Annotated in this window: 79 protein-coding genes, 2 pseudogenes and 1 riboswitch; of the genes and pseudogenes, 44 read left to right on the top strand and 37 right to left on the bottom strand. The window is 68.1% G+C overall.

The annotated features are described in order from the left end of the window. The first annotated feature begins 467 nt into the window (after positions 1 to 467). A complete protein-coding gene (locus A3CU_RS47115; protein ID WP_156960598.1) occupies positions 468 to 938 on the top strand; it encodes a hypothetical protein in 471 nt (156 codons plus the stop codon). 201 nt (positions 939 to 1,139) lie between these two features. Here the strand turns inward: A3CU_RS47115 and A3CU_RS0128610 are convergent, their stop codons facing one another. Together A3CU_RS0128610 and A3CU_RS0128605 are read right to left on the bottom strand one after the other, a co-directional pair. Beyond that, entirely contained in the window at positions 1,140 to 1,478 is a 339-nt protein-coding gene (locus tag A3CU_RS0128610; protein ID WP_027945173.1) for a hypothetical protein, read from the bottom strand. Between the two features lie 51 nt (positions 1,479 to 1,529). Then, positions 1,530 to 4,136 carry a winged helix-turn-helix domain-containing protein gene (locus A3CU_RS0128605; protein ID WP_027945172.1) on the bottom strand — a complete coding sequence of 869 codons (2,607 nt, stop codon included), beginning with the start codon at positions 4,134 to 4,136 and terminating at the stop codon, positions 1,530 to 1,532. A gap of 641 nt (positions 4,137 to 4,777) precedes the next feature. Between A3CU_RS0128605 and A3CU_RS47110 the strand changes: the two genes are divergently transcribed. From A3CU_RS47110 to A3CU_RS0128545, 10 genes are all read left to right on the top strand, one after another. Next, positions 4,778 to 6,265 (top strand): tyrosine-protein kinase domain-containing protein, encoded by a 1,488-nt coding sequence (locus A3CU_RS47110; protein WP_052372331.1) that lies wholly within the window; start codon positions 4,778 to 4,780, stop codon positions 6,263 to 6,265. Positions 6,266 to 6,389: 124 nt separating this feature from the next. Beyond that, positions 6,390 to 7,052: an arsenate-mycothiol transferase ArsC gene (locus A3CU_RS47105; RefSeq protein ID WP_052372329.1), complete on the top strand. Its 663-nt coding sequence runs from the start codon at positions 6,390 to 6,392 to the stop codon at positions 7,050 to 7,052. Positions 7,053 to 7,233: 181 nt separating this feature from the next. Further along, positions 7,234 to 9,102, top strand: coding sequence for a polysaccharide biosynthesis protein (locus A3CU_RS47100; RefSeq protein WP_169739702.1), 1,869 nt, complete (start codon positions 7,234 to 7,236; stop codon positions 9,100 to 9,102). Next, the gene (locus A3CU_RS0128585) at positions 9,099 to 9,923 is read left to right on the top strand and encodes an NAD-dependent epimerase/dehydratase family protein (RefSeq protein WP_027945171.1); all 825 of its coding nucleotides are present in this window, start codon (positions 9,099 to 9,101) and stop codon (positions 9,921 to 9,923) included. The genes A3CU_RS47100 and A3CU_RS0128585 overlap by 4 nt, the downstream gene beginning before the upstream one ends. 64 nt (positions 9,924 to 9,987) lie before the next feature. After that, positions 9,988 to 11,271 carry a nucleotide sugar dehydrogenase gene (locus A3CU_RS0128580; protein WP_043842845.1) on the top strand — a complete coding sequence of 428 codons (1,284 nt, stop codon included), beginning with the start codon at positions 9,988 to 9,990 and terminating at the stop codon, positions 11,269 to 11,271. Positions 11,272 to 11,412: 141 nt separating this feature from the next. Then, complete coding sequence (locus A3CU_RS0128575) at positions 11,413 to 12,618, top strand: DegT/DnrJ/EryC1/StrS family aminotransferase (RefSeq protein ID WP_211246536.1); 1,206 nt, start codon at positions 11,413 to 11,415, stop codon at positions 12,616 to 12,618. Positions 12,619 to 12,682: 64 nt separating this feature from the next. Then, positions 12,683 to 15,028 carry a glycosyltransferase gene (locus A3CU_RS50095; protein WP_052372325.1) on the top strand — a complete coding sequence of 782 codons (2,346 nt, stop codon included), beginning with the start codon at positions 12,683 to 12,685 and terminating at the stop codon, positions 15,026 to 15,028. A 62-nt stretch (positions 15,029 to 15,090) separates the two neighbouring features. After that, the gene (locus A3CU_RS0128560) at positions 15,091 to 16,053 is read left to right on the top strand and encodes an NAD-dependent epimerase/dehydratase family protein (protein ID WP_052372324.1); all 963 of its coding nucleotides are present in this window, start codon (positions 15,091 to 15,093) and stop codon (positions 16,051 to 16,053) included. A gap of 283 nt (positions 16,054 to 16,336) precedes the next feature. Beyond that, entirely contained in the window at positions 16,337 to 16,792 is a 456-nt protein-coding gene (locus A3CU_RS0128550; RefSeq protein WP_027945167.1) for a GNAT family N-acetyltransferase, read from the top strand. Between the two features lie 10 nt (positions 16,793 to 16,802). Continuing rightward, positions 16,803 to 17,489, top strand: a complete 687-nt coding sequence (locus tag A3CU_RS0128545) for a metal-dependent transcriptional regulator (RefSeq protein WP_027945166.1) — start codon at positions 16,803 to 16,805, stop codon at positions 17,487 to 17,489. Here the strand turns inward: A3CU_RS0128545 and A3CU_RS0128540 are convergent, their stop codons facing one another. Continuing rightward, a complete protein-coding gene (locus A3CU_RS0128540) occupies positions 17,490 to 18,839 on the bottom strand; it encodes an FAD-binding protein (RefSeq protein WP_043842868.1) in 1,350 nt (449 codons plus the stop codon). It abuts the gene before it with no gap. A gap of 340 nt (positions 18,840 to 19,179) precedes the next feature. Between A3CU_RS0128540 and A3CU_RS0128535 the strand changes: the two genes are divergently transcribed. Then, a complete protein-coding gene (locus A3CU_RS0128535; RefSeq protein ID WP_027945164.1) occupies positions 19,180 to 19,986 on the top strand; it encodes an LLM class flavin-dependent oxidoreductase in 807 nt (268 codons plus the stop codon). Between the two features lie 28 nt (positions 19,987 to 20,014). After that, positions 20,015 to 20,872 (top strand): MurR/RpiR family transcriptional regulator, encoded by an 858-nt coding sequence (locus tag A3CU_RS47085; RefSeq protein ID WP_245617382.1) that lies wholly within the window; start codon positions 20,015 to 20,017, stop codon positions 20,870 to 20,872. 1 nt (position 20,873) lies between these two features. Here A3CU_RS47085 and A3CU_RS0128525 read toward each other — a convergent pair whose 3' ends face one another. Then, positions 20,874 to 21,419: a hypothetical protein gene (locus A3CU_RS0128525; RefSeq protein WP_027945163.1), complete on the bottom strand. Its 546-nt coding sequence runs from the start codon at positions 21,417 to 21,419 to the stop codon at positions 20,874 to 20,876. A 349-nt stretch (positions 21,420 to 21,768) separates the two neighbouring features. Between A3CU_RS0128525 and A3CU_RS47080 the strand changes: the two genes are divergently transcribed. Then, on the top strand, positions 21,769 to 25,170 hold the full coding sequence (locus A3CU_RS47080; protein WP_052372323.1) for an Ig-like domain-containing protein: 3,402 nt from the start codon (positions 21,769 to 21,771) through the stop codon (positions 25,168 to 25,170). A 99-nt stretch (positions 25,171 to 25,269) separates the two neighbouring features. Here A3CU_RS47080 and A3CU_RS0128515 read toward each other — a convergent pair whose 3' ends face one another. Next, entirely contained in the window at positions 25,270 to 26,100 is an 831-nt protein-coding gene (locus A3CU_RS0128515; protein WP_027945162.1) for a phosphoribosylaminoimidazolesuccinocarboxamide synthase, read from the bottom strand. A 219-nt stretch (positions 26,101 to 26,319) separates the two neighbouring features. Between A3CU_RS0128515 and A3CU_RS55225 the strand changes: the two genes are divergently transcribed. The 3 genes from A3CU_RS55225 to A3CU_RS0128505 all read left to right on the top strand — a co-directional run bounded on the left by A3CU_RS55225 (position 26,320) and on the right by A3CU_RS0128505 (position 27,431). Next, entirely contained in the window at positions 26,320 to 26,442 is a 123-nt protein-coding gene (locus A3CU_RS55225; protein ID WP_281174155.1) for a hypothetical protein, read from the top strand. A 59-nt stretch (positions 26,443 to 26,501) separates the two neighbouring features. After that, positions 26,502 to 26,789 carry a hypothetical protein gene (locus A3CU_RS52800; RefSeq protein ID WP_156960597.1) on the top strand — a complete coding sequence of 96 codons (288 nt, stop codon included), beginning with the start codon at positions 26,502 to 26,504 and terminating at the stop codon, positions 26,787 to 26,789. Positions 26,790 to 26,978: 189 nt separating this feature from the next. Then, positions 26,979 to 27,431 (top strand): MarR family winged helix-turn-helix transcriptional regulator, encoded by a 453-nt coding sequence (locus tag A3CU_RS0128505; protein WP_245617381.1) that lies wholly within the window; start codon positions 26,979 to 26,981, stop codon positions 27,429 to 27,431. A 27-nt stretch (positions 27,432 to 27,458) separates the two neighbouring features. On the opposite strand, the gene A3CU_RS47070 is transcribed toward A3CU_RS0128505, so the two are convergent. Together A3CU_RS47070 and A3CU_RS0128495 are read right to left on the bottom strand one after the other, a co-directional pair. Further along, positions 27,459 to 28,310 carry an alpha/beta fold hydrolase gene (locus A3CU_RS47070; RefSeq protein WP_211246535.1) on the bottom strand — a complete coding sequence of 284 codons (852 nt, stop codon included), beginning with the start codon at positions 28,308 to 28,310 and terminating at the stop codon, positions 27,459 to 27,461. 67 nt (positions 28,311 to 28,377) lie between these two features. Next, positions 28,378 to 29,277: an NAD(P)-dependent oxidoreductase gene (locus tag A3CU_RS0128495; protein ID WP_027945159.1), complete on the bottom strand. Its 900-nt coding sequence runs from the start codon at positions 29,275 to 29,277 to the stop codon at positions 28,378 to 28,380. Between the two features lie 116 nt (positions 29,278 to 29,393). Here A3CU_RS0128495 and A3CU_RS0128490 point away from each other — a divergent pair, with 116 nt between their 5' ends. Then, positions 29,394 to 29,774 carry a winged helix-turn-helix transcriptional regulator gene (locus A3CU_RS0128490; RefSeq protein ID WP_027945158.1) on the top strand — a complete coding sequence of 127 codons (381 nt, stop codon included), beginning with the start codon at positions 29,394 to 29,396 and terminating at the stop codon, positions 29,772 to 29,774. A gap of 228 nt (positions 29,775 to 30,002) precedes the next feature. Beyond that, the gene (locus A3CU_RS0128485) at positions 30,003 to 30,929 is read left to right on the top strand and encodes an alpha/beta fold hydrolase (RefSeq protein WP_027945157.1); all 927 of its coding nucleotides are present in this window, start codon (positions 30,003 to 30,005) and stop codon (positions 30,927 to 30,929) included. Positions 30,930 to 31,018: 89 nt separating this feature from the next. Here the strand turns inward: A3CU_RS0128485 and A3CU_RS0128480 are convergent, their stop codons facing one another. Both A3CU_RS0128480 and A3CU_RS0128475 read right to left on the bottom strand, forming a co-directional pair. Then, positions 31,019 to 31,678 carry a response regulator gene (locus tag A3CU_RS0128480; RefSeq protein ID WP_027945156.1) on the bottom strand — a complete coding sequence of 220 codons (660 nt, stop codon included), beginning with the start codon at positions 31,676 to 31,678 and terminating at the stop codon, positions 31,019 to 31,021. Next, on the bottom strand, positions 31,675 to 32,823 hold the full coding sequence (locus A3CU_RS0128475; RefSeq protein WP_027945155.1) for a sensor histidine kinase: 1,149 nt from the start codon (positions 32,821 to 32,823) through the stop codon (positions 31,675 to 31,677). Before A3CU_RS0128475 ends, A3CU_RS0128480 begins: the two co-directional genes overlap by 4 nt. 321 nt (positions 32,824 to 33,144) lie before the next feature. On the opposite strand from A3CU_RS0128475, the gene A3CU_RS0128470 reads away from it, so the two are divergent. Further along, positions 33,145 to 33,795 carry a rhomboid family intramembrane serine protease gene (locus A3CU_RS0128470; RefSeq protein WP_027945154.1) on the top strand — a complete coding sequence of 217 codons (651 nt, stop codon included), beginning with the start codon at positions 33,145 to 33,147 and terminating at the stop codon, positions 33,793 to 33,795. A 2-nt stretch (positions 33,796 to 33,797) separates the two neighbouring features. Then, a complete protein-coding gene (locus tag A3CU_RS0128465; RefSeq protein WP_027945153.1) occupies positions 33,798 to 34,766 on the top strand; it encodes a pirin family protein in 969 nt (322 codons plus the stop codon). A 5-nt stretch (positions 34,767 to 34,771) separates the two neighbouring features. Here A3CU_RS0128465 and mca read toward each other — a convergent pair whose 3' ends face one another. Then, positions 34,772 to 35,572, bottom strand: a complete 801-nt coding sequence (gene mca, locus A3CU_RS0128460; protein ID WP_027945152.1) for a mycothiol conjugate amidase Mca — start codon at positions 35,570 to 35,572, stop codon at positions 34,772 to 34,774. Between the two features lie 74 nt (positions 35,573 to 35,646). Here mca and A3CU_RS0128455 point away from each other — a divergent pair, with 74 nt between their 5' ends. Next, positions 35,647 to 36,243 carry a TetR/AcrR family transcriptional regulator gene (locus tag A3CU_RS0128455; protein WP_027945151.1) on the top strand — a complete coding sequence of 199 codons (597 nt, stop codon included), beginning with the start codon at positions 35,647 to 35,649 and terminating at the stop codon, positions 36,241 to 36,243. Between the two features lie 30 nt (positions 36,244 to 36,273). Here the strand turns inward: A3CU_RS0128455 and A3CU_RS0128450 are convergent, their stop codons facing one another. Both A3CU_RS0128450 and A3CU_RS47065 read right to left on the bottom strand, forming a co-directional pair. Continuing rightward, the gene (locus A3CU_RS0128450; RefSeq protein WP_027945174.1) at positions 36,274 to 37,563 is read right to left on the bottom strand and encodes an RNA polymerase sigma factor; all 1,290 of its coding nucleotides are present in this window, start codon (positions 37,561 to 37,563) and stop codon (positions 36,274 to 36,276) included. 90 nt (positions 37,564 to 37,653) lie between these two features. Beyond that, a complete protein-coding gene (locus A3CU_RS47065; protein ID WP_052372319.1) occupies positions 37,654 to 38,016 on the bottom strand; it encodes a YciI family protein in 363 nt (120 codons plus the stop codon). A gap of 162 nt (positions 38,017 to 38,178) precedes the next feature. On the opposite strand from A3CU_RS47065, the gene A3CU_RS0128440 reads away from it, so the two are divergent. Together A3CU_RS0128440 and A3CU_RS0128435 are read left to right on the top strand one after the other, a co-directional pair. Beyond that, complete coding sequence (locus tag A3CU_RS0128440) at positions 38,179 to 39,090, top strand: ribonuclease Z (protein WP_027945150.1); 912 nt, start codon at positions 38,179 to 38,181, stop codon at positions 39,088 to 39,090. 21 nt (positions 39,091 to 39,111) lie between these two features. After that, positions 39,112 to 39,753, top strand: a complete 642-nt coding sequence (locus A3CU_RS0128435; RefSeq protein WP_027945149.1) for an HNH endonuclease family protein — start codon at positions 39,112 to 39,114, stop codon at positions 39,751 to 39,753. 212 nt (positions 39,754 to 39,965) lie between these two features. On the opposite strand, the gene A3CU_RS0128430 is transcribed toward A3CU_RS0128435, so the two are convergent. Both A3CU_RS0128430 and A3CU_RS0128425 read right to left on the bottom strand, forming a co-directional pair. Beyond that, positions 39,966 to 40,379 (bottom strand): VOC family protein, encoded by a 414-nt coding sequence (locus A3CU_RS0128430; RefSeq protein ID WP_027945148.1) that lies wholly within the window; start codon positions 40,377 to 40,379, stop codon positions 39,966 to 39,968. Beyond that, positions 40,376 to 41,242, bottom strand: a complete 867-nt coding sequence (locus A3CU_RS0128425) for a helix-turn-helix domain-containing protein (RefSeq protein ID WP_245617380.1) — start codon at positions 41,240 to 41,242, stop codon at positions 40,376 to 40,378. The genes A3CU_RS0128430 and A3CU_RS0128425 overlap by 4 nt, the downstream gene beginning before the upstream one ends. Positions 41,243 to 41,540: 298 nt before the next feature. On the opposite strand from A3CU_RS0128425, the pseudogene A3CU_RS47060 reads away from it, so the two are divergent. From A3CU_RS47060 to A3CU_RS0128405, 3 genes and pseudogenes are all read left to right on the top strand, one after another. Beyond that, positions 41,541 to 41,915, top strand: a pseudogene (locus A3CU_RS47060) (MerR family transcriptional regulator); the annotation flags it as partial. A gap of 176 nt (positions 41,916 to 42,091) precedes the next feature. Beyond that, positions 42,092 to 42,436 (top strand): thioredoxin, encoded by a 345-nt coding sequence (gene trxA / locus A3CU_RS0128410; RefSeq protein ID WP_027945146.1) that lies wholly within the window; start codon positions 42,092 to 42,094, stop codon positions 42,434 to 42,436. Between the two features lie 29 nt (positions 42,437 to 42,465). Then, positions 42,466 to 45,711, top strand: a complete 3,246-nt coding sequence (locus tag A3CU_RS0128405) for an ATP-binding protein (RefSeq protein WP_027945145.1) — start codon at positions 42,466 to 42,468, stop codon at positions 45,709 to 45,711. Here A3CU_RS0128405 and A3CU_RS0128400 read toward each other — a convergent pair. The 3 genes from A3CU_RS0128400 to A3CU_RS0128385 all read right to left on the bottom strand — a co-directional run bounded on the left by A3CU_RS0128400 (position 45,686) and on the right by A3CU_RS0128385 (position 48,278). Further along, positions 45,686 to 46,495, bottom strand: coding sequence for an ABC transporter permease (locus A3CU_RS0128400; RefSeq protein WP_027945144.1), 810 nt, complete (start codon positions 46,493 to 46,495; stop codon positions 45,686 to 45,688). The two genes, A3CU_RS0128405 and A3CU_RS0128400, sit on opposite strands and share 26 nt — an antisense overlap. After that, on the bottom strand, positions 46,492 to 47,451 hold the full coding sequence (locus tag A3CU_RS0128395) for a daunorubicin resistance protein DrrA family ABC transporter ATP-binding protein (protein WP_027945143.1): 960 nt from the start codon (positions 47,449 to 47,451) through the stop codon (positions 46,492 to 46,494). The genes A3CU_RS0128400 and A3CU_RS0128395 overlap by 4 nt, the downstream gene beginning before the upstream one ends. 512 nt (positions 47,452 to 47,963) lie before the next feature. Further along, positions 47,964 to 48,278: a DMT family transporter gene (locus A3CU_RS0128385; RefSeq protein ID WP_027945142.1), complete on the bottom strand. Its 315-nt coding sequence runs from the start codon at positions 48,276 to 48,278 to the stop codon at positions 47,964 to 47,966. A gap of 30 nt (positions 48,279 to 48,308) precedes the next feature. Beyond that, positions 48,309 to 48,372: riboswitch (guanidine-III (ykkC-III) riboswitch) on the bottom strand. A 110-nt stretch (positions 48,373 to 48,482) separates the two neighbouring features. Between A3CU_RS0128385 and A3CU_RS0128380 the strand changes: the two genes are divergently transcribed. Beyond that, positions 48,483 to 49,940 (top strand): catalase, encoded by a 1,458-nt coding sequence (locus tag A3CU_RS0128380; protein WP_027945141.1) that lies wholly within the window; start codon positions 48,483 to 48,485, stop codon positions 49,938 to 49,940. A 199-nt stretch (positions 49,941 to 50,139) separates the two neighbouring features. On the opposite strand, the gene A3CU_RS0128375 is transcribed toward A3CU_RS0128380, so the two are convergent. Together A3CU_RS0128375 and A3CU_RS0128370 are read right to left on the bottom strand one after the other, a co-directional pair. Further along, on the bottom strand, positions 50,140 to 51,414 hold the full coding sequence (locus A3CU_RS0128375; RefSeq protein ID WP_027945140.1) for an aminotransferase family protein: 1,275 nt from the start codon (positions 51,412 to 51,414) through the stop codon (positions 50,140 to 50,142). A 23-nt stretch (positions 51,415 to 51,437) separates the two neighbouring features. Beyond that, positions 51,438 to 52,748, bottom strand: a complete 1,311-nt coding sequence (locus tag A3CU_RS0128370) for an amino acid permease (protein WP_052372318.1) — start codon at positions 52,746 to 52,748, stop codon at positions 51,438 to 51,440. Positions 52,749 to 53,111: 363 nt separating this feature from the next. Between A3CU_RS0128370 and A3CU_RS47050 the strand changes: the two genes are divergently transcribed. Then, a complete protein-coding gene (locus tag A3CU_RS47050; RefSeq protein ID WP_052372313.1) occupies positions 53,112 to 53,792 on the top strand; it encodes a GntR family transcriptional regulator in 681 nt (226 codons plus the stop codon). A gap of 9 nt (positions 53,793 to 53,801) precedes the next feature. Here A3CU_RS47050 and A3CU_RS0128360 read toward each other — a convergent pair whose 3' ends face one another. The 4 genes from A3CU_RS0128360 to A3CU_RS0128345 all read right to left on the bottom strand — a co-directional run bounded on the left by A3CU_RS0128360 (position 53,802) and on the right by A3CU_RS0128345 (position 59,227). Continuing rightward, complete coding sequence (locus A3CU_RS0128360) at positions 53,802 to 55,364, bottom strand: ABC transporter substrate-binding protein (protein WP_027945138.1); 1,563 nt, start codon at positions 55,362 to 55,364, stop codon at positions 53,802 to 53,804. Between the two features lie 9 nt (positions 55,365 to 55,373). Then, positions 55,374 to 57,323 carry a P-loop NTPase family protein gene (locus A3CU_RS0128355; protein WP_156960595.1) on the bottom strand — a complete coding sequence of 650 codons (1,950 nt, stop codon included), beginning with the start codon at positions 57,321 to 57,323 and terminating at the stop codon, positions 55,374 to 55,376. Between the two features lie 233 nt (positions 57,324 to 57,556). After that, entirely contained in the window at positions 57,557 to 58,075 is a 519-nt protein-coding gene (locus tag A3CU_RS47045; RefSeq protein ID WP_156960594.1) for a hypothetical protein, read from the bottom strand. A 159-nt stretch (positions 58,076 to 58,234) separates the two neighbouring features. Beyond that, complete coding sequence (locus tag A3CU_RS0128345; RefSeq protein ID WP_156960593.1) at positions 58,235 to 59,227, bottom strand: WD40/YVTN/BNR-like repeat-containing protein; 993 nt, start codon at positions 59,225 to 59,227, stop codon at positions 58,235 to 58,237. Between the two features lie 262 nt (positions 59,228 to 59,489). Here A3CU_RS0128345 and A3CU_RS0128340 point away from each other — a divergent pair, with 262 nt between their 5' ends. Beyond that, positions 59,490 to 60,497, top strand: a complete 1,008-nt coding sequence (locus tag A3CU_RS0128340; protein WP_211246533.1) for a helix-turn-helix domain-containing protein — start codon at positions 59,490 to 59,492, stop codon at positions 60,495 to 60,497. A 40-nt stretch (positions 60,498 to 60,537) separates the two neighbouring features. Here A3CU_RS0128340 and A3CU_RS0128335 read toward each other — a convergent pair whose 3' ends face one another. The 6 genes from A3CU_RS0128335 to A3CU_RS0128310 all read right to left on the bottom strand — a co-directional run bounded on the left by A3CU_RS0128335 (position 60,538) and on the right by A3CU_RS0128310 (position 66,384). Continuing rightward, the gene (locus tag A3CU_RS0128335) at positions 60,538 to 61,389 is read right to left on the bottom strand and encodes an AraC family transcriptional regulator (RefSeq protein WP_027945134.1); all 852 of its coding nucleotides are present in this window, start codon (positions 61,387 to 61,389) and stop codon (positions 60,538 to 60,540) included. 103 nt (positions 61,390 to 61,492) lie between these two features. Then, the gene (locus A3CU_RS47040) at positions 61,493 to 62,089 is read right to left on the bottom strand and encodes a TIGR03086 family metal-binding protein (RefSeq protein WP_043842835.1); all 597 of its coding nucleotides are present in this window, start codon (positions 62,087 to 62,089) and stop codon (positions 61,493 to 61,495) included. A 528-nt stretch (positions 62,090 to 62,617) separates the two neighbouring features. Continuing rightward, positions 62,618 to 62,839, bottom strand: coding sequence for a translation initiation factor IF-1 (infA, locus tag A3CU_RS0128325; RefSeq protein WP_027945133.1), 222 nt, complete (start codon positions 62,837 to 62,839; stop codon positions 62,618 to 62,620). Beyond that, on the bottom strand, positions 62,829 to 63,620 hold the full coding sequence (locus A3CU_RS0128320) for a GNAT family N-acetyltransferase (protein ID WP_027945132.1): 792 nt from the start codon (positions 63,618 to 63,620) through the stop codon (positions 62,829 to 62,831). The genes infA and A3CU_RS0128320 overlap by 11 nt, the downstream gene beginning before the upstream one ends. 251 nt (positions 63,621 to 63,871) lie before the next feature. After that, positions 63,872 to 65,236 carry a hypothetical protein gene (locus tag A3CU_RS50090; RefSeq protein ID WP_156960592.1) on the bottom strand — a complete coding sequence of 455 codons (1,365 nt, stop codon included), beginning with the start codon at positions 65,234 to 65,236 and terminating at the stop codon, positions 63,872 to 63,874. A 305-nt stretch (positions 65,237 to 65,541) separates the two neighbouring features. Next, positions 65,542 to 66,384, bottom strand: coding sequence for an alpha/beta fold hydrolase (locus A3CU_RS0128310; protein ID WP_052372308.1), 843 nt, complete (start codon positions 66,382 to 66,384; stop codon positions 65,542 to 65,544). Positions 66,385 to 66,809: 425 nt separating this feature from the next. On the opposite strand from A3CU_RS0128310, the gene A3CU_RS0128305 reads away from it, so the two are divergent. Next, positions 66,810 to 67,298, top strand: coding sequence for a DinB family protein (locus tag A3CU_RS0128305; RefSeq protein WP_027945130.1), 489 nt, complete (start codon positions 66,810 to 66,812; stop codon positions 67,296 to 67,298). A gap of 114 nt (positions 67,299 to 67,412) precedes the next feature. Here the strand turns inward: A3CU_RS0128305 and A3CU_RS0128300 are convergent, their stop codons facing one another. Further along, a complete protein-coding gene (locus tag A3CU_RS0128300; RefSeq protein WP_027945129.1) occupies positions 67,413 to 67,862 on the bottom strand; it encodes a hypothetical protein in 450 nt (149 codons plus the stop codon). Between the two features lie 460 nt (positions 67,863 to 68,322). On the opposite strand from A3CU_RS0128300, the gene A3CU_RS47030 reads away from it, so the two are divergent. Next, positions 68,323 to 69,114, top strand: a complete 792-nt coding sequence (locus A3CU_RS47030; RefSeq protein WP_245617379.1) for a ComEA family DNA-binding protein — start codon at positions 68,323 to 68,325, stop codon at positions 69,112 to 69,114. A 76-nt stretch (positions 69,115 to 69,190) separates the two neighbouring features. Here A3CU_RS47030 and A3CU_RS0128290 read toward each other — a convergent pair whose 3' ends face one another. Next, on the bottom strand, positions 69,191 to 69,661 hold the full coding sequence (locus A3CU_RS0128290) for a winged helix-turn-helix transcriptional regulator (protein ID WP_027945128.1): 471 nt from the start codon (positions 69,659 to 69,661) through the stop codon (positions 69,191 to 69,193). 56 nt (positions 69,662 to 69,717) lie between these two features. On the opposite strand from A3CU_RS0128290, the gene A3CU_RS0128285 reads away from it, so the two are divergent. Beyond that, positions 69,718 to 71,115, top strand: coding sequence for a DHA2 family efflux MFS transporter permease subunit (locus A3CU_RS0128285; protein WP_043842831.1), 1,398 nt, complete (start codon positions 69,718 to 69,720; stop codon positions 71,113 to 71,115). A 60-nt stretch (positions 71,116 to 71,175) separates the two neighbouring features. Next, the gene (locus A3CU_RS0128280; protein ID WP_027945126.1) at positions 71,176 to 71,928 is read left to right on the top strand and encodes a class I SAM-dependent DNA methyltransferase; all 753 of its coding nucleotides are present in this window, start codon (positions 71,176 to 71,178) and stop codon (positions 71,926 to 71,928) included. Positions 71,929 to 72,036: 108 nt separating this feature from the next. Here the strand turns inward: A3CU_RS0128280 and A3CU_RS0128275 are convergent, their stop codons facing one another. Continuing rightward, positions 72,037 to 72,525 (bottom strand): hypothetical protein, encoded by a 489-nt coding sequence (locus A3CU_RS0128275; RefSeq protein WP_027945125.1) that lies wholly within the window; start codon positions 72,523 to 72,525, stop codon positions 72,037 to 72,039. A gap of 65 nt (positions 72,526 to 72,590) precedes the next feature. Here A3CU_RS0128275 and A3CU_RS0128270 point away from each other — a divergent pair, with 65 nt between their 5' ends. From A3CU_RS0128270 to A3CU_RS0128260, 3 genes are read left to right on the top strand one after another with little or no spacing between them, the layout of a single operon-like run. Next, on the top strand, positions 72,591 to 73,556 hold the full coding sequence (locus A3CU_RS0128270) for a helix-turn-helix transcriptional regulator (RefSeq protein ID WP_027945124.1): 966 nt from the start codon (positions 72,591 to 72,593) through the stop codon (positions 73,554 to 73,556). A gap of 16 nt (positions 73,557 to 73,572) precedes the next feature. Continuing rightward, complete coding sequence (locus tag A3CU_RS0128265; RefSeq protein ID WP_156960591.1) at positions 73,573 to 74,484, top strand: hypothetical protein; 912 nt, start codon at positions 73,573 to 73,575, stop codon at positions 74,482 to 74,484. Further along, positions 74,484 to 74,801 (top strand): ArsR/SmtB family transcription factor, encoded by a 318-nt coding sequence (locus A3CU_RS0128260; protein WP_027945122.1) that lies wholly within the window; start codon positions 74,484 to 74,486, stop codon positions 74,799 to 74,801. The genes A3CU_RS0128265 and A3CU_RS0128260 overlap by 1 nt, the downstream gene beginning before the upstream one ends. Here A3CU_RS0128260 and A3CU_RS0128255 read toward each other — a convergent pair. Together A3CU_RS0128255 and A3CU_RS0128250 are read right to left on the bottom strand one after the other, a co-directional pair. Further along, on the bottom strand, positions 74,798 to 75,475 hold the full coding sequence (locus A3CU_RS0128255; RefSeq protein WP_027945121.1) for a response regulator transcription factor: 678 nt from the start codon (positions 75,473 to 75,475) through the stop codon (positions 74,798 to 74,800). The genes A3CU_RS0128260 and A3CU_RS0128255 overlap by 4 nt on opposite strands. Continuing rightward, the gene (locus A3CU_RS0128250) at positions 75,472 to 76,707 is read right to left on the bottom strand and encodes a sensor histidine kinase (RefSeq protein ID WP_084143873.1); all 1,236 of its coding nucleotides are present in this window, start codon (positions 76,705 to 76,707) and stop codon (positions 75,472 to 75,474) included. Before A3CU_RS0128250 ends, A3CU_RS0128255 begins: the two co-directional genes overlap by 4 nt. A gap of 164 nt (positions 76,708 to 76,871) precedes the next feature. Here A3CU_RS0128250 and A3CU_RS47025 point away from each other — a divergent pair, with 164 nt between their 5' ends. The 3 genes from A3CU_RS47025 (at position 76,872) to A3CU_RS47015 (ending at position 79,881) form a co-directional block, all read left to right on the top strand. Then, entirely contained in the window at positions 76,872 to 77,300 is a 429-nt protein-coding gene (locus tag A3CU_RS47025) for a DUF6220 domain-containing protein (RefSeq protein ID WP_052372336.1), read from the top strand. A gap of 197 nt (positions 77,301 to 77,497) precedes the next feature. Then, positions 77,498 to 77,914 carry a DUF6220 domain-containing protein gene (locus A3CU_RS47020; protein ID WP_043842828.1) on the top strand — a complete coding sequence of 139 codons (417 nt, stop codon included), beginning with the start codon at positions 77,498 to 77,500 and terminating at the stop codon, positions 77,912 to 77,914. Beyond that, positions 77,911 to 79,881, top strand: a complete 1,971-nt coding sequence (locus A3CU_RS47015; RefSeq protein ID WP_043842826.1) for a multicopper oxidase family protein — start codon at positions 77,911 to 77,913, stop codon at positions 79,879 to 79,881. The genes A3CU_RS47020 and A3CU_RS47015 overlap by 4 nt, the downstream gene beginning before the upstream one ends. Before the next feature lie 10 nt (positions 79,882 to 79,891). Here A3CU_RS47015 and A3CU_RS0128230 read toward each other — a convergent pair whose 3' ends face one another. Then, positions 79,892 to 80,836 (bottom strand): GNAT family N-acetyltransferase, encoded by a 945-nt coding sequence (locus A3CU_RS0128230; RefSeq protein ID WP_027945119.1) that lies wholly within the window; start codon positions 80,834 to 80,836, stop codon positions 79,892 to 79,894. 240 nt (positions 80,837 to 81,076) lie between these two features. Here A3CU_RS0128230 and A3CU_RS0128225 point away from each other — a divergent pair, with 240 nt between their 5' ends. The 4 genes from A3CU_RS0128225 to A3CU_RS0128210 all read left to right on the top strand — a co-directional run bounded on the left by A3CU_RS0128225 (position 81,077) and on the right by A3CU_RS0128210 (position 83,978). Continuing rightward, the gene (locus A3CU_RS0128225; RefSeq protein WP_043842823.1) at positions 81,077 to 81,706 is read left to right on the top strand and encodes an alpha/beta fold hydrolase; all 630 of its coding nucleotides are present in this window, start codon (positions 81,077 to 81,079) and stop codon (positions 81,704 to 81,706) included. A gap of 106 nt (positions 81,707 to 81,812) precedes the next feature. Continuing rightward, the gene (locus A3CU_RS0128220) at positions 81,813 to 82,751 is read left to right on the top strand and encodes an RNA polymerase sigma-70 factor (RefSeq protein ID WP_027945117.1); all 939 of its coding nucleotides are present in this window, start codon (positions 81,813 to 81,815) and stop codon (positions 82,749 to 82,751) included. A gap of 37 nt (positions 82,752 to 82,788) precedes the next feature. Next, a complete protein-coding gene (locus A3CU_RS0128215; RefSeq protein ID WP_027945116.1) occupies positions 82,789 to 83,562 on the top strand; it encodes an SDR family oxidoreductase in 774 nt (257 codons plus the stop codon). 110 nt (positions 83,563 to 83,672) lie between these two features. After that, positions 83,673 to 83,978, top strand: a complete 306-nt coding sequence (locus A3CU_RS0128210; protein WP_211246531.1) for a hypothetical protein — start codon at positions 83,673 to 83,675, stop codon at positions 83,976 to 83,978. A gap of 337 nt (positions 83,979 to 84,315) precedes the next feature. Here the strand turns inward: A3CU_RS0128210 and A3CU_RS55220 are convergent, their stop codons facing one another. Both A3CU_RS55220 and A3CU_RS55790 read right to left on the bottom strand, forming a co-directional pair. Further along, positions 84,316 to 84,444, bottom strand: coding sequence for a hypothetical protein (locus tag A3CU_RS55220; RefSeq protein ID WP_281174154.1), 129 nt, complete (start codon positions 84,442 to 84,444; stop codon positions 84,316 to 84,318). 36 nt (positions 84,445 to 84,480) lie between these two features. Next, positions 84,481 to 84,588, bottom strand: a pseudogene (locus A3CU_RS55790) (HNH endonuclease); the annotation flags it as partial. Positions 84,589 to 85,064 lie beyond the last annotated feature (476 nt).

The raw sequence follows: 85,064 nt of genomic DNA, 5'->3' as shown, positions 1-85,064 counted from the left end.
GCCCGACACGCCCGCCGAGTCCACCTCCGACTATCCCGACACGCACCCTGCAACACCCTGATCATCACCGCACACCAACGCCTCACCGCCCTGCCACAACTCGCCTAACCATCACCAACCCGCCCCGACAACCAGCAACACCACCCCGGCAGTGAACACCGGCGGCCACCCCACCGACAACGGGCACCACCAACCTGCCCCAAACCAAACAAACACCCCGAACAACAACCCCACGGACCACCCAGGACCAGCCGACCACCCCATGCAAGATCCGGGTTAGCGCAGACGCGAATACGTGAGCCCTTTTCGGCTCTTTTGTCACGGCATCGGAGTAATCTGTTGGTCTGTTCGGGTGGCGTGGTGCAAACACTCGCGCCACCTCCTGGACGGCCGCCGGTAGCGTGTGGTGTCCTCGAAGTTCGCCGAAGATCCCAGCGTTGTCCAGATCCCGGTGACCTACCTCGCAGGTGCTCTCCGCGTTTGCGGAAAACATCGGAAGGCGAGCTCCCATGATCGATTCTGTGCAGCAGACCCTTTGTATCACCGGCACTGATCACCTCGAGATCGGCGCCTCCTTGGCGGCGATTGCCGCGCATCTCGTCCAGGAGGTGCGGGAACTTCGCGAGCGCGGCGAGTTTCCCGAACGAGCGTCGGTCCAGATCGACATCGGCCCACAGGAGCGGCTGCTCGACATCCTGATAACCGGCCTCTCCCCGGAGAACGATCCCGACCGCAGGGAAACCGTAGCCGCGCTGTGCGCGGTGTTCGAACTCGCCAGTCACGCCAACGTGATCGACATTACCGGTGCGATCGCCCCGCTGTTCACGAACCGCATTCTGGCGGTGGACGAACAGGGCGTGCCCTATGCCGGCCTGATCGGGGCCGGACTGGGTGACATCCATCCCGGCGAAGTCACCTGCCGCCAGGTTTCCCCGTGATGATCCGGTTGTCGAAGCCATGTCCCGCTTGGGGATGGTGAAGTCCACTTCGGACAGATGCGTTACCGGCTCGGTGCGGGACAGGCGGGCAGATCGAATTCGGCGGCCGCGCCTGGAGGCGGGACGCGACCGCCGATCCGTTTCGCGGAAGTACCTGCTACTCCGCGAAAACCACGATGGACGAAGCTTGTGGACCGCGAGCTAGACGGTCTGCGCTTCATCCCGCGCCGACACGGGCAACTGACCGGAGGCGGTGATGGTGGAATCGCCCGGGGTGCGCGTGTTCGGAACGCCCGGCCAGGACGATTTCGCGCTCTGCCGGGCGCGGGCCTCCCATTGTTCCGCCTGGTCCTCGAATGCCTCGGCCGCCGATTCGACGGCGGCCAGCACCCACCACGGCAACCTGCTCGTGCAGGCGATGTCGCGCCACGCAAGCGCCACCGCGCGCGAGGCCGACGCGACATTGGCACCCGCCGCGCTGCCATAACGGCGATACGCGTCTTCCCACGCGCGGATCAGATCCTCGGAAACCATTTCCATCGACTTCCTCTCGCTACGTGTCGTGAATAGGTTGTGTTAGCTCCCGGGCGGTTAGAGCAGTCCGCGCTCGCGCGCCGCGATGACCGCGTCCCGGCGCGAGGTCACGCCCAATTTCCGGTAAACGTTTCGCAGGTGGGTCTTCACCGTGTTCACTGATACGTACAGGCTCCCGGCGATCTCCTCGATGGTGGCCAGGGACGGAAGTTCCCTGAGCAGTTGCACTTCGCGTGGGGTGAGTTCCGCGGTTACTCCGGCGGGCGCGGGCGGTATCGCTTCCAGGACCTCCTCGACGAACGGGTCGAGCCGTCCCAACCGGCCGAGTTGCGGCACCAACAGCTGCCGGATCTCCTGCCCGGCGTCGTAGAACGGGCGCAGGGCGCGCCGGGGCTCGGCCAGTTCGATCGCCGCCCGGATCTCCAGATTCGCGCTGCGGCCGTCGTGCGCGCGCTCGGCCAGCATCGCGGCCAGCACGTGGGCCTCGATGCGGCTGGACACCAGCAGACACGGCACCCGGTTCTTGGTGATCTTCTCCAGCAGCGCGCGTGCCGCGGTCACCCGGCCGTAGTGGGCGTGCATGCGGGCGCGCAGCAACTGCGCCTCGCCGTGGTCGCCGACCCACGCCGAGGCCCGGCGCTCGGCCTCGGCGGCCCAGTCCGGCCGGCCCAGACGCAGCGCCATCCGTTGCTCGATCGGCGCCAGGTGCGCCACCAGCGTCGGGGCGACGGCGTCCTGCCGGTTCACCGAGCCCCATTGCCGGCGCAGGCGCACCAGCGCGGAGTGCGGGTCCTGCCCCCACTCGAAGTCGATCGCCGCGTCGATGGACACGGCGCACAGCTCGGCGGTGCGGTCACCGGCGGAGCCGAGCACGTCGATCGCCCGGCCGGCGAGCTCGGCCGCACGGTCGGATTCCAGGTACTGGTAGGCCACGGTCGCGGCGATCGTGTAGGCGAAGCTGGCCGCCGGACTGTCCGAGAGACTCCGCCGCTCGGCGAACTGCAGCGCTTCGTCGACCATGCGCCGCATCCGCGGGTAGTCGCTGTCCAGCGACGCCACCGCCGCCAGGTGGGTCAGGCAGTGCAGCGTCGCGTGGTCGAACTCGTGGGCGGTCGCGATGCGCAGTGCCCAGCCGAGGTCCCGGCCGGCCGCCTGCGCCTCGCCCAGCCAGAACATCGCCGTGCCGCGGTTGATCAGGGCGAGCATGAGCAGGTCCGGGTCGGTGATCCGCTCGACTCGTTCGCCGAGTTCCTCCAGTGCGGGCGCCACCCGCCCGGGCGGCCGGGCCCAGTGGGTGCGCACGATCAGGTCCAGATCGCGGACCCGCTCGCTCGGGCTCCGCCGCGCGCTCTCGGCCAGCCCCGACAGCCGCATCTCCGCGGTCGCCCGGTCGGCGGCCGCCAGGTCCGTCAGCGTCAGGATCAGCCCCACCTCGGCGTCGGCTCGGGCCCGCGCGGGCAGGGTCGCCGCCAGCCGGCGCAGCGTGGCCAGTTCCCCGGCGAGAATCAGCGCGAGGCCGTGCTTGGTGACCAGGTTCGTGGCGAGTTCGGTGTCGTGCGCGCTCGCCGCGTGGGCCACCGCGGTGACCGGTTCACCGTGCTCGGCGAACCAGCGGGCGGCGATACGGTGCAGTTCGGCCAGCACCGTGGGCATCCGCCGGCGCAGGTCGGCCTGCAGGTACGCGCGCAGGAAGGCGTGCTGGCGGTAGCGGTCGCTGTCCACCTCGGATCGCGAGATCAGCGAGCGGGTCCGCGCCAGCGCCCCGAGCACCGCGGCGGCGTCCTCCCGTCCGGTCAGCGCCCGCGCCAGGCCCGGCGTGATCCGGTCGGGCACGCTCGTGCGCCGGAGGAAGTCCTGCTGGTCCTCGGGCAGCGGCGAAAGCACCTCGCCGGTGAGGTACTCGGCGACCGCGTGATCGGTCTCCACGAAGGAGTCGAGAACGGACCCCGGGTCCCGGGAGCCGCGCAGGGCCTGTGCGGCGAGCCGGATCGCCGCGGGCCAGCCCTCCGTGAGCGAGATCAACCGGTCGAGGTGCTCCTCCGACAGGTGAATGCCGTGCAGGGCGATGGCCTCCGCGGTTTCCGCACGGGAGAAGGCGAGATCGTCCGCGCCCAGTTCGCGCAGCCGGCCCGCGATGCGCAGGCGCTGCAGACCGATCGGGGGATCGACCCGTCCGCAGAGCACCAGGCGCTGGTTGCGCGGCATCCGCCGCAACAGGGTGTCCACGACCTGGACGGCGGCCGGTTCGCGCAGGGTCTGGAAGTCGTCGAGCACCAGCCAGACGCGCTCTCGGCGCCGCTCGACCAGCTCGGCCAGCAGGGTCAGGGAGTCCTGCCCGGTCCGGCGTGGCTCGGGTACCCGGCCCGCCGAGGTGCCGCCCTGGCTGCGGTTGAACGCCGCCAGCACGCCGGCGAAGAACAGGGCCACGTCGTTGTCCGCTTCGTCCACGTTCACCCAGACCACCGCGTTCGGCCCGGCAGTTCGGCGGCTGTCGTCGGCCCAACTCGACACCAGGGTGGTCTTGCCGAATCCCGCCGGCGCGGACACCACGGTGACCGCCGGATCGTCCTCGGGTTCGGCCACGTCGGGCAGCATTCCGCCGGGCCGCGCGCGCCGGATGAGTTCGCGGGGCGGTGGCGGCTGCGTGATCTTGGGCTCGGGCATTGGTGGCTTGATTGCGGTCTCCGTTCGATCCGGACTGGCCAAGGCTATGAGAATTCGCCGAACTCGCGAGCATCGGAGAACGCGTCAGCCGAAAGATCTCCCGAACGAGTGAGAAAGCGTTCGCCCGGGCGGGACAAAACCGGTTGGCAATCCGCCAAGAAGGACACGAATGCCGTCAGCCATCACCTGTCCGGAGTAGCGACTTCCGGTCGTTATTTCACCCGCCGAGGATGACGCGCCGACGGCGGCTTCCACGCCAGGATGATCGAGCAGCGGCACCGGTGGCATCGGTGCCGTGATGCCGGAAATCGGAGCCATCGCGGATTCTTCTGAATTGCCGCGAAACTGACCGGCGGCCGCCAGAGCCCCCAAGTTTGCGGTCGCCGGTCCACTCCGGTCCAGCTGGGGTTATGACTCTCCGCGATCGGGTTGTAATGCTGGGCGCATGCTGCGCCAGTGCGCCGGAAAAGATCGACGCGATTATTCTTGCCGGGTGCACCGGCCGACAAGATCGAGTTCGGCCCACACCTTCAGGTGAAAGCAGAGATCAACATTGTCGAAGTGTGTAATATCAGCAGCCATCCCAGGCCCAGTCCCCGCTGATGGATATGTCTGAACGAACCCCTGGCCGGAGGTGTGGTGTGACCCTGCACGATTATCTGCGGGTGGCACGTGGACGCTGGAAAATCGTGTTGTTCGGTCTGCTGGCCGGGATGGTGACCGCGGCTGCCTGCACCTGGTCGATGCCGAGACAGTACTCCGCCGGGATTACGATCTACATTTCCGAGCAGTCCGGTGTGAACGGAATTTCCGGGCCGTATCAGGCGAATCCGCTTCCCGAGCAGAAGGTCAGGTCCTACACCACACTGCTGGCCGGCACCCGGGTCGCCCGCGACGTGGCGAACCAGCTCAAGCTGGGCAAGCCGGCCGACGAGATCGCCGGTGAGATCAGCGCGTCCGGTCAACCCGGCACGATGTTGCTGACCGCCACCGTGACCGACCGTTCTCCCTTGCTGGCCAAGGAAATCGCCGACGCGACCGGGGACGCGTTCACCCGCCTGGTCGCGCAGCTGGAGACGCCGGCCGCCAACCTGCCGGCCGCCGTCAGCGCGCGGGTCGTCGAACCGGCGGCCCTCCCGGTGGACCCGGTGAGCCCGGTCCCGGCGATGAACTTCGGTCTGGGTGTCCTGCTGGGCCTGGCCGCCGGGTACGCGCTGGCCTTGCTGCGGCATGCACTCGACACCACCGTGAAATCCGCCGACGAGCTGCAAACGCTCACCGGTGCGCCGAACCTGGGCACCATCGCGCACGATGCGGACGTGCCCAAGCACCCACTGACCGTGCAGGAGCATTCGCGCTCGCCGCGTGCCGAGGAGTTCCGGAAGATCCGGACCAACCTCCAGTTCATCGACGTCGACCGGTCCCGCAAGGCGATCGTGGTGACCAGCGCGGTCCCCGAGGAGGGCAAGACGACCACGCTGTGCAACCTGGCCATCGTGCTCGCGCGCGCCGGCCAGCGGGTGGTGGTCGTCGAAACGGACCTCCGGCGACCGCGGGCCGCTGACTGCCTCGGGCTCGAGGGCGCGATCGGCCTGACCAGCGTGTTGTCCGGCCGGGTCACTCTCGACGACGCGTTGCAGTCGTGGGGAGCGGCGCTGCTCGACGTGCTGGCGAGCGGGCCGATCCCGCCCAATCCCAGCGAGTTGCTGGCCTCCGGCCAGATGGCGAACGTGCTCACCGAGCTGGGCCGGCGCTACGACATGGTGTTGCTGGACGCGCCGCCGCTGCTGCCGGTGACCGACGCCGCGATCATCGGCGCGGCCTGCGACGGCGCGCTCCTCGTGGTGCGCCACGGTCGGACCACGAGAAACCAGCTCAAGGCGGCGACCTCGGCGCTGGACGCGGTTTCCGCCCGGCTGCTGGGCACGGTGCTGTCGATGACTCCGGAATCCACGTCGAACCCGTACTACGAGTACTACTCGGCGCTCGAGGAGACCGACCCGGACCTGGAGGGCACGGCGCCGATCGCCAGGATCGCGACCGGCCCACGCCGTGAGCCCAAGCGCAACGGCAAGTCGAACGGCTTGTTGAGCGGGCGGCTCCCGGTGGATGCGCTGGATGCGCTGTAACGGTCGGCAACCCCGGCCTGCTGAGGCAAAAGGACCGGTGATCGCGATGGAAACCGGTCGGCGACGGCGATCCCGGGCGTTGTCCACAAAAATATCCCGCCGACACGCAAGGTGGCGCCAGTCCATGATCCCGAATCTTGTCCAACACTCGACTTACCGGATTCTTTTCGTCTGCACCGGGGGAGTCTGCCGATCGGCATTCGCCGAAATTCTCGCGCGCCATTTGCTGCGGGAGCGGCTCGGGGTGGTGAACGCCTCCCGGTTCATTGTGGCCAGTGCCGGCACCGAAGCCGTGCCCGGCGCCACCATGCATCCGTTCACCCGAGCCGAACTGGCCCGGTGGGGGATGGCCGGCGTCGCCGGCGAGTTCAGCGCGCGCACCCTCGACGCCGACACGGTGGCCGGCGCGGACCTCGTGCTCACCGCGGAACGGCAGCACCGCAAGCTGGCGGTCGAACTGCAGCCCTCCGCCCTGCGCACCACCTTCTGCCTGCGTGAGCTGGTCAGGCTGCTCGAGGGGGTCGGCCCGCGCACGCTCCCGGACGACCCGGTGGAGCGCGCCAGGGCCGCTGCCGCCGCGGCCCGCCGGCTGCGCGGCACCTCCCGTTACGTCTCGCCCGAAGAGGACGCGATTCCGGATCCGATCACGCTCGGGCCGGCCGCCCATCGCGATGCGGCCAGGATGATCGCCGAATCCCTGCGGCACTTTGTCGCGTTGCTCGGATCTTCGAGGAATACCAGGAGAACGTTGAGTAACAGGATTCCCCGGATCGACTCGATAAGGTGACGTGTTTACCGTAAGAGCCCGGAAAACTGTTACGATCATCGTTACCAAGGTCGGACAAGATCCCCGATGTCTCCCCAGACCCCGCGGCATCCTGGGGCGTTCACGGCAGTCATTGCCGGGCGCATTCAAGGGAGAACAGCGATCCATGCGATCCACTTCGATCTTTTTTCCGCTGAGCTGCGTGTCTACGCCACGGTGGCTTGGCCGAGCCGGTATCCCGATGGTCGACGCCGGCGCCTGGGCGGTCGGGCTGACCGGGGCGACGTGGTTGCGCTACGAGTTCGCCCTCGACCGGGTCGATTCGCTCGGCCTGGCGCGCATCATCTCGGCGACGGTCGCCGTGGTCTGGATCGCCGGGATCGCCACGCACCTGTACCTGGGCCGGTACCCGATCGGCAGCCTCGACGAGGTGCTCAAGCTGGCCTTGGTGAGCGGGATAGTCTGCCTTTCCTTGCAGGGCTTGGAATCCCTCGGCAAACCGCCGGTGCCGCGTTCGGTGCCGTTCATCGCGGCCTGCCTGGCGATGGTCCTGTCCGTGGCCGCCCGGCTGGCTGTGCGGCACCACCGTGCCCGCAAGGCCAGGCCGCAGGCCGACTCGGCGCGGCGGGTGATCGTCTACGGCGCCGGCATGCGGGGCCGCGAGCTCGTCCGCGCCATGCTCTCCGGGGCCGCCGGGAACGCTCTCCCGGTCGCCTTGCTCGACGACGATCCCGCGCTGCGCCATACCCGGATCTCCGGCGTCCCCGTGCGCGGCACCTGGCGCGAACTCGCCTCCGTGGCCCGGAAAACGCGGGCCCAGCAGCTCGTCGTGGCGTTCGGAAACGCCGCCCCAGCCAAGATCAACGCGGTCAAATCGCTCGCCCGGACCGTGCGCCTCGACGTCATGACGGTGCCGCCGCTGAGCGAGCAGCTCCGGCCGTGGACCCGCGTGGTGAATCCGCGTGAACTCGACGTCGCCGAGTTGCTCGGCCGCCCGCCGATCGAGATCGCCGTCGAGTCGGTTTCCGGCTGTCTGCGGGGAAAGCGCGTGCTGGTCGCCGGCGCCGGCGGCTCGATCGGCTCCGAGCTGTGCCGCCAGGTCCACGAGCTCGGCCCGGCGCAACTGGTCCTGCTGGATTCCGACGAGTCCGCGTTGCACGCGCTGCGGTTGTCCCTCCACGGTGAGGCTCGCCTGGACTCGCCGGACGTGGTCCTCGGCGACATCACCGACACCGACGGGATGTCCGCGCTCTTGGGCGACCTGCGCCCGGACGTGGTCTTCCACGCGGCGGGGCTGAAGCAACTGGCCGTGCTGGAGCGATATCCCGGACAGGCATGGAAGACCAACGTGCTCGGCACGCTGAACCTGCTGGAAGCGGCCAGGCTGGCGGGGGTTCGCCGGTTCGTCAACGTCTCCACGATCAAGGCCGCGAACCCGACCAGCGTGCTGGGCCGTGCCAAGCGGATCACCGAGCGTCTGGTCGCCGACGCCGCGGGCCGGACCGACGGCGGGTACGTATCCGTGCGGCTGGGCGAAGTCCTGGGTACGCGCGGCTCGGTGCTGGACACCTTCGTCGAACAGATCGCCGCAGGCCGCCCGGTGACGGTGTCGCATCCGGACGCCACCCGCTTCTTCATGACGATCCCGGAAGCCGTGCGACTCCTCATCCTGGCCGCGGCCATCGGTCGCTCCGGCGACGTCCTGACGCTCGACCTCGGCGCGCCCACCCGCCTCGGTGAACTCGCCGAGTTGCTCGTCGCCTTCTCCTGCGCCGACTCGCCGATCGTCTACACCGGACTGGGCCGGGGAGAGCACCTGCACGAGCGTCTGTTCGGCACCGGCGAGCAGGATCGCCGCCCGGTGCATCCGGCGGTCTCCCACCTCCACGTTCCGCCGCTGGCGCCGCAGACCGCGTTGGACCGGTGTGCCCGGTTGGGCAGCGCCGCCGCGATGGCCGAACTGGTCGAGTGCCCGCGGATCATCGCCCCGCGCGCAGCCAGCCCGGCCGAGATGACGGGGATCCGGGTGATCGCGGCCGGGCGGTCCGGAAAGGACGTCGAGCACCGATGAAGATCGTGGTCACCGGGGGCGCCGGGTTCATCGGCGCCAACCTGTGCCGGGAACTGCTGCGCCGGCCCGGCTTCGAGGTCGTCGTGCTGGACAACCTGAGCACCGGCCGGCTCGACAACCTGTCCGGGTTGCGGGTCGAGGTGCGGATCGGCTCCGTGCTCGACCACGGTGCGGTTTCCGCCGCCTGCGCGGGCGCGGGCTCGATCGTCCACGCCGCGGACCCGGGCCGTGGCCGTGACGCCGACGCCTTCGGCATGGCGACCGTGCTCGAGGTCGCCCGGGAGACCGGAGCCCACGTAGTGATCTGCTCCCACACCGTCCCCCAGCAGGTACCTGCCGGTTCGCAATGCTGTGCCTTCCGGCTCTCGCATGTCTTCGGCCCGCTGCAGAACCCCTGGCATCCCCGGGCCGTCATCCCCTCACTCATCTGCGACGCGCTCCGTGGCCGGCCGCTGACCGTGCACGGCGACGGTGCGCAGCTGTCGGACTTCACCTTCGTCACCTCAGCGGTCGAGGTGCTGGCCGAGGCGGTCGAGTGCCGGATGGCCAAGGCGACGCCGGTGAATCTGGCCTTCGGCACGCCCGCCTCGATAAATGAGGTCGTGACCATCCTGTCGGATCTGCTCGGGCACAGCCTGGACGTCGACTACCTGCCACCGCGCGGCGACGAGGTGAGTCGGCGCCCGCCCGAGCCGAGCGAACTGCCGGTGCTGTTTCCGGCGATCCGGCCCGTTCCGCTCGCCCACGGGCTGCTGCGCACGCTTTCCTGGCTGGAACGCCACGTCGCCGCCAGGCCGGGCAAGGACGAGGTGCCGGCATGAGCAGTCCTGTGTCGAGGCGCGGCAATCAAGGTGACTACTGTGGCCTACTCGCGGAGAAACAAGCATGAGTCGTGACAGGCAGTTGACCGAGCACACCCGGCTGGTCGTGGTCGGCCAGGGACACGTCGGGTTGCCAGTGGCCATGCGCGCGGTGTCCGCGGGGTACTGCGTCGTCGGGCTCGACGTGGACGCGGTGCGCGTGTGGTCGCTGAAGGCCGGAAGGTCCTATGTAGACGGTATTGGGGACGTGGACGTTTGCCAGGCACTGGCCACCGGACGGTATCGCCCCACGGTCTGCTACGACGAGATCGAGACATTCGACGCGGCGATCATCACCGTGCCGGTTCCGGTCCGGAACTCGGCGCCCGATTTCGGTTTCCTGGAGTCCGCGGTCGAGGGCATCGCGCCGCAACTGCGCGCCGGGGCCACGGTCGTGCTGGAGTCGGCGTGCTATCCAGGCACCACCGAGGAAATCGTCGTTCCCTTGCTGGAGAAGGGCAGCGGCCTGGCCGCGGGGACGGACTTCTCGGTGGGATACAGCCCGTCCCGGGCCCGCCCCGGAAATCCGAAGTGGACCTTCGAGAACACCCCGAAGCTGGTGTCCGGAGTGGACGATCAGTCGCTGGTGACGGTCCGGGCCCTTTACGACATTCTGGTCGACAAGACGGTGCCGGTGGAGACCGTCCGGGAGGCGGAGCTCGCCAAGCTGCTGGAGGACACCTTCGAGCACGTCAACCTCGCACTGGCCAACGAGATGGCGATGTTCGCGCATCAGCTCGACGTGGACGTGTGGAAGGCCATCGACGCCGCCACGACCAAGCCCTTCGGCTTCCTGGCGTTCCAGCCGGGGCCCGGCGTCGGCGGCCACTGCCTGCCGGTGGGGCCCGGCTGCCCGCCGTGGCGAGCGCCCCGGCTCGCCGAGCGTGACTTCCGGCTGGCCGGGCTGGCCAACGACCTCAACGAACACATGCCCGATTACCTGGTCGAACGGCTCGCCGCGGCACTCGAGGCGCGGCAGAAGGACCTGTCCGGCAGCGTGATCACGTTGCTCGGCCTGGCCGCCGAAGCCAACACCGGTGACATCGGTGAGTCGCCGGCGCTGCGGGTGAGCGCGCTGCTGGCCGAGCGGGGCGCGGTGCTCCGGGCGGTGGACTCCCACGTGGAGCCGCACCGCTGTCCGGCTGCGGTCAAGCTCGTCGAACTGTCCGAATCCTGCCTGCGCCAGGCCGACGCGGTCGTGCTGCTCACCGACCACGACGACATCGACTACGAACTCGTCGAACGCGAGTCCCAACTGGCGTTCGACACGCGGCATCGCTTACGCGGAAGCCAGGTGGAATACCTGTGACTACTACTTCCCCTCGCTTGACCTTCCGGGCGCAGGGGGCCCGGAAGGTCAAGCGGGTCTCCCCCGTTATGAGCAACCGGGCCCGGACGCCAGGCGCGTCGCCCGGTTCGGAGGCATCCCTTCGACCAACGGGAGGCGACATTGATCGCATTAGCTATCGACGGCGGCCGGCCGGTACGCACGACTCCGATGCCGACCTGGCCCATCTTCGACGGTGAGGAAATCGCCGCGGTCCGGGAAGTACTGAATTCCGGCCGGGTGAACTACTGGACGGGGCCGCACGGCCGCGCGTTCGAGCACGAGTTCGCTTCGGCGGCCGGCACCCGCTACGCGGTGGCGATGTCGAACGAGACCGTGGCGCTGGAGCTCGCGTTACGCGCGCTCGGCATCGGGCAGGGCGACGAGGTGATCGTGCCCGCCACCACCGTGTTCGCCGTGCCCAGCGCGGTTGTCCATTGTGGAGCGAAACCGGTGGTCGCCGACGTCGAGTTGCGCACCCAGTGCCTGACCGCGGAAACCGTCGAGGCGGTGCTGTCCGAGCGCACGCGCGCGGTCGTCGCGGTCCATTTCGCCGGACACCCGGCCGAGATCGCCACCTTGCTGCAGCTCACCGAGAACCGTGGCATCCGGGTGATCGAGGACTGCTCGCAGGCGCACGGCGCGCGGTACTTCGGCCAGCCGGTCGGCAGTTTCGGGGACATGGCGGTCTGGTCGTTCTGTGACGACAAGATCATCACCACCGCCGGGGAGGGCGGCGCCGTCACCACCTCCGACCTGAAACTGTGGCGGCGCTGCTGGGAACTGAAGGACCACGGCAAGAACGTGGCGGAAATGCACCGGAGCCCGCACCAGCCACGGTCGCGGTGGCTGCACGACAGCTTCGGGACCAACGCGCGGATCACCGAGATTCAGGCCGCCGTGGGCCGCCTCCAGCTGACCAAGCTGGCCAACTGGGTGAAGCAGCGGCAGGCCAACGCCGGTGTCCTGTTGGACGTGCTGCGCGGCCAGGCCGGGATCCGGGTCGAGGACCCGCCCGCACACATCGAGCATTCCTATCACCGGTTCTACGCACATATCCGGCCCGAGCAGCTCGGGCGCGGCTGGAACCGCGACCGGATCGTGGCCGCGATCATGGCCGAGGGCATCCCGTGCGGTTTCGGCGGTTGTGCGGAGGTCTATCGCGAACGTGCCTTCGAAGGGGTCGAGGGCGCCCCCGCCCGGCTGCCGGTGGCCGCCGAACTCGGCCAGACCTCGCTGACCCTGCCGGTCCATCCCGGCCTGAACACCAGCGACATGATGGAAGTGGTGTCGGCGGTGACCAAGGTGCTCAAGGCTGCGACGACATGAACAGTTCTGGGCCGAGTCGCGGCAATCAGGGTGATCACGGCGCCTTGCTCGTGGCGGGTCGAACATGAGCGCCGGTCTCCGGGTGGCGCTGGTACTGGCGGGCGACGGCGACACCGCCCGTGCTCTGTCGCTTGTGGACGAGTTGCGTGCCAGAGGGCACGAGGTGGTCGCCGTGCTCCCGGGACGTGCGGGCGATGCGCGCGCGGCGCTGACCGAGCGCGGGGTACCGGTGCTGCGCAGCCCGTCCGATTTCCGGCTTCAGCCCGTGGGTTCCGGCTTGGCCGGGCTGTTCCGGTTCCACCGCACGCTACGAGAGCTCGCCCCGGACGTCCTGTGCTGCGAAGACGCGCCGATGACCCGGCTGGCGAGCATCCGCCTGGGTATACCCGTGGTGTATCTGACCACCGGGTTATTGGAGTCGCCGGTACTGCGTGCGGCCGAGCGGAGACTGTCCAGATTGGACACCATGACCGTCGTGCCGAGCGAGTACGCCGCGCGGCACTACCGCGACGCCGGCCGGACCGTGGCGCAGACCCCGGTCGTTCCGTACGGGGTCGATCTCGAGCACTTCCAGCCCCTGTCCCCGGGCGTACGCCAGCACCTGCGGCAACGGCTCGAGATCACGCACACCGGACTCGTCGCGATCATGGTCGCGCGGGTGCACCCGCCCGGACGTCCCGCTTATGCCGGGTGCAGCCGGAAGGGCCACGACGTGCTGCTTGACGCGTGGCGAGGCTTTCATGCCGAGTACCCCGACAGCCACCTGATCGTCATCGGCGACGGGGTGGACGCGGCGGGTGAGCGGCATCGGCAGGAGCTGATCCGGCGGTTCCGCACTGATCTCGCCGACAGCGGGGTCACCTGGATCGACGCCGTGGAGGACATCCGCCCGTACTACGCAGCGGCCGACGTGAACGTTTCGCCTTCGCGATCGGACGAGGGCGGGTCGGTGTGCGAAGCCTGCGCCATGGGGGTGCCGAGCATTGTCAGCGACGCCGGTGGGCTTCCGGAGACGGTCACCGCCGGCTCGGGCTGGGTGTTCCACGGCGGCGACTCCACCGCTCTTGGCGCCGCGCTGCGTTCAGCCTGTGCCGAGCACGGTAACGGCGAACTGGCCGCACGGGGGGCGAGTGCCCGCCAGCTCGCCGTCGGTCGCTTCGACGCGCGCCGGATGTCGGTGGCGCTCGCGGACGTCGTCGAACGTGCGGCGAGGCGGCTGCCCACCGTGCCCGAGCTGAGGCCGCGGGTGGTCAGCATCTTCACCGAGTCGCGGTTCGGCCGCAGGCCGGACGGCCGGTGGACCGCCCTCGACCCGTACACCTGGGGCGAGAAATGGGACCGCTACGCCCTGGACGGAAACCAGGTGCGCGTGGTCGCGCAGGGAGACCAGCGACGGATCGCCGAGTCGCCGCCCGTTCCCGGCGGGCTGACCGTGGTGCCGCTGCCCTGCTACACCGGGTCGAGCAGCCTGCTGCGCAACCTGCCGTCGCTCGTCGCGGCGGTGGCGCGAGCGGTCGTGGAAGCCGACACCGTTGTGCTCCGGGTACCCGGGGTCGTCGGGTCGATCGCCGGGGTGGTGTGCCGGTTGCTGCGAACCGACTACGCGGTCGAGGTTGTCGCCGACCCGGCCGACGGGCTGCGTGCCGGCGTGTTCGGCCCGCTGGGCCGCCGCCTCATCCCGCTTGCCGAGAGGCATCTGCGGTGGCTGGTGCGCGGGGCGTCCGCGTCGCTCTACGCCACGCACCAGACCCTCCAGCGACGGTATCCACGACGGCCCGGCACGCCGACCATCGGCATGTCGAACGTCGTGCTGCGCCCCGGCACGCTGGCTGCGCACAGCCGGGTCTGGCAGCCCCCGCCCTTCCGGGTGGTCACGATCGGCAACCAGGAGAACCACTACAAGGGCCAGGACGTGCTGTTGCGCGCCCTCCGCGAGCTGGTGGAGGACGGGCTCGACGTCACGGCCACGATCATCGGCGGCGGCCGTCTCCACGGCGAGCTGATCGAGCTGGCGCATGCGCTGGGCGTGGCGTCACGGGTGGTGTTCACCGGAGTGCTCGACGATCGGGCCTGCATCCGGGAACTGCTGGACTCCGCGTCGCTGTTCGCCCAGCCTTCGCGCGCCGAGGGCATGCCACGGGCCCTCATCGAGGCGATGGCGCGCTCCCTGCCCGCGGTCGGCACCCGGGTCGGCGCCATTCCGGAGCTCCTGCCGTCGTTCTGCCTGGTTCCGGTCGACGACCACCGCGCGCTGGCGCGGGCGATGCGTGACCTGCTGACCGATCGCGAGGCGTGGGAAGAGCAGTCCAGGGACAACCTCAAGATCGCGCAGAGCTTCGAGCAGACGCTGCTCGAGCACCAGTTCTCGGCCTGGCTCGACCGCGTTCCCTCCGCCTGGCACGTGTCGTGACCGGTCTGGGGGACCGCTCCGGCCGGCTCTGGCCGGGGCCCGATTTCCGAGAGGAGACTCCAATGCCCACTGGAGGAGCCGCGGTCGGCGGCATGCGGGTGTTGGTGACCGGTGCCGCCGGCTACCTTGGCCGGGTGGTCGTGCGGCAACTGCTGCTGGCCGGGCACAAGCCGATCGGCGTCGCACACCGGGCCAGGCCGGAAATCGAGGGCGTGACCTGGCGGTCCGGGGACGTACGGGACCTTTCCTGGCTGCGTGAAGTCACCGAGGACGTCGACGGGGTCATCCACCTGTCCGCGTTGACCGGCCTGCGAAAGGCGTTCGACCAGCCGACGCGCTACTACCAGACCAACGTCGGCGGTTCGCTCAACCTGCTCGAAGTGCTCTCGGATCGCCGTGCGGACGCGCCACGACTCGTGTCAGCCTCGACGCTGAGCGTGTACGGACCGTCTGCCCGGCAACCCATCGCCGAAGACGCCCCGACTGATCCGAGAAACCCCTATGTCGCTTCGAAACTCGCCGCGGAACAGGCCATCGGCTGGCAGGCCGCGACCGGCGCGCTCGGCGCGGTCACGTTGCGGTTCTGCACGGTCGGTGGTGCGGTGGGCAGCCACGGTGACCCCGACGACGGCCGGCTCATCCCGCGCGCCTGCGCCGTGGCCGCGGGCCGGATCCGGAAACTCGATGTCTACGGTGACGGCGGTACCGTCCGTGACTTCGTCCATGTGGTCGACGCTGCGGACGCGCTCGTCGCGGCCCTGTCCGCCTGCGAACCGGGGCATCACCGCGTGTTCAACATCGGTGCGACCGCGGCCAGGGTCATCGACGTCATCTCGATGGCGCGCAGCGTCACCGGACACGAAATTCCGGTCACCCACCATCCACTCCCGCCTGGGGAGATCCGGGAACTGCGGGCGGACACCACGAAGGCGCGCGAAATGCTGTTCTGGCGGCCACGCCGGTCCAATCTCGCGCGCCTGGTCGCCGACCAGTGGCACGCCGAGACCGCGCACCCCGCTCACTGAACCCGGAACTGACCCCCCTGAACCCGGAACTCGCCCGCCCGAGCCGGGGACTCGCCCGCCTGAGCCCGGAACTCGCCCGCCCGAACCCGGAACTCGCCCGCCTGAGCCCGGAACTCGCGTGCCTGGGGCGGGGACACGCCGGAGTCGGGCGTGTCCCCGGTTCGGGGCGCTGTGTTCCGGGTTCAGGACGTCATGTTCCGGGTTCGGGGCGCTGTGTTCCGGGTTCGGGGTGCGGCGTTGCCGGTTCGGGCAACGTTGTGAGAAGCGCCGTTAGCATGTCGCCATGCCTATCCGTGACGCTGAACCTGCCGACGCCGAGGAGATCTGCGCGCTCATCGAGGAGCATGCGCGTTATGAGGGCAACGAGACCCTCAGCCTCGATCGGTCGGAGATGTCGAAGCACCTCTTCGGCCCCGATCCCAAGGCGTGGGTGCTCATCGCCGAGGCACCCGGCGCCGGAGAGGTCGCGGGTTTCGCGTTCTGCTCGTGGAACTTCTCCACCTGGGAAGGCCGGCCCGGCATCTGGCTCGACGACATCTTCATCCGCCCCCAGTACCGCCGGCACGGACTGGGTCGTGAACTTCTTGACGAGCTACGCGCCCGCACGACGGGGCGCGTCGAATGGGACATGCAGGCCGGGAACGTGCAGGCAGAGCAGTTCTACGAGGTGCTCGGCGCCAAGCCGGTACCCGGCTGGATCCGCTACCGCTGGTCACCGGAAGCCACTCCCGAGACGTAAAGTATTTACTATGTCTGACAGCCCGAGCCGCCGGCCGTCCTCGTCGATCGAGGACTACATCCGGGTCATCTACGGCCTGGTCGAGCGCGGTGAGGCCGTGACGAACACCTCTCTGGCCGGCCGCCTGGAGGTCAGCCCGTCGTCGGCTTCGGGCATGGTGACCAAGCTGTCCCAGCAGGGCCTGGTCGAGCACGTCCCGTATCGCGGCATCGCGCTGACCTCGGCCGGCCGCCTGCTCGCCCGGGGAGTGCTGCGCCGCCATCGGCTGATCGAGACGTACCTGGTCCGGGAGCTCGGGTACACCTGGGACGAGGTGCATGCCGAGGCTGACGCGCTGGAACACGCGGTGTCCGACCGGCTGGTCGAGCGGATCGCGGCGAAGCTGGGTAACCCCGTGCGCGATCCGCACGGCGACCCCATCCCGGCCGCGGACGGCAGCGTCGAGGAGCTTTCCACCCGGCTGCTGGACGAGCTGGAACCCGGTGCCATCGGGCAGATCGTGCGGGTGTGGGACACCGACCCGAACCTGCTGCGTTACCTGTCCGAGCACGCGATCCGGCTCGGCGAGCGGATCGAGGTCGTCGAGCGGCAGCCGTTCGGTGGGCCGCTGGTGGTGAAGGTGGGCTCGCCGCCGGACGCCGCCGTCCACGCGCTGGGCAAGGAGATCGCCCAGGCGCTGAGCGTCGCCGTGCTCTGATCATTCGGGCCGGCACAGGCCGGAGCCGAGGATCTGCCGGGGATCGAAGCGCTTCTTCGCGGCGTCCAGCGCGGGCCAGGCCGGGCCGTAGTGGTCGACAAAATCGTCCTGGCCGAACGGGATGGCACCGACGGGATAAACGGTTCCACCCAGCTCACGGGCTTGTTCGTACCACTGCCGGTTGGTGCCGATCAGGCGCCGGACCGACTCCGGATCGTGGGGCGGTGCGTACCCGAGCGTGGCGACCAGGAATGCCACGGACTCCTCCGGCGCGCGGAACAGCGGAGTGGCCAGTGCTTCGGTGAAAAGGGGATAGACGAGCAACAATCCGGGAGCGCCGAGATCGGCGGGCGAGAGCTCGCCGAGGAGGCGGGCGAGGAAGCCGTCCGTGGCGTAGTCGGGAATCAGCAGATTCGCCCAGGGATGCGGGTGCCACCATTCGCCGGTCTGCCGCAGCTCCCGCACCGAGTCGTCGAGCCGGTCGACGAAGTCCCAGTACGAGAGGTCTTCCCTGGCCAGCCGGGTGGAATCCGGGGCGAGTCCGTCCAATGTGGTCTCATCGTCCGGCTCCTCCGGCGGGGTGTAGTAGGTCGCGGCGTCGAGCAGGTATTCCCAGCCGTGCTCGCTCCAGGCGATCTGACCTTGCAGATGGTCGAAGCGGCGTGCGTGCAGAAGCCGGCGTTGCATCTGGGTCAGCAGCCGCACGCCGGAGTAGGAGAGTTTGTAACGGCGGACGCGGGATGGGGCGGGGATGAGGCGGAGCGTGGCGCGGGTGATGACGCCGCATTGTCCGAGCCCGGCCAAAAGGGCGTGGAACAGTTCGGCGGAGGTGGTGGTCGAGCAGCCGCGTTGCCGCCCGTCGGGGGTGATCGCGTCGAGCGCGAGCACGGTATCGGTTTGGGCGCCGTGGCGGTGGCTGGTTCCGCCGAGACCGCCGACCGAGAGGGTGCCGCCGACCGTCAGGTCGAGGTAGTCGGTGAGCACGGGAGGCGTGAGTCCGTGCCGCAACGTCGCGCGGAGCACGTCGGCCCAGGTGGCGCCCGCTTCGACGGTTACCCGGTCCTCGCGGATGTCCCCGATGGCGGCGAGGCGGGCCATGTCGATGACGATGCCGTCGCGGGCCTGCGCTTGGCCGTAGCCGGTGTGGCCGCATCCGCGCGGAACGACCGGGATCGCGCGCTGTGCGGCGAAACGCAGAATCGTCCCGATGTCGGTGGCGGAACCCGGTCGCAGGACCGCTTGCGGCCGGTCTGCCACGATATGGCCGAAGTCGGTCGCGGCGAGGGCGAGCGCTTCGGGATCGCCGGTCAGGTCGCCGTGCACGTGGATCGAGCGAAGATCGGGGTCCATGCTGGCCATTCTGCTGGCTTGGCGCCGCCGGCGTTCGGATCTACTCCGGAACTCGGCCCGCCCGAGTCCGGAACTCGCGTGCCCGAACCCGGAACTCACGCGCCCGAACCCGGAACTCACGCGCCCGAACCCGGAACTCACGCGCCCCAGCCGGGGACACAGTTGCCTGGACCGGGGACACGCCGGGACTTGGGCGTGTCCCCGGTTCAGGTGCGTGAGTTCCCGGTTCAGGTGGCTGAGTTCTGGGTTCAGGTGGCTGAGTTCTGGGTTGAGGTGCGTACGACCGATTTACGTTCTCGGGCTGATGCCGACGCACGCGTGACGCACCAGGATGGCGGGCATGAAACCGTTTCGTTTCGGCATAGTCGGCGGGCTCGGGGCCGACCTGAAGTCGTGGACTGGTCTGGCCCGCCGAGCCGAGGACCTCGGCTACGACACGCTCGTGTCGCCGGACCCCCAGACCGAACTCGACCCGTTCACCACGCTGTCCGCCGCGGCGGCGGTCACCACGACCTTGCACGTCGGCACGTTCGTCGCGGTCGAGAGGTTCCGCGACCGCCGGTTGCTCGAGTGGCAGGCCCGGTCCCTGCACACGCTCACCGGCGGCCGGTTCGAACTCGGGCTCGGCACCGGCCGCCCGGATGCCGCCGCGACGCTTGCGAAGCTCGGCGGTGAGTTCGGAACGCCGGGTGAACGGTTCGCGCACCTCACCGAGACCGTGGCCTACCTCAAGGAGCAGCCGCGGCGACCGCCGTTGCTGCTCGCCGCGGGTGGCCCGCGCATGCTCGAATTCGCTGCCCGGGAAGCCGACATCGTCACGCTCGCCGCGATGCCGCGCACCACCGAGGACGAACTACGATCCATTGTGGACATTTTCTGGCGGGCCGCCGGAGACCGCGACGTCGAGCTGGCGATGAACCTGCTGGCGGTCGGCGACCAGCGCGTGCCGTGGCTCGAACGGTTCGCCGGAGTCGGTCTGCCCGAGCTGGTCGCCGGGGGTGCGGTGAGTGTCCTGCCCGGCACGCCGGAACAGGCGGCGGACACGCTGCGCCGGCGGCGGGTGGAACTCGGCGTCTCCTATATCACCATCAACAGCGCGTTCATCGAACAGTTCGCGCCGGTCGTGGAACTTCTGCGGGGTAGCTGACTTCCCACGCCACGTATCGTGGTTCGCTGTGGAGGACACGGGGGTCTCGGGGCGTGCGCCGGGCAGCTACGCCGAGCTCGCCGCGATGCTCAAGCGCCGGTTGCCGAAGCTCGGCGGCGGCCAGTTGCGGATCGCGCACCTGCTGCTCGCCGACCCGGAGGGCACCGCGTTCCGGGGCATCGCGGCGGCCGCGCGGCTGACCGAGGTGCGCGAGTCCTCGATCGTGCGGTTCGCGAACGCCTTGGGACTGCCCGGATATCCGGCGATCATGGAGCTGTGCCGGGTGTGGCTGGCCGAGCAGGCACGGCTGGCCCGCCGCACGGAGAACGCGGATGGCTCACCCGGCGGGCTGCCTTCGGCCACACTCGAGCAGGAGCGGACCAACCTCGCGCGCAGCTATGGCCGGCTGGACCTCGTCGAGTGGTGGCGTGCGGTCGAGATGCTGTCCGAGGCGTCCCGCGTGTATGTCATCGGACTGCGGGACTGCGCAGCGGTGGCCGGGTTGCTCAGCCTACGACTGGGCAGAGCGCGCGGAGACGTGCGTCGGCTCGGGGACTCGCTGGTGGACGAACTGCGGGACTTCGCCGAACGGGAAGTGCTGGTGGCGGTTTCCATCCGCCGCTATGCCATGGAAACCGTGCGGGTCGCAGAACACGCGCGAGACCGGGGTTTGCAGGTGATCGCGTTGACGGACAACGCCGCTTCACCGCTTCGCGAGGTGGCGGAGGTCGCACTGTTCGCCGAGACGGAAGCAGTCGGCCCCGCCCGATCGCTCACGGCGTGCTTTTCCCTCGCCCAGGCCCTCGCGGCCGAGGTCTCGCTGCGGCTTGGTGTCACGCATCCCGACGAGAGCCCGCCGGCCCTCGATTTCTTCTACGACGGCTGACTCAGCCGCTGGGGATGCAGATGCCGAGCAAGTCGAGAATGCACGTCGGCCGCGACGAGGAGGGGGGTGACGACTTCGGTGGCGGTGAACCGCCACCGTGGCCGGGGTCGCCACCACTGCCCCCGGGGCCGGTCGGCGTGGTGGACGGGGCCGAGTGGGCCGGCGGCTGAGTCGGGGACTGCGTGACCGTGGTGGGCCGTGACTGGCGTGGGGTCCACGGCAGTTCGTTGGGGCCGGGAGGCGGAGCCTGGTTGGTCACGGTGATACTCGTGCTCGTTCCGGTGACCGTGGTTTCGCCTCGGCTGGCCGGAACTCCGCCACCCGCCAGTCCGCCGCGCGGGCCGTGCGACAGGTCGAAGACCGCCGGGCCGGAGTTGTCCGCCCGCTGCTCCTCCGCAGCGATGTGTACCAGCAAAGCGGCCAGCCCGCAGCCGAGTACCACCGCCAGCATCACCGCGACGACCCGGAACCGGGCGCTGGCCGTCGAGGGGGCCTCCGGCCACCCATCGCGGTCCATCACCTCGGTCACCGACACCTCGTCGTTCACCGGAGAACCTTTCGAACGGGAAGGGTGCACTTGGGCGCCCTTTCTAGCGCAACGCGGAACGTGACCGTGCGTGGGGTCGAAAAACGCGAAAATGTCACGGATAGTGGCGGAAAATTGCTCTTAGCAATTGAGTATGAGGCCTTTGGTCTGCTTGGAGCAGCGTCAGTGCGCTGTCCGCGCAGGACGTTCCAGTTTGTACGTACGGTGGGAACGTTTGCATTCGTAACGAAGATCGGCCGATGATCGCCGGCGGTGTTTTCAACGTAACGCGAACGAATGTTCTGGCGAAGTGTCGATTGTGACGAAACGCTCTGGGGTCCGAGTTGTTCTGCTTGCGGTAATCGCGCTCATGGCGCTCGTGACACCCGCCCATGCGGACGAGGTCACCGCCGCGCACAATTCGCTTCGAACCGGTTGGGACGACGCCGAGCCGGGGCTCGCTCCCTCGCAGGTCGGCGCGACCGACTTCGGCCAGCTGTTCTCCGCGACCGTGGACGGGCAGGTCTACGCCCAGCCGGTGGTCGCGGACGGAGTGGTCGTGACCGCGACGGAAAACAACAAGGTCTACGGCCTGGACGCGGTGACCGGGGCGCAGAAGTGGAAGGTGAACCTCGGTCCGGCCTGGCCGGTCTCGACGGTCAACTGCGGGGACCTGACGCCCACCATCGGCGTCACCGCAACCCCGGTCTACGACCCGTCAACCGGAACCGTCTACCTGACCTCGAAGGTCAACGACGGCCCTGACCCGCAGCACCCGCACTGGTACCTGCACGCCCTGAACGCGGCGACGGGTGCCGAGCGAGACGGCTTCCCCACCACGATCAAGGGCGCGCCGACCAACAACCCGGGGGTGCCGTTCAACCCCATGACGGCGATGCAGCGCCCCGGACTTCTATTGCTGGACGGGGTGGTCTACGCCGGATTCGCCAGCCACTGCGACTACACGCCCTACGTCGGCTACGTCGTCGGCGTGAACGCGAGCACCGGCAAGCAAACCACGATGTGGGCCACGGAAGCCGGCCTCTCCGACGAAGGCGGCATCTGGCAGTCGGGTTCGGGTCTGGTCTCCGACGGGCCGGGGCGGATCATCTTCGCCACCGGCAACGGTGTCGCGCCCGCGCCCGGACCCGGCGACGCGCCACCGCAGACCCTCGGCGAATCCGTCGTGCGTCTCGCGGTCAACGACGACGGCTCCCTGAGCGCGCAGAGTTTCTTCAGCCCGCACGACAACACCGCCCTCAACCAGGATGACGCCGACCTCGGCTCCGGTGGGCCGATGGCGCTGCCGCCTTCGTTCGGTACCACCGCGCACCCGCACCTGGTCGTCGAAGTCGGCAAGGACGGCCGGATCTACCTGCTCGACGCCGACCATCTGGGTGGCGCCGCGCAGGGGCCGACCGGCGGGGACGCGGTTGTCGGCATGACCGGGCCGTTCGAGGGCGTCTGGGGCAGGCCCGGGTTCTGGGGCGGCGACGGCGGTTATGTGTACGTAGTGGGCAACAGCGGCCCGCTGCGGGCGCTGAAGTATTCGTCCCAAGGACCGTCGCTGACCCAGGTCGGCATGAGCGCCGAAAAATTCGGCTACACCTCCGGGTCCCCGGTGATCACCTCGAGCGGCACCACCTCCGGTTCCGCGCTGGTCTGGGTCGTTTACAGCACCGGCCCGACGGGGGCGGGCGCGCAGTTGCGGGCGTACGACCCGGTGCCGGTCAACGGCGTGCTGAAGATGCGGTACTCCGCGCCGATCGGGACCGCGGTCAAGTTCGCCGTGCCCGCCACCGACGGCGGCCGGGTTTACGTCGGCACGCGCGACGGCAAGGTGCTCGGCTTCGGCCGGCCGACGACCGCCGTGCTGGCCACGAAACCATATGACTTCGGCTCGGCCGCGGTCGGCGATACCGCGAGCGCGAACGTCGTGGTCACCGCGAATCGGGACCTGACCGTCAACAGCGTGACCGCCGATGCGCCGTTCGCCGCGACGCTGTCCGCCCCGGCGACCTTGACCAAGGGGCAAACGCTTTCGGTCCCGGTGACCTTCAGCCCGGCCACGTGGGGTGGCGCCACCGGCAGCCTTACCTTCGGCACCAGCGCCGGCAGCGCCTCCCTCGACCTGCACGGCTTCGGCACACAACCCGGACTCGGCGCCAGCCCGCCGTCGCTCGACTTCGGTCAGGTGCGCACGGGCGCGGCCAAGGAACTCAGCGTCGGGATCGTGAACACCGGGACCACCCCCGAGACGATCAGCGGCGCGACCGCGCCGAGCGGTTCGTTCACCGCGACGAACCTGCCGCCGGCGGGCACCGTCATCCAGCCCGGCGCGACGATGACCGTCACGGTCACCTACCAGCCGACGAACGGCACGGACACCGGCGTGAGCGAAAGCTCGGAGATCGCGGTGACCAGCGACCAGGGCTCGGTCACCGTGCCGCTCAACGGAATCGCCCTCACCGGCCAGCCCGAGCTGGCGCTCGAGCCGACGGTGCTGGACTTCCACACGGTGCTGCCCGGCCAGTCGGTGACCAAGTCGTTCACCGTGGCCAACACCGGAACGGTGCCGCTGACGATCACCAAGGCGAAGGCGCCGGCCGGAGTGTTCACGTCGAGTTCCCCGCTCGCCGAGGGCCAGGTGATCCCGCCCGGCGACGAGTTGCAGGTACCCGTCACGTTCACTCCCACCGACGCGTACCCGGCGACCCTTACCTACGAGGTGACCGGCAATGACGGCGTCGGCGCGCAATACGTGACTCTCAACGGGAACACCGACCCGATCACCGACTACTACAACAAGCTCGGTGGTGCGCGCGGCTCGTACCTCAGCGACCCTGTTTCCGCCGAGTACCCGACCGCGGGCGGCGGCATGGCGCAGGACTTCCGGGGCGGCTCGATCTACTGGTCCGCGGAATCCGGTGCGCACGCCATGGGCGGTGACATCCTTGCCCACTACAAGGCGCTCGGTGGACCGGCGAGCGGGCTCGGGTACCCGACCACCGACGAGTTGGTGACGCCGGACGGGATCGGCCGGTTCAACCACTTCTCGCGGGCCGACGGTGCATCGATCTACTGGACACCCACGACCAAGGCGTGGGCGATCCAGGGGTCGATCCGGGCGAAGTGGGCTTCGCTCGGCTGGGAAACGGGGCCGCTCGGGTACCCGACCACGGATGAGTTGGTGACGCCGGACGGGATCGGCCGGTTCAACCACTTCTCGCGGGCCGACGGTGCATCGATCTACTGGTCACCCTCGTCGGGCGCGTGGTCGATCCAGGGGTCGATCCGGGCGAAGTGGGCTTCGCTCGGGTGGGAGACCGGGCTCGGTTATCCGACGACCGATGAGTTCACGGCTCCGGACGGGGTCGGGAAGTACAACCACTTCAGCAACTCGGCTTCCATCTACTGGACACCGTCCACCGGAGCGTGGTCGATCAAGGGCGCGATCCGGGACAAGTGGGCCGCGCTGGGCTGGGAGACCGGGCTCGGTTATCCGACGACCGACGAGAACACGGCTCCCGACGGGGTCGGGAAGTACAACCACTTCAACAAGGATTCGTCGATCTACTTCACGCCTTCGACCGGTGCGCAGGAAATCTACGGCGCGATCCGGGCCCGGTGGGCGGCACTCGGGTGGGAACGCTCCTACCTGGGCTACCCGACCTCGGGTGAGTTCGCCTTCGACGGTGGCCGCCGGAACAACTTCCAGTTCGGCTACATCCAGTGGTATCCGAACGGGACCGTGGTCGACCGCCGCTGGTAGCCCGTTGCGTCATGAGTGACCCGTCACTGTCGAAATTCGGCACGAACGGGCCACTCATGCGCTCACCAGCCGGCTCGCGGCGGCTTTCACGGCGTGGCTTCAGCTCCAGGTTTGGCCGGTGATGCGTTCGTAGACCTCGATGTAGCGACGGCGCGTCGTGTCGATGATCTCCGCCGGCAGTTCGGGGCCGGGCGGGGTCTTGTCCCAGCCGGTCCCGGTCGCCCAGTCGCGCACGACCTGCTTGTCGAAGGAGTACTGCGGCCGTCCCGGCTGCCACTCGTCGGCGGGCCAGTACCGGGAAGAGTCGGAGGTGAGCACCTCGTCGCCCAGCGTCAGCACCCCGGCGGAGTCCCAGCCGAACTCCAACTTGGTGTCGGACACGATGAGGCCCCGCTCGGCCGCGTGCTCGGCACCCTTGCGGTACACCTCCAGCGTCAGTTCACGCAACCGCTCGGCGGTCTCACGACCCTCCTGTTTCACCAGGTCGTCGAAGGTCATGAACTCGTCGTGCCCCTCGGTGGCCTTCGTGGTGGGCGTGAAGATGGGCTCGGGGAGCTTGCTGCCCTCCTGAAGGCCGGGCGGCAGCCTGACCCCGGAGACCGTGCCGTGCTCGCGGTACTCCCGCAGCCCGAGCCCGGCGAGGTACCCGCGGGCGATGCACTCGACCTGCAGCATCCTCAGCGGCTTGCACCGGATGGCGCGGCCGGCGAACTCGGCGGGCACGTCCGTGCCGGAGATCACGTGGTTGGGCACGAGGTCGGTGAGGTGCTGGAACCACCACAGCGACAGCTGGGTCAGCAGTGCGCCCTTGTCCGGGATCCGGGTGGGCAGAACGACGTCGTAGATCGAGACCCGGTCCGAGGCCACCAGCAGGACGTCGTCCCCGTCCTGGTAGAGGTCCCGGACCTTGCCGCCGTGGATGCGCTTCATGCGCCCCATCCTAAGTCGGCCCCGCGGGCCTCCCGTCCCCACCGCGCGTGTCCCCGCTCCAGGCCCGCGAGTCCCCGCTCCAGGCCCGCGAGTTCCCGGCCCAGGCGCGCGAGTTCGGGGTTCTGGCCTGTGAGTTCCCGGTTCTGGACAGCCGTGTGGGAACAAAAGGACGGTCCTGATCGGACAGAGAGACGGACAGAACTCCCGGAAATTCCGGTAGTGATCCTGAGAATGGCCGGGACAGGCAAGCAGACCGGAACGGAGAACTCGCTCGCCGGAATCGGGGACACGGGTGCCTGGGCCGGGGACATGCGCGCCGGAATCGGGAACACGGATGCCTGAGCCGGGGACACGGATGCCGGAACCGAGAACTCGGCGGCCTGGGCCGGGAACTCGGCGGCGTGAGCCGGGAACTCGCCTTCCCGAACCGGGGACTCGCCTTCCTGGTCCGGGAACTTGGCGGCGTGAGCCGGGAACTCGCCTTCCCGAACCGGGAACTCGCCTTCCTGGTCCGGGAACTCGGTGGCTTGGGCCGGGAACTCGGTGGCTTGAAGCGGGGACACGCGGGCTTGAGGCGGGGACACAGGTTCCTGGGGCGGGGACATGTCCGAGGAATCGGGGACGACGGGGGACGACGGAGGAGGATGGAGGACTGGACCGCGTATGCGGGCTTGAGCCGGAAAGGTTGAGGTCTGGACCCAGAATCGTGAGGTCTGAACCGAGAAACATGGGCAGGGAGGGAGGTAGGACGGGGACGGGATTGTTGTCGATATGCCAATATGGTCACGGATGGTTTCCGGAGGCAATACTATTCACCCAGACCGGATTCTGTCGAATATCATCGACCGATACTCTTTCGGGTGATGGGAGAGCATTGGTTGTCTGACGAACAGCGCCACGCGTGGGTCGGTTTCCTCAATGCCCACACGCTTGTCGAGCGCGCCTTGGAGCGGCACCTGCACCGCGACGCGGGTGTCTCACACCCCGAATACGAGATCCTTTACCAGCTTCGTGCGGCGCCCGCGCACCGGATGAGAATGGGCGAGTTGGCCGCCACCCTGTTCTCTCCGGGTAGCCGCCTGAACTATCGCATCACCCGGTTGGCCGGTCTCGGGCTGGTCAGGCGGGAGCAGCACCCGACCGATCGTCGCGGACTGTATGCGGTGCTGACCGAGGAGGGCGTGGAGTTCCTTGAGCGCGTGGAGCCGGGCTATTTCAAAGCCATCCGCGAGGGCGTGCTCGATGCGCTGGACGAGGAGGAGTTCGTCGAACTCGGCCGGTTGAGCCACAAGATCTTCGAGCACCTGAAAGCCACGGATGGCGGCGTGTGAGCGGCTGAAGGGGGTCGTTGGGGGTCGCTACGGGCCACCCTGGATGTCGTCGATCAGCTCGCTGATCATGCGGGCGACGGTAGCGCCGTTGCCCAACAGCGCGGACCAGTGGCCGGCGAACAGCCGGCGGCGCCACAGCCGGGTAACCCAGCGCTCGAGCCCTTCGGTGGACGCGGCTGTCAGGTAACGGTCTTTCAGCAGCGTGATGACGAGGACGGGCACGTCGGTGCGCCGTTCGCGTGGGCTACCCAGGATTCCCCGGAAATTGGCCCGGTACAGCGAAAGCCCGCGCGCCGCGTCCCGTGCGACGGTGGGCGCGGGATGGCCGGCCCGCCGGACGCCTTCGAACACGCGGAGGTATACCGGCCACCAGGTTCCCGCCGTGCGCCAGACCAGCTCGGGCACCACCGGCACCTGGAATGCCGCTATGTACCAGGAATGCAGCAACTGCTTGAGCATCCGTGGCCGCCCACGGTTGCGGCGGGCCCAGTAGGCGAAATGGTCGAGGCAGGGCCCGGAGATCGAGGTGAAGGACGCGATCCGCTTGCCCGAGTGCGGCTCGGTCACCGCTTCCCACGCCTGGATCGAGCCCCAGTCGTGCCCCACGAGGTGCACCGGCTCGCCGGGGCTCACCGCGTCGATGACCGCGAACAGGTCGTTCTTGAGGTGCTCCAGGCGGTAGGCGTCGGTGGCGCGCGGGGCGTCGGAGGCACCGGCACCGCGGACGTCGTAGCGCACCACGCGGAACCGCTCGGACAGCGCCTGTGCCACCTCGTCCCACACGGCATGGGTGTCGGGGTAACCGTGTACGAGCACCACGGCCGGCGCCTCGGCGGGGCCCTGCTCGTACACGGCCAGGTCGATGTCCCCGGAAGTCACGGTCCGCACCCCTGAAAGTCAACTGTGACCAGGAGAAGCAGTCAAGCTCGGGGCCGGACGGTGCGGGTCACCGGGTTTCCGGTCGTGGGGACCGGATGCCGTCGATGATCCGGGTCCAGTTGTCGGCGCCGTGGCCGTCGGCGATCGCGCGCGCGTAGTGCGCCTGGACGGCCTTCGGCAGGGCAAGGTCGATGCCGGCGGCCTCGCTGGTGGTGACGATGTGATCGGCGGTGGCGTCCATCATGGTCACCGTGCTCAGCGTTCCGGGGTGTTCTCCGGCGTCGATCCTGGGCCCGGCCGGCCCACCGGCTTCGAGCATGGCCGGGACGCCCCGGATGGTGTCGAGCAGTTCGGGCAGCGCCTTGGTGGCGGTGAACCCGGCCGTTCCCATCAGCGCGGTGGCGTGCAGCAGCGCCGAAAGGGTGGACAGGAACACGTCGAGGTTCGCCTGGTACATCAGTTGAGCGAGGCCGGGGTCCTCGCCGAGATAGCGTGGGACACCGATTCGAGCCAGTGTGGTGCGGTGCCGGTCGAGAACGGCTTCAGGTCCGCTGTAGTAGACGTACGCCTCCTTCGTGCCGACCATCGGCGCCGGAATCATCACCCCGCCGGTCAGGAACGTCGCCCCGTGCTTGGCGGCCCAGGTTGCCGCCTCGCGGGTGCGGTCGGGCGTGTCGGAGCTCAGGTTGACGATCGTGCGTCCCGACAGTGACCGGGTCGCGCCGTCGAGGACGTCGTACATCGCCTGGTAGTCGGTCAGGCTGAGAATCACCAGGTCACTGGCCGCCACGGCGTCGGCGGGGGTCGCCGCTCGGGTGGCGCCCTCCGCGACGAGGGCGGCGGCGCGGCTCGGCGTGCGGTTCCAGACCGTGACCGGATGCCCGGCACCAAGCCAGGTTCGGGTCATCGCCTGGCCCATCGGCCCGAGACCGATCACCGTGACCGAGGTTTCGCCGGAGTGCGCCATCGAGAGAGGTTCCCTTCTTCAGATCCGTTGCACGTTGATCCTCGGCCATGTCCGTAGAATCGGGAAGTACAGACTATTTACTTCGGTACTTACCTTTTGGTAAGTGAGGAGGCGGCATGGTCAAGGCGCCGAGGCAGGGGCCCTACATCTGCGGCATCGATGCCGCGCTCGACGTGGTCAGCGGCAAATGGAAGGGCCTGATCCTCTGGGAGCTCGACGCCCACCATGTCCGGCGGTTCGCCGAACTGCGCCGTGGCCTTCCCGGAGTGAGCGAGAAGATGCTCACTCAGCATCTACGCGAAATGGAAGAAGACGGCCTGGTTCACCGGCACGTCTACGCCGAGGTTCCCCCGCGCGTTGAGTACTCCCTCACCGAACAGGGCCGATCCCTCAACGCCGCCCTCGGGCCGCTTGGCCGTTGGGGCATGGAAAGGATCCGGCGGGAACGGGTGGAAATGGTCGACCACCAAGACGCCGAAGCCATGCCACGCCCCTGACCCGGACACGTTGCGGTGGGCGAGGATGTCCGGACGCGGGCCGGGAAACCGGCCGGGGACGACGGTCGCAAGTGGACGCCCGAGCGGAAGGTCGAGAGTCGAGAATCTGTCCCCCGTGAGAGCTACGCGCGAGTGTCCACTGCATGGTGATGATTTCCGGGCCCGGAAAGCCGTAGTTTTCCCAGCGGCCGCAGCACTTGGGTTGCGGATCCCGCGAAGGAGGACATCATGACCCGCAACGGCAAGGTATCCGCTGCGATCGGCCTGTGCTGCGCCGCGCTCGGTGTGGTGCTGACGGGCTGCGACGAAGCCCCGGAGGAGAGCCCGCAACCGCCCGCGAGCGGTAGCACCACCGCCGCCGCGAACCCGGCGAACGACAACAGCTCGTTCGCCGGCACCAAGAAGATCCAGGTCAACGGCAAGTCGGTGAATGTCTCCTGCTCCGGTAGCCGGACGGAAGGCAAGCCGGTCGTCATCCTGCTGCACGGCGGAGGGGACGCGCTGGACAAGATGGCGGACCTGCAGAAGACCCTGAGCGAGAAGGACGCGGTCTGCTCCTACGACCGGCTCGGCGCGGGCGCCAGCGACCAGCCCGACGGGCCACAGTCGTTCGAAGACACCGGGAAGGTGCTGACCGGGGTGATCGACCAGGTCGCCGGCAACGCTCCGGTCGTCCTGGCCGGGCATTCGCTCGGCGGGCTGATCGCCGGCCGGTACGCGCCCGAGCACCAGGACAAGGTCAAGGGGTTGGTCCTGATGGACGCCACCTCGCCGACGCAGAGCGCTGACCTCAAGAAGGACGTGCCGGAATCCGCCACCGGAATGGCGGCCGAGCTGCGGGATCAGACCCTCGCCGTATTCCGGGGGGACAGCCCGGAGAAGCTCGTGACCCCCGACGGGCCGGTCGGCTCCGCCGGGAACATCCCGGTCGAGGTGATCCAGCACGGGAAGCAGTACCTCGCGGCCGTTCCCGACTACGGGCCGGCCCTGGAGCAGTCGTGGGCCGAAGGCCAGCGCAAGTGGCTTGCGCTGTCCAGCCACAGCACGTTGAGCACCGCGACGAACAGCGAGCACTACATCTACCTTGAGCAGCCCGATATCGCCGTCCAGGCGATCGAGCGGGTCGCTCTCCAGGTCGCGGACGCCAACAAGTGACGGTGCTGTTCTGTCGGGACCCGGCGCCTCGGCTGGGGGCGAGGCCTTGCGTTGTAGGGGCTCCGCCCCCACACCCCGGCTAGACCCCCTTAGGTCACCAGGCCGTGGCGGTAGGCGTAGACGACTGCCTGGACGCGGTCGCGGAGCCCGAGTTTGGTGAGGATGCGCGACACGAAGGTCTTGATGGTCTCCTGGCTGAGCACCAGGGTCGCGGCGATTTCACTGTTGGACAGGCCGTCCGCGATGAGGTGCAGGACCTCCAGTTCGCGCGGGGTCAGGGGGTTGTCGTGCGGGTCGGGTTTGGCGGGCCGGATGCGGGTGGCGAACCTGCCCACGAGTTCGCGGGTCACCTCGGGCGCGAGCAGGGCCGCGCCCGAGGCCACCGTCCGGATCCCGTGCAGCAACTGGGCAGGCGGGGCGTCCTTGAGCAGGAACCCGCTCGCCCCCGCGCGCAGCGCCTGGTAGACGTACTCGTCCAGGTTGAACGTGGTCACCACGAGCACCTTCACCGGTCGCGGCACTTCGGCACCGGCCAGCAGGCGGGTGGCCGCGATGCCGTCGAGCACCGGCATGCGGACGTCCATCACCACGACGTCCGGGTTCAGCCGGGCGGCCTCCTCGACCGCGGTCTGACCGTCCCCGCACTCGCCCGCCACCTCGAGGTCGGGTTGCGTGTCGATGATCGTCACCAACCCGGTGCGGACCAGGGCCTGGTCGTCGCAGACCAGGACCCGGATCGGCGCGGTCACGACGAGCTCCCCGCGGGTATGCGGGCACGCACGTAGAAGCCGCCGTCCGTGGTCTGGCCCGCGCTGAAGTCGCCGCCCAGGACGTCGACCCGTTCGCGGAGACCGGCCAGGCCCCGCCCGCTCCCGCCGAGGGACACGTCCCGGTCGCCGGAGCCGTCCGTGCTGACCTCCACGGTGACTTCCCTTTCACCGTGGTGCACCTGCACCGAGGTACGGCTGCCGTGGGCGTACTTGAGGGCGTTGGTCAGCGCCTCCTGCACGACCCGGTAGGCCACGGGACCGGCGCTTCCGGTGGACGGCGCCGGCTTGCCCTCCTCGGTGAACTCCACCGGCTGACCGGCCTGGCGGGTCTGCTCGACGAGCGTGCGGAGCCCGTCGGCGGCCGGCGTTCCGGAGCCGTGGTCGGGGTTGAGCACGTCGAGCAGGTGCCGTAGTTCGGTGAGGGCCCGCCGACCGGTATCGGTGACTACGGTCAACGTCTCGTCGAGCCGCTCCGGTTTCGTGGCCAGGTACCGGGCCGCCTCGGACTGCACGACCATCGCCGTCACGTGGTGGGTCACGACGTCGTGGAGTTCACGAGCGATGCGGGTGCGTTCGGCGGCGCGGGTGTCTTGCGCGACGCGACGGCGACGTTCGGCCTCGGCTGCCCTGGTGGAGCGCAGCCACGCGCCGATACCCCATACGAGGGCCAGCGCCACATAGAACGTCGCGAGCTCACTCAGCGGCTCGCCCGCACCGAGCATGACGAACACGAGCGTCAAGGCCACAAACGCCACGGAGAACACGAGCACGGTGGTGCGTCGGTGCCGTTCCGACCGTGATCCCGCGTTCAGCAGCGCGATCGCCAGCGCCGTGCCGGCAACCGAGTGATAGCCGCGAAGCTGGTCGACGGCGAAGCCGAGCGACACCAGAGCGAGACAGGCGACCGGCCACCGGCGGCACACGGCGAGCGGAAGGCATTGAAGGGCGACCGCCACGATGGCCAGTGCGTCGAAGGGGCGATCGGGCATGCCACCGAACTGCGTCCCGTGACTCTCGAATGCCGGCACGAGCGACGCGGCGAAGAGCAGCAGACCGATCAGGGGATACCAGGCCACGCCGTTGAACCGGCGCCACAGCTCCGGAATCCGCCGAAGATGGATCACCGGGGGAAGCATAGCGGCGGCTGTTCAACAGGAATTCCACGGCCGCCCGGGCGGTCTACCTGCAATCCGCGCCGCACAACCCGCTCGGCCTGGCGATGTCGGCACGGCGTCGTGACCAGATCGCGGAAGTCCTTGCGGCACAGGACCTTTACGCCATCGACGACGGCATCAACGGCTTACCGGCCGAAGAAGTCCCGCCGTTGCCCTCGGACCGGGTTGGATGTGCTCGCCGCCGTGGCACGGGCGACACCCGAGGACACGACGGTCGATTGAGCAAGGCGGCGGTGGTGGCCGACGGCTGGGCACCTTAGGCTGAGCCGCATGAATCGACTGCCGCGGGGAGTTGAGGCGGAAGAACTGCTCGCCGAGGCTCGGAAGGCCCTGTGGGTGATGGTCGGCTTCCTCGCGGTGGTCTGGATCGTGCAGATCATCAACTGGGTCGACGACTACCAGCTCAGCTTCGACTACGGCATTCGTGCCCGCGAAGTGAGTTCCCTGCCGGAGATCATCACCGCTCCTTTTCTGCATTTCAGCTGGTCGCATATCGAGAGCAACTCCGGGCCCCTGTTCATTTTCGGTTTTCTCGCCGCCTACCGGGGCGTCAAGCGGTTCCTCGGGGTGACCCTGCTGATCGTCATCGGCAGTGGGCTCGGCGCCTGGTTCACCGCGGCCGACAACACCGTCGGCGCGGGCGCCAGCGGTGTGGTGTTCGGGTATTTCGGCTACATCATCGTGCGCGGCCTGTTCGACCGCCGCCCGATCGACCTGGTGATCGGCCTGGTGATGGCGCTGTGCTTCGCCTACCAGTTCTCCCTGCTGATCCCGGCGGGCGAGGGGATCGGGTGGCAGGCGCACCTGTTCGGGTTCATCGCGGGTGTGCTGGGCGGCTGGTTCTTCCGGGATCGCCGTGCCAAGCCGGTCGCCCAGCCCGAACCACCCACCACTCTGCTGGACAACCCCACGGAAAGCTGACGATGAGCAACCTGGAGCCGGCGCCCACCGAACTGACTCACCGCTCCGCCGGTTCAGGGCCCGAGGTGTCGGTGCTGACCGCCCGTGAGGTGCCGCTCGGCGGTCCTCGTGCGATGACCGTGCGGCGGACCCTGCCGCAACGCAAGCGTGCTCTGATCGGCGCGTGGTGCTTCGCCGACCACTATGGACCCGACGACGTGTCGGTGAGCGGCGGCATGGACGTCGCCCCGCACCCGCATACCGGGCTGCAAACCGCGAGCTGGCTTTTCAGCGGCGAGATAGAGCACCGGGACAGCCTCGGCTCGCACGCGATGGTCCGCCCGGGCGAGCTGAACCTGATGACCGGCGGCCACGGCATCTGCCATTCCGAGGTCTCGACCCCGGGCACCACGACCCTGCATGGCGTGCAGTTGTGGATCGCACTGCCGGACGAGCACCGGCACACCGCCCGCGCGTTCCACCACTACGTGCCACCCGTGCTCGATCTCGACGGCGCCTCGGCCCGGGTGTTTCTGGGCACCCTGGCCGGGCATGCCTCGCCGGTGCAAACCTTCACTCCGCTGCTCGGGGCCGAACTCGTCGTGCCGGCGGGGACCCGGCTCGCTCTCGATGTCGACTCGGGCTTCGAGCACGGCGTCCTGCTGGACACCGGAGCGATCGCCGTGTCGGGCACCGGCCTCGAGTCGTCGGACCTCGGTTATGTGCCGGCCGGCAGTTCGAAGCTGCACCTGGAGAACCCCGGCGATGAACCGTCGCGGCTCCTGCTGCTGGGCGGCCCGCCATTCGGCGAAGAGATCCTGATGTGGTGGAACTTCGTGGCCCGAAGCCAGGAGGAGATCGTCGCTTTCCGCCAGGCATGGGAGGACGATTCCGGCCAGTTCGGCCGGGTCGAGGGCTACCGGGGAACGCCCGCACGGTTGCCCGCACCCACCCTGCCCACCACGAGGATGGTGCCGCGCCGTAACTCCTGAACGGCTCAGCGGAGGCCGGCGAACAAGTCGTCCTCCGGGAGATCGACCGGGATCAGGCTGCGGGCGAGGTGGTAGTCCTCGGTCGGCCAGACCGCTCGCTCGACGTCCCGGTCGTGCAGCATGAACCCGCTGTCCAGGTCGACCTGGGTGGCGTGCGCGAGCATCGCCCGGTCCCGGATCGCGAAGAACTCCTCGCACCGGATTCGGGTGGTGACCGGCCACTTCGGCGGGGTGTCGGGTAGTTCGGCCAGCACCGGCCCCATCGGCGACTTCGGACCCATGGCGTCGTGCATCGCCTGGAACCACTCTCGCCGGAAGGCGCAGGTGTAGTAGAGCTTGCTCACCTCGTACGAAGTACCCGCGACCGCCTCGAAGGCCTTCATGGCGACCTCGTGGGTGCGGATGTGGTCGGGATGCGGGTAACCGCCGGTCTCGTCGTAGGTCACCATGACCTGCGGGCGGAACTCGTTGATCACCGTGACGAGCCGGTCGACGGCCTCGTCGAGTGGCACCCGGGCGAAGCAGTCCGGGGGCAACGGCTCCCGCATCCCCGAGTCGACGAAGCCGAGAAACTGTTGCCGCACACCGAGAATCTCGCACGCGGCGGCCATTTCCCGCTGCCGGATGGCGGGCAGACCGGCCCACACCTCGGGCCGGTCGAGGCGCGGATTGAGCACATCCCCGCGCTCGCCGCCGGTGCACGTCACGACCAGCACCTCCGCTCCTTCGGCCCGGTACCGGGCCAGGGTCGCGGCGCCCTTGCTGGACTCGTCGTCGGGGTGGGCGTGCACGGCCATGAGTCGCATCTGGGGACCTCCTGTTGGGTTCGACCCAAAATTATGTCAAACATAAGTTTGGGTCAAGCCTATATACTGGCCGGATGTTGCGGGAGCTGAGGAAAAGCCAGACCCGGCAGGCGATCTCCGACGTCGCCACCCGGCTGTTCATCGAGCACGGCTTCGAAGAGGTGACCATCGCCGAGGTCGCGGCGGCGGCGAAGGTGGCCAAGATGACCGTCACCAATCACTTCCCGCGTAAGGAAGATCTCGTCTTCGACGTGCGCGATGAATTCGTCGCGAGCCTCGTCGGGGCGCTCAACGACGATGAGCCGGTGCTGGAATGCTTGCGGCGCCACTATTTCGAGGCACTCGCGCGCCGGGACGCGCTGATCGGCTTCACCGAACCCGGCTTCGCGCGGATGATCCTCACCAGTCCCACGCTGCTGGCCCGGTTGCGCGAACTGCATGAGGAACGGGAGAACGCACTCTCGGAAGCGCTTTCCCGGAAGTACGACCCGGTCGTGGCCCGCGCGGTGGCCGCGCAGCTCACCACCGCGTATCGGTTGCTGTTCCAGGAAGTTCTTCGGTGCATTGCCGACGGTCAACCGCGCTCGCGCGTCGCGAAGGCGGTCAACGGGATGGCTGAACGCGTTTTCGACCTGCTCGCGTCGGGGCTCGCCCCAGGCCGTCCAAAGTAGCCGGTCGTCGCGGAACTCAGCGGCCCACCCTCAACGGTCGCCCTCGGCGCGGCAGTTTCTTTCGCGGTCGAGCAGCACGGTCCGTTCGCGGGCGTTGCGGGTCAGCTCGGCGGCGCGTTGGAACTCGGCCGCGGCCTGGCCGGACCGCCCGAGCCTGGCCAGCAGGTCGCCGCGCACCGCGGGCAGCAGGTGGTAGCCGGCCAACGACGGTTCGTCGGCCAGCGCGTCGACCAGTGCGAGCCCGGCGGCCGGCCCGAACGCCATCGACACCGCGACCGCGCGATTCAGTTCCACGACCGGTGAGGGGTTGAGGTGAACCAGCGCCTCGTAGAGCGCGGCGATCCGTACCCAGTCGGTGTCCTCGGCCGTTGCGGCGCGTGCGTGACAGGCGGCGATCGCGGCCTGCACCGTGTACGGGCCGGGCCTGGATCGACCCTGCCGCGCGGAGCGCGTCCCTTGAAGTGGGCTTAGCCGCTCGGCCCGCTGCAGGGCCGCGAGACCGCGGCGAATGAGCAACTGGTCCCAGCGCGCGCGGTTCTGGTCGAGCAGCAGGATCGGCTCACCGGAGCGGCCGACACGTGCCCGCGAGCGCGACGCCTGGAGTTCCATCAGCGCGACCAGGCCGTGCACCTCCGGTTCGTTCGGCGCCAGCCCGGTGAGGATGCGGCCGAGACGGAGCGCGTCCTCACACAGCGCGGGCCGCATCCAGTCGTCTCCGGCGGTCGCCGAATAGCCTTCGTTGAAGATCAGGTAGATGACTTCGAGCACGGAGGCCAGCCGCGGGCTCAGCTCCTCGCCACTGGGCACCTCGAACCGGACGCGTTTCCACGCCAGCGTGCGCTTGGCGCGGACGATCCGCTGCGCCACGGTGGGTTCCGGGACGAGGAAGGCCCGCGCGATCTCCGCCGTGGTCAGGCCGCCGACCAGGCGGAGGGTGAGCGCGACCCGGCCTGGAGTGGACAGCGCCGGATGGCAGGCGGTGAAGATCAGCCGCAGCAGATCGTCGTCCACGTCGTCGGGTTCGAGGTCCCGGTGCGGGGCTTCGGCTTCGAAGCCGAGCTCTCGCTGCTTGCGTTCGAGGACCTTCGCGCGGCGGAAGTGGTCGATGGCGCGGCGTTTCGCGATGGCGGTCAACCAGGCGCCGGGGTTGGCCGGCACACCGGTCTCCGGCCACTGTTCGAGCGCCGCGACCAGGGCGTCCTGCGCCAGTTCCTCGGCGAGGCCGACGTCATCGGTGATCCGCGCCAGCGTCGCGATGATCTTCGCGGACTCGATCCGCCAGACCGCGTCGATCGTCCCGTGCGCGTCGGTGGCCGTCACGGCCACCGAGCACACCACCCGCGGACGAAGCGCGCAACTCAAGCCCTGCCGGCGCAGCCGCTTTTCCTCTTCGCGAAGCTCTGGTGGGAACTACTCGCCGAAGTCGTCGAACTCGGCGATCTGCTGGATGTCGAGGTGCCAATCCTCGTCGTGCGGGTTCGGCACGCGGCGGCCCCACTCGATCGCTTCTTCCTTCGACTTCACGTCGATGATCCAGAAGCCGGCGATGAGCTCCTTGGTCTCGGCGAACGGGCCGTCGATGACCGTGACGTCCTTGCCGGAGAACTTCAGGCGGGCGCCCTTCGCACTGGGCAGGAGGCCCGCGGCCGAGAGCAGGATGCCCGCCTTGACCAGCTCTTCGTTGTACCGGCCCATCGCGGCGATCAGTTCCTTCGTCGGCGGCTTGCCGGCCTCGGTGTCGTCGGTGGCCCGGATGTTCAGCATGAATCGCATGACCTCGCTCCTTCGCTCGCGCTTGTGCGTTTCATCATCACGTCGAACAGGTGTCGTCTCGTTCGACACGAGCCCCGGATTTTTTTCGAGAACACCACGGCTTGCCCTGCGGGACACCCCCGAGCAGGGGCAAGCCCCCTGGACCCCCTCTAGGTTTGCGGCATGTCGGTTCGAGAACTGGTGGTGCTGGGTACGGGGAGCCAGGTGCCCACGCGGGCGCGTAACCAGAACGGCTACCTCCTGCGCTGGGACGACCAGGGCGTGCTGTTCGATCCAGGCGAGGGGACTCAGCGACAACTGCAGTTCGCCGGGGTGTCCGCCAGCGCGATCACGCGGCTGTGCCTGACCCACTTCCACGGAGACCACTGCCTCGGCGTGCCGGGGATTGTGCAGCGGCTGTCCTTGGACGGCGTTTCCCACCCGGTGTACGCGCACTATCCGGCGTCGGGGCGCGCGTTCTTCGAGCGGTTGCGTCACGCCAGCGCGTTCCACGAGGTCGCCACCGTGGTGGAGGAGCCGATCGAGGCGGAGGGCACGATCGCGCGAGGTTCCTTCGGTGCGCTGGAGGTGAAACGCCTGGACCATCCGGTGGAGTCGTTCGGCTACCGCCTCGTCGAGCCGGCCGGGCGGCGGATGCTGCCCGAGGCGCTCGACCGCTTCGGCATCTCCGGCCCCCAGGTCGGCCGGCTGCAGCGGGAAGGCTCGCTGACGGTCGGCGCGCGCACGGTGACGGTGCAGCAGGTCAGCGTGCGCCGGGAGGGCCAGCGGTTCGCGTTCGTGATGGACACGCGGCTCTGCGACGGCGTTTTCGCGCTGGCCGAGAAGGCGGACCTGTTGGTGATCGAATCGACCTTCCTCTCCAGCGAGGCCGCCCTCGCCGCGGAGTACGGGCACCTGACCGCCGCGCAGGCGGGCCGGGTCGCGGCCGAGTCCGGCGTGCGCAAGCTCGTGCTCACCCACTTTTCCCAGCGCTACGACGAACTCACGCGGTTTGAGGACGAGGCGGCGCGGGCGTTCGGCGGCGAGATCGTGGTCGCCGAAGATCTAGGCCGAATCGCGGTGCCCAAGCGATGACGCTGGTGATCAAATACAGCGGTGAAGTTAAAGCTTTTGTTACCGGTCCTGGCCGCCCTGATCGTGGCCGTGGTCACGATCTTGCAGACCGGGTCGCTGGACAAGGCGCCCGGCCCGCCCCCGGCCTCCGCGGACAGCGCGACCGCACGCACCGAGTTGTCCCGCCTGGTGGTGCAGGCGCGCGGGACGATGGAAGGGTACTCGCGGGACAAGTTTCCGCACTGGGAAACGATTTCCGGCAAGTGTGACACGCGCGAGACGGTGCTCAGCCGGGACGGGCAGGACGTCCGGACCGACGCCGAGTGCCGGGCCGTCTCGGGCACCTGGCACAGCCCGTACGACGGCGCCACCTGGACCAGCGCGTCCGATGTGGACATTGATCACATCGTGCCCTTGGCGAACGCCTGGGTGAGTGGCGCCTCGTCGTGGACCACCGAACGGCGCAAGGAGCTGGCCAACGACCTGACCCGGCCCCAGCTGCTCGCGGTCACCGACCGCGTCAACCAGTCGAAGGGGGACAAGGCGCCGGACGAATGGCGCCCGCCGCTGCAGTCGGACTGGTGCGTGTACGCGACCGACTGGATTCAGGTCAAGGACTACTACCAGTTGACCGTCACCGAGGCCGAGAAGGCCGCGCTGAACGACATGCTCGACCACTGCTGATCTCGCGGATGCCCTCCGGCCCGGTGGCTTCTGACCCGGGGCCGGAGGGGTCCCCTGTGCGAAAGGAGGAATCCGCGCGCCGCACTATTCCAACTTTCGCGGCCTTTCGGCAAGCTTTACCGCGGAACTTGAATCTTTGACAACCCTTCTGGGTGAATCCGGTCATCGGCTGTCAATTAGCGCCTTGCCAATAACGTTTTTCGGCGACCGAATTACGCGCCTTTGCGCGGTTCGCCGCGGTAGGTACCGAAGCTCCAGCGGTTGCCCTCCGGGTCACGCACGATGAAGTCGTGCGACCCGTGGTCGGTGTCGTAGGGCTCCTTGACCACCTCGGCACCTGCGGCCTTGGCTCGGGCGAACAACGCGTCGACGTCGTCGGCCACCACGTATGCCCCGAAGGAGCCCGGTTGCACCGGCCAGAGGTCCTCGGCGGTTTCGCGAACCGAACCGAGCATGATCCCGCCGCCCAGCGGCCAGGACAGTTGAGCGTGGTGAACGACGTCACCATCGGCGAAAACGGCGGTTTCCTCGAAACCGAACGCGTCGACGAGGAAGCGGATCAGCGCCCGGGCGTCCCGGGCGCGCAGGGTCGGCCAAACCTGTGGGGCCGGAGTCGTCTGTGTCATGCCGGCCATGGTTCCGGCTCGGCCGGCGCGCCGGCTTGGACTTTTCCGAACTCCTCGGCGAGCCAGCGGCTCGGCGAGCACCCGGCCAGTTCCCGGAACTCGCGGGCGAGGTGGGCCTGGTCGTAGTAGCCGGTGGCGGCGGCCAGTTCGGCCAGCGGCGCCACGTGGCCCTCGACGGCCTGCCGCTGCAAGCGGCGGCGTGCCCGGTCGAACCGCATCACGCGGGCTGTCTCCTTGGGTGAAAGCCCGACCGCGCTGCGAAACCGGTTGGCCAGGTGCCGGTCGCTCCAGCCGACCTCCTGCGCGATCCGGCCCACCCGGGCCGTACCGGCCGTGGTGATCAACCGCCGCCATGCCTGGTAGACCTCCGGCGCCGGGTCCGGAAGGCCGTCCTGGTCGGTGAGGCGCAGGAGCACCTCGTCGAGCACCGCGAACCGCTGGGGCCAGGTCGTGGCGGCGCTGACCCGTTCGCGGATCTCCTCCGCTGTGGGGCCGAACACCTCGGCCGCGTCGAGGTCGATCCCGGCCAGCTCGCCCGCGGGCAGCCCGAGCAACGCGGGCACGCCCAGCGGATTGAGCGCGAGTTGGATGCCGGCCTCGCGTTCCGTGCGTGTGATCAGCGCGGGCCGGGTGTGCAGGCCGCCGATCAGCGTGCGGTAGTGGCCGCCGTGCTGGCGCGGGTCCGGATGCGCGGTGACCAGCAGCGGGTCGTCGAAGGTGATGATCAGCGTCAGGTACGGCGAGGGCAGGCCGCGGTGCTTCGCCGGCGGATACCCGGCCTGACGGTAGCCGTGGTAGTACGCGACCATGGCGCGCAGCGGCGGCGCGGGGCGCCATGACACCGACTCCACCAACTGCTCCACGCGCCCATTGTGCGCCGTGTCCCCGCTTCAGGCCCTTGTGTTCTCGGTTCAGGGCCCCGTGTCCCCGTTTCAGGCCCTTGTGTGCGCGGCTCGGCACGCGAGTGAACTCGGCCACCACGAAGGTTCCGCTCGCGCGCGGCGAACGTTCGACTGGCACGCCGTGAACGTGGGACTCGCGGGTCGCGAATGTGGGACTCGCGGGTCGTGAGTGGGGGACTCGCGTGTCGGGAGTGGGGGACTCGCGGGGGGAGCGGCGAGCGTTGCCTTGACGTTCGGGTCAAGGTTTACCGTCGACGTCATGCGGATCGGTGAACTCGCCCGGCGTGCCGGTACCACGACCCGGGCGTTGCGGTTCTACGAGTCACAAGGGCTGCTCGAAGCGCGGCGCTCGGCGAACGGGTACCGGGAGTACGGCGAGGAGGATTTCCGGCTGGTCAACGAGATCCAGACGCTGCAGGCGGTGGGGTTCAGCCTGGAGGACACCCGGCCGTTCGTCGACTGCCTGCGGTCCGGTCACGAGACCGGCGACTCCTGCGCCGATTCCATCGAGGTCTACCAGCGCAAGCTCGACGAGGTCGATGCCTGCCTCGACCAGCTCAACGCGGTGCGAGCGAGCCTCGTCGCCAAGCTGGCCCGCGCACTGGCCCCGCAGCCCGGCCCCTGCGTCGTGACCGACCCGGATATCACCGAAGCCAACGACATCGTCGTGACCGATCCCGCTATTGCCGAAGCCGAAGCCGAAGCCGAAGCCAAAGCCAAAGTCAAAGTCAAAGTCAAAGTCAAAGCCGAAGCCTAAGCCAAAGCCAAGGCCGAAGCCGAAGCCGAAGCCAACGACATCGAGGAGTCTTGATGCCCACCACCCACTCCGGCGAGGTGCTCGCCGTCACGGACGCGACCTTCGAGCGGGAAGTCCTTGCCGGTGACCTGCCCGTCCTGGTCGATTTCTGGGCGCAGTGGTGCCCGCCCTGCCACCGGATCGCCCCGATCCTGGACGAGATCGCGCGCGAGCGGGCTGGTTCGCTCACGATCCGGAAGCTCAACACGGACGAGAACGCGCTCACCCCGCGCGATTATCAGGTGATGTCGCTGCCGACGCTCATCCTCTTCCGCGACGGCCAGCCGGTATGGACCCTCGTCGGCGCGCGGCCGAAGGCCCGGTTGCTGGCGGAGTTGGACGAAGCACTGGGCCGGTAGCTTCCCGGTGGCTCGTTAACCTGCTTGACGTGACCACCGAGTTGATCCTGCTTTCGCGGGTTGCCTACCGCGACCGGGAGATCAGCGGTCCCCGGTTGCGTGGCCTGCTCGCGCTCCTCGCCGGTGACCTGCGCTCGGGCTGCGGCACCGGGCGGCTCGTGGAGGGATTGTGGCCGGACGAGCGGCCTGAAAACCCGACGAAGGCGTTGCAGATCCTCGTTTCCCGCGCTCGTGCGCAACTGGGCCCCGACCTGATCACGCGGACGGCCACCGGCTACCGCCTCACCCTCAGCGAGGAGCAGGTTGACTCCTCCGCTGTGCTGCTCAGTGCGGCGGCGAGCGCGAAGCAAGCCCGTGCGGGCGACCACGCGGCGGCGCTGGCGGCGGCCGAAGCAGGGCTCAAGTTGTGTTCTCTGGAGGTGCAACCCACAGACCCGGCCTGGGGGCAGGCCCCCGGACCGCTGTGTCTTCCAGGGGTGCAACCTCCGGACCCCGCCTGGGGGCAAGCCCCCAGACCCCCTTGGGACGGGGCCGCGCAGGCCGACACGGCGGCCGAAGACCCGTTGTCCAGGCTGCGGGCCGAGCGTGTTCCGGTCTACCGGGCGCTGGTGCGTGCCCGCGCGTTGGCGTTTTCGCGGCTGGGCCGCCATGCGGAGGCGGTCGATGCGCTGACCGCGCTGTTCCGGGAGCACCCGCGGGACGAGGAGGTGCTCCTGGAACTGCTGCGTTGTGAAGCGGCCACGACGGGTCCCTCGGCGGCACTGGCCAGGTACGAGGAGTACCGGCGGTCGCTGCGAGACGAGCTGGGCAGCGATCCGGGTGCGGCGCTGCAAGCCGCACACCGGGAGTTGCTGCAGGAAACGACGCCGGCCGTCCGGCACGGCGTCGAGCACGAGCCCAACCCGTTGCTCGGTCGCGACGACGACCTGACCGCGGTCGCCAACCTGCTGCGCAGTTCGCGGGTCACCTCGATCGTGGGGCCGGGCGGGCTGGGCAAGACCCGGCTCGCGCACGGCGTTAGCCGCCAGGCCACCGAACGCACGGTGTACTTCGTCGCGCTCGCCGGGGTCACCACCGACGACGATGTCGCCGTGGAGGTCGCGTCGGCGCTCGGCGGCGGGGAGTCCCTTCGTGGTTTGCGATCCATCGCGACTGACGTGGTCACGAGCATCGCGGCCGTGCTCAGCCCGGCTCCGGCCCTTCTGGTATTGGACAACTGCGAGCATGTCATCGGCGGCGTCGCGGAGTTGGTGCGCGCCCTGGTGTCGCTGACGCGCGATCTGCGGGTCCTGACCACCAGTCGGGCGCCGCTCGGCCTGTCGTCGGAATCGGTGTACCTGCTGCCGGAACTCGACCTGTCCACCTCCGTCGAGCTGTTCACGCAGCGGGCGCGGGCGGCCCGTCCCGGTGCCGAGTTGCCACCGGATGTCGTGACGGAACTGTGCCGCCATCTCGACGGGCTGCCGCTCGCGGTGGAACTCGCGGCGGCGCGCGTACGGGTGATGTCGGTCGCCGAGGTCGCGCGGCGGCTGGACGATCGGTTTTCCTTGCTGCGCGGGGGAAATCGGGGCGCGCCAGCCCGTCACCGTGCCTTGTGGACGGTCGTCGAGTGGAGCTGGAACCTGCTCGAACCCGCGGGACAGGCGGCGATGCGCGCGCTGTCGGTGTTCCCCGGTGGATTCTCCGCGGACGCCGCACGGCAACTGCTCGGGGGAGCGGACGATGTCCTGGAGGATCTGGTCGACCAGTCGTTGCTCAAGGTGGCCGACACCCGGGCCGGGGCCCGGTTCCGGATGCTGGAGACCGTCCGCGAGTTCAGCACGCTGAAGCGGGAAGAAGCCGGCGAGACGGACGGAGTGTGGCGTGCTTTCCTTTCCTGGGCCCGGAATTTCGGGTTGTCGCATCACGATTCGCCGTTCGGCCCCGACCTCGCCCCGGCCACCGAGCTGATCCGCACCGAGCAGGACAACCTCATGCAGGCGCTCCGATATGCGCTCGCCATCGAGGACGGCGCTACCGTCGCGGCCACCGCCGCCGTGCTGAGTGCACTGTGGACGTTCGAGCCAAATCGTGCGCGCAGTTCCGGGCGCGAGGAAACCGACCGGTTCCTGTCGCATTACCGGCCGGAGCCGGAATTCGTCGAGGTCACGCGCACGGCCGCGGCCCTGTCGGCCGCGTACACCTTCACCGTCAAAGGTGTCTATGCGACGCGCTCACTGGTCATCCTGCGCCGGCTGCCACCGGCCCCGCCGGACACTCCCGTCCGGGCCATCGCGGCCATCCTGTGTGCCCTGCCGGAGCTGGATCCCGAGGCACTGATCGGCTTGTGCGACAGTGAGAAGCCGCTGCTGGCCGGGATCGCCGGCGTGATCACCAGCTATTTCTGGGAGGCCGCGGGCGATGTCGACGCCGCGTTGCGGGCCGCGGGCCGGATGCTGGACGGGCTCGACCGTTCGGAGTTTCCGTGGCTGTGGGGCATTATCCGGGCACGACTCGCCGAGTTGCACATGCACCATGATCAGGGCCACGAGGCGCTGCGCCACCTGCGGCTCCTGTGGTCGATGCAGGAGGAACTCGACGTCTGGGTGGACGAGATCGGGACGGGCTGGGGGATCGCGCTCGCCTGTCTCCAGGTCGGCGAGGTCGACGAAGCCGAGCGGTGGTTCCGGAAGGTGGGGGCGGGCTCGCCCGACGCGCGGTTGACCTACCACTCGTTCGGTCTCGCGGTGCGCGGCGAGTGCCTGCTTGCCCGGGGCGAGATCGACGACGGTCTCACGTCGTGGCGGCGGGCCATGGACAGCGCGTCGGACGGCGAGGTCCTCGGCCGGCCGGTCGAGCCGGGGCTGGAGCCGTGGACGCTGGAGATCAAGGCGGTCGCCGTGGTGGCGCACGCGCGGCACGGTTTCCTCGACCTGGTCGAGGAAACTCCCGGCGAACTCGCGGATGCGCTGCGGGTGTTGCTCACCGACACCGGCCGGTATTCACCGTCCAACCTCACGGGTTTTCCGCTTTGCGGTGCACTGTTGCTGGCGCTGGCCATGGTGGATTTCGACCGTGGTGCCGCCCGGTCGGGGGCGCGTCTGGTCGCCCTAGCCGAGCGGTTCGCCTACCTCGCGCAGTTCCCGACGATGTCCGTCGCCCTCGCCCGGCAGGCCGCCGAGCGCGGCGACCAGGCGGCATACGCCAAGGCGATCGCGACGTATGCCGGCCTGAGTCGGGACGAACTGTGTGAAGCCGCGCTGGCCGCGCTTAACGCGGCGACGGGTCACGGTTGAACAGTTGCCTTGCCCACAGGTAACTTCCCAGCGCGATGAGGACGCACCAGCCGATCGCGAGGATCGCGCTGTTGCCGATGGGAGTGCCCATCAACAGACCCCGCACGGTCTCGATGAACGGGGTGAACGGCTGGTAGTCGGCGAAGACGCGTAAACCGGCCGGCATCGAGTCGGTGGGGACGAACCCGCTGCCCAGAAACGGCAGGAGGATCAGGGGCATGGGCGTGTTGCTCGCCCCCTCCACGGTCTTGCTCACCAGGCCGAGTGCGACGGACAGCCAGATGAGCGCGAAGGCGATCATCGCCAGGATGCCGACGACCGCGAGCCATTCGAGAACCCCGGCGGTGGGCCGGAAACCGATGGCCACCGCGACCGCGGTCACCACGGCCATGCCGAGCATGGCCTGGATCAGACTGCCGACGACGTGGCCGGTGAGCACGGAGACGCGGGCGATCGCCATGGTGCGGAACCGGGCCACAATGCCTTCGGTCATGTCCATCGCGACCGATACCGCGGTGCCTTGGACGGCGGCCGACACCGTCATCAGGATGATCCCGGGGGCGAGGTAGTTGACGTATGCGGACCTGCCGCCGGACCCGCCGAGACCACCGGACCCGCCGAGACCATTGCCGAGCGTGCCGCCGAAGACGTACACGAACAGCAGCAGGAAGATGACCGGCATGCCGATGAGCACGAAAGTCATGGCCGGGTAGCGCAGCATGCGCTTGAGGTTGCGCCGCAACATCGTGGCGGAGTCGCTCAGTGCATGGGAAAGGGTGGTCATCGTGTGGTCACTTTCGCGTCGTCGGTGTGGCCGGTGAGGGCGAGGAACACGTCGTCGAGATCGGGGGTGTGCACGGACAGTTCGCCGACCTCGACCGAGGCGTCTTCGAGCCGGTCGAGCAGTGCCCGCAACGACCGGACGCCGCCGTCGCCGGGAACTTGCAGAGTCAGCGTGTCCTCGTCGACGGAGACTTCACCCAGCACGCCGGCCGCTGCGTGGAGACTGCGCAGTTCTTCGAACCGCAGACGGATGTGCCCGCCGGGCACCAGGCGCTTGAGTTCGGCCGGGCTGCCCTCGGCGACCAGGTTTCCGTGGTCGAGTACCGCGATCCGGTCCGCGAGCTGGTCGGCTTCGTCCAGGTACTGCGTGGTGAGGAAGACCGTGACGCCGCCCGCGACCAGTTCGCGGATCATCTGCCACATGGCGCGGCGGCTGCGCGGGTCGAGCCCGGTGGTCGGCTCGTCGAGAAAGATCACGCGCGGCGTTCCGACCAGGCTCATCGCGAGGTCCAGCCGGCGCCGCATGCCGCCGGAGTAGGTGACCGCCGGTTTCCTTGCCGCGTCGGTGAGATCGAACCGTTCGAGCAGTTCCGTCGCGCGACGGCGGCGGTTCTGGCGGCCCAGGTGGTGCAGATCCGCCATCAGGAGCAGGTTTTCCTCACCGGTGAGCAGGTTGTCCACCGCCGAGAACTGGCCCGTCACCCCGATCGCGGCGCGAACCGAATCGGGGCTGCGGACCAGGTCGTGCCCGGCGACGTGCACCTGACCGGCGTCGGGACTGAGCAATGTGGACAGTATCTGGACCATTGTGGTCTTCCCGGCGCCGTTCGGGCCGAGCAACGAGAAGATCGTTCCCGCCGGAACGTGGAGATCGACGCCGGCGAGCACGACGTGGTCGCCGAACGACTTGCGCAGTCCGGCCGCCGCGATCGCCGGCGTGGTCGAGTTGGTTGACATGGCCGCCAGCGTGCCGGGAGCCGGGATCACGGCGGTTTCACGACGGTTTCTCGCCGTGGTCTCCCAAGCGGTCAGCTGGGTTGGGCGATGGCCGGCCGGGCGACCAGCAATGCCGCGCCGATCAGCGGGAGCACGCCGGCCAGGATCGGCGCCTGTACCCCGACGGCCGCCGCCCGGCCGCCTCCCGCGAGCGCCCCGGTTGCCTCGGCTTACCGCCTCGAGGATCATCGTGATCGCGCGCGCGGCGATCACCGCCGCACGGACCAGATCGACCGCCACCATCGTGACCCGGAGATCGCGGCGATCCACCAGCGTGCCGATCCGGCCGGCTCCCCGCACTCAGCTGATGATCAAGGCTACCTTCCGAATCCGCGCGAACCCGGGAACTCAGTGCCTTGAACCGGGAACTCAGCGGCCTGAACTGGGGACACGCCCGCCTGGAGCGGGAACTCGGCGGCCTGAACCGGGAACTCGGCTGCCTGGAGCGGGGACACAGGCGCCTGCGGTAGGCGTTAGCGGAGCAGCTTTAGGCCGATGACGCCGGCGACGATCAGCACCAGGCACGTGATCCGGCCGGCGGAGGCGGGCTCGCCCATCGCCACCATGCCGTACACGGCCGTGCAGCTGGCGCCGATGCCGACCCAGACCGCGTAGGCGGTACCGACCGGCAAAGTCCGCAACGCGAAGCCGAGTCCCACCATGCTGATCGCGAGAGCGACGCCGAACACGACACTCGGCACCAACCGTGAAAGCCCGCGCGACGCGCTGAGCGCGGCAGCCCACACCGTCTCGAAAAAACCTGACAGGACAAGCACAAGCCACGCCATGACGACCCTCCGCAGTAATGCGTCAACATTGCTGCGCCGTCTTGCATGACCGGGTACGACGCGCTCGTCCGGGACCGTGGAGAACACGACCGAGACCCAACGTAGCACGCACAGCACTCGCCCATCACAGCTCTGGCCCGTGCGCCTCGTGTTGGCCGCACCGCCGCTGGGTACACCCGCAGGAACGAGAAGGGAGAAACCTGCATGACCACCTCAAAACCGAAGCCGACGACGACCGATGCCGGCATTCCGGTTGCCAGCCAGGAGCACTCGCTCACCGTGGGTCCCGACGGCCCGATTCTGTTGCATGATCACTATCTGATCGAGCAGATGGCCAATTTCAACCGGGAGCGGATTCCGGAGCGGCAGCCGCATGCCAAGGGGTCGGGTGCGTTCGGGTACTTCGAGGTGACCAACGACGTCAGTGCCTACACCAAGGCGGCGGTGTTCCAGCCGGGCACCAGGACGGGCACGCTGATCCGGTTTTCCACCGTGGCCGGAGAACGGGGCAGCCCGGACACCTGGCGCGATCCGCGCGGGTTCGCGTTGAAGTTCTACACCTCCGAGGGCAACTTCGACATGGTCGGGAACAACACTCCCGTGTTCTTCGTGCGCGATCCGCTGAAGTTCCAGCATTTCATTCGTTCGCAGAAGCGCCGGGCGGACAACGGTTTGCGCGACCATGACATGCAGTGGGACTTTTGGACGCTGTCCCCGGAGTCGGCGCACCAGGTGACCTGGTTGATGGGCGACCGGGGCATCCCGCGCACCTGGCGGCACATGAACGGCTACAGCAGCCACGCCTACAGCTGGGTCAACGCCGCCGGGGAGATCTTCTGGGTCAAGTACCACTTCGTCACCGACCAGGGCATCGAGTTCTTCACCCAGGCCGAAGCCGACGAGATGGCCGGCAAGGACACCGACTACCACCGGCGTGACCTGTTCGAGGCGATCCAGCGCGGGGAGTACCCGAGCTGGACGCTGAAGGTGCAGATCATGCCGTTCGAGGAGGCCAAGACCTACCGGTTCAACCCGTTCGATCTGACCAAGGTGTGGCCGCACGGTGACTATCCGCTGCACGAAGTGGGCAGGCTGACGCTGAACCGCAACCCCACCGATCACCACACCCAGATCGAGCAGGCCGCGTTCGAACCCAACAACCAGGTGCCCGGTACCGGCCTGTCACCGGACAAGATGCTGCTGGCCCGGGACTTCTCCTATGCCGATGCGCACCGCGCCCGGCTCGGGGTCAACTACAAGCAGATCCCGGTGAACGAGTCCAAGGTCGAGGTCAACAGCTACAGCAAGGACGGCGTGATGCGGGTCCACAACGTGTCCGACCCGGTGTACGCGCCCAACTCCTATGGCGGCCCGCAGGCAGATCCCAGCCGCACCGCCGAACCGCTGTGGCACCTCGACGGCGACATGGTCCGCACCGCCTACACACTACGAAGCGACGATGACGACTGGGGCCAGCCCGGCACGCTGGTCCGCAAGGTCCTGGACGACGCCGCGCGGGACCGGTTGGTCAGCAACATCGTCGGGCACCTGCTCAACCGGGTGACCGAACCGGTTCTGTTGCGTGCCTTCGAATACTGGCGCAACGTAGACAAGGACCTGGGCGACCGGGTCGAGCAAGGCGTCCGCGCCGCACAGCGCTGAGCCATCACCAGTGAACGACCCCGATGGCAACAACATCGAGGCCGTTCACAAGGAGATCTCCGCACCTGCCGCTCCTGACCTCTTCCGCGAGTGGCGCTGCCGTGGCCATCGAGTTCGCATGAGTGACCCGTTACTGCCGATTTCCGACAGTAACGGGTCACTCATCAAAGCTTGGCGTTGACAGACAGCGTCGTATCGGTTATCGGCGCTCGTGGTCGGCGATGACGCTGTCGAGGGCGGCCACCATTGCCCGGATTTCGTCGTCCGTGGCGATGAACGGCGGGCTGAACTGAACGGTGTTGCCGCGTAGCGGGCGGGCAATGAAGCCGTGTTCGATGAGTTCGTCGGTAACGGCCTCGGCGCTGATTTGCCCGGCAAGCGTGACCCCGCCGAGCAGGCCGGCCACCCGAGTCGCGTCAACGCCTTCTCGGCTCTCCAGGCCGGCCAACTCGTGGGCGAGCAACTGCTCCAGTTCTTCGACGCGGGGCAACAGCTTGTCGGTCTCGAGAATGTCGAGGTTGCGGAGCGCGACCGCGGAGGAGGTCGCGTGGCCGGCGTATGTCGTGCCGTGGCGGAATGACGGGGTGTCCGGGGAGTTCCGGTAAAACGGCTGCCAGAGCCGGGGGGACACGAGTACGCCGCCCAACGGCGCGTAGCCGGACGTGACGCCCTTGGCGAAGACGATCAGGTCGGGCTCGAGGTGGTATCGCTGCGTGGCGAACATGTGACCGGTGCGCCCGAAACCGGTGATCACCTCGTCGGCCACCAAGAGAATGTCGTTCTCGCGGCAGATGCGTTGCAGGCCTTCCAGATAACCCGGCGCGGGCGTGATGACTCCGCCCGTTCCCTGGATGGGCTCGGCCACCAGCGCGGCGATGTTCTCCGCGCCGATCTCGTGGACGGTCGACTCGACCTTTTCGATGTCGTCGGTGGAGACACGCGCGGTCTCGGGGACGAGCGAGTCCGTGCCGTAGCCGACGCGATTGATCTCGAGTCCGGCGATGCTGGTGCCGTAGGCATGCAAGCCGTGGTAGGCGAACTCGCGGCTGAGAATCATCGTCTTACTTGCCCGGCCCTCGAGTTGCCAATGGCGTCGGGCCAGTTTGCACGCCACGTCGATCGCGTCGCTTCCGCCGCTGTTGAGAATGACCTTGGCGTCCGCGATCGGGGACAGACCGACCAGCCGTTCACCCAGTTCGACGGCTCGGTCGTTCAGAAACCGCCCGAAGATGTGGTAGGTCTCCAAGCGCCGCATCTGTTCGTAGGCCGCCTCGGCGAGTTCGGCGCGGCCGTGGCCGATGTTCGCGTACCACAGGCCGGCCGTGCCGTCGAACAGGCGCCGGCCGTCGGAGGTGAAGACGTAGCTCCCTTCGCCTCGGTCGATGACGAGTTGACGTCCGAGGACCGAAGGGAAGTGTGCCTGCGCGCTCCACAAGGCCGGTCCGGTGAGAACCTCGGTTCTCTTGACGGACATGGAATTCTCCAATCTCCCAAGGGTTATTTGGCTGCCGTGGCGCGCGTCCTGCGACGGACGATGAGGTAGGTGAGGAGGATGACGACCGCGCTGAGAACGCTCAGGTACAGCTGCGATCGTGCGTCCTCGACCAGGAGCATCGAGCCCACGACCAGGATGATGGCCACGAGGACGATCCAGCTCAGGTAGGGATAGCCCCACATGCGGATCTTGAGGCGTTCCGGAGCTTCACGTTCGAGCCGGCGTCGCATGCGCAGCTGCGAGCCGGCGATGATTGCGTAGACGAAGAGTCCCACCGCACCCGCGGAGTTGATGATGAAATCGAAGATGCCGTCGGGCGCCACATAGCTCATGATCACGGCGACGTAGCCGACGACCGTGGAGGCGAGGATGGCCTTCCAGGGTGCTCCTCGCCGGTTCCGGTCCGCGATCCACTTCGGGGCCCAACGGTGCCGCTGTAGCGCGAAGAGCATGCGCGATGCCGTGTACAGGCCGGAGTTCAGGACCGACAGGACGGTGGTGAGCACGACGACGCTGATGATCGTGGTGGCCGTCGGGATGCCCATCTTGGTGAAGGCGGCCGCATACGGGCTGGTCTGGGTCGGGATGTCGACCCAGGGCGTGATCATGACCAGGAGGGTCACCGACCCGACATAGAAAATGATCACGCGCCACACGGTGGACGAGGTCGCCTTCACGATCGATTTCACCGGGTCGGCCGACTCCGCGGCCGCGATCGTCACGATCTCCGTGCCCACATAAGCGAAAACCACCAGCACGACGCCGTGCAGGATCGCGGAGACCCCGTTCGGCGCGAACCCGTAGTGCACCACGTTGCCGATCGAGAGCGTCCCGTGCGGCCACAGGCCGAGCACGAAGAGGGCGCCCGCGGCCAGGAAGACCACGATCGTCACGATCTTGATGGAGGCCAGCCAGAACTCGGTTTCGCCGAACGACCGGGTCGAGACCATGTTCGACGCGGTCAGCAGGAGCATCAGGATCAGCGAGAAGATCCACTGCGGGACACCGGGGATCCACATGATCAGCAGCTTGGCCCCGGCGACGGCCTCGAACGCGACGACGCCCACCCAGAAATACCAATACAGCCAGCCGATCGCGTAGCCGGCCCAGCCGCCGAGCGACTCGGTGGCGTACTCCATGAACGAGCCCAAGGTCGGCGAGGCGGTGGCCATCTCACCGAGCATCCGCATCACCAGGATGACCAGGACGCCGCCGAGCGCATAGGAGAGGATCGCGGCCGGACCGACCGTGTGGATGACCGATCCGCTGCCGACGAACAGGCTTGCGCCGATGATGCCACCGAGGGCGATCATCCGAACGTGGCGCTGCCGCAAGCCTGGCCGTAGTTGTGGTTGTTCCACCTCTACGCGAGCATCTGCCGGGTTGTGCACCGTTCTCCGTCCTTCCTGCGGCATCTTTGCCGCTGGTCGCACGAGGGCTGGCGCGGACTGTAGTACAGTTCTGCAGTTGGACGCTAGCCCGCATGAGCGGGATGCGCTCAAAGTCCGTTTTCCCAACCGAGGCAACCACGGGCGCGCGCCGGAGGCTTCGGATTTGGGGAGGTAGGCCGCCGACCTAGGGAGGTAAGGACCGCGCGGGAGCCACGGCCTGGCTACCCGAATCCGATCGCGCGCACTTTGAAGCGACACTGACTAGACCGTGAAGGCGGACCGCGTATGTCGGCGCTCGAGGGATTGGTGGTGCGCCGGACGACCACTGCGCAGCAGGTCGCGGACGGTCTGTCCGAGCGGATCCTCGCCGGTGTGTTCAAACCAGGTGAACGGCTGCGTGAGGCGGCGATCGCGACCGAACTGGGCATAGCGCGCAATACCGTCCGCGAGGCGGTGCGCATGTTGGAGTTCGGCGGGCTGGTCCGGTGCGAGGTCAACCGCGGCGCCGTCGTCATTTCCCCGACTCCGTCCACGGTGGACGAGTTGTACACCGCACGCGAACGTCTCGAGACGGCCGCGCTCGCACGGCCCTTGACAAGCGAGGGTCTGGCCACCATCGAGGCCGCGTTCGACAACCTGGTCCAGGTGGCGGCATCGCATGACCAGAGGCGCATTGTCGAGGCCGATCTCGCGTTGCACACCGCGATGGTGTCCACGCTCGGAAGCGAGCGAATCAGCAGGTTTCATGCGGAGTTGACCCGGGAACTCCGCTTCTACCTGATGGCGCTCTCCTCCTACGAACGAGAATTCGAGCACCCGGATCAGGTGGTGGCCGAGCACGAGCCGATCATGGCGGCGATCCGCGCCGGGGACCACGATCGGGCAGTGCGGGAAGCCAGCCATCACATCGCCATGAACGCCGAACGCGTGCAGCGCATCCTTGCCTCCGGCAGCGTGCCGGGGTAGCGCCGATGACTATTTCGTGTGGTAGACCTCGGCGGTCTGGACCGCTGCGGTGGACGGCACCTCGATCACCGGGATCGGCTTGTTACTGGGATTTCCGCTGTTCTCCGCGCGGAAGCTGAAACTCAGCTGACCGGCTGCCCCGGGCACCTCGTCCAGGCTGTTCAGGTTGAGCATCTGGTTGAGCACGTCGCTGTTGCTCGGCACGGCGTGATCAGGACGTGCGCGGCTGGACAGTCGTGCGGCCTTCGCCGCGATGAGCAGCGCGTCGTGCGTGGAGATCGCGGCGCCTTCGTCGAGGTGCTTCTGGTCGAACCCGAGTTGGCGGAACTGGTCGAAGAACTCCTTGAAGAACGGCGGGGTCCCCGCGGCGCCGTTCTCCCAGCCCTGGGCATCGGTTTCGGTGGCGAACACGATGCTGAGGTTCTTCTCCCGCAACTGCGCCTCCTTCGACCGGAGTTCCAGTCCCCCGAAATCGGCCCCGGACGCGACCACGGTCAGCGGGGTGTCCGGGCAGACCCGGGTGCGCAGTGACTCCAGGAAACTGGGGAAATCGACGACCCGGCCGGCGAAGAGCACGACCTTGGGCCGGACCGCGCAGATGTTCGCGGTGATATTGGTGAACAGGTCCGGTGGGGCCGGGGTCGGGCCGGATATTCCCACGTAGTTCTGCGCGGGAAATTTGATCAGGCTCCCGAGTTCCGCGATGAAGTCGTCGCGCAGGGAGCGGGTGAACAGGTCCGCGCCGGAGGTGGTCCCCGGGTCGCGGTTGACGTCCGAATTGGCGTCGTAGACCATGATCGCCGAATCCAGGTCGGGGCGGTGGCTCAGGTAGGCGTTCAGGGCCGCGACGTAGTCCGAATTGGACGGCGACGCGCGGACGAAGCCCCGGATGGCCCCGTAGTTGAGCTGGTCGGCGGTGGCGATGGCGCTCACCATCGGAATGTCGTGCTGGGCCAGATGCTTGGCCGCCTGCTCGGTCTGCACGGTGGACAACCGCAGGCCGGTCACCGCCACCAGCGGATCCGGGTCGTTCACCATCCCTTCCAACTGCTCGACCACGGTCTGCCACTGCAGCTCGTGACTACCCCAGTTGGCCAGCATCAGCTTGACCAGCGGACGCTGATCTCCGGCGGCCCCGGTGTGGTTGATCCGGTACTGGGCCGTATACGCGCCCTCGAGTTCGTACTGGATCTGCTCGGCCGTCACGGCCGACGTCGGGTTGACCGTCAACGGGTCCAGCAGGGCGATCGTCACGGTGTGCCCGGATCCGGCCACCGCGGCGTTCTCCGCGGCGATCTTGTTCTCCACCTCGGTCAGGGAATTCTCGAACGAATAGCTGCCATCCGTGACCCCGACGCATTCACCGTCGATCTTCTGCAGGGACGCCGAGCCTCCGCAGTCATTGCGTGGCCAAAAATACCAAGCGGCCGACCCGGCGACGATCACGATCACCGAGACCAGTGCGACCGCGCGAAGGTGCCGGCGCAGCCAGCCCCTGACCCGGCGCCAGAAGCCCGGTGGCCTTGGCGGGACGAAGGGATCCGCGTCGTGGAACACGTGATCGTCTGGCACTGGCCCTCCTCAGCTCCAGAGCTCGGCTTGCCTGCGGTGGTAGTCGGCCTCGTTCAGCAGCGGCTCCGGGTCGCCCTGTGCGAGCCCGGCGACGAAGTCGTAGTCGGCCGCGATCCGCCGGTGCAGGGCGCGCCGCCGGTTGGAGATGAAGGGATCGAAGACGATCCATCGCGCGACGACCAGCCGGTGCAGCCGCGAGGACGGATTGTCGATCGCGGCGGCCAACTGGTCCATCGGCGGAACCTCGGAGTCCGCGGACGGCACCGGACGGCGGGGCATCGAGGTCACCGAGCGCAGCAGCCGCACCCAACCCACCGGGTCGTCAGCGGTCAACCGCTGCCGCAGGCCCTCGCAGGTGGTCGCGATGTCGCCGTTGGCGAGTGCGTAGTGCAGGACGCCTTCGTCGTCGGCATCCTCCTCGCATCGGGCCCGTAACCACTCGACGACCTTCGTCCAGTTCGCCGTTTCGTCGTCGGATCTCGCGGCGAGTTCCCGTAACAACAGCCGGCGCAGGACGTTCGGTCCGGCCCCGCCGGAAGCCGGCCACAGCACCGGTGCGATCTCCTGGTAGCTGTTGAGGCCGCCGACGAGCAGCTCCCCGCGCGCGGCCAGCAGGCTGGCGTGCTGCCTGGTACGCGCGGCTGCGCAGGTGACCAGGTCGCGGTAAGTGTCCACAGTGAACTCGCCGAGCAACTGTCGCCGCAGACTCTCTCCCAGCGGCGGACGATCCGCATCGTGGCCGGATTCCGGGCGATCGAGCAGCACCGCCAGCGTGCTCCCGAACTTCAGCGGACGTTTGCTCGTCGCCTCCACCAGCATCGCGGTCGACGCCGGGTGGCCACCCGTGAAGCTGTAGACCATCGACGTCAACTGATGGCCGGCGATCGGCTGAACGTGACCGTCGGTGTTCGGCGGGAGCGAGGACACCATGATGCCGGCCTCGCTCTCGCTCAGGTCGGCCAGCCGGTACCGGCACCACCAGTTGGGCTCGCCCTGCGGGTCATACCTCAGGCTGCGGTCGGTTTTCCGATTGGTGAACTCCACCAGTCCCCGGGGGCCGACCTCCGAGAGCAGCTCGCCCCGGCTGGTCGCGACGGTGGTCATCGGATCGCCGGGATCCATCCCGAGTACCACCCGGCTCTCGCGGGTGTACACCAGGCCGTTGAGGAACTCCTGGCCGAGCGGAGTGTCCGCGTCGTCGAGCAGCACGACGCAATTGAGCGTCATCTCGGCTGCGTGACCGGAATTTTGGAAGTTGTCACGAAGGTCGGTGAGAAACGCGTCCCAGAGGAGCTCGTTGATCTCGAAGGTACTGCCGTCCTTGACCCAGGCGTTGAGATCGACGAGCACGTCGAGGCCGTTGTTCTTCAGGCCGCGATCGCGATGGCCATACCAGTCGGGAGACAACGACTTCGCGTGACGGATCACGCGTGACAGCCCTTCCAGGCCAAGCCTGAGGAGGATTCGGAGGATGAACCCGCGCGAATCGTCCGGGGAGAGCGTTTGGGCGAGCGCACCGGCCGCGTCGAAGAGTATCGAGCGCATTGCCTCGAGATCGACCTGTTCGGCAAGCAATCGCCGCACGGCTTCACGAGCCTCCGGCCGGCTCTCCGGAAGCTTGGCGCGCATGACCTTGCGGCCGATCGTGAGCAGGGGAAACCGCAGCGAGCCATAACGATCACAGGTCTTCCCCAACTGAAACGCGATCGCGGACAACACCTCGGGCACCGAAGCCGCGCGATGTGACTCGAAGTTGACTCGTGCGTAGGGAACACGTTGGTCGAGACCGTGCGCCAGTGCGTCGAGCAGTGCCGTTTTGCCGTATCCCCGGGCTCCTTCGACCACGACGACCGGATGGCTCATGCTGCGCGTCGGGCCGCGGTGCAGTTCGCGCGCCATAAGCCGTCGTACGAGCTGAATTGCCCGCCGACGCCCGAGATTCTGGTCCCGCTCGTGCACAGTCCAGGTTTAGCGGATTGGTAACCGGGCTCGCCAGGTTTTGGCAAAGAAAGGTCAATCGAGTCGAGCGTTACCGGCGGCGGAAAATATCGATCATTGTGACATCTGTGCAGGTCAGAGTATCCAACCGGGGGTGCAAACAGGATGTCTGGCGCGGAGCGTTTTTTCTTGTTGAACAATGTGTCAATGTCGTGGAGGGGGTGCATGCACTCCCTCCACGACATGGGGCGCGGTTACCGTTCCTTGTCCACGCCGAAGTACAGCAACCCGGGTGCCCGGGGGTGGAACGCGATCGAGTCGATCCGGTGGTAGGAGTTGTGGGCCACCGAGACGTTTTGGCTGTGGGAGTCGTACTTGTAGATGTCGGTGCCGTAGCCCTGGTAATAGGTTCCGTAGATGAAGTAGACGGTGCCGGAGTCCTTCGGGTCCGCGGCCATCACCGGTCCGTTGGGGAGCGTGATCCTGTTGTCCTGTTCCGCGACCGAGGTGAAGTGCCGGCCACCGTCGGTCGACTTGTGGATGTGCCGGCCCTCGGACGGCCTACCGGCCTTCAGTTCCGCTTCGTTGCGTACCATTAGGTAGACGACGTTCGGGTCCGCCGGAGAGATCACGGCGCTGAACACATCGATATCGTCGCCCGCGCCCAGTCCGGCGACTCCGGTCCACGCGAGTCCGCCGTCGAAGGTGACCTGGGCGCCCATCGTCATGTTGCCCATGACGATGTGGTCCATATTGGACGGATCGAATGCCACGCTGTACGCGACAGGCGTAGGCCCGATAGCCGTCGGGACCTTGCTCTCGTTTCGCGAGAACGTCACCGACCCATCGCCGGTCACGGTTGAACACTGCGGCGGTCTCCAGCCGTATGCCTAGGAGGGGTGCGGGACACCCCTCCTAGGCATGGGGTGCGGTTACCGCTCTTCGGCCAGCCCGAGGTACATCAACCCGGGGACCTGGGGGTGGAACGCGATCGAGGTGACCCGGTCGTACGGGTTGTGGGCCACACTGACGTTCCGGCTGTTGGAGTTGTACTTGTAGATGTCGGTGCCGTAGCCCTGGTAATAGGTTCCGAACACGAAGTACACGGCGCCGGGGTCCCTCGGGTCGGCGGCCATCACCGGCCCGTTGGGGAGGGTGACCTTGCTGTCCTGGTCCACGACCGGGGTGAAGTTCCGGCCGCCATCGGTCGACTTGTAGATGTGGCGGCCCTGGGATGGCGCACCGGCGTTCGACTCCGCTTCGTTCAGGCCATTCACGTACACGACGTCCGACGCCGCCGGAGAGATCACGCCGCTGAACACGTTGACGTTATTGCCCGGACCCAGCCCGGCGGACTTGGTCCACGTGCGTCCGCCGTCGAAGGTGGCGTAGGCGCCGGTCCCCATCGTGCCCAGCACGACATGGTCCACATTGGACGGATCGAACGCGGCGGTGTACACGAGGGTCAACTCTCCCTGGGGCGGCCCGGGCACGCCGATGGGCGTCCAGGTGTGCCCGCCGTCGGTCGAGTCGTAAAGCCGCCCGAGGTCGTCGGCGACCCGTACGTGGTCGCTGTCGCGACGGTCGACGGCGAACCCGGCCAGGTCCACGCCTGGCGAGGTGAGCGGGGTGACGCCCGCTGGTGTGGCGAGCGACACGCCGCCATCGAGATCCCAGGCGTAGGCCCGATCGCCACCGGCCGGGACCAATGCCACGTGCCGGCCTTTGATCTCGCCCCGCGCCTTCCAGGTACAGCCGGCGTCAACCGAGCTCAGCAGCGTGTTGTTCTCCATGGCGAGGAGCGTGTTGGGTTGGTCGAGGACCGCCATCCCGGTGGTATAGGTGACGGGCTGCAGCCGCTGGCTGGTCGGCGTGAGCACCTTGCCCTGGTTCCGCGTGAACGTGACCGATCCATCGCCGGTCACGGTTGTGCATTGCGGCGGTCTCCAACTGTCAGCGGCCGTGCTTTCGGCAGCGATGGCGGGTGCGGCGGCTGACATGACGGCGATTGCGGTCGCGAATCCGACGGTGAGTGCCTTCTTCAATGCTGTCTCCTGGCAGGCCGTGCTTGCGGGATGGCAATATGTTCAGGTCTGTCCTACCGGAGGATTAATCGTTTAATCTAGGCCCAACACGTGGCAGATTTGTGTCATTGCAGGCATATGACAGCCGGGAGGGCGCACGACGGTGGATGGCAACGTGCTCTCCGAGGTCGGGGTCTCCGCCGATGACGAACGGGTTTACCGGGACCTGCTGCACCAGCCCCGGGCCACCCTGTCCGAACTCGCCGCGCACACCGGCCGTACGACCGTGTCGCTGCGCCGCACGTTCTCCCGGCTCGAGGAGCTTGGTCTGGTCAGCCGCCTGGCGGGCCGGCCGGTCCGGTTCCTGCCGACCCGGCCGGACGTCGCGGTGGCCGCCCTGATTTCGCGCCGGGAGGAGGCGCTGGCCAAGGCGCGGCTGGGCGCGCTCGCGCTGCTCGCCGAGGTGCCGTCGGCAGAGCACCGCGCTCCCGAGGAACTGGTCGAGCTCGTGCAGGGCCGAACCGCCGTGGCGCAGCGGTTCACCCAGTTGCAACAGGCCGCGACCGACGAGTTGCTGGTATTGGACCGGCCGCCCTATGCCCAGGACCCCGCCGAACAGAACACGGGCGAACTCGAGCGCCTCGAACGCGGTGTCCGAGTACGCGGAATCTACGCCGTCTCGGCCCTGGAGATCCCGGGCAAGCTGCGTCTCGCCCAGGAGGCGGTGGCCGCCGGCGAAGAGGCGCGGATCAGCCCGGACGTACCCATGAAGCTGGCCATCGTCGACCGGCAGAGCGCGATCCTGCCCCTGACCACCGAGGCGCCGGCCATCGCCGACAGCGCGGTCATCATCCACTCCTCGACTCTGCTCGACGCGCTGGTCGCCCTCTTCGAGATCCTGTGGCGGTCGGCCTTGCCGTTGCCGGCCAGGTCCGTCGAAGCCATCGCCGCCGACCCGGCGAACCCGCCGGATCCGGCGCTGTTCACGCTGCTCGCGGCCGGCCTCAAGGACGAGGCGGCCGCCCGCCAGCTCGGCGTGAGCCTGCGGACGGTGCACCGGCGGGTCAGCGAGCTGATGGACGAACTCGGCGCGCGTACCCGGTTCCAGGCCGGCCTGCTCGCCGCCCGGCGCGGCTGGGGGGCCGGGCCTTCCCCGCGCCCCGCGCCCTGAGCGCCCGTCGCGCGTCTTGGGGAAATGTTCTCCTTGTGTGTCAAGGCCTGGACAGGTGTTGGGCGGCGGCCCACGCGACGGGGTCGACCGCGAGCCACGGCGCGATCGCAACGGCCGTGGGCGTCACCCCGGCGAAGGCCATGACGTCCCGATGGAGGTGGGACTGGTCGGCATACCCGCTCTGCGCCGCCACCAGTGCCGCGCTTTGCCCCGCGGCGAGGCGGTGGACGGCGTGGTCGAAACGGATGAGCTGGGCGGCGCGCTTGGGGGTAAGGCCGGTTTGGGACCGGAACCGGGACCACAGTCGCTTGCGGCTCCAGCCGACCTCGGCGGACAGCCGCTCGATTCGGACCCTCCCCCGGTTTTTCATCATCTGATCCCAGACGAAGGCGACTTCCGCGTCCACCGTCCGTCCCGCGTCGTGTCGTCGAGCGAGCGCGTCCTCCGCGATCGCGAACCGGTCGTCCCACGACTCGGCCGCGCGCAGTTGCTCTTGGGTTCGCGCGGCGTCGTTCCCCCAAAGAGCATCGAGGGCGACCGTCGTCCCCTCCAATTCCGAAGAGGCGCCCAGCACCGCGTACGCGAGCACCGGCGACAGCCGCACCTGCAGGCACTCCACGTCGCCTTGGCCAACGGCTTGAGCGCTGTCGGGCGCGATGCCGAGGACGACAGCGCCTCGCTGCCGCTGACCGCTGGCGTCGTTGACGAGCAGCCCGTCGCCGAGGTCGATGAACAGCGTGACCGCGGGGTACGGGACCACCCGAAGTTCGACGAGGTCCTTGGCCCGGCCGCTGAACCCGGCCATGCTGACCCCGGTCAACCGGCCTGGCCGTGAGGGGACCGCGACGTCCACTACCTCCGCAGCGACACGAACCGACTCGGCGGATCGCATGTCGTCAGGCTACGCGCGATTTCATCCAAGATGCGGCGGCGCGGCCGGTTCGTACCGCCGACGTCATCATCGGCCCAGAGTTCGGAGTGGGTGGTGTTCAGCGTTATGCGTTGAGGCGGCGGCCAAGGAGGGCGACAAGCCGGTCGAGGGGCGCGGCGTCGTCGGGGGCTGGTTGCGGTGGTGCGAACGGGCTCCGGTCCGGTGGGACGTCGGTGAGCCTGCCGCGCGAGAACTCCAGTTCCCGCTCGACGATGTCGTCGGGGAACCGGGGTTGCTGACCGGTGGCCGTGGCGATGTCCCAGCCGTGAACGAGGCATTCGACGGCGCGCAGGTGCAGTGCGGCGATGCCGTGGACGGTTCCAGCCGGAACCTGGAAGAGCTGTCCCAGCACGCCTGGTTGCCTGAACGCGGCAAGCAGGTCCTCGGCGGCGCTTCGGTAGGCGGCCGCGGGGGCGTCGCCGAGCGCGTCGCTGGCCTTGGGGGCCAGGGAGCCGGGCGCGGGGGCCGCCTCGCCGCGCAGGATTCCGGTGAACAGGCGGCTCCCGATGACCAGATGGTTGACCACTTCACGAACAGTCCACTCTGGACAAGGCGTGGGCGCGCCCCACTGGTCGTGCCCGACGCCGGCGACCAGATCACCTACGGCGCCGAGGACGGCAGCGAGGTCGTCGACGGGCGCTGGGTTGGTTGTGCCGGTCATTACCGGTCCTCTCCGTAGGGTTGGCCACGAACTCGCGCGCTTCGCTGATGCCCATCTCCTTCGCGCACGTTGCCGTGGTTCGCTTGTTGAGACACCGCCTGAGCCCGCAACGGAACGGTCAGGCCGCAGATTCTACGAGTGGCGCTCCAGACCGGCTTGCCCGCCGCGCCGCGTCCCGGGTTATTTGGTGGTGGTGGTGAATTGTGCGGTGTGGACGGTGTTGTTGTGTTTGAAGTCGAGGAAGAGTCGGTAGGTGCCGGGTCCGGGTACGTGGGCGTGGAAGGTGATGTCGGGGCCGGGTTGGGTGGTGCCGTCGTGGGGTTGGCTGTTGTGGTGGATGTGGGCCGTTCGAGCCGCCCGAGCACGTGATCGGCCGTTCCCACGGTGGCTGGAGCACGAAGGTGCACCATCTCGCCGACGGGAACGGCCGACCGCTGACGGCCCTAATCGGACCCGGTCAGGCCGGGGCCGTGAAACTCTCCTCACGTCGACCGGGCATCCCGCTCCCGACGTCCTGGCCAACTGCCCCTAGGTCCGGTACCGGAACAGGATCCGGCCCCGGCTCAGGTCGTACGGGCTCAGCTCCACCAGGACCCGGTCATACGGCACGATCTTGATGAAGTTCTTCCTGATCTTGCCGCTGATGTGGGCGAGCACGTGGTGCCCGTTCGGCAGCTCGACCTTGAACCGGGCGTCGCGCAGGCACTCGACCACGGTTCCTTCCACTTCGATACCGCCCTTACCGGCCATGGCGCACCAGCTCCAGGGTGCTGTTCGCCCGCCAGGCGCCGAGGCTTTCGAACAACGCCGTCGCCGCTTCGTTGGCCTCGTTCACCTCGGCCGTCGCCGTCTCGATCCCCGCGTGGTGCAGGACGCCGAGCGTGTGGGTCAGCAGCGCACGGGCGATGCCGCGGCGCCGCCGGGCGGCGCGGACGGCGACCAGCCCGATCCGGGGCAGGCGCGTCACCTCGACCACCCGGACCAGGCCCGCGTACTCGCCGCCCTCGGCAGCCACGGCGTACTTCGACGGGTCCACGATGGTGTCGCCGGCCGGCCGCGGCAGCACCTCGGCCGGCATCTCCGCCCAGCCGACGGTCGCTTCGACCTCGGCGCGGACGATGCGGTCCAGCTCCCGCAGCGGGCCGTCTTCGGCGGCCCCGGCGGGCACGATCGTGACGCCCGGTGGCGAGAGCGCCGGCCCGGTGACGCGCGGATCGGTGGGCACGACGTACTCCCACTCGCGCCGCCGGATCGTCAAGCCGGCCTGTCGCCAGCCCGCCAGCAGTTCGTGGTCGGTTTCGTCGACCACCGTGTGGAGCGGTCCCGGCAGGGCCGCCAGCATCGCGTGGGCGAGCTGGTCGAAGACGGAGCGGTGCCAGGCGTCGACGCTGAGGAAGACCCGCCCGTCCGGCCGGGTGGTGGCCTCGCCGCGGCCGGCCAGCCGGCCGTCGTCCAGCGCGTGCCACAGTCCCGGTCCGACGTGGGTGATCTTCACCGTGGGTTCGCCCGCGGTGAAGCGCAGAGTGTTCATGGTGGTCACCTTTCGGGAGTGCCTGATCGAGGCGCTCCCGGCAACCCCTACGTCAGTCGCCCGACCGTGACGACGAGGGGAGCACCCACATCGAAACAGCGTTCATGGGTCTCACCTCCCGGTGTCGAGTCACGGCCCCCGGAACCATAGTGGTGCGGCGTGGTCCCGTCCACCGATTTTGTTCGCCGGCAGGCCCGTTCGCCGGTCACCTCGGTCACCCCGGTGCCCGAGGTGACCGCCCAACGCCCCCGCTACGCGTCTGACCAGGGAACATCCTGATCCAGGCTCCGCAACTTGGACGCGTGCCGGAGCGCGGCCAGCTCAGCCAGCATCCGGGCACGGATCTCGGCGTCGTGAGCCACGTTCGCCGCGCGCAGGGCACGGGCCAGACGGGCCTGGCGGAACAGGGTGCCCCGGCCGGCCAGCGCCAGGCGGGCGGCGCGGCGGGCGGCGCGATGGCGGGTACGGGTGATCGCGTCCCGCTCGTCATCGCCCAGCCCGAAGCGGGACAGCAACCGCTCACGGATCTCCCGGCCGATGCGCGCCCACGTGGTGGTGCGCGCGTGGCGGGACCGGATTTCGATACCGAGCGCCAGGTGCAGCATCACCAGGCCCAGCAATGGACCCAGGGCCACGCGCGCCAGCCCGGCCAGCGCCCCGGACAAGACCAGGGCCATGTATGCCGACAGCGCACACAGCACCCACGCGATGAACCGGGGAGCGCCGGGCCGGCCGTCGCGGCGGACGTTGGCCGACATGGCATAGCCACAGGCAATCAGGGCCAGCTCGATCACCGAGAACATGATCCCGCGCTCGCGGGGGTTGGTGATCCCGAGGACCTCGCCGAAGAACCGCCAACTCGTGTCCACGCTCACGGCCATGGACACCACGGCCACGAAGTAGAACCCCAGCGCGCCACGCGGACGCCTGGCCGGCGGACCGGACGCGTCCCGCGCAGGCTGAGCGGACACGTCCGGACGCCTTGCCTCAACGCGTTCAATGGTCTGCTGGACCAACTCGAACGCATTCGGTTGTTCGGTGTGGATGAATTCAGTGGGCTGCTGGACCGGGCCGGGCGTGTCTGGCTGTTTGGTGGGGACCCGTTCGGTGGGCTGCTGGACCGGGCCGGGCGCCTTTGGCTGCTGGACTGGGGTGTGTTCGGTCGTTCGCTGGACGGGGTTTGGCGCTTTCGGTTGTTCGACGGCGCTGCGTTCGGTCGTCTGCCGGCTGGTGCTGTTCGCGTGGCTGTCGCCGTTCCGATGGGCCTCCAGGTGGCCGTTGGTGTGCTGGCTCGCCTCGCCGTTGGTCTTGTGCGCGTCGGCGAGTTCGGCGAGTACGTCCGGAGTGAGTTTCGGGAGGTCGCCCGTCCTGGACAGGCCTTGCTCGCGCTTCCAGTTGTTCACCGCGGTCGAGACGTTCGGCCGCTCCTTCTTGGGATCCGTGACCACCCCGTAGCGGTGCAGCCACGCCAGCACGTCGGCGGTGCTCGGATTCGGGTCCGGCAGTTGGTCGCAGGCGTACCGGACCTTCTCTTTCTTGGTCTTGAGCTGCGTCAACGCGGCCACATGCACCGGCTCCGGCGCGTCCTGCGCGCGATCCACCACTGCGCGAGTCACCTCCGTGCCTCCTCTTCCAGCACCCGGCGAAAATTCATCCGGATGGGCTCCTTGGGCGTTGACATGATCACTTGTTCAACACGCGAGGGCAAGGCATGGATCGGATCAACCGGACACAGCAGCGCCACGGATCACGGCGGGCCGCGCAATCGTCGCGCTGCGTGCGGACACGAGCTGACGTCGAACAACCTCGCGTGGTCAACGCGAGGTTGTAAGGGGCAAGTCCGGGCGAAATACTAGTGACCTTAGTGGTTAGCAACCACGAGGTTCGATACCTCGTTTGCGGTCGTCGTTGGGGTACACGTTCATCCCGCTTGCGCGGCGTGGACCGCGGTGAAGGCCAGGAGGGGCGCGGCGGTCCGCTGCGGATCCTCGAGAATCGGTGTGTGTCCAAGACCGGACAGCAACTCGATTCTCGCGCCTGGAACGGCGCGGTAGCCGGCCGCGGAGGACGATCGCCACCTCCGGTCGTCCTCCCCGAAGATCACCAGTAGCGGCTTGCCAAGGGGCGCCAGCCGATCCGGGAGCGTCCGCTGCTCCAGATAGGCGCGCGGTGCCTGCATCAACGCGGCGAACGTGTTGAAGGGCATGCCGCGTACACCGTCCACGAAGATTTGTGGAACCTCCTCGCCCTCGGGGAAACCGGTTTTCCCGAGCTGACGGATCTGCTCCTCGGACGGTGGCCACTGCGCGGGACCGATGGCGGGCTCCTGGGCGATGAAGGCGTCCATGTCGGGCCCGAAGTTGATGATCACGAGCCCGGTCACCAGGTCGGGTCGTTGCTCGGCGAGGGCGGCGGCGACCGTGCTGCCGCTGGAATGGCCGACCACGATGGCGTGCTTGATGCCGAGCCGGTCGGCCACCTCGCCGGCCCGGCGTCCCTGTGCGGGGATCTCGTAGTTGCCATCGGCCGGCTTGGCGGACCGGCCGCACCCGAGCAGGTCGATCCGGATGACGCGATGGGAACCGGTCAGCAGCGGAACCATCAAGTCCCACGAGCGGGCCATGGCGGCCGTCCCGTGGATGAGCAGGAGTACGGGAGCGTCGCGGGGGCCGTCCTGGTACACGTAGATGTCGCCGTCGTCGAGGGGCAGGGTCGACTCCGCGGCGTCGTCTTTCACGTGCGATTGGCCTTCAGGAATGGTCATGAGCCCACTATCACCGCCGGTGTGCGCCGGTGGCTTGGACAAATGTTCCCTCCCCGGCTCGCCTGGCACGTGGGAGTAGCCCGAACCGATCTTGGTGTCGAGGAGCCCTCCCGGGCCCTCGGCTCACAACATGCAAACAGATCGACCCGAGTCACTTGACGCGGTATGGCTTGGACGTTACCTTTGCCATCGATCTGGCTCTCCTCGGTTCTGGACAAGCCTTCCCCGAGGACCGTCTGACAAGGGCTGGAAAGCGCTTGCAGCGCGGTGTGCCTACCTCTCCGCGGTCCTTCGGCACCGATGTCTTCGGTGTTCTCCTCCGCGATCGAAGTGAGTCCTGTTCGATCGAACCCGATGCTGCTCGAGGCATGCGCCCGCGGTCCGGATCCGTCGAATGTCCCTGCAACCAGAAAGCTGAACGACCAATGTCAACACTGCCCGGAATGACCACTGGACCCGAACGTCTCATGTTGGAGCAGATGCTGGACCGCAACCGGCAAGCGCTCATCGATACCGCACGAGGGCTGTCCGAAGCCGAGGTACGACGGCGACTGGTCGTGTCACTGACCACCCCGATCGGCCTGATCAAACACGCTGCTTTTGCCGAGCGCCGCTGGTTCCAACGCATCCTGCTGGGTCTGGATGAATCCGAATGCGATGGCTACGCCATCCCTGACGAGGGCAGTTTCCTTGTGCCCGACGGCGAAACGCTGGACGACGTGATCGCCGAATTCGAGCGCGCCAGCGACCGTTCCCGCAGGATCGCCGCCGACTTCGACCTCGACGACACCGGGACACACCCCAGCGCCGGCGACGTCAGCCTCCGGTTCGTCTACCTGCTCCTGATCGAGGAATTCGCCCGCCATGCCGGCCATGGCGACATTCTCCGCGAACAAATCACCGCCGCGCGATAAGCCTCGTTGCCGTGAGAGCAATCTCGTGGCTTTCCGCACCGCAATGACCTGAGGCGGCATAGAGTTGGTCTCATTCGGGTTGTTGGGCTGAATCCCGTTCTTTGCGTGGAATTTTCAGGCCACGGACGAACCTGTCACTGGTCGCCGCCACGACCTGATCGCCGTGAGTGCTCCGGTCAGGACGGTCAGCACGATCCATGCGGGCCAGCCACCTATCGAGGTATCCCAGGCAGCGCGCTGGACTCCGCTCACGAAAACCAGGACCAGGCCGACCAGGAAGAACGGCAGGGCGGCGCCGATCGTGTGCGCCAGGTCGGCGACCGGGAACGGATCATGGAAGTGGTATCTGCCGCGAGCAGGCTGATGAGCAGGGCCAGCAACACGACGATCGGTGGTGAGATCAAGGCGGCGGCCAGGCGAGCCATCCTGAATATCGCCGCCCGACAGCCACACCGGCAGCAGTGCCAACCAGATCACGGCATAGGTGACCGCCACGAAGATGGTGATTCCCTTCACGTCGTTGGCGGCGTCCGCACCCCGACGGCTCAACATGTTTGTCGTCATGCCCGGACGTTATGGACCGGACCCCGTGCCGCACGACACAGTGATCCGCCAGGCCCGGACTACAGCCCGCTGTATGCCCCTGCCGCTGCTCATAGGCGAGACTTCGACCGCCAGACAATCCGCGTATCAGGAGTCAAGGTCGCTACCGTCCTCGCCGAGCAACGGCACCTCGCCGGCCCGGCGTCCCTGCCGCTGATCTGGGCCGGTTGTCGGCGGCGGATGCCTAAGTCGCTTGCGTCATGCGCTTGCTCAAGCGTTGCCGCAGGGTGAGGCTCGGCGCCGGTCCGGCCGTTGAACGGGGCTGTTTGCAGCCGGCTGTCGCCGGTCTGGCCGGTGCCGTGGAGGTGTCGACCACCCGGCTGCCCCGGATGCCGGGAAATCGGCACGTCCGGTCCGGGAGAGCGGCCGTCGAAAGTTCCGGCTGGCCCACAAAGGATGAATGCGACCCCGATGACCGAACTTGCTGCGTGCTGCCGGTCGGGAAAAGCGGAACGTGGTGCGAATCGGTAAAAGTGTGGACAATGGGACGCGACGTCATGGTCGAAGGGATCGCCTCGTGATCGGACCTTTTCCCGGCACCTGGTCCACCGGATGGTGGTATATGCCGCTGTCGATTGGGTCACTCGGGTTGTTGAGCTGGATCCCGTTCATTCACGCGGCCGTACGCCTGTCACGCCCGAGTGTTTATCTGTGGGCAGTGACCTACTGCGTCGGGATGGTCGCGGTCCTGGTTGTTCTGCCCGCGGACGACGCGGCACCCGCAGCGGACCTTCGGTCGGGTGTCGGCCTCCTGCTGATGATCGCGATGGCGACGGCGGGCTCGTTGCAGCAGCGGTACCTGCGCCGGATGCAGTTGGCGGCGACAGTGCCGGGGCCATTCGCAAAACGCGCGAAAGAACCCGCGGCAGAACCGGCGACCGTCGAGGACCGTGCTGTTACCCGGGTCCGCTTGGCCCGCGAGCGGCGGCAGCAGGCTCGCGAACTGGCCGCGAGCGACCCGCTGATGGCGCGAGAACTGCGCATCGGGCGTCCGGATTTGCCGCACCGCTACGACGATGGCGGGCTGGTCGACCTCAATAACGCTCCCGCCAAGGCGATCGCGAAGGTCTGTGGCATCGACCTCGCCGCCGCTCGAATGATCGTCGAGGCCCGTGCGGGCGCCAAGTTCTTGGCGGTGGACGACGTGTTCGTGCTGACCGACCTGCCGGTGGACATCTGGGACGTCATCCGCGATCACGGGATCGTCATGTGACCTCGTCGCACGGGCGCAGGCCGTCGAACAGGACGGTGAGGTAGGCGTCGGCGAGGTGGGTCAGGCCAGAAGTGGCTCAGTGGTTGACTCTTACCCGCAGGTTGTCGAGTTCGACCTCGTTACCGGCTTCGCTTTGGATCACCACGCGCACTCCGGATCCGGTGTCGTCCTCGACGACCCGGAGCGGCCCACCGTCGTCCTGCAGGTGTTTGTCGCCCCACTGCATCAGGGCGATCACCGCCGGCAGCAGGTCGCGCCCCATCGGAGTCAGCACGTACTCGTAGCGGGTGCGCTGGCCGGGCTCCCGGTACGGCTGCTTGTCGAAGATGCCGATCGCGACCAGTTCCTTGAGCCGCCCGGCGGCGACCGCTTCGGTGATGCCGACTCGTTCGGCGAAGTCGTCGAAGCGCGTTGTGCCGTAAAAGGCTTCGCGCAGCAGCAGCATCGCTGACCGCGTGCCGACGACCTCCATGGCCTTGCCGATCGAGCAGCGCGTGGCCTTCCACTGTCGCCGGTCCGCGAGGACTCCCTCCAGCTTCATCGCCATGTGTCACAGCTTATCTGACTTGCAAAATCCATAGCCAGCTCGCTAGCTTGCTGACTATGGTGATCGATAGTCAGACGGCCCGGGCCCGTCGCGCACGCCCGGGTCTCCTCCTGATGATCCTTGGCGGCGCACCGTTTCTGGCCGGTCTGGATCTGTTCGTGGTCAACGTCGCCTTCGGTGACATCGCCACTAGCTTTCCGGGGCATTCACTCGCGGACCTGAGCTGGATCCTCAACGGATACGCGATCATCTACGCGGCCGCGCTGATCCCGATCGGCCGCTGGGCGGACAAGGTCGGCCGCAAACGCGTGTTCCTCCTCGGGCTCGGCCTGTTCACCCTCGCCAGCCTTGCCGCGGCGGCGAGCCCGGATCCGTGGACGCTGGTCGTGCTGCGCCTGTGCCAGGCGCTCGGGGCCGCCGCACTCACCCCGGCCAGCCTCGGCCTGCTCATTCACGCGGTCCCGCCGGACAAGCGCGCCGGCGCCGTGCGGGTGTGGGCCGCCGTCGGTGCGCTCGCCTCCGCCTTCGGCCCGGTCGTCGGCGGGCTGCTGGCCGAACTGTCGTGGCGGTGGATCTTCGTCATCAACGTCCCGGTCGGCATCGTGCTGCTCGTGCTCGCCCTGCGGGTGATCGACGATCCGCAGCCGGGACAGGGAAACTCGCCACTGGACCCCACCGGCGTCGCCCTGCTGACTGTAGGGATCGGTGCGCTCGCGCTGGGGCTGGTGCAGGGCCGTGCCTGGGGCTGGTCCAGCGCAGGGATTCTGGCGAGTTTCGCCGTCGCGGTGGTGGCGCTGATCGGTTTCGCGATCAACAACGCCCGCCATCGCACACCGTTGATCGAACCCGCATTGTTCCGAGTACACAGCTTCACGTGGTCGAACGTCGCCGCACTGCTGTTCAACGCGAGCTTCGCGGCGGGCCTGCTGGCGGTGATCCTCTGGCTGCAGAACGTCTGGTCGTATTCGGCGATCCAGACCGGCCTGGCCATCGCGCCCGGACCGCTGATGGTGCCGATCTTCGCTCTCGGCGGGCAGGCAGTGGCGAAACGAGTCCGTGCCGGAGCGCTCGCGGCCGTCGGGAGCGCGTTGTGGGCGCTCGGGATCGCGGTGATCGGACTGTCCGCCGACCGTCAACCGCACTATGTGACGGGCGTGCTGCCCGGCTGGCTGATCGCCGGCATCGGCGTCGGCCTCGCGATGCCGACGATCCTGTCCTCCGCCACCGCGCACCTGCCTCCCACACGGTCGGCGACCGGCAGCGCGATCGTGAACATGACCAGGCAGATCGGCATGGTGCTGGGGATCAGCGTGCTCATCGTCGTCCTCGGTGGATTCGCCGAAGACTTCGGGCACGCCTGGCTTGCAGTGGTTGTCATCGGCCTGCTCGCCGCCCTCGCCGCGCCAGGAATGTCCTCCCGCAAGGGCGTGTCCCCAACCTCAAGCAGCTGGTAATGAGAGACGCCGTGCCAAATTCAGTGGACAACACCAACACCGAGGACGATTGTCCCGGGCATGCGGCAGGAGGAGATCTGGGACGTCGACGCGGCCCAACGCTATGACACACCGGGAAGCGGAATGTTCGCGCCTGAGGTTTTGGAGCCGGCCGTGGACCGCCTTGCCGAACTAGCCGGCGACGGAAGGGCGCTCGAGTTCGCCATCGGCACCGGACGTGTGGCCGTCCCGCTCGCCGAGCGAGGAGTGCACGTCACCGGCATCGAACTGTCCCGTCCGATGATCGATCAGCTGCGGACGAAGGCGGACGAAACGTCGATCCCGGTGGTCGTCGGGGACATGGCGACGGCCATCGCCCCCGGCAGCTACTCGCTCGTTTACCTGGTCTACAACACAATCTCGAACCTGCTCACGCAAGCCGAGCAGGTCGACTGTTTTCGCAATGCCGCCCGCCACCTGACCCCCGGTGGCCGGTTCGTGATCGAACTCGAGGTGCCAGAGCTGCGCCGGCTCCCGCCGGGGCAGGATGCCACGGTCTTCCGGGTCCAGCCCGGTTACATCGGTTTGGACACTTACGACGTAGTGCGCCAGCACCTCGTGTCTCACCACTTCACGTTCGGCGAGAGCAGGCAGGCTCGGTTGGTCCGCAGCCCGCACCGCTACATCTGGCCGGCCGAGCTCGACCTCATGGCTCAGCTGGCCGGGTTCGAACTCGAGACCAGGCACGCGGACTGGACCGGCACCGAGTTCACCGCCGAGTCAAGGTCCCACGTCTCGGTCTACCGCCTCCCCGCCGAGGTGCTCCCGGTGTGACTGAGCGCCACGGTTGGCGGGGATCGCTGACCGTGGCGCTCAGGAGTCGGGCCGGCTGCCCAGGCGGTGACCACCGGTGAGGAGGTCCCGAAGACGCGGCAGCCGCCGTTACGCGACGCCGTCGGTGGCCCTGTGCCGGGTGAAGTCCATGTGCCAGTTGGTGATCCAGGTCCGCCCGTCGTCGAGGGAGAACGCCTGCTCCCAGTGGGCGCGGTCGGTGGTGATGCCGGACCAGATGAAGCGCGCCTTGACCTTCCGGCCGTCGTGTTCGTCGTCCCCGTGGAAGACGCCGGTGCCGTCCGCACCGAAGCTGCCGGTGACGGGTGGGAAGAGGGTGCCGGTGCGCTTGCTGGCCCAGTACAGCGACCACTGTGCCGTCTCCGGGTTGAACAGCCGCAGAGTCAGCCCGGAGAAGCCCTTGGTCGGGAACTCGATCTCGTCGAAGCTGGCGCCGCCGTCGAAGTGGCAGGAGGCGCGGGTGATGCCGGGGAACTCCTCCCAACGGTCGTCACCCTCCGTCGGGTCGAGGAAGTCCTTGCGCCAGCGGTTGGCGACGTCGTAGGTGTCGGTGAAGAACGCGAAGTCGTTGTTCGTCATGTCGCAGACGCTATGGCCGATCCCCTGACATCTCGTGTCAGTGGACCGGCCGTAGATTTCCGGCCATGCGCGCCGGCCGGCTCCTCTCGCTTCTGCTCCTGCTGCAAAACCGCGGCCGGATGACCGCCGATGAGTTGGCGGTGGCGCTCGAAGTGTCGGTGCGTACGGTCTACCGGGACGTGCAGGCGCTGATCGCGGCGGGCGTGCCGGTCTACGGCGAGGCGGGGCACGCGGGCGGCTACGCCCTGATCGACGGCTACCGCACGCGGCTGACCGGGCTGACCGCGGCCGAGGCGCAGACCCTGTTCCTGGCCGGTCTCCCCGGGCCGGCGGCCGAGCTGGGGATGGGCTCGGCCCTGGCCGCGGCCGAGCTCAAGCTCGAGGCGGCCCTGCCGGCCGCGCTGCAGGACCAGGTCCGGCGGATCCGGGAGTGCTTCCACCTCGACGCCCCGGGCTGGTACCGGCAGGCGGACGAGGTGCCGCACCTTCCGGCGGTGGCGGCCGCGGTGTGGGAGCGACGGGCCATCCGCGTGCGTTACCGCCGGTGGCGTACCCCGCGGGTGGTTGACCGGCGCCTGGAGCCCTACGGGATCGTGCTCAAGACCGGACGCTGGTACACCGTTGCCCGTGCCGGCGACGACCTGCGCACCTACCGGATCGGGCAGATCCTTGATCTGGAGCCGCTGGAAGATTTGTTCGACCCACCGGTCCGTTTCGACCTGGCTCGTCACTGGCAGGCTCATACGGCGCGGTTGCAGGAGCGGCTGTGGCAGGGCGAAGCGGAGATACGCATCTCACCGGTCGGCATCGCCCGCCTCCAGGACGTCGCGGCGCAGGCGGTGCTCGATGGCGTGAACCAGGGAAAGCCGGAGCCCGGCGGCTGGCGCCGGGCGGTCATCCCCATCGAGAGCCTCGACCACGCGGAGGCGGAGCTGCTGCGGCTGGGCCCGGAGGTGGAGGTGCTCGCACCGTCGGAGCTTCGGGAGCGCATCGCCGCATCGGCACGGACCATGGCGATGCTCTACGACTGAAGCCCAGGGAGCGGCGGTGATCCGCATATCCGGATATAGTGATGGCGTGCGGGTACTCATTGTGGGACGTGGCCCGGTTGCCCAGGTCCTGGCGACGTCGCTGGCGGCAGAGCATGATCTGACCGTGGCGGTTCGTCGGCGAACCGCGGATCACCTGCTGTTGCAGACAGCGCGGCTGAGATTCGGGCGGCCGTCGGCGCTGCCGCGGACGAGGCGTGTGGGGGCTGTGGCGATCGACGACGACAGCCGGCACTGGGACGTGGTGATCAGTACCGCGCCACTTGGCGAGCCTTCGGTCCAGGCGTTGCTTGCGGGACCGTCTTCAGCCATCGCGTCGGTGACACAGGTCCCCTCGGAGGTCGACGTCCTCCGTGAGCTGGCCGGCGCACGGCCATGGGGCCTGATCGTTCCCGAGTTCCTCGCGGAGAAGGGCGAACAGGTCGCATGGTGGTGCCCTGGCCGGCACCGGTTCACCACCGCCGGACCGGCGAAAGAGATGTTGCGGTCGTTGCCGGCATCGGCCAAATTGGCCCGAACGGCAACACTTTCGAAGCCTCTCCGGTCGGCCGCCACCATGATGCCGATCGTCGCGGTATGGCAGCTCTGTGGCTTCGACACCTCACCGACGAGGTCGCAAGTCCAGAGGATGGCGGCAGTAGCGGCAGAGGCCAACGCGGCCGTGGCCGCCGAGTTTCGCGAAGCCCCGCCAAAGCCGTTGCCGGCACGAACGATTCGCGCCGTCCTAGCAATGCTTCCGCAGCTGGCACCGATGAACTTGCCGAGGTATCTGTCCGCACACTTCGGCAGTCACACGCCGCAGACCGTTCAGATGCTGGACGACTGGATCCGCCTCGGACAGGAGAACAAGCTCTCCGTGTCCGAACTCGACAGTCTGCGGGTAGAACTCACCCGGAACGGAGAACAGTGATGATGCGAGACGCGCTCCTGTCGGCGCTCCCGGTGTTCCGTGCCCTGGGTGAGCCCGTTCGCGTGCGGATCATCGAGACCCTTTTGGACAAGAATGGGCCGGCTACTGTCGGCGAACTTCAAGCGACGCTTGCGATACCGCAGTCCACAGTGTCCCGGCACCTGCGCATTCTGCTTGACGCCCACCTGTTAGCCGTCACTCGAGACGGGGCGCAGCGCCACTATCGACTGGACGTGCCCGAGGAAGCGCTGAACGCCATCGAGCATCTCGTCCGCGAGGTGCGTGCGTGCCAGTCAGAGAAGGGTCATCGAAACTAATCGGTGAAATGGCTCAGACCGGTTTGATAGGCGATTGCGACCAGTTGTGCGCGGTCGCGTGCCCCCAGTTTTCCCATCATGCGGCTGACATGCGTGCGTGCGGTGGCCGGACTGAGACACAACGCGGCACCGATCTCGTCGTTGCTCATGCCCTGCCCGACCAATGCGAGCACTTCGCGCTCGCGGTCGGTCAGCACCGCGAGCCGGTCCTCGCCGGACTTCGTAACCCTGCGCTGCGCGGTGAACTGGCTGATGAGGCGGCGCGTGACCCGAGGTGCGAGCAGAGCGTCGCCGGCGGCGATCACCCGGATGGCATGCAGGAGTTCGGCGGGGCCCGCGTCCTTGAGCAGGAACCCACTCGCGCCCGCTTCCAGGGCTTCGAAGACGTTCTCGTCGGTGTCGTAGGTGGTGAGGATGAGGACCTTGACCTGCTCCAGGCCTTTGGTCCCGGCGATCTGGCCGGTAGCGCGTATCCCATCCAGCCGCGGCATGCGGATGTCCATGAGGACGACGTCGGGACGGGTGGCGTGGATCAGTTCGATGGCTTCCGCGCCATTGGTGGCCTCACCGACCACCGTGATGTCGTCTTCCAGGTCGAGCAGGACCTTGAAACCGGAGCGGACCAGACGTTCGTCGTCGGCGAGGAGCACTTTGATCGGCGGCGTGGGGTTCACCGGGACGCTCCAACCGGATCGAGTGGCAGGCGGGCAGTGACCTCGAACCCGCCACCGGGACGTGATTTCGCGTCGAGTTCGCCGCCGAGCAGTTGGCAGCGTTCGCGCATGCCGACGATCCCGCGGCCGGTTGTGGGCGAGGCGCCGGTGCGAGCCGGGACGTGCGAAGGGTCGCGGCGGCCTTCGTCGGTCACTCGTATCCGCAAGGCATCGATGGCGGGTTCGAGCGCCACCGTCACCCGGGTCGGGCCGACGTGGCGGATCACGTTGGTGATCGATTCCTGCACGATGCGGTACACGGCGCTGCCTACCGCGCTGGGCAGCGCGGTGACCGGCGAGGTCTCCTCGATGACGATGTCGAGCCCGGCATCGCGAGCCTTGCCGGCGAGTTCGTGGATCTGGTCGAGACCGGGGTAGGGTTCACGGTCGTCGCCGTCGCGCAGGACACCGAGGATGGCGCGCATCTCGCGTAGCGCCCGTGAACTGGTCTGCTCGATGGTGTGCAGCGCTTCGCGGGCCTGTTCCGGTCGCTTGTCGAGCACGTGTGCGGTGACCCCGGATTGCACGTTGATGATCGCGATGGCGTGAGCCACGGTGTCATGGACTTCGCGGGCGATGCGCAGCCGTTCGGCGTCGACCCGTGCCCTGGCCTCCTCTTCGCGGGAACGCTCCGCCAGTTCCGCCCGCTCCTGCGCATCGGCCGCGATGACCCGGCGGCTTCGGACGGACTCGCCGAGCGTCGCGCAGATCGCCGTCGCGCCGATCCGGAGGAGTATCCAGCCGATGGCCACGCTCGGCGTGATGTCCGCCCCGGCGAGCAGCCAGCCAACGGCGAGCACCGTGGTGCCTGCACTGGCGATCAGCAGCGACCGGCGCCCGTCGCCGTAGGCGGCGACGGTGTACATGGCGACGAACAGACCGAGACAGGAAAGCCGTTGGGGCAGGCCGAGATCGAAGTAGATCAGGCTGGCCACCGCCGTGATCGTCAACACCGCGACGGGCCACCGGCGGCGGGCGGCGACGGCCAGGCCACTGACGATCAACAGGGCGTAACCCACCGATCCGGCGTCCGAGACCGGCCTGGCCGCCGGCTCGGGGAGAACGGCCGCGTAGTCCGCGACGCTCTGGATCTGAACCACGGTAACGAAAAGCGCCAGCAGGACATCCGAGAACCACGTCCGCCGGCGCAAGAACCCGGCGGACAGCTGTCGTGACAACGCCCGCAGGTCCATGCCGTGATCGTACGGGATTCGCGGGAGCCCACACCTGCGCTCGGACGCGTGCTCGGCTACGCCGGTCGACGTAGCCGAGCGCAGTTTTCTTACTCGCACAAACGTAGTCGGTGTCACCCGTCGTCGGAAGCGGAGAACGCCGCCCCAGCGTGAAGATCGTCGGTATGAGAAAAGTTGTCACTGTTCTGGCAGCATTGCTGCTGCTGGCCGTCGTCGCACAGTTCTTCCTGGCCGCTTTCGGTGCCTTCAACAATGCGCCACGCGAGGAAGGCTTCGGGCCGCATCGGGCACTCGGGTACTCGATCCTCGCCCTCGCGTTCGTGGTCACGATCGCCGCCGCGCTCGCCCGGATGCCGGGACGGGTCATCGGGATGGCGGGCCTGGCCGTCGGGTTGGTACTGCTGCAGGTAGTGATCAAGGAAGTCGCCGGAGCGATCGGCGACGGTTCGACCGTCGCCCAGCTCATCTTCGGCCTGCACGCGGTCAACGGGTTGCTCATCATGGGCGCGGTCGAAGAGGTCATGCGGCGATCGCGAAAGATTTCGTGGAAACCAGCCGAACAATCGGCCGAACCGAGCCGAGCGGCGTCATGACGACAGTCGCCTTGATCACCCTAGAGGAGGACATCGCCCAGCGTACGGAGCGTGGCGGCTCGCGATGGCACCCGGACGCTTGCTCGACTACACCGACCGAGGTAACCGAGCACGGTTTTCGTACTGCGAAAAAAGTACTCGAGGTGTCACCCCTCGTAGGAGGCGCAGGACACCGCCTCGGCACGAAGATCCTCGGCATGAAAAAAGTCGTTGCTGTCCTGTCGGGCCTGGTGGTGCTGGCTGTCGTCGTGCAGTTCTTCCTGGCCGCCAGCGGTGCGTTCGACAACGCGCCACGCGAGGAGTCCTTCGGACCGCATCGCGCGCTCGGGACCGCGATCCTCGCCCTCGCGGTCGTGGTCACGATCGCCGCCGCGCTCGCCCGGCTACCCGGACGGATCATCGGGATGTGGGGCCTGACCGTCGGGTTACTGCTGCTCCAGATGGTGATCACGGAAGTCGCCGGCGCGATCGGCGACGGCTCGACCGCCGCCCAACTCGTCTTCGGCCTGCATGCGGTCAACGGGCTGGCCATCATGGGCCTGGCGACGTTCCTCCTGTGGCGATCACGGCAGATTTCGCGGAAACCGATCGAACCCAACCGAATGGCGTCATGACAACAGTTGCCTTGATCCTCCTCGACCATGCCATCGCGCTGCTGAGTGTCATCGCGTGGTTTGCGGCAGGCGTCACCTTGTTGTTGCGCCGTGCCAGGCCGGCCCTGGCCTTGCTGGCCGTGGCGCTGCTGCTGACGTTGGCCAGGGTGGCGTCGGTGGCGGTGCTGGCCGGTCGTGGCTGGTGGTTCGTCCAGGAGAAGGTGCTGCTCGGGCTGCCGATGCTGGTGGTGGCGGCGGTGACCGCCACCACGATCGCCGGACCCCGGCTGCTCGGGTCAGCCCGGGGCGTGGGGCGGCCGGAAAAGGTCGACGCCGCAGCCGTTGTCGCACTGTTCACCGCCGCTTATGCCGCGCTGGCAGGGTTTGTGGTGACGTTCCTCATCGGGTATCCCCTTACCCTGGGCACCGCACTGATCACGATCGCGGTCGTGATCGCGGGTGTCCTGCTGACCGTGCGGGTGCTCGCTGCACCGAACGCGAAGACATCGAACGGGGACACCGATCCGGACCGGCCGGCCGTTTCGCGCCGTCGTTTCCTCGGTGTTGCCGGCGGTGTGGTCGTGGTCGGTACGGCCGGTGCCGGGGCCGGTTCGACGCTGGCCGCCGCCGAGGCGGTGGCCGACGAGGGAGGCGGTGCCGCCCCTGGCCCGGGTTCGCGTGCCGCCGTATCGGTGACCGACCTGCGAGGCCCCGACACACCGGCACCGGGCGGTGTCCGGCGCGAATACGTGGTGACCGCCCGGAAAGCCGCTGTGCGCTTGGAATCCGGACGCGACATCGACGCGTGGACCTTCGACGGCACGGTGCCGGGTCCGCCGATCACGGCGACCCAGGGCGATCTCGTCGAGGTCAAACTGATCAACCACGATATCGACGGCGGAGTGACCCTGCACTGGCACGGCTATGACGTACCGTGCGGAGAGGACGGCGCGGCGGGCCTCACCCAGGACGTCGTGGCACCCGGCGGCGAGTTCGTCTACCGGTTCCGCGCCGACCAAGCGGGAACCTACTGGTATCACACGCACTACGCGTCCCACGTCGGCGTAACTCGTGGGCTCTACGGCGCTCTCGTCGTGAAACCTCGCGAGGACACCGGAGAGCTGGATCTGACTCTGCCCGTGCACACCTTCGACGGCATCGCCACGATCACCGGCGGCGCCGAACACCTTGCGCCGGCCGGAACCGCGGTCCGGCTGCGGCTGATCAACACCGACTCCGACCCGCACTGGTTCGCGCTGGCGGGCACCCCGTTCCGGGTGGCCGCCGTCGACGGCCGGGACCTCGTCCAGCCCGGCGAGATCAGCCGGACCGGACTGCGGCTGCCCGCGGCCGGTCGCTACGACGTGGTGTTCGTCATGCCGGAGACATCCGTGGCACTGAAGCTCGACGGTCATGCCGCCACCGTGTGGTTGCGGCCTCAGGCCGGCGCACCCGACGGCCAAGCGTCCACAATAGACACGACAGGATGGTCCGAACTCGACCTGTTGACCTACGGTGCCCCGGCCCCCGTCGCGTTGCGCGCCGACGCCGCCAACCGGCACTTCACGATGGTCCTCGACCGTGGGTTGGCCATGGTCGATGGCTCACCGACGTACGCGCGGACCGTCAACGGCCGCGGGCACCCGTCGATCCCCGATCAGCTCGTCACCGAAGGCGACATCGTCCGGCTCACCGTGGTCAACCGGAGCCTCGAGACCCACCCCTGGCATCTGCACGGCCACACCGTGCTGATCCTGTCCAGGGACGGAAAACCCGTGTCGGGCAGCCCACTTTGGGTCGATACCTTCGACGTCCGCCCTGGACAGGTCTGGGAGGTCGCGTTCCGGGCCTCGAATCCGGGCATCTGGATGAACCACTGCCACAACCTGCCGCATGCCGATCAGGGGATGATGTTGCAGCTGCGCTACGACGGTGTCACCACCCCGTTCGGCGGTATGGCTGGGATGGACATGCCCGGCCACCACTGACGCGCCCCGGTCAGCTCCAGGTCATGTTGATCTCGCGTTCGAAATTGACGTATCCAGCGCGCTGGAAGGCGTTCGCCATGGGGGTGTTGCCGAGGTCGGTGGAAGCCCGGATGCGGGGGACGTCTCGCTCGGCAAGAAAACGGGTGCCCTCGGCAAGGATGTCGGCTATGTAGCCGTTGCCGCGATGGGCGGGCACGACCCCGATGTAGGCGATGATGGGGTTGTAGCCGTTGTGGGCCGGGATGACGAATCCCACCGGCCCTCCCTTGGGCAGGGTTGCGATGCGCCACCAGTCTCGCGGGCTCGGGTACTGTACGAGTTCGTCCTCGTACTGCCTGACGGCCGCTTCCTGGATGGACATTCGGGTGAGGTCGTCTCGGCTGTGTGCGTCGAGCGTCCCGTCCAGCACCAGGGCCATCAGGGCGATTAGTTCCTCGGCGTCGTGGACCGGCCGGAACGCGAGGCGTCCACTGGGCTCAGGAACCGGCGATTCCGGACGCCATTCCAGACGCAGTCGTTCGACGAAGAGCCGGGCACTGGTCCGTTGGAGCACCGTCATGCGATCCTCGACGACTTGCCTGGTCACCGCGTTCTCACGCCAGTTCGACGGGACGAAACGGCTGTACTCGGGGAGATGTGACACATTCGGGAGGGTGGCGGCCATCGCGGTGCGCAGGAGTTGTACTCCGGTATCGACGCGATCGGCTTCCGCAGTGCTGTCGTCGAGGTCGACGATGTCCAGGATCTCTGGTGCGTTCCTGCCTGGCCGACTCCACCAGGCGAGCCTGGCCAGCAGGCGGTCATCGCGCAGGGCGACCCACATCCATTGTGGACGCCGGCGGCCGGCGGCAAGGTCGTCGGCCAATTGCCCGTTCAAGACGTAGGGCAGTTGGGAGAACAGGCCGAGTTCTTCGGGGCCGGTGATCGGACGCATGGTCAGGTCGTTCGTTTTCACGGTCAAGGCACGCTCCGGTGAAGGCGCCCGTCCGCTCCGGGGTCAGAGGTGGTCCGCGCCCCGGGAGGACATAAGCGCGGTGATCATGGGGATCATGGGTTTATGCCTCCTCTCGTTGTCGTCCTCACCCTTGTGGCGAGGGGGCAAGAGTAACGTCTATCCGACCGCAGCCGGCGTCCGCAAACCCTTTTCGCACCCTGCCTACTTCCGGTGTCGCTGGATCTCCTCCCGGGAGCACTGATGACGTACCGCCGCAACACCGTAGTCTTCCTGATCCACGGAGGACTGTGGGACGACATGAACGCAGATCTGTTCTGGACGCTGCCCGGAGTCACGGGCGGCATCCGGCGAGACGGCTTCACGGTGCTCGCGCCCAACCGCCTTCACCGGCCACCGGACTGGGATGCCGAAGTCGAGCACCTCGCGGCCTTCCTGCCCGAGCGGCCCGTCGCGGTGGTCGCCGGGTCGAACGGGTGCTCCGCGGCCGTCCGCCTCGCGCTGGCCTTCCCGGACCGGATCGCGAGGCTGCTGCTGGCCTGGCCCGCCACTGCCGGGGACAGCGCCGTGGACTCGCGCACCCGCGCCGGCCTGGCCGCCCTCGGCGCTTCGGAGCAGAACATCCGCGCCTTGCTGGATGGGCAGACGTTGCGGGGGCTCGCCGACAACGAACTCGCCACACTCACCATGCCGGTCAGCGTGCTTCCATCAGCGCCGGAGAACCCGGTACACCAGCGACACACCGTCGACGCCCTCCGGCGCCTTCTGCCGGACAGTGAGGAACTCCCCGGCTGTCCGGAGCCTCCCCGCCCCGAATTTCCTTCACAGCTGGACCGGCTCCTCACTTCGATCATTCAATTCGCCTCAACATGACACGGCGAGCGACGGTCAAGGCGAGCACAATGACGTTCCACCATGGACGGCGGAATCCTGGGCGACCGACCATGGCCATCGGCGGTGTCGTGCGAGAATCGCGGCCGTGAACCGCCCAGGGAGAAGTTCCGGACCCGCGCCGGTCGGGGAGTTCGAGCGGCAGCGGCCGCGGCTGTTCGGGCTGGCGTACCGGATGCTGGGTTCGGCCGCGGACGCGGACGATGTCGTTCAGGACGTCTTCCTGCGATGGCACGGCACCGAACCCGGCTCGGTCAAGGAGCCCTCAGCGTGGCTGGTCAAGGTCGCCACGAACCTGTGCCTGAACCGGCTCGGATCGGCCCCGATTCGTCGAGAACGCTATGTCGGGTCGTGGTTGCCGGAGCCGGTGCTGACCTCCGACAGCGCGCTGGGGCCGATGGAGACGGCCGAGCAACGGGAGACGGTATCGCTGGCCTTCCTGGTGCTCGCCGAACGGCTCACCCCGGCAGAGCGGGCGGTTTTTGTGCTGCGTGAGGCGTTCGGCTACAGCCATCGCGAGGTGGCTGAACTGGTCGAGCTTTCGGAGTCGAACTGCCGGCAGTTGCACAGCCGCGCACGGAAACGCCTGTCAACCGTCCTGCCCCTGCGATCCGCGGGCGACCTCGCCGAGAATCGGATGCTGGTCGAGCGGTTTCTTGACGCCGCGCGTGGCGGTGACCTCGCCGGCCTGGAGCGGATGCTCGCCGAGGACGTCAAATCGGTCGCCGACGGTGGCGACACGCCCGGCGTCGCCCGGTTGCCTGTGCACGGCGGCCAGAAGGTGGCGCGGTATCTGGCGACCGTCACCAGCCGGTATGCCGAAGGTCTCACAGTGTCCATTCGCGAGGTGAACGGCACTCCGGCGTTGGTCGCTCGGTCCGCATCCACGCTGGTCGGCGTATTCGTGCCGGAGATCGCGGGCGGCCGGATTGCCGGCATCCGGATAGTCGCCGACCCGGACAAGCTCCGGTTCGTCGGCACGCAACTGGCCCGGTTGTCACGTTCCGAGGAGTCATTCGGTTCCTAGTGGTGCAAGGTGAGATTCAGCCACCACGGAGCGAGACATGGCGAAACAGATTCTGGTCACCGGCGGCACTGGGCGGCTCGGACGTGCGCTGGTGCCACGGCTGCTCGATACGGGCCACGACGTGCGGGTGCTGACCCGCAAGAGGCGCGAGCCTGCCGCCCACCGCTGGGTGACGGGTGATCTGCGCACCGGCAGCGGGCTGGTAGGCGCGGCCACCGAAGCGGACGTGATCATCCACCTGGCGACCACCAACGGGCGAGGCGATGTGGCCGCGACCGGCAACCTGATCGAGGCCGCGAAGGCGGCGGGCAGCCCGCACCTGGTGTACGTGTCGATCGTCGGCATCGACAAGGTCGCGCTCGGCTACTACCGGGCGAAACTGGCATGTGAACGGCTGGTCGAGGGGTCTGGGTTGCCGTGGACGATCCTGCGCACGACCCAGTTCCATGACCTGATCACCGACATGTGCGAGGTCCAGCGTCTGCTGCCGGTGGTGTTGATGCCGTCGAAGGTGTGTTTCCAGCCGGTCGACGTCACGGAGGTGGCCGACCAACTGGTCACGTTCGCGGCAGGACCAGCCGCGAACCGGGTGCCGGACATCGGCGGCCCGGAGGTGCGGGAGGCCGCCGACCTGGCCCGCAGGTACCTCCGGGCGATCGGCCGTCGTCGGCCGGTGTGGGCGGTTCCCTTGCCGGGCAAGGCGATCCGGGACTATCGCGCGGGCCATCACCTCACCCCGAGCCGGGCGGTAGGGCAGATCACCTTCGACGATTTCCTCACCGGAGACCGTGCACACGGACGGCGCCGGTGATGCGGCGGTGGCTTCGCGTCGGTCTTGGGTTTCTCGCGGCGACCCAACTCGTCGTTGGCTTGTGGGCATTGCTCCTTCCTGCGCGGTTCTTCGCGCTTGAGGTGGTCGGCATGGGCATGGCCTACAACAAGCACCTGATGCTGGACTACGGCGCCATGACACTCGCCAGCGCCGTGGTACTCGGCGCCGCGACCATCCACATGGGACAGTGGATCACCCGGACCGCGCTCGTCATGTACCTGACCTGGGTGGTTCCGCACTTCTTCATCCACCTGACCATGCTCGATCATCTCGCGCCGTCGACCGCCACACTGCTCATGGTCGCACTTGGCCTCGCGATCGCCTTGCCTGCCGGTCTGCTCACGCTCACCGGGCGGGAACCCCGGCGCCTTGACGATTCGAGTGGCCGCATCTGACGATCGAGGAGTTCGGGTTGTGCCACGTTGGGTCCACAACGTGCACAACCTGAACTCTCTTGGACACGCACCAGTGAGGTGGGGTCGGATGTCGGGCACCGGCCAGCCCTTTGCCGAGGCCAGTATGATCACCGCCCACCGCAACCGCACCCGATCTTGCGCGGTGCGGTTGATCCGCTGCAACCGCTGTTCCTCAGCCATCGACAACGGCCGCATGAACAGCTCCGGAGGTCGAGCCACAACCATCCCTTCCCAATCCTGCGATCATGTTTGGCGACCGGGATGAACGCCACCACATCAAAGGTGAATTACCGCAACGACCAACGTTGACGAGGCGCTAGAAGGGTGGTGACTCGTCGGCGTCGGGGAGTGGGTTTTCGCGGGGTTCGTGGAGTGGTTCTGGTTTGCTGGTGTAGTGGTGGTCGGTGGGGGTGGTGATGGTGATCTCGCCGGTGTCCTTGTCCATTGTGTACGACCAGCCAGGTAGATCCTTGATGTGATGGTCTTTGGCGCAGAGTGAGGCGAGGTTGTCGTAGGAGGTTTCGCCGTCGTCGGCGTCCCATTCTTCGACGTGGTCGAGTTCGCAGACCTGGGCTGGTCGGTGGCAGATGGGGGAGCGGCATTCGCGGTCGCGGGCGTAGGCCAGGCGGGCGAGTGCGGCGGGTGGGCGGTAGGAGCGGCGGCCGACGGAGATGATCTGTCCGTCGTCGGGGTCGGTGATGATGCGGCGGAGGGTGGTGTTGGTGCCGTTGGCGATCTCGTTGGCCAGCCAGGCTGGGATGATGCCTTGTGTGTGCCATGAACGTGAAAGGGGAGGGTTTCGGTGTAGAAGGCGAGATCTGAACTGGAGCGGTGCTGTGTTTGTGATGAAGGTGGGCCCTTCGGGATCGCTGTGCAGGCGGAGATCTCAAACCGCCCTGTGTTGCTGCGGTGAATGAGTCGTGGTGGTGAGCGACAGGGAAAAGGCACTGCGAGACGGTGTCAGGTGGGGGTCGGGAAGGCGAATACAAGTGAACCATCGAAGACGCGTCGTTATGATCAAAATGACATCGAAACCAGAGCTGGGCAAGGGGTTCTGGGATGAGT

This window comes from Amycolatopsis taiwanensis DSM 45107 (genome assembly GCF_000519205.1).
Taxonomy (GTDB): Bacteria; Actinomycetota; Actinomycetes; order Mycobacteriales; family Pseudonocardiaceae; genus Amycolatopsis_E; species Amycolatopsis_E taiwanensis.
This window is presented reverse-complemented; position numbering and strand designations above follow the sequence as displayed.

Coding starts and splice junctions, on each gene's coding strand:
- A3CU_RS0128455 (WP_027945151.1), top strand. CDS start 35,647: ATGTTGCGGGAGCTGAGGAAAAGCCAGACCCGGCAGGCGATCTCCGAC.
- A3CU_RS55220 (WP_281174154.1), bottom strand. CDS start 84,444: ATGGACAAGGACACCGGCGAGATCACCATCACCACCCCCACCGACCAC.
- A3CU_RS0128400 (WP_027945144.1), bottom strand. CDS start 46,495: ATGACCACCCTTTCCCATGCACTGAGCGACTCCGCCACGATGTTGCGG.
- A3CU_RS0128395 (WP_027945143.1), bottom strand. CDS start 47,451: ATGTCAACCAACTCGACCACGCCGGCGATCGCGGCGGCCGGACTGCGC.
- A3CU_RS47080 (WP_052372323.1), top strand. CDS start 21,769: ATGGCGCTCGTGACACCCGCCCATGCGGACGAGGTCACCGCCGCGCAC.
- A3CU_RS0128250 (WP_084143873.1), bottom strand. CDS start 76,707: ATGGACCTGCGGGCGTTGTCACGACAGCTGTCCGCCGGGTTCTTGCGC.
- A3CU_RS0128560 (WP_052372324.1), top strand. CDS start 15,091: ATGCCCACTGGAGGAGCCGCGGTCGGCGGCATGCGGGTGTTGGTGACC.
- A3CU_RS0128210 (WP_211246531.1), top strand. CDS start 83,673: ATGGGCATGGCCTACAACAAGCACCTGATGCTGGACTACGGCGCCATG.
- A3CU_RS0128280 (WP_027945126.1), top strand. CDS start 71,176: ATGCGGCAGGAGGAGATCTGGGACGTCGACGCGGCCCAACGCTATGAC.
- A3CU_RS0128550 (WP_027945167.1), top strand. CDS start 16,337: ATGCCTATCCGTGACGCTGAACCTGCCGACGCCGAGGAGATCTGCGCG.
- A3CU_RS0128260 (WP_027945122.1), top strand. CDS start 74,484: ATGATGCGAGACGCGCTCCTGTCGGCGCTCCCGGTGTTCCGTGCCCTG.
- A3CU_RS0128300 (WP_027945129.1), bottom strand. CDS start 67,862: ATGACGACAAACATGTTGAGCCGTCGGGGTGCGGACGCCGCCAACGAC.
- A3CU_RS0128515 (WP_027945162.1), bottom strand. CDS start 26,100: ATGAAGCGCATCCACGGCGGCAAGGTCCGGGACCTCTACCAGGACGGG.
- A3CU_RS0128335 (WP_027945134.1), bottom strand. CDS start 61,389: ATGCGATCCGCCGAGTCGGTTCGTGTCGCTGCGGAGGTAGTGGACGTC.
- A3CU_RS47025 (WP_052372336.1), top strand. CDS start 76,872: ATGAGAAAAGTTGTCACTGTTCTGGCAGCATTGCTGCTGCTGGCCGTC.
- A3CU_RS0128470 (WP_027945154.1), top strand. CDS start 33,145: ATGAATCGACTGCCGCGGGGAGTTGAGGCGGAAGAACTGCTCGCCGAG.
- A3CU_RS0128290 (WP_027945128.1), bottom strand. CDS start 69,661: ATGGCGATGAAGCTGGAGGGAGTCCTCGCGGACCGGCGACAGTGGAAG.
- A3CU_RS47065 (WP_052372319.1), bottom strand. CDS start 38,016: ATGCGATTCATGCTGAACATCCGGGCCACCGACGACACCGAGGCCGGC.
- A3CU_RS0128375 (WP_027945140.1), bottom strand. CDS start 51,414: ATGTCCGTCAAGAGAACCGAGGTTCTCACCGGACCGGCCTTGTGGAGC.
- A3CU_RS0128215 (WP_027945116.1), top strand. CDS start 82,789: ATGGCGAAACAGATTCTGGTCACCGGCGGCACTGGGCGGCTCGGACGT.
- A3CU_RS0128495 (WP_027945159.1), bottom strand. CDS start 29,277: ATGGCGCACTCCGGCGAAACCTCGGTCACGGTGATCGGTCTCGGGCCG.
- A3CU_RS0128440 (WP_027945150.1), top strand. CDS start 38,179: ATGTCGGTTCGAGAACTGGTGGTGCTGGGTACGGGGAGCCAGGTGCCC.
- A3CU_RS47105 (WP_052372329.1), top strand. CDS start 6,390: ATGATCCCGAATCTTGTCCAACACTCGACTTACCGGATTCTTTTCGTC.
- A3CU_RS0128490 (WP_027945158.1), top strand. CDS start 29,394: ATGGTCAAGGCGCCGAGGCAGGGGCCCTACATCTGCGGCATCGATGCC.
- A3CU_RS0128585 (WP_027945171.1), top strand. CDS start 9,099: ATGAAGATCGTGGTCACCGGGGGCGCCGGGTTCATCGGCGCCAACCTG.
- A3CU_RS47050 (WP_052372313.1), top strand. CDS start 53,112: ATGTCGGCGCTCGAGGGATTGGTGGTGCGCCGGACGACCACTGCGCAG.
- A3CU_RS0128225 (WP_043842823.1), top strand. CDS start 81,077: ATGACGTACCGCCGCAACACCGTAGTCTTCCTGATCCACGGAGGACTG.
- A3CU_RS0128535 (WP_027945164.1), top strand. CDS start 19,180: ATGAAACCGTTTCGTTTCGGCATAGTCGGCGGGCTCGGGGCCGACCTG.
- A3CU_RS0128485 (WP_027945157.1), top strand. CDS start 30,003: ATGACCCGCAACGGCAAGGTATCCGCTGCGATCGGCCTGTGCTGCGCC.
- A3CU_RS0128320 (WP_027945132.1), bottom strand. CDS start 63,620: ATGAACACTCTGCGCTTCACCGCGGGCGAACCCACGGTGAAGATCACC.
- A3CU_RS47020 (WP_043842828.1), top strand. CDS start 77,498: ATGAAAAAAGTCGTTGCTGTCCTGTCGGGCCTGGTGGTGCTGGCTGTC.
- A3CU_RS0128305 (WP_027945130.1), top strand. CDS start 66,810: ATGTCAACACTGCCCGGAATGACCACTGGACCCGAACGTCTCATGTTG.
- A3CU_RS0128580 (WP_043842845.1), top strand. CDS start 9,988: ATGAGTCGTGACAGGCAGTTGACCGAGCACACCCGGCTGGTCGTGGTC.
- A3CU_RS0128370 (WP_052372318.1), bottom strand. CDS start 52,748: ATGATCGCCCTCGGTGGCATCATCGGCGCAAGCCTGTTCGTCGGCAGC.
- A3CU_RS0128605 (WP_027945172.1), bottom strand. CDS start 4,136: ATGCCCGAGCCCAAGATCACGCAGCCGCCACCGCCCCGCGAACTCATC.
- A3CU_RS0128465 (WP_027945153.1), top strand. CDS start 33,798: ATGAGCAACCTGGAGCCGGCGCCCACCGAACTGACTCACCGCTCCGCC.
- trxA (WP_027945146.1), top strand. CDS start 42,092: ATGCCCACCACCCACTCCGGCGAGGTGCTCGCCGTCACGGACGCGACC.
- A3CU_RS0128610 (WP_027945173.1), bottom strand. CDS start 1,478: ATGGAAATGGTTTCCGAGGATCTGATCCGCGCGTGGGAAGACGCGTAT.
- A3CU_RS0128285 (WP_043842831.1), top strand. CDS start 69,718: ATGGTGATCGATAGTCAGACGGCCCGGGCCCGTCGCGCACGCCCGGGT.
- A3CU_RS0128385 (WP_027945142.1), bottom strand. CDS start 48,278: ATGGCGTGGCTTGTGCTTGTCCTGTCAGGTTTTTTCGAGACGGTGTGG.
- A3CU_RS0128380 (WP_027945141.1), top strand. CDS start 48,483: ATGACCACCTCAAAACCGAAGCCGACGACGACCGATGCCGGCATTCCG.
- A3CU_RS0128270 (WP_027945124.1), top strand. CDS start 72,591: ATGCGCGCCGGCCGGCTCCTCTCGCTTCTGCTCCTGCTGCAAAACCGC.
- A3CU_RS0128275 (WP_027945125.1), bottom strand. CDS start 72,525: ATGACGAACAACGACTTCGCGTTCTTCACCGACACCTACGACGTCGCC.
- A3CU_RS50095 (WP_052372325.1), top strand. CDS start 12,683: ATGAGCGCCGGTCTCCGGGTGGCGCTGGTACTGGCGGGCGACGGCGAC.
- mca (WP_027945152.1), bottom strand. CDS start 35,572: ATGCGACTCATGGCCGTGCACGCCCACCCCGACGACGAGTCCAGCAAG.
- A3CU_RS47040 (WP_043842835.1), bottom strand. CDS start 62,089: ATGACCGGCACAACCAACCCAGCGCCCGTCGACGACCTCGCTGCCGTC.
- A3CU_RS0128310 (WP_052372308.1), bottom strand. CDS start 66,384: ATGACCATTCCTGAAGGCCAATCGCACGTGAAAGACGACGCCGCGGAG.
- A3CU_RS0128545 (WP_027945166.1), top strand. CDS start 16,803: ATGTCTGACAGCCCGAGCCGCCGGCCGTCCTCGTCGATCGAGGACTAC.
- A3CU_RS0128430 (WP_027945148.1), bottom strand. CDS start 40,379: ATGACACAGACGACTCCGGCCCCACAGGTTTGGCCGACCCTGCGCGCC.
- A3CU_RS0128540 (WP_043842868.1), bottom strand. CDS start 18,839: ATGGACCCCGATCTTCGCTCGATCCACGTGCACGGCGACCTGACCGGC.
- infA (WP_027945133.1), bottom strand. CDS start 62,839: ATGGCCGGTAAGGGCGGTATCGAAGTGGAAGGAACCGTGGTCGAGTGC.
- A3CU_RS47015 (WP_043842826.1), top strand. CDS start 77,911: ATGACAACAGTTGCCTTGATCCTCCTCGACCATGCCATCGCGCTGCTG.